Source organism: Acinetobacter sp. ANC 4910 (assembly GCF_004331035.1).
In the GTDB taxonomy this organism is placed as follows: domain Bacteria; phylum Pseudomonadota; class Gammaproteobacteria; order Pseudomonadales; family Moraxellaceae; genus Acinetobacter.
In genome coordinates this window covers 115,344-230,686 of sequence record NZ_SJNT01000002.1, presented here as the reverse complement: position 1 = coordinate 230,686, position 115,343 = coordinate 115,344, and the positions used below count along the sequence as shown (strand labels likewise).

At 39.5% G+C, this 115,343-nt stretch carries 114 protein-coding genes, 1 other RNA gene and 3 pseudogenes (1 of these 118 only partly in view); 57 read left to right on the top strand and 61 right to left on the bottom strand.

Annotation, left to right across the window (positions count from 1 at the left end):
- The 5 genes from minE to E0H82_RS02910 form a co-directional block, all read right to left on the bottom strand.
- Positions 1-219: the 5' portion of a cell division topological specificity factor MinE gene (gene minE, locus E0H82_RS02930; protein ID WP_116762020.1), read on the bottom strand. Its footprint begins 54 nt before the window's first position; 219 of the gene's 273 nt are visible here — the first part of the coding sequence; the start codon lies at positions 217-219; its stop codon lies off the left edge, out of view.
- A gap of 2 nt (positions 220-221) precedes the next feature.
- A complete protein-coding gene (gene minD, locus E0H82_RS02925) occupies positions 222-1,034 on the bottom strand; it encodes a septum site-determining protein MinD (protein ID WP_131262917.1) in 813 nt (270 codons plus the stop codon).
- Between the two features lie 65 nt (positions 1,035-1,099).
- Entirely contained in the window at positions 1,100-1,828 is a 729-nt protein-coding gene (gene minC / locus E0H82_RS02920; RefSeq protein ID WP_131262916.1) for a septum site-determining protein MinC, read from the bottom strand.
- Positions 1,829-1,950: 122 nt separating this feature from the next.
- Positions 1,951-3,000 (bottom strand): preprotein translocase subunit SecA, encoded by a 1,050-nt coding sequence (locus tag E0H82_RS02915; protein WP_131262915.1) that lies wholly within the window; start codon positions 2,998-3,000, stop codon positions 1,951-1,953.
- 4 nt (positions 3,001-3,004) lie between these two features.
- Positions 3,005-3,943 carry an acyltransferase gene (locus E0H82_RS02910; RefSeq protein ID WP_131262914.1) on the bottom strand — a complete coding sequence of 313 codons (939 nt, stop codon included), beginning with the start codon at positions 3,941-3,943 and terminating at the stop codon, positions 3,005-3,007.
- A 267-nt stretch (positions 3,944-4,210) separates the two neighbouring features.
- On the opposite strand from E0H82_RS02910, the gene E0H82_RS02905 reads away from it, so the two are divergent.
- The 10 genes from E0H82_RS02905 to E0H82_RS02860 all read left to right on the top strand — a co-directional run bounded on the left by E0H82_RS02905 (position 4,211) and on the right by E0H82_RS02860 (position 14,251).
- Positions 4,211-4,858 (top strand): OmpA family protein, encoded by a 648-nt coding sequence (locus E0H82_RS02905; protein WP_131262913.1) that lies wholly within the window; start codon positions 4,211-4,213, stop codon positions 4,856-4,858.
- A gap of 147 nt (positions 4,859-5,005) precedes the next feature.
- A complete protein-coding gene (locus E0H82_RS02900; RefSeq protein ID WP_131262912.1) occupies positions 5,006-7,045 on the top strand; it encodes a UvrD-helicase domain-containing protein in 2,040 nt (679 codons plus the stop codon).
- A 34-nt stretch (positions 7,046-7,079) separates the two neighbouring features.
- On the top strand, positions 7,080-7,532 hold the full coding sequence (gene dut, locus E0H82_RS02895) for a dUTP diphosphatase (protein WP_116762032.1): 453 nt from the start codon (positions 7,080-7,082) through the stop codon (positions 7,530-7,532).
- A gap of 206 nt (positions 7,533-7,738) precedes the next feature.
- Positions 7,739-9,163: a phosphomannomutase/phosphoglucomutase gene (locus E0H82_RS02890; protein WP_131262911.1), complete on the top strand. Its 1,425-nt coding sequence runs from the start codon at positions 7,739-7,741 to the stop codon at positions 9,161-9,163.
- A gap of 12 nt (positions 9,164-9,175) precedes the next feature.
- Positions 9,176-10,075, top strand: coding sequence for an acetylglutamate kinase (gene argB / locus E0H82_RS02885; protein WP_131262910.1), 900 nt, complete (start codon positions 9,176-9,178; stop codon positions 10,073-10,075).
- 146 nt (positions 10,076-10,221) lie between these two features.
- Positions 10,222-11,004, top strand: a complete 783-nt coding sequence (locus E0H82_RS02880; protein WP_131262909.1) for a GNAT family N-acetyltransferase — start codon at positions 10,222-10,224, stop codon at positions 11,002-11,004.
- 99 nt (positions 11,005-11,103) lie between these two features.
- Entirely contained in the window at positions 11,104-11,952 is an 849-nt protein-coding gene (locus E0H82_RS02875; protein ID WP_131262908.1) for a class II glutamine amidotransferase, read from the top strand.
- A gap of 263 nt (positions 11,953-12,215) precedes the next feature.
- The gene (locus E0H82_RS02870) at positions 12,216-12,671 is read left to right on the top strand and encodes a bacteriohemerythrin (protein ID WP_131262907.1); all 456 of its coding nucleotides are present in this window, start codon (positions 12,216-12,218) and stop codon (positions 12,669-12,671) included.
- Between the two features lie 174 nt (positions 12,672-12,845).
- A complete protein-coding gene (locus E0H82_RS02865; RefSeq protein ID WP_131262906.1) occupies positions 12,846-13,928 on the top strand; it encodes a hypothetical protein in 1,083 nt (360 codons plus the stop codon).
- The gene (locus E0H82_RS02860) at positions 13,928-14,251 is read left to right on the top strand and encodes an RnfH family protein (RefSeq protein WP_131262905.1); all 324 of its coding nucleotides are present in this window, start codon (positions 13,928-13,930) and stop codon (positions 14,249-14,251) included. The genes E0H82_RS02865 and E0H82_RS02860 overlap by 1 nt, the downstream gene beginning before the upstream one ends.
- Positions 14,252-14,296: 45 nt before the next feature.
- Here the strand turns inward: E0H82_RS02860 and E0H82_RS02855 are convergent, their stop codons facing one another.
- On the bottom strand, positions 14,297-14,695 hold the full coding sequence (locus tag E0H82_RS02855; protein WP_116762046.1) for an outer membrane protein assembly factor BamE: 399 nt from the start codon (positions 14,693-14,695) through the stop codon (positions 14,297-14,299).
- 114 nt (positions 14,696-14,809) lie between these two features.
- On the opposite strand from E0H82_RS02855, the gene fur reads away from it, so the two are divergent.
- A complete protein-coding gene (gene fur, locus E0H82_RS02850; protein WP_131262904.1) occupies positions 14,810-15,247 on the top strand; it encodes a ferric iron uptake transcriptional regulator in 438 nt (145 codons plus the stop codon).
- Between the two features lie 103 nt (positions 15,248-15,350).
- Here fur and E0H82_RS02845 read toward each other — a convergent pair whose 3' ends face one another.
- From E0H82_RS02845 to E0H82_RS02835, 3 genes are all read right to left on the bottom strand, one after another.
- On the bottom strand, positions 15,351-18,947 hold the full coding sequence (locus tag E0H82_RS02845) for an AAA family ATPase (RefSeq protein ID WP_131262903.1): 3,597 nt from the start codon (positions 18,945-18,947) through the stop codon (positions 15,351-15,353).
- Between the two features lie 9 nt (positions 18,948-18,956).
- On the bottom strand, positions 18,957-20,210 hold the full coding sequence (locus E0H82_RS02840) for an exonuclease SbcCD subunit D (RefSeq protein ID WP_131262902.1): 1,254 nt from the start codon (positions 20,208-20,210) through the stop codon (positions 18,957-18,959).
- A 106-nt stretch (positions 20,211-20,316) separates the two neighbouring features.
- Complete coding sequence (locus E0H82_RS02835) at positions 20,317-20,694, bottom strand: VOC family protein (RefSeq protein ID WP_131262901.1); 378 nt, start codon at positions 20,692-20,694, stop codon at positions 20,317-20,319.
- A 307-nt stretch (positions 20,695-21,001) separates the two neighbouring features.
- Here E0H82_RS02835 and E0H82_RS02830 point away from each other — a divergent pair, with 307 nt between their 5' ends.
- Both E0H82_RS02830 and E0H82_RS02825 read left to right on the top strand, forming a co-directional pair.
- Positions 21,002-21,448 (top strand): ABZJ_00895 family protein, encoded by a 447-nt coding sequence (locus E0H82_RS02830; protein WP_131262900.1) that lies wholly within the window; start codon positions 21,002-21,004, stop codon positions 21,446-21,448.
- 67 nt (positions 21,449-21,515) lie between these two features.
- Complete coding sequence (locus E0H82_RS02825; protein WP_131262899.1) at positions 21,516-22,412, top strand: TIGR01777 family oxidoreductase; 897 nt, start codon at positions 21,516-21,518, stop codon at positions 22,410-22,412.
- A 16-nt stretch (positions 22,413-22,428) separates the two neighbouring features.
- Here the strand turns inward: E0H82_RS02825 and E0H82_RS02820 are convergent, their stop codons facing one another.
- Both E0H82_RS02820 and hemB read right to left on the bottom strand, forming a co-directional pair.
- Entirely contained in the window at positions 22,429-23,547 is a 1,119-nt protein-coding gene (locus E0H82_RS02820; protein ID WP_131262898.1) for an NAD(P)/FAD-dependent oxidoreductase, read from the bottom strand.
- 16 nt (positions 23,548-23,563) lie between these two features.
- Positions 23,564-24,577 carry a porphobilinogen synthase gene (gene hemB, locus E0H82_RS02815; RefSeq protein WP_044738220.1) on the bottom strand — a complete coding sequence of 338 codons (1,014 nt, stop codon included), beginning with the start codon at positions 24,575-24,577 and terminating at the stop codon, positions 23,564-23,566.
- 108 nt (positions 24,578-24,685) lie between these two features.
- Between hemB and E0H82_RS02810 the strand changes: the two genes are divergently transcribed.
- The 3 genes from E0H82_RS02810 (at position 24,686) to E0H82_RS02800 (ending at position 28,119) form a co-directional block, all read left to right on the top strand.
- Positions 24,686-25,183 carry a thioesterase family protein gene (locus tag E0H82_RS02810; RefSeq protein ID WP_131262897.1) on the top strand — a complete coding sequence of 166 codons (498 nt, stop codon included), beginning with the start codon at positions 24,686-24,688 and terminating at the stop codon, positions 25,181-25,183.
- A gap of 272 nt (positions 25,184-25,455) precedes the next feature.
- On the top strand, positions 25,456-26,589 hold the full coding sequence (locus E0H82_RS02805) for an efflux RND transporter periplasmic adaptor subunit (protein ID WP_131262896.1): 1,134 nt from the start codon (positions 25,456-25,458) through the stop codon (positions 26,587-26,589).
- Positions 26,590-26,595: 6 nt separating this feature from the next.
- Positions 26,596-28,119 carry a DHA2 family efflux MFS transporter permease subunit gene (locus tag E0H82_RS02800; RefSeq protein ID WP_131262895.1) on the top strand — a complete coding sequence of 508 codons (1,524 nt, stop codon included), beginning with the start codon at positions 26,596-26,598 and terminating at the stop codon, positions 28,117-28,119.
- A gap of 46 nt (positions 28,120-28,165) precedes the next feature.
- Here the strand turns inward: E0H82_RS02800 and glpK are convergent, their stop codons facing one another.
- Positions 28,166-29,650: a glycerol kinase GlpK gene (gene glpK, locus E0H82_RS02795; RefSeq protein ID WP_131262894.1), complete on the bottom strand. Its 1,485-nt coding sequence runs from the start codon at positions 29,648-29,650 to the stop codon at positions 28,166-28,168.
- 128 nt (positions 29,651-29,778) lie between these two features.
- Between glpK and ssrA the strand changes: the two genes are divergently transcribed.
- Positions 29,779-30,137, top strand: a transfer-messenger RNA (tmRNA) gene (gene ssrA, locus E0H82_RS02790).
- A 191-nt stretch (positions 30,138-30,328) separates the two neighbouring features.
- Positions 30,329-31,477 (top strand): tyrosine-type recombinase/integrase, encoded by a 1,149-nt coding sequence (locus tag E0H82_RS02785; RefSeq protein WP_131262893.1) that lies wholly within the window; start codon positions 30,329-30,331, stop codon positions 31,475-31,477.
- A gap of 25 nt (positions 31,478-31,502) precedes the next feature.
- Here the strand turns inward: E0H82_RS02785 and E0H82_RS02780 are convergent, their stop codons facing one another.
- From E0H82_RS02780 to E0H82_RS16505, 4 genes are all read right to left on the bottom strand, one after another.
- Entirely contained in the window at positions 31,503-31,691 is a 189-nt protein-coding gene (locus tag E0H82_RS02780) for a hypothetical protein (RefSeq protein ID WP_131262892.1), read from the bottom strand.
- A gap of 94 nt (positions 31,692-31,785) precedes the next feature.
- Positions 31,786-34,512 (bottom strand): toprim domain-containing protein, encoded by a 2,727-nt coding sequence (locus tag E0H82_RS02775; RefSeq protein WP_131262891.1) that lies wholly within the window; start codon positions 34,510-34,512, stop codon positions 31,786-31,788.
- A gap of 7 nt (positions 34,513-34,519) precedes the next feature.
- A complete protein-coding gene (locus tag E0H82_RS02770; RefSeq protein ID WP_131262890.1) occupies positions 34,520-34,903 on the bottom strand; it encodes an ogr/Delta-like zinc finger family protein in 384 nt (127 codons plus the stop codon).
- Positions 34,904-35,034: 131 nt separating this feature from the next.
- Positions 35,035-35,208 (bottom strand): hypothetical protein, encoded by a 174-nt coding sequence (locus E0H82_RS16505; RefSeq protein WP_165492910.1) that lies wholly within the window; start codon positions 35,206-35,208, stop codon positions 35,035-35,037.
- Between the two features lie 106 nt (positions 35,209-35,314).
- Here E0H82_RS16505 and E0H82_RS02765 point away from each other — a divergent pair, with 106 nt between their 5' ends.
- From E0H82_RS02765 to E0H82_RS02755, 3 genes are all read left to right on the top strand, one after another.
- Complete coding sequence (locus E0H82_RS02765) at positions 35,315-35,671, top strand: helix-turn-helix domain-containing protein (protein ID WP_131262889.1); 357 nt, start codon at positions 35,315-35,317, stop codon at positions 35,669-35,671.
- Between the two features lie 73 nt (positions 35,672-35,744).
- Entirely contained in the window at positions 35,745-36,542 is a 798-nt protein-coding gene (locus tag E0H82_RS02760) for a TIR domain-containing protein (protein WP_228258614.1), read from the top strand.
- A gap of 383 nt (positions 36,543-36,925) precedes the next feature.
- Positions 36,926-37,801, top strand: a complete 876-nt coding sequence (locus tag E0H82_RS02755; protein WP_228258613.1) for a TIR domain-containing protein — start codon at positions 36,926-36,928, stop codon at positions 37,799-37,801.
- A gap of 28 nt (positions 37,802-37,829) precedes the next feature.
- Here the strand turns inward: E0H82_RS02755 and E0H82_RS16500 are convergent, their stop codons facing one another.
- From E0H82_RS16500 to E0H82_RS02740, 5 genes are read right to left on the bottom strand one after another with little or no spacing between them, the layout of a single operon-like run.
- Positions 37,830-37,991, bottom strand: coding sequence for a hypothetical protein (locus tag E0H82_RS16500; protein WP_165492909.1), 162 nt, complete (start codon positions 37,989-37,991; stop codon positions 37,830-37,832).
- A gap of 13 nt (positions 37,992-38,004) precedes the next feature.
- A complete protein-coding gene (locus E0H82_RS02750) occupies positions 38,005-38,310 on the bottom strand; it encodes a hypothetical protein (protein WP_131262888.1) in 306 nt (101 codons plus the stop codon).
- Positions 38,300-38,989: a hypothetical protein gene (locus E0H82_RS02745; RefSeq protein WP_131262887.1), complete on the bottom strand. Its 690-nt coding sequence runs from the start codon at positions 38,987-38,989 to the stop codon at positions 38,300-38,302. The genes E0H82_RS02750 and E0H82_RS02745 overlap by 11 nt, the downstream gene beginning before the upstream one ends.
- Positions 38,989-39,159, bottom strand: coding sequence for a hypothetical protein (locus E0H82_RS16495; protein WP_165492908.1), 171 nt, complete (start codon positions 39,157-39,159; stop codon positions 38,989-38,991). Before E0H82_RS16495 ends, E0H82_RS02745 begins: the two co-directional genes overlap by 1 nt.
- A complete protein-coding gene (locus E0H82_RS02740; RefSeq protein WP_131262886.1) occupies positions 39,159-39,386 on the bottom strand; it encodes a hypothetical protein in 228 nt (75 codons plus the stop codon). Before E0H82_RS02740 ends, E0H82_RS16495 begins: the two co-directional genes overlap by 1 nt.
- Before the next feature lie 437 nt (positions 39,387-39,823).
- Here E0H82_RS02740 and E0H82_RS02735 point away from each other — a divergent pair, with 437 nt between their 5' ends.
- Both E0H82_RS02735 and E0H82_RS02730 read left to right on the top strand, forming a co-directional pair.
- On the top strand, positions 39,824-40,831 hold the full coding sequence (locus E0H82_RS02735) for a hypothetical protein (protein WP_131262885.1): 1,008 nt from the start codon (positions 39,824-39,826) through the stop codon (positions 40,829-40,831).
- A gap of 220 nt (positions 40,832-41,051) precedes the next feature.
- Positions 41,052-42,764, top strand: coding sequence for an amidohydrolase (locus E0H82_RS02730; RefSeq protein ID WP_131262884.1), 1,713 nt, complete (start codon positions 41,052-41,054; stop codon positions 42,762-42,764).
- A gap of 10 nt (positions 42,765-42,774) precedes the next feature.
- Here the strand turns inward: E0H82_RS02730 and E0H82_RS02725 are convergent, their stop codons facing one another.
- The 18 genes from E0H82_RS02725 to E0H82_RS16740 all read right to left on the bottom strand — a co-directional run bounded on the left by E0H82_RS02725 (position 42,775) and on the right by E0H82_RS16740 (position 55,154).
- The gene (locus tag E0H82_RS02725) at positions 42,775-43,761 is read right to left on the bottom strand and encodes a contractile injection system protein, VgrG/Pvc8 family (protein ID WP_131262883.1); all 987 of its coding nucleotides are present in this window, start codon (positions 43,759-43,761) and stop codon (positions 42,775-42,777) included.
- Positions 43,758-44,171: a phage tail protein gene (locus E0H82_RS02720; RefSeq protein ID WP_131262882.1), complete on the bottom strand. Its 414-nt coding sequence runs from the start codon at positions 44,169-44,171 to the stop codon at positions 43,758-43,760. The genes E0H82_RS02725 and E0H82_RS02720 overlap by 4 nt, the downstream gene beginning before the upstream one ends.
- Before the next feature lie 6 nt (positions 44,172-44,177).
- On the bottom strand, positions 44,178-46,718 hold the full coding sequence (locus tag E0H82_RS02715) for a phage tail tape measure protein (RefSeq protein WP_131262881.1): 2,541 nt from the start codon (positions 46,716-46,718) through the stop codon (positions 44,178-44,180).
- 14 nt (positions 46,719-46,732) lie between these two features.
- Positions 46,733-46,849, bottom strand: a complete 117-nt coding sequence (locus tag E0H82_RS02710; RefSeq protein ID WP_131262968.1) for a GpE family phage tail protein — start codon at positions 46,847-46,849, stop codon at positions 46,733-46,735.
- An 8-nt stretch (positions 46,850-46,857) separates the two neighbouring features.
- Entirely contained in the window at positions 46,858-47,211 is a 354-nt protein-coding gene (locus E0H82_RS02705; RefSeq protein WP_131262880.1) for a phage tail assembly protein, read from the bottom strand.
- A 44-nt stretch (positions 47,212-47,255) separates the two neighbouring features.
- Positions 47,256-47,762, bottom strand: coding sequence for a phage major tail tube protein (locus E0H82_RS02700; RefSeq protein WP_131262879.1), 507 nt, complete (start codon positions 47,760-47,762; stop codon positions 47,256-47,258).
- An 11-nt stretch (positions 47,763-47,773) separates the two neighbouring features.
- Complete coding sequence (locus E0H82_RS02695) at positions 47,774-48,397, bottom strand: phage tail sheath C-terminal domain-containing protein (protein ID WP_131262878.1); 624 nt, start codon at positions 48,395-48,397, stop codon at positions 47,774-47,776.
- Positions 48,398-48,539: 142 nt separating this feature from the next.
- On the bottom strand, positions 48,540-48,794 hold the full coding sequence (locus tag E0H82_RS02690) for a hypothetical protein (protein ID WP_131262877.1): 255 nt from the start codon (positions 48,792-48,794) through the stop codon (positions 48,540-48,542).
- 89 nt (positions 48,795-48,883) lie between these two features.
- Entirely contained in the window at positions 48,884-49,498 is a 615-nt protein-coding gene (locus E0H82_RS02685; protein WP_131262876.1) for a hypothetical protein, read from the bottom strand.
- 101 nt (positions 49,499-49,599) lie between these two features.
- On the bottom strand, positions 49,600-50,031 hold the full coding sequence (locus tag E0H82_RS02680; RefSeq protein WP_131262875.1) for a hypothetical protein: 432 nt from the start codon (positions 50,029-50,031) through the stop codon (positions 49,600-49,602).
- Positions 50,031-51,539, bottom strand: a complete 1,509-nt coding sequence (locus tag E0H82_RS02675) for a phage tail protein (RefSeq protein ID WP_131262874.1) — start codon at positions 51,537-51,539, stop codon at positions 50,031-50,033. The genes E0H82_RS02680 and E0H82_RS02675 overlap by 1 nt, the downstream gene beginning before the upstream one ends.
- A gap of 8 nt (positions 51,540-51,547) precedes the next feature.
- Positions 51,548-52,069, bottom strand: a complete 522-nt coding sequence (locus E0H82_RS02670; RefSeq protein ID WP_131262873.1) for a phage tail protein I — start codon at positions 52,067-52,069, stop codon at positions 51,548-51,550.
- Positions 52,062-52,958 (bottom strand): baseplate assembly protein, encoded by an 897-nt coding sequence (locus tag E0H82_RS02665; protein WP_131262872.1) that lies wholly within the window; start codon positions 52,956-52,958, stop codon positions 52,062-52,064. The genes E0H82_RS02670 and E0H82_RS02665 overlap by 8 nt, the downstream gene beginning before the upstream one ends.
- Entirely contained in the window at positions 52,955-53,317 is a 363-nt protein-coding gene (locus E0H82_RS02660) for a GPW/gp25 family protein (protein WP_228130570.1), read from the bottom strand. The genes E0H82_RS02665 and E0H82_RS02660 overlap by 4 nt, the downstream gene beginning before the upstream one ends.
- 12 nt (positions 53,318-53,329) lie before the next feature.
- Positions 53,330-53,854, bottom strand: a complete 525-nt coding sequence (locus E0H82_RS02655; RefSeq protein ID WP_131262871.1) for a phage baseplate assembly protein V — start codon at positions 53,852-53,854, stop codon at positions 53,330-53,332.
- Between the two features lie 90 nt (positions 53,855-53,944).
- On the bottom strand, positions 53,945-54,151 hold the full coding sequence (locus tag E0H82_RS02650; RefSeq protein WP_131262870.1) for a hypothetical protein: 207 nt from the start codon (positions 54,149-54,151) through the stop codon (positions 53,945-53,947).
- On the bottom strand, positions 54,148-55,026 hold the full coding sequence (locus E0H82_RS02645) for a Rha family transcriptional regulator (protein ID WP_131262869.1): 879 nt from the start codon (positions 55,024-55,026) through the stop codon (positions 54,148-54,150). The genes E0H82_RS02650 and E0H82_RS02645 overlap by 4 nt, the downstream gene beginning before the upstream one ends.
- Complete coding sequence (locus tag E0H82_RS16740; RefSeq protein WP_265937185.1) at positions 55,023-55,154, bottom strand: hypothetical protein; 132 nt, start codon at positions 55,152-55,154, stop codon at positions 55,023-55,025. Before E0H82_RS16740 ends, E0H82_RS02645 begins: the two co-directional genes overlap by 4 nt.
- A gap of 411 nt (positions 55,155-55,565) precedes the next feature.
- On the opposite strand from E0H82_RS16740, the gene E0H82_RS02640 reads away from it, so the two are divergent.
- From E0H82_RS02640 to E0H82_RS02630, 3 genes are read left to right on the top strand one after another with little or no spacing between them, the layout of a single operon-like run.
- On the top strand, positions 55,566-56,231 hold the full coding sequence (locus E0H82_RS02640) for a hypothetical protein (RefSeq protein ID WP_131262868.1): 666 nt from the start codon (positions 55,566-55,568) through the stop codon (positions 56,229-56,231).
- Complete coding sequence (locus tag E0H82_RS02635; protein ID WP_131262867.1) at positions 56,228-56,602, top strand: hypothetical protein; 375 nt, start codon at positions 56,228-56,230, stop codon at positions 56,600-56,602. Before E0H82_RS02640 ends, E0H82_RS02635 begins: the two co-directional genes overlap by 4 nt.
- Positions 56,603-56,615: 13 nt before the next feature.
- Positions 56,616-57,002 (top strand): protein-export chaperone SecB, encoded by a 387-nt coding sequence (locus E0H82_RS02630; RefSeq protein WP_131262866.1) that lies wholly within the window; start codon positions 56,616-56,618, stop codon positions 57,000-57,002.
- A 128-nt stretch (positions 57,003-57,130) separates the two neighbouring features.
- On the opposite strand, the gene E0H82_RS02625 is transcribed toward E0H82_RS02630, so the two are convergent.
- From E0H82_RS02625 to E0H82_RS02585, 9 genes are read right to left on the bottom strand one after another with little or no spacing between them, the layout of a single operon-like run.
- Positions 57,131-57,781 (bottom strand): phage virion morphogenesis protein, encoded by a 651-nt coding sequence (locus tag E0H82_RS02625; RefSeq protein WP_131262865.1) that lies wholly within the window; start codon positions 57,779-57,781, stop codon positions 57,131-57,133.
- Positions 57,781-58,173: a phage tail protein gene (locus E0H82_RS02620; protein ID WP_131262864.1), complete on the bottom strand. Its 393-nt coding sequence runs from the start codon at positions 58,171-58,173 to the stop codon at positions 57,781-57,783. Before E0H82_RS02620 ends, E0H82_RS02625 begins: the two co-directional genes overlap by 1 nt.
- A gap of 2 nt (positions 58,174-58,175) precedes the next feature.
- Positions 58,176-58,691, bottom strand: a complete 516-nt coding sequence (locus tag E0H82_RS02615; protein WP_131262967.1) for a glycoside hydrolase family 108 protein — start codon at positions 58,689-58,691, stop codon at positions 58,176-58,178.
- Between the two features lie 14 nt (positions 58,692-58,705).
- Positions 58,706-59,077 (bottom strand): hypothetical protein, encoded by a 372-nt coding sequence (locus E0H82_RS02610; RefSeq protein WP_131262863.1) that lies wholly within the window; start codon positions 59,075-59,077, stop codon positions 58,706-58,708.
- A gap of 10 nt (positions 59,078-59,087) precedes the next feature.
- A complete protein-coding gene (locus E0H82_RS02605; RefSeq protein WP_131262862.1) occupies positions 59,088-59,291 on the bottom strand; it encodes a tail protein X in 204 nt (67 codons plus the stop codon).
- Complete coding sequence (locus E0H82_RS02600; RefSeq protein WP_131262861.1) at positions 59,288-59,686, bottom strand: head completion/stabilization protein; 399 nt, start codon at positions 59,684-59,686, stop codon at positions 59,288-59,290. The genes E0H82_RS02605 and E0H82_RS02600 overlap by 4 nt, the downstream gene beginning before the upstream one ends.
- A 3-nt stretch (positions 59,687-59,689) precedes the next feature.
- Complete coding sequence (gene gpM / locus E0H82_RS02595; protein WP_131262860.1) at positions 59,690-60,514, bottom strand: phage terminase small subunit; 825 nt, start codon at positions 60,512-60,514, stop codon at positions 59,690-59,692.
- 2 nt (positions 60,515-60,516) lie between these two features.
- Positions 60,517-61,545, bottom strand: a complete 1,029-nt coding sequence (locus E0H82_RS02590; RefSeq protein ID WP_131262859.1) for a phage major capsid protein, P2 family — start codon at positions 61,543-61,545, stop codon at positions 60,517-60,519.
- Between the two features lie 14 nt (positions 61,546-61,559).
- Positions 61,560-62,483, bottom strand: a complete 924-nt coding sequence (locus E0H82_RS02585; RefSeq protein WP_131262858.1) for a GPO family capsid scaffolding protein — start codon at positions 62,481-62,483, stop codon at positions 61,560-61,562.
- A gap of 141 nt (positions 62,484-62,624) precedes the next feature.
- On the opposite strand from E0H82_RS02585, the gene E0H82_RS02580 reads away from it, so the two are divergent.
- From E0H82_RS02580 to E0H82_RS02550, 7 genes are all read left to right on the top strand, one after another.
- Positions 62,625-64,406 carry a terminase large subunit domain-containing protein gene (locus E0H82_RS02580; protein WP_213073952.1) on the top strand — a complete coding sequence of 594 codons (1,782 nt, stop codon included), beginning with the start codon at positions 62,625-62,627 and terminating at the stop codon, positions 64,404-64,406.
- Positions 64,403-65,485: a phage portal protein gene (locus E0H82_RS02575; RefSeq protein WP_213073950.1), complete on the top strand. Its 1,083-nt coding sequence runs from the start codon at positions 64,403-64,405 to the stop codon at positions 65,483-65,485. The genes E0H82_RS02580 and E0H82_RS02575 overlap by 4 nt, the downstream gene beginning before the upstream one ends.
- Before the next feature lie 1,056 nt (positions 65,486-66,541).
- Positions 66,542-67,771, top strand: a complete 1,230-nt coding sequence (locus tag E0H82_RS02570) for a tyrosine-type recombinase/integrase (protein WP_131262856.1) — start codon at positions 66,542-66,544, stop codon at positions 67,769-67,771.
- 369 nt (positions 67,772-68,140) lie between these two features.
- Complete coding sequence (locus E0H82_RS02565) at positions 68,141-68,782, top strand: hypothetical protein (protein WP_131262855.1); 642 nt, start codon at positions 68,141-68,143, stop codon at positions 68,780-68,782.
- Positions 68,783-68,995: 213 nt separating this feature from the next.
- A complete protein-coding gene (locus tag E0H82_RS02560) occupies positions 68,996-69,682 on the top strand; it encodes a hypothetical protein (protein ID WP_131262854.1) in 687 nt (228 codons plus the stop codon).
- 109 nt (positions 69,683-69,791) lie between these two features.
- A complete protein-coding gene (locus E0H82_RS16655) occupies positions 69,792-70,001 on the top strand; it encodes a DNA-binding protein (RefSeq protein ID WP_131262853.1) in 210 nt (69 codons plus the stop codon).
- A 145-nt stretch (positions 70,002-70,146) separates the two neighbouring features.
- Positions 70,147-72,618: a DUF927 domain-containing protein gene (locus tag E0H82_RS02550; protein ID WP_228258612.1), complete on the top strand. Its 2,472-nt coding sequence runs from the start codon at positions 70,147-70,149 to the stop codon at positions 72,616-72,618.
- Between the two features lie 479 nt (positions 72,619-73,097).
- On the opposite strand, the gene E0H82_RS02545 is transcribed toward E0H82_RS02550, so the two are convergent.
- Together E0H82_RS02545 and E0H82_RS02535 are read right to left on the bottom strand one after the other, a co-directional pair.
- Positions 73,098-73,409 carry a hypothetical protein gene (locus E0H82_RS02545; protein ID WP_131262852.1) on the bottom strand — a complete coding sequence of 104 codons (312 nt, stop codon included), beginning with the start codon at positions 73,407-73,409 and terminating at the stop codon, positions 73,098-73,100.
- Between the two features lie 2,051 nt (positions 73,410-75,460).
- The gene (locus E0H82_RS02535) at positions 75,461-76,522 is read right to left on the bottom strand and encodes a competence protein CoiA family protein (RefSeq protein ID WP_131262851.1); all 1,062 of its coding nucleotides are present in this window, start codon (positions 76,520-76,522) and stop codon (positions 75,461-75,463) included.
- Positions 76,523-76,641: 119 nt separating this feature from the next.
- Between E0H82_RS02535 and E0H82_RS16785 the strand changes: the two are divergent.
- From E0H82_RS16785 to E0H82_RS02490, 9 genes and pseudogenes are all read left to right on the top strand, one after another.
- A pseudogene (locus E0H82_RS16785) lies at positions 76,642-77,010 on the top strand (type I restriction-modification system subunit M N-terminal domain-containing protein); the annotation flags it as partial.
- A 102-nt stretch (positions 77,011-77,112) separates the two neighbouring features.
- A pseudogene (locus tag E0H82_RS02530) lies at positions 77,113-78,920 on the top strand (HsdM family class I SAM-dependent methyltransferase).
- Positions 78,920-80,281, top strand: a complete 1,362-nt coding sequence (locus E0H82_RS02525; protein ID WP_131262850.1) for a restriction endonuclease subunit S — start codon at positions 78,920-78,922, stop codon at positions 80,279-80,281. The pseudogene E0H82_RS02530 and the gene E0H82_RS02525 overlap by 1 nt, the downstream one beginning before the upstream one ends.
- A 214-nt stretch (positions 80,282-80,495) precedes the next feature.
- A complete protein-coding gene (locus E0H82_RS02515) occupies positions 80,496-81,410 on the top strand; it encodes an Abi family protein (RefSeq protein WP_131262848.1) in 915 nt (304 codons plus the stop codon).
- A gap of 39 nt (positions 81,411-81,449) precedes the next feature.
- On the top strand, positions 81,450-84,707 hold the full coding sequence (locus E0H82_RS02510) for a type I restriction endonuclease subunit R (protein WP_131262847.1): 3,258 nt from the start codon (positions 81,450-81,452) through the stop codon (positions 84,705-84,707).
- Positions 84,708-84,753: 46 nt separating this feature from the next.
- The gene (locus tag E0H82_RS02505) at positions 84,754-87,420 is read left to right on the top strand and encodes an AAA family ATPase (protein ID WP_131262846.1); all 2,667 of its coding nucleotides are present in this window, start codon (positions 84,754-84,756) and stop codon (positions 87,418-87,420) included.
- On the top strand, positions 87,420-88,709 hold the full coding sequence (locus E0H82_RS02500; RefSeq protein ID WP_131262845.1) for an McrC family protein: 1,290 nt from the start codon (positions 87,420-87,422) through the stop codon (positions 88,707-88,709). The genes E0H82_RS02505 and E0H82_RS02500 overlap by 1 nt, the downstream gene beginning before the upstream one ends.
- A 533-nt stretch (positions 88,710-89,242) precedes the next feature.
- Entirely contained in the window at positions 89,243-89,527 is a 285-nt protein-coding gene (locus tag E0H82_RS02495; protein WP_131262844.1) for a hypothetical protein, read from the top strand.
- A gap of 1,167 nt (positions 89,528-90,694) precedes the next feature.
- Positions 90,695-90,949 carry a TIGR03643 family protein gene (locus E0H82_RS02490; RefSeq protein ID WP_116760374.1) on the top strand — a complete coding sequence of 85 codons (255 nt, stop codon included), beginning with the start codon at positions 90,695-90,697 and terminating at the stop codon, positions 90,947-90,949.
- Positions 90,950-90,954: 5 nt separating this feature from the next.
- On the opposite strand, the gene E0H82_RS02485 is transcribed toward E0H82_RS02490, so the two are convergent.
- Both E0H82_RS02485 and E0H82_RS02480 read right to left on the bottom strand, forming a co-directional pair.
- On the bottom strand, positions 90,955-91,098 hold the full coding sequence (locus tag E0H82_RS02485) for a DUF2256 domain-containing protein (RefSeq protein ID WP_131262843.1): 144 nt from the start codon (positions 91,096-91,098) through the stop codon (positions 90,955-90,957).
- 3 nt (positions 91,099-91,101) lie between these two features.
- Entirely contained in the window at positions 91,102-92,625 is a 1,524-nt protein-coding gene (locus E0H82_RS02480) for a cryptochrome/photolyase family protein (RefSeq protein WP_131262842.1), read from the bottom strand.
- A 372-nt stretch (positions 92,626-92,997) separates the two neighbouring features.
- On the opposite strand from E0H82_RS02480, the gene nudC reads away from it, so the two are divergent.
- Entirely contained in the window at positions 92,998-93,771 is a 774-nt protein-coding gene (nudC, locus tag E0H82_RS02475; RefSeq protein WP_131262841.1) for an NAD(+) diphosphatase, read from the top strand.
- Between the two features lie 255 nt (positions 93,772-94,026).
- Here nudC and E0H82_RS02470 read toward each other — a convergent pair whose 3' ends face one another.
- The 3 genes from E0H82_RS02470 to E0H82_RS02460 form a co-directional block, all read right to left on the bottom strand.
- Positions 94,027-94,224, bottom strand: a complete 198-nt coding sequence (locus E0H82_RS02470; RefSeq protein ID WP_131262840.1) for a hypothetical protein — start codon at positions 94,222-94,224, stop codon at positions 94,027-94,029.
- A 71-nt stretch (positions 94,225-94,295) separates the two neighbouring features.
- A complete protein-coding gene (locus E0H82_RS02465) occupies positions 94,296-94,523 on the bottom strand; it encodes a hypothetical protein (protein WP_116760184.1) in 228 nt (75 codons plus the stop codon).
- 96 nt (positions 94,524-94,619) lie between these two features.
- Complete coding sequence (locus tag E0H82_RS02460) at positions 94,620-94,835, bottom strand: cold-shock protein (RefSeq protein WP_131262839.1); 216 nt, start codon at positions 94,833-94,835, stop codon at positions 94,620-94,622.
- Between the two features lie 482 nt (positions 94,836-95,317).
- On the opposite strand from E0H82_RS02460, the gene E0H82_RS02455 reads away from it, so the two are divergent.
- The 8 genes from E0H82_RS02455 to E0H82_RS02420 all read left to right on the top strand — a co-directional run bounded on the left by E0H82_RS02455 (position 95,318) and on the right by E0H82_RS02420 (position 103,488).
- On the top strand, positions 95,318-95,866 hold the full coding sequence (locus E0H82_RS02455; protein ID WP_131262838.1) for a lipocalin family protein: 549 nt from the start codon (positions 95,318-95,320) through the stop codon (positions 95,864-95,866).
- A gap of 135 nt (positions 95,867-96,001) precedes the next feature.
- Complete coding sequence (locus E0H82_RS02450) at positions 96,002-96,988, top strand: acyl-CoA desaturase (protein WP_131262837.1); 987 nt, start codon at positions 96,002-96,004, stop codon at positions 96,986-96,988.
- The gene (locus E0H82_RS02445) at positions 96,985-98,268 is read left to right on the top strand and encodes an NAD(P)/FAD-dependent oxidoreductase (protein ID WP_131262836.1); all 1,284 of its coding nucleotides are present in this window, start codon (positions 96,985-96,987) and stop codon (positions 98,266-98,268) included. The genes E0H82_RS02450 and E0H82_RS02445 overlap by 4 nt, the downstream gene beginning before the upstream one ends.
- Positions 98,269-98,277: 9 nt before the next feature.
- The gene (locus E0H82_RS02440) at positions 98,278-99,066 is read left to right on the top strand and encodes a DUF1365 domain-containing protein (RefSeq protein WP_131262835.1); all 789 of its coding nucleotides are present in this window, start codon (positions 98,278-98,280) and stop codon (positions 99,064-99,066) included.
- The gene (locus E0H82_RS02435) at positions 99,063-100,268 is read left to right on the top strand and encodes an SAM-dependent methyltransferase (protein WP_131262834.1); all 1,206 of its coding nucleotides are present in this window, start codon (positions 99,063-99,065) and stop codon (positions 100,266-100,268) included. The genes E0H82_RS02440 and E0H82_RS02435 overlap by 4 nt, the downstream gene beginning before the upstream one ends.
- Positions 100,269-100,292: 24 nt before the next feature.
- Positions 100,293-101,072, top strand: a complete 780-nt coding sequence (locus E0H82_RS02430) for a DUF1295 domain-containing protein (protein ID WP_131262833.1) — start codon at positions 100,293-100,295, stop codon at positions 101,070-101,072.
- Positions 101,073-101,080: 8 nt separating this feature from the next.
- Positions 101,081-102,130: an SAM-dependent methyltransferase gene (locus E0H82_RS02425; protein ID WP_131262832.1), complete on the top strand. Its 1,050-nt coding sequence runs from the start codon at positions 101,081-101,083 to the stop codon at positions 102,128-102,130.
- A gap of 35 nt (positions 102,131-102,165) precedes the next feature.
- Positions 102,166-103,488 (top strand): sensor histidine kinase, encoded by a 1,323-nt coding sequence (locus E0H82_RS02420; RefSeq protein ID WP_131262965.1) that lies wholly within the window; start codon positions 102,166-102,168, stop codon positions 103,486-103,488.
- A gap of 17 nt (positions 103,489-103,505) precedes the next feature.
- On the opposite strand, the gene E0H82_RS02415 is transcribed toward E0H82_RS02420, so the two are convergent.
- The 4 genes from E0H82_RS02415 to E0H82_RS02400 form a co-directional block, all read right to left on the bottom strand.
- Positions 103,506-104,192 carry a response regulator transcription factor gene (locus E0H82_RS02415; RefSeq protein ID WP_131262831.1) on the bottom strand — a complete coding sequence of 229 codons (687 nt, stop codon included), beginning with the start codon at positions 104,190-104,192 and terminating at the stop codon, positions 103,506-103,508.
- Between the two features lie 11 nt (positions 104,193-104,203).
- Entirely contained in the window at positions 104,204-104,701 is a 498-nt protein-coding gene (locus E0H82_RS02410; RefSeq protein ID WP_131262830.1) for a chalcone isomerase family protein, read from the bottom strand.
- The gene (locus tag E0H82_RS02405; protein ID WP_131262829.1) at positions 104,677-105,249 is read right to left on the bottom strand and encodes a nuclear transport factor 2 family protein; all 573 of its coding nucleotides are present in this window, start codon (positions 105,247-105,249) and stop codon (positions 104,677-104,679) included. Before E0H82_RS02405 ends, E0H82_RS02410 begins: the two co-directional genes overlap by 25 nt.
- A gap of 113 nt (positions 105,250-105,362) precedes the next feature.
- Positions 105,363-106,256 (bottom strand): LysR substrate-binding domain-containing protein, encoded by an 894-nt coding sequence (locus E0H82_RS02400; RefSeq protein ID WP_131262828.1) that lies wholly within the window; start codon positions 106,254-106,256, stop codon positions 105,363-105,365.
- Between the two features lie 100 nt (positions 106,257-106,356).
- On the opposite strand from E0H82_RS02400, the gene trpB reads away from it, so the two are divergent.
- Both trpB and trpA read left to right on the top strand, forming a co-directional pair.
- The gene (gene trpB / locus E0H82_RS02395; RefSeq protein WP_131262827.1) at positions 106,357-107,568 is read left to right on the top strand and encodes a tryptophan synthase subunit beta; all 1,212 of its coding nucleotides are present in this window, start codon (positions 106,357-106,359) and stop codon (positions 107,566-107,568) included.
- Positions 107,565-108,353 (top strand): tryptophan synthase subunit alpha, encoded by a 789-nt coding sequence (gene trpA / locus E0H82_RS02390; RefSeq protein WP_131262826.1) that lies wholly within the window; start codon positions 107,565-107,567, stop codon positions 108,351-108,353. Before trpB ends, trpA begins: the two co-directional genes overlap by 4 nt.
- Positions 108,354-108,592: 239 nt before the next feature.
- On the opposite strand, the gene ribA is transcribed toward trpA, so the two are convergent.
- Positions 108,593-109,195, bottom strand: a complete 603-nt coding sequence (gene ribA / locus E0H82_RS02385) for a GTP cyclohydrolase II (RefSeq protein WP_131262825.1) — start codon at positions 109,193-109,195, stop codon at positions 108,593-108,595.
- Positions 109,196-109,880: 685 nt separating this feature from the next.
- Here ribA and E0H82_RS02380 point away from each other — a divergent pair.
- The 3 genes from E0H82_RS02380 to E0H82_RS02370 all read left to right on the top strand — a co-directional run bounded on the left by E0H82_RS02380 (position 109,881) and on the right by E0H82_RS02370 (position 112,331).
- Positions 109,881-110,390 (top strand): cytochrome b, encoded by a 510-nt coding sequence (locus E0H82_RS02380; protein WP_131262824.1) that lies wholly within the window; start codon positions 109,881-109,883, stop codon positions 110,388-110,390.
- 19 nt (positions 110,391-110,409) lie between these two features.
- On the top strand, positions 110,410-111,294 hold the full coding sequence (locus E0H82_RS02375) for a cation diffusion facilitator family transporter (protein WP_131262823.1): 885 nt from the start codon (positions 110,410-110,412) through the stop codon (positions 111,292-111,294).
- A 263-nt stretch (positions 111,295-111,557) separates the two neighbouring features.
- Positions 111,558-112,331: an alpha/beta fold hydrolase gene (locus E0H82_RS02370; protein WP_131262822.1), complete on the top strand. Its 774-nt coding sequence runs from the start codon at positions 111,558-111,560 to the stop codon at positions 112,329-112,331.
- Positions 112,332-112,446: 115 nt separating this feature from the next.
- On the opposite strand, the gene E0H82_RS02365 is transcribed toward E0H82_RS02370, so the two are convergent.
- Positions 112,447-113,784 (bottom strand): D-serine ammonia-lyase, encoded by a 1,338-nt coding sequence (locus tag E0H82_RS02365; RefSeq protein WP_131262821.1) that lies wholly within the window; start codon positions 113,782-113,784, stop codon positions 112,447-112,449.
- Between the two features lie 246 nt (positions 113,785-114,030).
- On the opposite strand from E0H82_RS02365, the pseudogene dsdC reads away from it, so the two are divergent.
- Positions 114,031-114,942, top strand: a pseudogene (gene dsdC / locus E0H82_RS02360) (DNA-binding transcriptional regulator DsdC).
- Positions 114,943-115,343 lie beyond the last annotated feature (401 nt).

The following is a 115,343-nucleotide window of genomic DNA, read 5'->3' as shown; positions in this document are numbered from 1 at the left end:
TGAGCGAACAGACATTTGGATATGTTCTTCATCGACCCCACGAACATAGCGGTTGACCACTTGCATGATCTCTTTTTTCATTTGGTCAATTTTATCTTGGCTCAAGCGTTTACCTAAGCCTTGTTCAGAAGCAACAATGACTTTCAAACGGTCTTTTGCCATTTGTGCACTTGAAGGTTTTTCGTCATTACTAAATAATTTACTCCAGAAGCCTGCCATATTTACACTCCAAATAATCGTGCTAACCAGCCTTTTGGTTTGACTGTAATGTGACGGTAAGGACGTTCTTCACCAAGGAAACGTGCAACTAAATCTTCATAGGCCTGTCCAGCTTCTGCTTCATGGAACAAAATAACAGGTTTACCTTCGTTAGACGCTTGTAAAACGCTTTTACATTCAGGCACCACACCCAGTGTAGGTACACGTAAAATGTCTTTCGAAATGTCATCAATGGTGAGCATTTCTTGCTTGTCTGCACGTTCAGGGTTAAAGCGAGTAATACACAAATGTTTGCGTATACGTCCTTCATTCTGTTCTACTTTTTTAGTTTTACTGTCCAACATACCGATAATGCGGTCAGAGTCACGTACTGAAGAAATTTCAGGGTTGGTCACAATAATCGCTTCATCTGCATGGTACATGGCTAGAATTGCACCACGCTCAATCCCTGCAGGAGAATCACAAATAATGTAATCGAATTCTTGAGATAATTCTTCCATTACACGTGCAACACCTTCATCGGTTAACGCATCTTTATCGCGCGTTTGTGATGCCGGTAAAATGTATAAGTTCTCAATATCTTTATCACGAATAAGTGCTTGTTGTAATCGTGCTTCGTTATTTAAAACATTCACAAAATCATACACAACACGACGTTCGCAGCCCATAATAAGGTCAAGGTTACGTAAACCTACGTCAAAATCGATAACAACAGTTTTGTGACCACGAAGGGCTAAACCTGTTGCAAAAGATGCACTGGTCGTAGTTTTTCCTACGCCACCTTTGCCTGATGTTACGACAACAATTTTCGCCACCGAATCCACTCCTGTTATGGTAAATCCCCCCTTTAATTAGCGGGGTTTTGGTGTTTATTTATACATTAAAATTCCAAAGCTTTGAATTCGAGCTCTTGGTTTTCATTTAAATAAATGTGTACGGACTTCTTTACGACATGGGGTGGAATATCATCGGCAACACAATATGTCCCTGCAATTGAAACCAATTCGGCTTCAAGTGAGTGACAGAAAATGCGAGCAGCACTGTTTCCACCAGCACCTGCGATAACTCTACCACGAGCACTGCCATAAATATGTATATTTCCTGAAGCAATTACTTCTGAACCACTATTTATCCCTGCATTGACGATAATATCGCCATGATCTTGGATTAAACATTGGCCTGTTCGTAAGATTTCATCGTGATACGAGGTAATATGTCCAATATTACGTGGAAATGGAGATGCCTTTTGTGTATTTTCGATTGCCACTTCTGGTGCTTGCACCGCAGTTTCAACCACTTGTTCTTGGGTTGCTTTAATACGTTGTAACGATTTACTGTCAGCGGGGAGTACAGGAAATTGAATCGCACGTGCTTCATCACCCAGTAAACCTTCAATCACCGCCATGGGCTGTAAATCTAAATCGAGCAGCAGTTGAATTAGGGCAATCAGCTCTTGTTCAACGGTACTGTCTAAAATCACCAGAGCACCATGCGTTGTGCTGTCTTGAAGTAGTTGGGTCAGTTGTTGACGAATGGCATTATGGTCATTTGTGTCGAAGGTTAATCTACTAAAGTTAACCATTCTACCGGTGATCCGAATATCAGCCATATTTTATCCTTAAGACTTCGAAGCTATTGGTTTTATGCCGAAGCGATGTTGTAAATAGAGCAAATCCTAGAACAAATTCTTTGAATTCTCTAGCCAAGTTTGTAACTTTTTTATCTTAATGCTTATTCTTTAGCTTGATCGAGCTCTTCAAGGTCTTCTAACCACTGTTTCACCTTCACTTGCTTACGAATAGCGTCCAAACTTTCATACACCGCAGACTCAACCAGTTGTTCGAGCGCATGGTTATCAATATTCAATTCACTGACTTTTTCGGCAATAAGCTTATAGGTATGATTGGGTTGTTCAGGGTTACCCGACATCAACGGCTCTAAAATACCGTAGGTAATATTTTCTCCCAAGCGTTGTCCAATACTCTGGATTTGATGCTCAATTCGCCCACCGACAATCGGAATTAAGCGCAATAACTGAGTGAGTTCAGGGGTATCTTCAATGGCTTGATTCACAATGGCGCCAATATTTTGAGCAATCATCGTTTGGCGTTGTCGTAATTCCGTTGCCAGCGATTCCTGCAAAAGCTCGGCCAAAGCTTGTGCAAATAACACCCGATGATGATCGACCAAATCATGAATGATTTTTTTATGGGTTGAACTGGTATTCAGTTCATGTTTTACCCCATCCAATACCGTAATAACCACGCGATCAGAGAGTTCTTCCATAATCACTCGGTAATAAAATTTTGCTCTTTTTTGAATGGATTCGGGAATAACGTTATAACCCAATTCATGTAGACGAAAAATAATAATCCCAGCACGGAATAAACGGAGAAAACGTAGATGCGGAATAATGGCTAAAATTTCATACCAGTGAATAAAGGGGAAAAAGAACCAACGTCGATGATGGCGATAAAGGATGGCAATCACCCAACGAACCACGAGCTCTGTAATTAAAAATAAGATGAACCATGCTTCGGTGGTAATCACCCAAGGATGTAGATGTGTACGATAAAAATTGAGGATTTCATCTAAATGAAGCGAGGTTAAGAACCAGCCGCCAATATTACTCATTAAGAAAAAATTGGCGCATAAGCAGAACAGATTAAAAATAATCAGGAACACCATAAAGGTGTCATAGATCAGATAGAGTTTAAATGACCAACTCTGTGGATCTACACGATGATATTTTGATTTTTTGGTGGAACTGTTCTGCTTCATAGGATTACACCGTACTCATTTCAGCAGTTGTTGAATATTGAGCTTTCATTTGACTAATCAGTTGATCTTTTTCGGTCCAGAGTTGATCGACCCATGCTTGGAAGCGTGCACGATATTCTTCATCATCTTCGTAGTTTCCACCTAAAACCCAGTCAGGAATCTCAATTTTGCGTAAATTCACGGCAATTCGACCCACTTCACCGAACCAGAATTCGCCATAACCGGGTGCACCATCTGGGTAGACAATCGTCATATCGACTAGCGCATCAATTTGATTGCCTAAAATATCGAGGGCGAGGGCTAAGCCACCAGCTTTCGGTTTAAGTAGATTCTGATAAGGTGAGTTTTGTTGCTGATGCTTTTCTGGAGTGAATCGTGTTCCTTCCAAATAGTTCAGTAAGGTAAAAGGCTGGCTCAGTAATTGTTCGCAGGCTTTACGTGCTTCTTCCATATCGCGGGATTTGAGCTCTGGGTTTTGCTCAATTTCTTGTTTGGTATGCCGCTTCATCATCGGGAAGCCTAAAATTTTAAACGCTTGTCCAACAAAGGGAATAAAAATAAGTTCCCACTTGGTAAAGAAGCGGGTCAGGGGCATACGCGTGAGTCCAAAATATTGATTCACTGTCGTGTCGACCCAACTTTGATGATTACAGGTCATTAAATAACGACCTTGCATGCTTAAGTCGAGATCCTCATCGACCGTAATGTCCCATTTTAGATGGGGTAAAACATGATCAATCAACCAGTTATTGACCCCAAGCCAGCTATTGGTAATTTTAATATTGGTTTTATCTACTTTTTCTGATTGTTTAAATAGTTTGGTTAAACCAAGCGCAAGTACAGGCGGCCCATGAAAAAAAGTGCTGCCCGTCATGACAGAGCCAACAGTTAGTCCACGTGTGATTTTTTTTAATATGGGTTGTTTGTTTGCTTGAGATGACATATAAAAAATAATCCTAAGTAAAATCATCCATTATCGTTATTGAATATAGTTGCAAATTCTGAAAATAAAACAAGCGTTGTGTTTGGTAAATTATCCTTCATGATTTATTAAACATGTAGGGAATGTGATGAATGCACATTCAAAGTTAGAATTAATTATTACAAAATGTAACCATACAAGCTATTATTTACAAAAGATCAATGGTCTAAGTCCTATTTTTAGGCGACCATTTCAAGCATAAACAAAACACACAAATGGAGGCATGTCATGCGTGCACTATTAATTTCATCAGCAGTAGCAGGGGCGTTGGTTCTTTCAGGTTGTCAATCTACTGGCACTGGTATGGAATATGACAAAGCGGCAATCGGTGCAGGTCTCGGTGCATTATTGGGTGCAGGTCTTGCATATTCAAATGCAGACAAAGATAAAATGGGTCAAGCCGCTGCAATTGGTGCCGTAGTGGGCGGTGGTGCAGGTCTATTATTGGACAAAAAAGAGAAACGTCTTCGTGAAGAACTTGCGGGTACTGGCGTTGATGTAGACCGTAACAAAGATGGTTCGATTAATTTGGTAATGCCAAGTGTTACGTTCGCAACCAACTCTTCTACCATTCAACCGCGTTTCCAAACAGCATTGAATGATGTTGCACGTGTATTACGTGAAGATGGTACAGCCAACAAACTTGCACTTGTAATTCATGGTCACACAGACAACACAGGTACAGATGCGATTAACAATCCATTATCTCAAAACCGTGCAAACTCTGTAATGGGCTATTTATCATCTCAAGGGATTGCAAGCTCACGTATGACTGCACGTGGTTATGGTTCTACTTCACCAATCGCGAGCAACGATACTGCTGCGGGCCGTGAACAAAACCGTCGTGTAGAAATTACAGTGTATGAAACAAAATAATTAATATTTTGTTTGCTTAGAAATCATTGAGTTTCGGAAAAGCCACCTTTAGGTGGCTTTTTTTATGAACAGATAATCGTCATTTTAGGTTAGGCATCTGGGGGTTTGATGTCTATAATCTAGTTCGGATTAAAAAGAGGAAACACTATGTCGCTGGCAAGTCAGTTAAACGACAAGCAACTTGAAGCCATGAAATATACTCAAGGGCCCTTGTTAGTACTTGCAGGGGCTGGTTCGGGTAAAACCTCAGTCATTACCCGTAAAATTGCTTATTTGGTGAAACATTGCGGTATTCCGGCTTATCGCATTACTGCGATGACTTTTACCAACAAAGCTGCACGCGAAATGAAAGAGCGTGTGACAAAGTTGTTGTCACGTGAAGAAGCAAAAGGGCTATCGGTTTCGACCTTTCATACCTTCGGTCTAAACATGTTACGTTTAGAGCTGAAACACACGCCATTAAAAAATAATTTTTCTATTTTAGATGCAGATGACTGTAAGCGTATTTTGATGGACTTGATGCACCGTGACAATTTATCTGGTGCTGAAAGTAAAGAGCTGATTGCCAAAGCCATGAAGATGATTTCAGACTGGAAAAATGATTTGATTCCACCTGAACAGGCGCACATTACCTGTGAAACTGCTGAAGATGTTCAGTTTGCACACTTGTATCAACTGTATGAGCGTAATTTACGGGCGTATAATGCAGTGGATTTTGATGATCTGATTGTGATGCCAACGCGCTTGTTGCAAGAAAATCAAGAAGTACGAGACCGTTGGCAAAATCGCATTCGCTATTTGTTGGTCGATGAATATCAAGATACCAATACAGCACAGTATATTTTGGTGAAACTCTTGGTCGGTGTGATGGGACAGTTTACAGCTGTAGGTGATGATGACCAATCGATCTACGCATGGCGTGGTGCCAAACCAGAAAATATGGCTTTGCTGAATGAAGATTTTCGCAATTTAAAAGTGATTAAACTGGAACAGAACTATCGTTCGACCAGCCGTATTTTAAAAGCGGCGAATACTGTAATTGGTAACAATCCGCATATTTTTGATAAAAAACTTTGGTCAGATAAAGGTCATGGCGAAGTGATTCGTGTCATCACTTGTCGTAATGATGATGATGAAGCAGAACGGGTCGTTAAAGATCTGATCACACATAAGTTGATGAATGGAAAAAATTGGAAAGATTATGCCATTTTATATCGGGGTAACTTCCAAGCACGTATTTTAGAGACACAACTGCGTCAAATGCAGATTCCATATAAGTTATCTGGCGGTCAGTCCTTCTTCGCCCGTGCAGAAATCAAAGACATTATGAGTTATCTGCGTCTGATTATTAATCCTGAAGATGACAGTGCTTTTTTACGTATTATTAATACGCCAAAACGTGCCATTGGCCCTGTTACTTTAGAAAAGCTCGGTTTATTTGCACAAGAAAATCATTTGTCTTTATTGGCAGCGGCAGGTGACCAACGCTTGACCATGGCAATTCCGAAAAAGGCCACCACGCAGTTGGCTGAATTTGCCGAATTCATTGCTAATTTTACGCGTGAATTGCTAGAAGATGATGAACCAGTACCGATTATTCGCCAAATGATGTTTGAAGCAGGTTATATCGACTATATCAAAGAATCTGCGGCTACACCTGCACAGGAAAAAACCAAGCTCGACAATATTGAAGTGCTATATAGCAGTATTCAGAGTTTGATTAACCGTGCAGAAGATGTCGATGAGCGCAATATTGAGAGTGTAATTCGCAAAATGGTGTTGCTGGATATGTTGGAGCAACAACAGGAAGAAGAGGACACCGATAAGGTCAATTTGTTGACACTGCATGCTTCAAAAGGCTTGGAATTTCCATTCGTGTATTTGATTGGTCTAGAAGAAGAGCTACTGCCACATAAAAACTCGATTGCGGCTGAAACAGTCGAAGAAGAACGCCGTTTGATGTACGTAGGAATTACTCGAGCACGTCAAGGTTTAACCATTACCTTGGCCGAGCAACGTAAAGCGGGTGGGCAAATGCGTCAAATGACTCCAAGCCGCTTTTTAGATGAATTGCCACAAGATGAATTGGAGTGGTTGGGACGCAAGAAAAAGCTCGCGGGCAATGTTGATCCGAAGCAGCAAGCACAACACTACCTCGAAAATTTACGCGCTTTAATTAAGCGTTGATTGTGATATTAATTTTGAAACAGTAGGAAACAATATGAAGGTTCAAGTTAAAGTTCTAGATGCACGTTTAGGACAAGAATGGCCTATGCCAACTTATGCGACGCAGGGTTCAGCAGGTCTGGATTTACGTGCATGTGTGACTGAACCCACTGTGATTGAACCGGGTCAAACGGTACTGGTTAAAACAGGTTTAGCTATTTATATCGAAGATACGGGTTTTGCAGGTTTAATTTTGCCTCGCTCAGGCTTAGGGCATAAACACGGTATTGTTTTAGGTAACCTTGTGGGTTTGATTGACTCAGACTACCAAGGCGAGCTTATGGTATCAGTATGGAACCGTGGTCAAAATGCATTTACCTTGGAACCAGGTGAACGTTTAGCACAATATGTACTTGTTCCTGTGGTACAAGCAGAATTTGAACAAGTGGATGAATTTGTGGCGACTGAGCGTGGTGCGGGTGGCTTTGGGCATACAGGTAAAAACTGATGTTGATATGAAAGAGCCTTTGGGCTCTTTCATTCTGAAATATAAAAGATTTTATTTAATTTCACTTTATAAGTTGTCAACAACACTTAAATAGTATTAACAGTTCAATTCTATTCAGATATAAACTAGAAATATTTTAAAACGTTTACGTTGTATGAATAAGACGAATTTTTAAAGTATTGGTTGGGTTCAGAAGTTACAAATATATGAATATTCAACAACCTATATTTCCATGGCAGGTCTTTCGCGCCTATGATATTCGTGGAAAAGTAACGTTATTAACACCCGAATTGGTTGAAGCGATAGCCCATGGTCTGGCCTGCCAGTACCAACAAGCCGCTCAGACCAAAGTGGTGATTGGCTATGATGCTCGACTGAGTAGCCCAGCTTATGCCCAAATAATACAAAAAATATTTGAAAAGAAAGGGTTTCATGTTGTGAATGTGGGTTGTTGCTCTAGCCCAATGCTGTATTACTCTGCGCGTCAATTTGCAGGCAACGGTATTATGGTGACTGCAAGTCATAATCCGAAAAGTGACAATGGCATCAAGTGGATTATGCAAGGTGAACCGCCGTGCCCTGAAATGATCCAACAAGTGGGTTATGTCGCGAGTTTACAGTTTTCTCCTCAACGTAAAGTCCCTTTAAGCAATGTTCAGCATCAATTTGATGTGGACTACTGTTTGCGGTATCAGCAAGCCATCTTAGACGATATTCAACTGAAACGTTCTTTCCATGTGGTGATTGATGGTTTACATGGTTCGGCAGGGCGCTGTGCCGTTTTGGTTTTACAAAAGTTAGGTTGTCAGGTAACAGCACTGCGTTGTGAATCCAATGGAGAATTCCCCGATCATGCGCCAGACCCGTCGCAAGCGAGACATTTAACGACATTAACCGAAACAGTTCGAGAGCAACACGCAGATATTGGCATAGCGCTAGATGGGGATGGCGACCGACTGGTATTGGTCGATGAACATGGCAGTATTATTGGTGCAGATCGCTTATTGTCTTTATTTGCCGAAATGTGCCTTGCTACGCATCCTCAGCATGAAGTGGTATTTGATGTGAAATGCTCGACCATGGTACGTAATACGGTGCATGAATTGGGTGGGCAAGCCAAAATGATTCGTACAGGCAGTAGCTTCTTAAAGACATATCTCATGCAATCATGTGGAAAGGCGGTGTTTGGTGGGGAATATGCTGGACACTACGTATTTAATGATGGTCGTGGTTTTGGTTATGATGATGGCTTATATGCCGCATTACGTGTACTTGAATTTTTAAGTCAATCTCCAGATTTCACGCTTTCACAAGCACTAGCCAAATATCCTGAGCGTTGTAGTACCGAAGATACCTATATCAGTACTTATAGTGCTGACCCTAAATTATTATTGGCCGATATCGAAGTCCAGAGCCATCACATCGCTGCTCAATTGAGTAAAATTGATGGTGTACGGCTTGATTTTGAAGATGGTTTTGGCATTATTCGAGCATCTAATACTGGCGAATATTTTACTGTTCGTTTTGATGCCGATAATCCTGCTCGTTTAAATGATATTCGGCAATCATTTGTTTCCATGTTAAGTGATCGATATCCTAAAATCGCACACGACATTTTAAATGCTCATTGAGGAGAGAGGCGAATGCCACATCAGCAGACTGGCATCGACAAAGCACAAATTTTGACTGAAGCTTTGCCGTATATTCAACGTTTTTCGGGTAAAACGCTGGTCGTAAAATATGGCGGCAATGCAATGACCGACCCAGAGCTAGAAAGCTCTTTTGCACGTGATATTGTGTTGTTAAAAACCGTAGGTTTAAACCCGATTGTTGTGCATGGTGGTGGCCCTCAAGTTGACTCTTTCCTAAAACAATTGGGTCGTGAGTCTGACCGTATTGATGGTATGCGTGTAACTGACCCTGCTACCATGGAAGTGGTAGAAATGGTGTTGGGCGGCAGTGTGAATAAATCTATTGTGAACCTAATTAACCAACATGGCGGCCGTGCCATTGGTTTAACAGGTAAAGATGGCAATTTAATTCGCGCACGTAAATTGTTGATGCAGAAAAACCAAGAAGATGGTTCGGTAAAAGAAATCGATTTAGGTTTAGTGGGGGAAGTCGTTGGTGTGAAAACTGATGTACTGGAAATGTTTACCCAAAGCGATTTTATTCCAGTCATTGCCCCATTGGGTGTCGATGATCAAGGTAATACCTACAATATCAATGCTGACCTTGTAGCAGGTAAAGTGGCTGAAGCACTGGGTGCAGAAAAGCTGATTTTACTCACCAATATCACAGGGGTATTGGATGAAAATAAAAACTTACTCACGGGCTTAACCACGCAGGAAGTCGATCGTCTGATTGAAACAGGCGTGATTTACGGAGGCATGATTCCAAAAGTGGGTTGCGCCTTAGATGCTGTAAAAGGTGGTGTAGTGAGTGCACATATTGTGGATGGTCGTGTTCCACATGCAACCTTGTTGGAAATCTTTACCGATCATGGTGTGGGCACATTGATTACCAATCGCGTCAAACACTAATCCATTCGGTTTATCTCGTGTTTAAAGCCAGTCCTTAAGGGCTGGTTTTTTTATTGTGCAGATTATTTAACAGCCGTCATTTTTTGGTCATTGTATTGTCATCTGCATTGCCTAGTGTATGAAAAAAGCCAGAAGAGCGCATAACAATGTTTGAAAAGCTGAATCTATATCGTCAAAACTTTACCTCTCCATTACAAAAAAAAGCTGAAAAACAAACTCATCAATACCGCTTTGAATGGGTGGAAGATTTAAAACAATTACATGAAGTCCAGAAATTCCGCGCAGCACAATTTTCCCAACAATTCGGAATTACATTCGATCAAGACATCGATCAGGATTTGTATGATTTTGGCTGTGAACATGCAATATTGCGTGATAAATACAGCAATGAAATTGTGGCCTATACACGTTTAAAACTCTTACAAGGACAAGATTTAGCACAGAGCTATAGCGCGCAAGAATTTAAAATTCTTGATGAGCTTGGACATTTATCCAATATTGTAGAAATTGGACGAACTTGTGTGCATCATCGCTATCGTTCTAGTCGCGCCTTATCCATTTTATGGCTCAATCTCGTTCCTAAAGTCCTTTGGGAAATGCGGGCGAAATATTTGATTGGCTGTGTCAGTATTCGCCTACAAGGCAATCAGGCGCGTGCGTATTATACGCATCAATATTTAAAACAACTCAGCCCAACGCAGACTTGTGCAATTCAACCGCAAGTGGCATATGAGCCGACACATCCTGAATACAGTTTTGCACAAGATGAAAAAATTCCCAAATTGTTTGATGTGTATCTAAAAATGAATGCCAAGCTATCACAGCAGGCATTTTATGATCGTGAATTTAATTGTCTGGATTATTTTGTTCTGCTTGAAGTGAATAAAATGGCGAAGAGTTTTGTCATGAAAAAACAGATTCAGCGTTAAGCATTAAAATTACTGAACCTAGCACAGATTAAGATTTACAAGCCTTACCGTCGTCATGCACAATAAACCCATAATCTATTAAAGTGTTTATAGTTGCTTATGTGCCAGTTGCTCGGAATGAATTGTGCGACCCCAACGGATATTACGTTTTCTTTCCGTGGTTTTTCACAGCGTGCGGGCATTACTTCAGATCATTGTGATGGCTTTGGTATTGCTTTTTTTGAAGACAAAGCTTGCCGTTTATTTGTGGATAATCAGTCTGCGGTTGAATCGCCAATTGCGGAATTGGTACGGAATTATCCGATTAAATCACGCAATGTGATTGCACATATTCGTAAAGCGACTCAAGGCAAAATTAACTTAGAAAATTCACATCCGTTCATGCGTGAGCTATGGGGGCGTCAATGGATTTTTGCCCATAATGGTGACTTGCTTGATTTTGATCCACCATTAACTGGACACTTTACTCCGATTGGCAATACGGACAGTGAACGCGCATTTTGTTTTCTACTAGATCAATTGGTCGCTAAATTTGGTTATGTCGAACCATCTTTAACCCAAGTGTTTGAGTTACTCTTAGAAATTGCTCCAAAAATTGCAGAACACGGTACTTTTAACTTTTGCTTATCCAATGGTCAGGCATTATTTAGTTACGCCATTACCAAATTGCATTGGTTGGTACGTGAATACCCATTTAAGCCAGCACAGTTAATTGACCTCGATGTCGAAGTCGATTTTAGTCAAGTGACCACTCCTGAAGATCGTGTTGCCGTCATTACGACTGAACCGTTGACGCAGAATGAAGTTTGGCAGGCATTTCAACCAGGCGAAATGATTTTATTTCAATATGGACAACCCGTTCAGCGTGCATTTACTCAGGTAGAGCGCTTAGTGCGTGAACAAGCCAATCCGACTTTAAAACGAATTACCCGCGCTGATCAGTATTAATCAGCGCGCGAGAATTGCATTCGTGTTGATGTTTTATTGTTAAAATTAACATTTTCATAATTAAAGAAAAAATAATGTTTACGGTTAAAAAATATCTTATTCTTTTAATCGGGTATAAAGCAATTAATATATATTTATCATCATCTTAGTCTGTTTATAACGCTAAAAGCTTGAATCCAGAGTAATTTACTTGTTTTTTATTTAAATTTAATACCGTTACTATCTTTTTCCAGTAATGAATAATGAATGTTAAATGGGGGCGTATGAAGATGAAATGGGTTCCAGAGTATAATACTGGTATCGACGTGATTGACGATCAGCATAAGCGAATCCTTGATTATATTAATGAAATTGATGACATTGCTCTTCACACAGACCGTGATCGCATTAAACAGATTCTCGATAATATTATTGATTACACCCAATCTCATTTTACTTTTGAAGAATCCTTGCAAGAGGAAGCGGGCTACAAATACCGTGTGCCGCATAAACGTGTGCATGACTTATTTATTAAAAAAATTGAGTCGTATCGTGACCGTTTTGAAATGGGACATTCTATTGAGGCTGAATTACATGAAGTCTTAGCGAAATGGTTAATTAACCATATCCAACACGATGATGCCGATTATGTTGGTGCTGTTAAAGAAAACATGATGGGAATTATTAAAGAAAAAGAAAAGAAAAAGGGCAAGAATTGGTTTGCTCGCTTCTTCTCTTAAGTACAGTAGGGCCTAGAATTCAGCAAGGACATGCTGTGCAAAAGAATTAAAAAGTTAAAAAAAGAAATAAAAGCATTGGCGCAGCAAGCCATCGAATGCGGTGGTTTGCTTTTCTTTTTGATTTTCACGCATGAGAAAGGCAAAATAGCGATAGATTTTTATTAGGAATGCATCATGCAGGACAATGCTATGTCACGATGGTTATCGCCGCTGATGGCTTTTTGTTTGTCATTTATCATTATTGCCACTGTGGCACCTATAGTGGGAATACAAACAGAGCGTCAACTCGATTTCTGGTTGCTTTGGTTAGGCACTATGTTGGTTTTGGCTTTGCCAATTTGCTATTTAGAAATTGCTTTAGCAAAACGTTCGAAAACTACAGCATTAAATGCACTGTCTAATTTAACACGTGATGCGGATGCATCTCCAAGATGGCGTCTAGTTGGCTGGATGGCGGTGGTGTTTATTCCATTTCTAGCGGGTGCGATGTTATTTAGCGTAAGCCAATATAGTACACAGTGGTTCATTCAAGGATTTGCACCACAATACGTTTTTGTGGGTACAGCTGTTGCAGCGGTAATTCTCTCATTGGCTCCGCGTTTAGTTCTTGCTGTGATTACGGCATTGGGCGTCATTGCAGCGCTGATTTTTTCACAAGTGAGTGGAGTGGCTTTACCTGCTTGGCAAATGACCGCACTTGAATTTGGAGAATGGGGCAGTGCGACTGTATTGGCATTGGTTGCGAGTGGTTTAGGCTTAGGGCTGTATTGGCAGACCAGTTTAGTCCAAGCTAAACAAGATACTGCTGCAAGTAAAACCGTATTGCCGATTTGGATTGCCCAGTTGCTTGCCGTGTTGGCATTTGCCTATTTTGCTGTAGCAGCACAATTACCTGTGATTGCTTTATTGGTCGCCACTGTTGCAGGAGCGGCATTACTGCTACAACTGGCACGTGAACAACTGGCACAACGTCAGATGATTATGGTTGTACAATGGGCGATCATTGTAGCGGCAGTTTTGGTGTGGGCAATTCCAGAAATCACTCCAGTTTTTCATATGGTCTTGCTACTCTGGGGCTTAGTGATTTGTTTGATTTATGCGGTCTTTGCGGGTTGGATCATGAAAATCAGCCATTTACGCAAAGCCATGAATTTTAGTAACGAGCTGTTTTACAATGTTTGGCGTATTGCGGTGCGTATTGTACTCCCACTGTCGATCATTCTTGCAATTGTGTCGGTATTAGGGCAATTGATCTGATGACGGAGCAAGCCAAAGTGTGGGTGGCCTATGCGACCTCGGAACAACAATTTCATCTGGAAGTTCCCTTTCAATCGGGTATGACGGCATTAGATGCAATTGAGCAAAGTGGAATTCGAGAGCAAATTGAACTACCCGAAATTTTGCAGTTGGGGATTTTTGGTGTACGTCTGCAAGAACCTACACAATTGCTGCAAACAGGTGATCGGGTTGAAATTTATCGAGCGTTGACCATCAATCCAAAGGATATTCGACGTAACCGTGCAGCCAATAACCCTGTGGGACGCTATGCCAAAGGCAATCGCTTTAAACAATTGAAATGATATGAAAAACCCCTCAATGAGGGGTTTCTTTTTATTTTAAAGCGTCTATAGTGGTGGCGCAGTTAAAATCGCTTCTTTCGATCCAGGTAAACCAGGTTGTGATTCTGGAATCGTTTCTAGACCCTCAATTTTGTTCACAATACCGTTTTGATCGAAGTAAATTTTCAAATGCTGACCATGCGCTGCTGGGATCTTGGCTTTTTTAGCATAAGTTCCTGGGATATAATTGTAGACGTAGTCCCATCGTAATGGATTCAATGGATCTGTAATCGTTGGACTACCGAGTAAGAAACGCACTTGTTGGTGACTCATGCCGACTTGGATTTTTGAGGCTTGGGCTTGTGTTAATGGTGTTCCTTGAGGAATATCTACTTTATAAACGCCCAAGGTCGAACAGCCCGCGAGCAGTGAAGTGACGAATAACGTCAACATGATTTTTTGCATTTTGCTACACTATCCCAAATTAATTTTGATGCATTTGATCCACGGATAGATCATACTGCATCTTAACTTTGTTGCATATTCCAACTTTAAATTTGTTGAGAGAGACCTTTTTACATGCCTATTTCAAACCAAGACTTACGCAAAGCTGGACTTAAAGTTACACTTCCACGAATTAAAATATTAGAATTATTAGAAAATTCAAAACAACATCATTTAAGCGCGGAAGATATCTATAAGACTTTACTCGAACAGGGTGAAGATGTCGGTTTAGCAACTGTTTATCGCGTGTTAACGCAATTCGAAGCTGCTGGTATTATTCAGCGTCACCATTTTGAAAATAATCATTCAGTTTTTGAAATTATGCAAGATGATCACCACGATCACCTTGTATGCCAAAACTGTAATAAAGTTATTGAATTTACTAACGAAGTTATTGAGCACGAACAACATACAGTGGCTGAAAAGCATAAGTTTACCTTAACAGGTCATTCATTAAATCTGTATGGCTACTGTGATGAACAAGAATGTCAGGATGCATTACGTAAAAAGTAATGTAACTTAATGACTGAGTGAACATAAAAAGGCTTCTTAATGAAGCCTTTTTTATTGTTTGATGGAGCAAATTTTAAATGGGCAGAAGGTTACGCATAGGCAATTAAGACACAATTTGAATACGGCTAGAACCAGAACCTATTGGCTGTACCTGAATTTGAACAGGAATGCGCTCATGCATTTCTTGAATATGAGAAATGAGAACCACTTTGCGTCCTTGGTTTTGTAATTGGTCAAATGCATTCATCACCATGTGTAAAGATGATGCATCTAAAGTGCCAAAACCCTCATCAATAAATAGCGATTCAATTTTCATGGAACCTGCTGCCATATTGGCAATTGCCAAGGATAAAGCCAATGCGGTCAGAAAGGATTCTCCCCCTGAAAGTGAAGCGACAGAACGGGTTTCACCATCCATATCATGGTCAATAATGGCGAGACTGAGCGAGTTATCCAAGCGTTTTAGGGTATAGCGCTGTGACAACAGCGCCAATTGTTGGTTGGCATACTCGATTAAAATATCGAGGTGATATTGCTGTGCCAAATCGCGGAATTTTTTTCCTGTTGCATCACCCATCAAGCCTGAAATTTTAGCCCAACGATGTTCCTGTTGCTGAATTTGTTGTATTTGGGCTGCGAATTGTTGCTGTTTGGCTAAATTTTGCTGATGTAATTCCAGTGACAATTTGAGTTGATCACGGTGTTCTGTCAGTTGTTGTAATTGAGCTGTATTTTGCTCAAGTAACTGCAACAATTGATCGTGATTGGTTTTGGATTGATATTGCTGATGTTCATGTAATTGGCTTTGCAGTGTTTTCAATGCATAGGCCGCTTCGCTCAATTGACGATCTGCCTGTTGCAGGGATAAACGCAGTTGTTGTTCCTGAGTTGAGGAAATCGCAAGCAGCGTTTTTAAGCGTGGCTCGGAAAATTCACTATGCTGCGTTAACCACGTTGAAATTTCTGTTTGAGCTTGCTCCAGTGCATGGAGCTGTTGCTGCTGTTGTGCTTTCAATTGTTCTAGCGCATTTTTGTGTTGTTCGAAGTTTTGACGCGCCTGTTCAAAACTGAGTTTGAGTTGTTGGTATTGTTGTTGTAGCTGTTGACGTTGTTGATCATGCTGCTGAAGCCATTCATTGGCTTTAAGCTCGGTTGAGCCAGTCATCTTGATAATGAGTTGCTGTGCTGCTTCAGAATTGTGCTTGCCTTTGGCTTCAACCTCTTTCAGTTGTTGCACGAACTCGATGTGCTGAACAGTCAAACTGCCGAGATTTACTTTGAGAATATTCAGTTGTTGTTCAGTTTGTTCTTTTTGCTTATTTAAGCGATCACGCTGTTCAATTTGCTGCGTACGTTGTTGTAAATACTGCATTGTTTGTTGTGCCGTAGACAGAGGATGCTCGACCCACGCAGCTTGTTCATGTGGCGCTAGACAATCAATAATCTGCTGAATTTGCTGTTGCCATTGCTGTACAGACGCCAGTTGATGGGTGTTGTATTGAATGTTTTGTGTCAGTTGCAACTGATCTTTATGTGCTTGATTGAGCCGTTGCAAATCAAGTTCTGCCTGCTGTTTAAGCTGCGTACTTTCTGCAAGGCAATGTTGTAGTGTGGCTAAAATTTCCTGTTGAGGATGAGTTAAATCTAGAACTAGCTCGGATAGTGCGAGATGTTGTTGTAACTCATTTTTTTGTCGATCAGATTTTTCATTGAGCTGTTGTATCGAATGCTGCAGTTGGATGTGCTCAGTGCCAATTTGAGTCAGTTGTTGTTGAGCCGTTTGCCACAGGCGCAGACATAATTGTTCCTGTTGAATCGCTTGTTGTTCTTGCTGTTCTTGCAGTTCATACAATGCTTTCGAGACTAGATTTTCATCATCACGATAAGGGTGCTCTGTACTGCCACAGACAAGGCAGGCTTCGCCTTGTTTTAATGCGGCACGTAAATGTTCAATATTTTCGGTATGTAACAAGCGCTGTTGTTGTAAGAAACTTTGTAATTTTTCTCGTTCCTCTTTTGCAGATTGAAATTCGATTTCTGCTTGTTTGGTGCTTTGCTGGAGTTGTTGCTGCTGTTGTTCAATGCTGTGTAATTTGTCTTTCAGACTCTGGATTTCATTGGTTAAGGCAAAGAAATACTCCAGTTTTTGCTGAACTGAATCCAGTTGGTTGAGTCGAGTGAGTTGTTGCTCTTTGTTTTTCTGTTGTTTTTCTCGTTGCGTTTCAATTTGAGCCATCGCTCCAAATTCTGCGACTAATTTTTGTAGCAGAATTTTGTCTTGATCAAGCTGTTGCTGTGCTTGCGTAATATTGCCTAAAGTTTTTTCAACTTTTTGATAGTGTTGAATAAATTGCTTGAGTTGCTGAAGATGAGCATTTAAACCTTGATCTAAAGTTGCAAACTGATCGCTATTTTGCAGTTGATTTGCACAGAATTGCTGTTGTGTGATCAAGTGTTGTAATTGTTGTTCAAATTGCTGTTGCTGTTCGTGTAAAGGCTGCTGTTGTATATCCAGTTGTTGCAAACGACTTTTGGTCTTTTTATATTCATCGGCAATATAGTCTCGTTCTTGTACATATTTACGGACATCACCCAGTTCTTGCTGATGTTGCCGTTCGAAATCTTGTAACTGATGCAATGCAGTTTCAGCTTGGTTAAACTGATTTTTCTCTTGTTCAAATTGAGTGACTAGGGCAGTAAAGTGCTGTTGTTGTTGCTGAATTTGTGGTTCAAGCTGTTGCAGGCTGTTTAGAATTTGTTGTTGCTGAAATACGACGGGACGTATCGCAGAAAAAGTTTCGAGATGGCTCAGTTGTTGGCGATCTTGCGCTAAAGCTGTATGTGCTTGCAGTTGGGTTTCATGCTGCTGCTGTTTAAGCACAATATCTTGTTCCAATTTATATAGTTGTGTAAACCATTGCTGTTGTTGAAGATACTGTGATTTTTCCTGCTCGAGTGTTTGATAATTCTGTTGTGCAGTTTCATATTGAGTGCGTAGTGCTGTAATTTCTTCTTCGGAGCGAATTTCAATATGACCTAAGACATTTTCCAGTTCTTTACGCTGCGTCGCAATCGATTTGGTTTTTTCATAAGCCAACTGTCCAATTTTACCGAAAATACTGGAATTGGTCAGATATTCCAATAATTCGCCCCGTTCATTGTCACGGGCTTTTAAAAAAGCAGTCACTTCAGACTGTGCCAATAACACAGCACGGGTAAATTGCTCAAAACTGAGTTGGGTAATCTGTTGAATATGGGTTTCTACCGCTTTATTTTTATCGGCAACCACCACATCGTCAGTTAAGCATTTTAAATAGCGTTGTACATTTTGTAGTTTGCCCGAAGCACTTTCACGTGCACGTTTGACTTCCCAACGTGCCAAATAACATTTTTGGTCTTGTGCGATAAAACATAATTCGGCAAAACCGTGCCCTGTGCCACGACGCAAAACCGTGAGTGGCGAATTGGTCAGTAATTCTGAGCCATCGCTATCCAGCAATTTACCATCACTGTCTTTGAGGCGTGGAATTTTATTGAATAGCGCTAAACACATGGCATCTAAAATAGTAGATTTCCCCGCACCCGTTTTACCTACAATGGCAATTAAACCTGCACTGGCCAGTGGTTCAGCATCAAAATCAATCAGATGTTCACCCGCGAGAGATGCCAGATTTTTAATTCGAATAGATAAAATTTTCATGGCAACCCTTTAACCGTTCTGTTCATCTTCTAAAGTTTTTTCTGCTTCGTGCACCAAACTCATAAAGTCATTTAGGACATCATCATCGGCAGCATAACCTTGTTTCTGCCATACATTTTGGAAAAGTTGTGCTGGGGTCGGCGGTTCAAGCTGTATGCTTTGCACATTCGAGGCATCTTGTTCTGAAGATAAATATTGGCGTGAAATTCGGACTAAACGATAGCGACTTTCAGGCAATGCCTGTTCAAATTGCTGACGTAAATTGGGAGGAGGCGGTGTCAAGCTATGATATTCAATGTCGACATATTCACGTTGATCAATATCCTCAATTTCACCTGTCGCTAAATTGCTAAGTTGTTGCAATACATCATGCATTTCGCCGCGAATGCGATGGAGAGCAATACTGCGCGGAATAGGCAATACTTCAAGCTGTAAGCATTCTGAGGGAGCGAGTTGCGGATCGATGGTAATTTCTAAGACTTGGTGTTTGTAATTGACTTCACTAAAAGACAGGGGAATAGGCGAGCCACTATAACGAATATGGTCTTGTCCAACTTTTTGTGGTTTGTGTAAATGACCTAATGCCACATAGTCAATCACGTCATCAAACAGTGCTGTTGAAAGTGCTTCTTCATTACCAATAATAATCGGGCGTTCTGAGTCCGAGGTTTCTGCACCTTGCATATGGGCATGCGACATCAGGATTAAGGCTTGATCGTTCGTTTTACGTTGTTTAGCTTCGGCAATGAGCTGTTGGTGTAAATGGGTGATGGCAGTTTTGCTGTCACTGGTCTGTTCATTGATTCCTGTAATTTCGGCAGGACGTAAAAATGGCAGGCTTAAGCACCAAGCCACAATCTGCTGTTGTTCATCATAAATTGGAATGAGTAAACGATTTAAATCGAGCTGTCCTTCGGTATTTTTATGAATGACCCCAACGGCTTTGGCATTGTATTTAGACAGCAGTGGCTCCACTTGTTCAATACGATAACCTGAGTCATGGTTCCCTGCAATCATGAGGGTTTGCATGTGCGGAGCCACCGAATGTACATCTGCCAAAAATTGATAAAGTTGTTTTTGTGCACTGGATGCGGGGTTAATCACATCAAAAATGTCCCCCGCAATGAGTAGGGCATGTGGCTGTTTTAATTTAATTTGACTGACTAACCACGTTAAAAACTGTTCGTGTTCATACTGACGGGAGTGGTTATAAAAAAATTGTCCCAAGTGCCAGTCAGAAGTATGAAAAAAGCGAACAGTCATGTGATCTCAAAGCGTGAAAATACCGTGTATAACTTAGCATATTTTACATGCCCAGAGATGCTGTAGATGATTAAGGCGACGGTTTTAGTCGCAAGAAAATCATCCTTTAAGCCGCGTTTGAATCGAGTTGTACCAAGCCAAAAGTGTTGTGATCTGGGTCGATGAAATAACCTTGCCAGCATTTATTTGGAATAGCGAATTTGGGCATGGCTTCTTGTTCACCCAGCGCCAAGATTTTTTCAGCCGTTGCATCAAAATCTTCGACTTGAATGGAACACGTAAACGCATTGGTACCACAATGTGTCGGTGGCGTTTCCACGGGACGCTTTAATAAACCGCCATGTAGATTCGCTGTATCAATTTGATAATATTCGATGGGTAGACCTTCAACCTTGGTAAATGTCCAACCAAAGATCGCTTGGTAAAATTGAAGATCACGTTCAGGGTTTGAAGATTGAATTTCAAAGTAGACCAAAGGCTGCATGACCTTCATTCCTATTTTTATAGTTCTGAAAAATAAAGACCGACGATTCGAGTGATGATGAAATCGTCGGTCAAAAAACGGTGGATACACCAAACTTTTAAGCTGCTGTTTTAAAAGTTTAACGTTCACGCCAAGCTTATTGCTTTTGGTAGAAGGTCGCCGAAAATATTGTGGATGCCGGTACAAATTGACGGTTTCGAACCTTGTACTCTTAATAACGTGGGCAAGTTTGAATTGGTTGACAAGAAAATTAAAAAAGTTTGAATTTTTTTTTATAATAGCGTTTTGCCCTTGTTGAGCTGTACTCATGATACCACTGCGCCGCTATTTTATTTGGTTTTTTGTACTGTGCGTTTTGTTCACATGTATTTGCGGTGTGTTGGCAGCATTAATGCCAAGAGGAATGGGGAGTATACTTACCGTAGTGCCCTATTTAGTGGCAATGATCTGGGTATTATTCAAGTTCCTGAAACAGCAAAAGCGTGCTCCAACCCAAGCTGAACGTAAACAGTTGACTCTGGGTTTTAGCCTGATTTTCTGGGGTTATAACTTATTGGGTTTACTGGGCGGAATTTATTTCTTCTCTCGTAGTAATCCAACGATTTGGCAAGACTTGTTGTTGTATTTGCAACAACCACAATTTATGGCAGTGGTATTGATTATGTTCTTACTGATAGCCATGCCATTATATCTTTTAACCTATTGGTTTTATGGCGCTCAAGCGCAACGTATGGCAAACAAAATGTTGGGTTAATGCACATAAACTTGTATTTGTTGCCTTTCTCATTTATAGATAAATCATCTAACCAAGAGATTGTTTTATGTACAAGCCTGTGGTGTTGATTACGGGAGCGTCTGGGTTTATTGGTTCTTATTTAGTGACCTATTTATTAGAACGAGATTTTCAGGTTATTGGTATTTCAAGGAAACCACAAGCTCAAAGGCATCCTGATTTAAGTTGGGTTCAGCACTTTAATGAGCTGCAACATCAAGCTATTGATTATGTTATTAATTTGGCTGGCGAAAGTATTGCCCAGGGTCGATGGACCGAACAGCGTAAGCAGAAGCTGATCCAAAGTCGCGTTAAAATGACAGAAGACTTGTACCGCTATTTACAGCAGCGGCAAATTTTCCCGAAATGTATTTTGTCTGGTTCTGCGGTAGGCTATTACGGTATTGATGCTTTGGCGCAATGGCAGCAAGTTTGTACAGAAGAATCACCAGCTCAAAACATTTTTATGTCGCGACTTTGCCAACAGTGGGAACAGGCGGCGTTGGCAGATCCTCAGCAAAATACCAAGATTATGCGTTTAGGTGTTGTGTTTGGACGTGGCGGTGGCATATTGCCGCAGATGTTGTTTCCAATTAAATGGAATCTGGTCGGACGTATTGGGCATGGGCGGCAGCCTGTGGTTTGGGTACACATCCAAGATGTACTCCGTGCAGTAGAATTTATTCTGACCCATGAGACCGAACAGAAAGTCTTCAATGTGGTGGCGCCAGAAAAGGTGACACAGAATCAATTTGTGAATATTACAGCACTCAGTTTAAACCGACATCCGTTGCTACATATGCCAGCTTGGGTTTTTAAAAGCCTATTGGGGGAGCAATCACAATTGATTTTAAATGGTCAATTTGTGCAACCTAAAGCCCTTCAACAAGCAGGGTTTGAGTTCAAGTTTCCGACTTTAAAAGCAGCATTAAATGATTTGCTTTGATGTGGAGCAGTATTTTTTAACTGGTCATTATTTCTGGTTTAAGTAATTGTTCGGGGCTATAAGTAGCCGCATTTACATATGTTGGCTGCTTCAGCATAAGCTGACGTAGCAGTTGTGCCGATGCAGGCCCCATACATAAACCATTTCTAAAATGTCCCAGATTGACCCAAACATTATGCAGATGTGGCAATTGGCCAATATAAGGAATACCTTCGGGCGAACTTGGACGTAAGCCAGCCCACTGCTGTACCACAGGGAACTGGGCAAGTTCAGGCACCATTTCATAAGCGGCCGTTAAAATATTCTGTTGAATTTGATCTGAGGTTTCAGCATTAAACCCACACTCTTGCATGCTTGAGCCACACACAATATGCCCATCCATGCGAGGAATGAGATACATGACTCGATTCATACACATGGTTGGTAACCAGTGGGCAGGGGCTTTAATCAGCGCCATTTGACCTTGTACAGGACGAACTGGAAGTTCTAAGCCAAGTTGCTCTGACCATAAACCAGACCAAGCACCCGTTGTTAGCACAAATTGATCGGCATAAACTTTTTGTCCTGTTTCAGTTTCTACACATTGAATTTTGTCTTGTTGAATCTGAAACTTGTGAATCGGTGTTTGATCGAAAAATTGAACTTTCGGATGCTGTTCTAAATAATAACGCAGAGATTGTAAGAGTCGTGGATTACGGACATTGGCAATTTCTGGAAAGTAAATCGCATGTTGAAACTGTTCGGAAAGATGCGGATTGATGAGTTCTAATTGTTCACGCTGCAAGTATTCGCAGTGCTGCATCGGTTCTTGAAACTGGGCTTTGTAATTTAAACCGACTTCAAAATCGGCTTCATCCAAAATTAACATACCTGTTTCATGAATCTGAAAATCAATCCCTGTGACGGGTTGTAATTTTTCATTCCATGTTTGGTACAGGGCTTTACCATGTTGCGCCAAGTGATTGACCGCACGAGGATAACGCCAAGGATACATTGGAGAAAGAATACCGCCACCCGCCCATGAGGCTTGCCCTGCATAGGTTTGGTTATAAATATTGACCTGACAACCTTGTTCGGCCAATTCTAAAGCTGATAATAGACCACTAATGCCAGCACCAATAATGACGATATTCATAAAAATTTGAGATCAATTAGTTCATGGCTTTGAGTTTAAGCGCCGCTTCTTCCGCAAAGTAGGTCCAAATCCCATCTGCACCCGCACGACGACAGCTCATTAAAGATTCAATAATGACTTGATCGGATAACCAACCATTTTGAATGGCACCCGCTAACATGGCGTATTCACCGCTGACTTGATAAACAAAAGTTGGGATACCAAAGGTATCTTTGACTTCACGTACAATATCTAAGTACGGCATTCCTGGTTTAACAATCACCATGTCTGCACCTTCCTGAATATCCAGTGCAATTTCATGTAAGGCTTCGGCACGGTTGCCGACATCCATTTGGTAATTGTATTTATTGCCACCTTTTAGGTTGCTGGCAGACCCAACCGCGTCGCGGAAGGGGCCATAGAAGCTCGATGCATATTTTGCCGAATACGCCATGATATTGGTATAGATATGTCCATTGGCTTCTAAGGCATGGCGAATTGCACCAATACGACCATCCATCATGTCACTCGGTGCAACGACATCTGCACCTGCTTCTGCATGACTTAAAGCTTGTTTAATGAGGCATTCAACGGTTTCGTCGTTCAGAACATAACCTGTGTCATCAATAATGCCATCTTGTCCGTGGGTGGTATAAGGATCGAGTGCACCATCGGTAATGAGCACCATTTCAGGCAGTTCTTTTTTGAGTAAGCGAACGGTATTTTGCACCAAACCATCGTCACGCCATGCTGCTTCAGCCGTTAAACTTTTATCTTCTTGTGGCGTAACAGGGAACAGTGCCAATTTAGACACACCCAGTTCTAATAAGGTTTCCGCTTTTTTTAATAATAGATCAGCAGAAAGGCGCTGAATCTTCGGCATGCTTGGAATATCTTGGGTTTGGTTTTGACCTGGCAGTACAAATACAGGATAAATCAAGTGATCAGTCGTGAGTTGAGTTTCCCGAACCATGGCGCGTAATTGGTCATTCTTTCGAATACGACGCATACGGGTGGCAGGAAATGCTGGACGATTGAACGTATAAGTCATAACAATCTCACTGATCAGTATTAAACTAGGCAGTATTGTAGACCCATCACATAGCTTTAGGGGCAAAATGCGGTCGTTTTTTCAAAATTTTAGGTGTTTGAGTAATTTATGAGCGATATGGAAAAGAAATGGACGGGAGGGATCCACTTGGGTTCGAAAGTTGATATTGATGTGGTCTTACAGCAATTGTGTCATGCTTTTAATAGTTCGCCATTTTTCTCCCATAATGGCATGACGATGCGCGTGGTCGATCAGCAGATTGAAGGCTATATTGAAATGCAGCCGTACATGATTGGAAATGTCGCTTTTCAAATTCTACATGGTGGTGTTGCCGCGACAATTCTAGACAGCGTTGGGGGAATCGTGGCAATGGGTGAGCTGTATAAACGCGCTGAACCTGAGCAATTGCCTGACACCATTAAGAAAGTGACGCGACTAGCAACAGTCGATATGCGTGTTGATTATTTAGCCCCTGGACGTGGAAAGTGCTTTATTGCTCGTGCAGAAACCTTACGCTTAGGCCGTAAAGGCTGCACCATGCGTATGACTTTGGTAAACGATGAAGATAAAGCAATTGCGACTGCGATTGCGTCATATGCATTCTAAAGTAGTTGAAAAGTAAATTATTTTGTTTGAACGTTTCTCTCAAGATGAGTTTTAAGCTGCCAAGATAAGGGCAGCTTAAGTCAATTAATAAACCGATCAGTCTAAAAAATAATTTCTCATATCATGAGTTTTTTATTTAAAATTCCCGGCTAAACTCATATTAAAGAAATGACTTTCTCATCGACACAAATCAGCAATTTTAAAATAGTAAAAAAATGGCTTGAATTGTGGATTTTGTGGTGACCAAGTCTGTCTGGCTGAAGGGTAAAACGATGACAGAAGCTTCAACAACTCCACCACCATCAAATGCTGCGAATAAGCAGGCAAAGCGTAAAAAATCCTTTGCTATATTTGGAGCAATACTGGTAATTATTGCTGTGGTTTATGCAATTTGGGCATTATTTTTAAACCATTTTGTCAGTACGGACAATGCCTATGTCGGTGCAGAAACAGCTTCAATTACCTCAATGGTCAATGGGCAAGTACAGCAGGTCTTGGTTAAAGATACGCAAGCCGTTAAACAAGGTGATGTACTGGTTAAAATTGATGATCGTGATGCAAAAATTGCAGTTGCCGCAGCACAGGCAGAACTAACCAAAGCCAAACGTCAGTACAAGCAAACCCGTGCCAACAGTAGTGCATTGAATTCACAAGTCTTTGTGAGTGATGATGGTATTCACAGTGCTGAGGCTCAGGTGCAAAAAGCACAGGTGGATTTAGGCAAGGCAGAAAAAGAATTACTGCGCCGTCAACAACTGAGTGCTTCAGGTGCTATTTCTAAAGAAGAATTAAGTACAGCTCAAATTGCGGTGGAAAATGCCCAAGCGAGTTTGGCGGTTTCACAAGCCTCTTTGGCTCAAGCAAAATCGAATCAAAAAGCGGCACAAAGTACTTTGGCGGCTAATGATGCTTTGATTCAGGACAGCAATGAGAACTCAACGCCTGATGTGTTGATTGCTGAAACCAAATTAAAACAAGCGCTTCTGGATTTAGAGCGGACTCAAATTAAAGCACCACTGGATGGGGTAGTGACTCGCCGGAATATTCAAGTTGGTCAACGTGTTGCACCAGGCGCCGTGATGATGATGGTGGTGCCTGTGTCACAACTCTATGTCGATGCCAATTTCAAAGAAAGTCAGTTGGAAAAAGTACGTGCAGGGCAACAAGTCAGCTTGGTTTCCGACCTGTATGGGGATGCTGTTGAGTTTCATGGTACGGTTCAGGGATTCTCTGGGGGAACTGGTGCGGCTTTTGCACTTATTCCAGCGCAAAATGCGACGGGTAACTGGATTAAGGTCGTGCAGCGTTTACCTGTCCGAATTGCCCTCGATCCACAAGAATTGGTGAAACATCCGTTACGTGTTGGACTTTCAATGGAAGCCAAAATCGATTTGCGTTCGAAGTAATTTCTTATGAACCAGTATCGTCCTTTTGGTGATTTACAAGGCGGTCGCTTAATGCTGGCTGCTTTTGTATTGGCGTTGGCGAACTTTATGGTGGTGCTTGACATGACCATTGCCAATGTCTCGGTTCCGCATATTACTGGGAGTTTGGCTGTTTCAAGCTCGCAGGGCACTTGGGTAATTACCTCTTACGCGGTTGCAGAAGCAATCTGTGTGCCATTGACTGGTTGGCTGGCGGGGCGTTTCGGAACAGTACGATTATTTGTGATTAGCCTAATTGGCTTCACCACCTTTTCGGTATTGTGTGGATTATCCACCAGTTTAGAAATGCTGGTGTTTTGCCGTATTGGTCAGGGGTTGTTTGGTGGTCCAATTATGCCACTCAGTCAAACCTTGCTCATGCGTATTTTCCCACCCGAAAAACAATCGCAAGCGATGGGTATGTGGGCCATGACCACAGTTGTCGGTCCAATTTTAGGTCCAATTCTGGGTGGTTCGATTAGTGATAATTGGTCGTGGCATTGGATTTTCTTTATCAATATTCCTGTCGGTATTATCTGTGCCTTAGCGGCAATACGTTTATTAAAGCCTGCGGAAACAGATAAATTCCGGTTGCCGATTGATGCGATAGGTTTAGGTTTATTGGTGCTCTGGATTGGAGCTTTACAGCTCATGCTGGATTTGGGGCATGAAAATGACTGGTTCAACAGTACCTTTATTTGCTTTCTTGCTGTCATAACAGTTATTGGTTTAATTGCATTTATCATTTGGGAACTGACCGAATTACATCCGATTGTGAATATTGCAATTTTCCGTTATCGCGGTTTCAGCATTTCAGTGTTGTCCTTGGCATTTGCTTTTGGTGGCTTTTTTGCCAGCATTGTCTTAATTCCACAATGGGTACAGATGAATTTGGGCTACACTGCAACATGGGCAGGTTATCTCACCGCTACGATGGGTTTTGGTAGTCTAGCTATGTCGCCGATTGTGGCAAAACTGGCAAATAAACATGATCCTCGTGCTTTAGCCAGTTTTGGCCTGATGCTGATGGGGGTTGTAACCTTGATGCGTGCCTTTTGGGTGACGGATGCCGACTTTATGGCTTTGGCAATGCCTCAGATATTACAAGGCTTTGCTGTACCATTCTTCTTTATTCCATTGTCGAATATTGCTCTGGGTTCGGTCTTGCCGCAAGAAATGGCTTCGGCTGCGGGCTTAATGAACTTTTTAAGAACCATGGCAGGTGCCATAGGGGCTTCCATCGCCGTAACCATTTGGGATGACCATGCCAAAGTGGCGCGGACTGAAATGGTGTCGAGTTTGCATACCAGCGAAGTCCAAAATACTTTAGTGCAAAATGGTATGAGTAATGAAACGGCTTTGGGCGTGATTTCCAACTTGGTCGACAAAGAAGCCATGACCATGTCGGTCGATCATGTTTTCTTTATCTTAACCTTAGTATTTATTGTGGCAAGTCTATTGATTTGGCTTGCACCCAAACCGAAAACTAAAGTGACAGGGCCAAGCCATTAAACTTTAGCCTGAGCACCGCAATGGAATATTTGCGGTGCTCAAAAATCTAAATTTCAGATTTTGCTCGTTTTAATGCTGTACGCCATTGCTGTAAATGTTGCTGACGCTGATCTTCAGACATTTTAGGTTCAAACATCCGATCCAATTGCCAAGATGCGGCGACTTCAGACGCATTCGAAAATACGCCCATCTTTAGTCCAGCCATTGCAGCGGCGCCCCATGCCGTAGATTCCAGCATTTTCGGACGCAATACTGGTACGTTCAGCATGTCAGCTTGGAATTGCATGAGCATATCATTTTGACTGGCACCACCATCAACTCTTAACTCTTTTAAGGGTTGCGTGATATCTGCTTGCATGGCATTCAAAACATCAGAAACCTGAAAAGCAATCGACTCTAATGCAGCTCGGGCGATATGTGCCTTTGAGGTTCCTCGTGACATACCACAGAGCAATGCACGCGCATTACTGTCCCAATGTGGCGCGCCTAATCCTGTGAATGCAGGAACCAACACGACGCCATCAGAATCTTGAACTTGGCTTGCCAGTTTTTCGACTTCAGAGCTATGTTGAATAATACCCAGCCCATCTCTAAGCCATTGCACAATGGCCCCCGCCATAAATACACTACCTTCAAGCGCAAAGGTATTTTGTTGGTGACATTGCCAAGCCAGTGTGGTGAGCAATTGATTTTGGCTATATTGAATTTGGTCACCCGTATTAAACAGCATAAAACAGCCCGTACCATAGGTATTTTTAGCTGTGCCTGCTTCAAAACAAGATTGTCCGAATAGGGCAGACTGTTGATCCCCTAAAATTCCTGCAATTGGAATTTCTGCACCCAATAACCCTGAGGCGGTATTGGCAATGTAACGATCTGACGAAATGATGGTTGGAAGTACAGAAGCAGGGATGTTGAATAATTCTAATAATTCCTCATCCCATTGTTGGTTCGCCAAATTCATGAGCATGGTACGCGAGGCGTTACTGGCTTCAATGACATGTTCAGCGCCACGTGTCAGATTCCAAACCAGCCAACTATCAATGGTGCCAAAAGCAACATGTCCTTGATCTGCCAGAGTTCTTAAGCCTTCGACATTTTCAAGCAACCAAACCAGTTTGCCTGCACTAAAATATGGATCGATTCTTAAGCCTGTTTTTTTGTGAATTGTAGCTAACAAGTTGCGTTTAGTGAGTTGATCACACCATGCAGTTGCACGACGGTCTTGCCAAACAATGGCAGGCGCAAGTGGAATGCCACTGCGCTTGTCCCAGACCACAGTTGTTTCACGTTGGTTGGTTACCCCAATGGCTTTAATATCCTTTGCAAAGAGATGTGCCGAAGCAATTGCTTGTTGTACCACAGCAATTTGAGTGCTCCAGATTTCTTGGGCATCTTGCTCGACCCAACCTGAATGAGGGGTACGAATTTGAGTTTCACGTTGAGCTGTTGCGTAGATTTTTCCTTGTTCATCAAAAATAATGGCTCTACTCGAGGTTGTTCCTTGATCAAGTGCAAGTAAATAGCTCATGTTTTTATTTTTAACTCTTGAAATATGAAAGATTACCGCAATAATGTAATAGAACGCAGTTGCTTCTGTAAATACTGTGAAATTACCTCGTAATTTTCAATATTTATGTTATGATTGCGACATACTTTGGGGGTGTTTCTGGCTTCGACGCTGGTGATGAAACTCATAGATGCATGTCGAGAGCGCATTTTCTCTCGTAAATCAAATTTGCATTTTTTAGTCGCAAACGACGAATCATACGCTCTAGCTGCCTAAGGGCAGCTTGTCCGCCTCTCCGAATACTTGTGGTTAGAGAGTCCGACTGAAGCGCACGCACACAAGTCCGTATAAAACCAAGCCTCGGGGTTTTGTACTAAATTAAGAGGATCGCGATTTGTACCCTGTTCGTCGGGTCACAAAGAGTTAAAACAATAGACGATATCTAAGCATGTAGTATTCTCGAGCGTAGTGCTGGCGGACGCGGGTTCAACTCCCGCCACCTCCACCAAAATTCCTGATTAAAGACGATCGCTAATGATCAAATTTAATCAAAAAAGTGAATAAAAGCCTTGGTTTAGCAATAAATCAGGGCTTTTTTTCTGCCTGTTGTTTATCAGCATCTATTATTGTAAGTCATTGATAATTGCTTTCTATCAAATATACTTGTGACACAAGAGTGACACGCGTGTAACAAAAAGAATGCTTACAGACATCCAAGTTAAAAGCCTTAAACCAAAAGAAAAGCGATATTCAATGGCAGATGGGGAAGGGCTTTCTATTGAAGTTTTTCCTACTGGGAAAAAGAAATGGGTGCTTTCATATCGTATTGAAGGAAAACAGACCAGGAAACAACTGGGTGAATATCCTGAAGTAGGCTGTAAAGAAATAAGAAAAATTGCACGGGACTATAAAGCCGAGGTTTCAGGTAAATCAAAACTCTCCCATCATTTAAAACAAGTGTGTGATGAATGGTTTGAATTAATGAGTCCGCAGTGGTCTAGTGAAAAATATATCAGCACAGTTAAATACCGTTTGGACTACATCACAGAAGATTTTTTAGAGTTACCTTTAGATGAAATCACTCGTTTTCAGGTTTCGTCCAAAGTAAAAGAAATTGTGGCCAAAGGCACACTCGAAACTGCCACACGTTGTCTGCGTTTACTCAATGCAGTTTTTAATTTTGCGATCGCATCAGGTTATACAGAAAAGAACCCATGTATTTTAGTCGGGGAACTTATACCTGAGCATGAGGTTCAAAGTTATCCGTGCTTACCTGCAAGTGAAATGCCTGAGTTTTTTAGACGTTTAGAACAATGTAATGCGTTCCCAATTACTAAAGTTGTTTTAAAACTGGCTTGTTTTACTGGCACTCGAATCAGTGAGCTTTTAAAAGCGAGATGGGATTCTGGTGAAATTGATTTTGAAAATAAAGTGTGGCTAATTCCAGCATATCGTATGAAACGACGAAAGGAATTAATGGTTCCTTTATCACCTCAAGTCTATGATTTATTCATGGCTTTATTTCACACCCGGAGTGATGACGGCTTTATTTTCAAACATACACGTGAGCCTTGGAAGCACATGACTTCTGAAACGCCTTTGGCTGTCATTAAAAGAAACGGTTATGCAAATGAGATGGTCACGCATGGATTTAGGACGCTATTTTCTACCCATGCAAATGAAAGTAAGCTGTTTAGAGCGGAAGTGATTGATTATCAAATTGCACATGTAAACAAAACGACAAAAGCAGATAAAACGAGCAAGATTTATAATAGAGCTGAATACTGGCCAGAGCGTGTTGAATTAATGAATTGGTATAGTAATGAAGTTGAAAAGTGGATTGTCTAACGATTTATAAAAAGAAATAGGCGCTTTAAGCGCCTATTTCTTTTTTGATCTTATTCAAGGAAGTTTCAGTCCACCCTTTATACTTATCTGATGATCGATCAGGTGGGTATTTCTCTAAATAGTGTTTTTTAAATGTATTGACCGCTATACCTAATTCAGCAGCTACTTGTCTCATTGAGTACCATTTTACGATCTTATATGAAGTATCGTTCATTTTAGTTTTCCTTATTAATTTAAAGTTTCAGTAAAAAAATAAATTGCACCGCAGAAGCTCGATGCGCTAATTATGATTGTGGCCTGCGTCATATTCATTTTTTATATCCTGGTTGTTTAATTTGATTTGGATTGGTGAAAATCCAACATTTAACAATACGGTCTGATTGGATAGGGCTGTCATTTGTGTGATCTCCGATTGGCTTAACTTCATCTGCAGGGTACTTAGATGAACGGACAGGCTTATTTGCTTCGACGAATTTGTAGCGTTTGCTGGTACGCAGTAAGTTTCTCATTTCATTTACATCGGGCAGGGCTTGGAAATTTCTCGCTGCGACCTTGTAAATTTCGTTGAGATTGATTGCGATATGAGCTTCTGTAGGCTCGTAATGATTAAGATGGAAATGCGAGGTACGGATGCCATTGAGGTATTCGTAAGCATCCCAAAACTGTTGAACGTAGATATGGTCTAAACCAATTTCATCGACACGTTTGCGCGCCATGTTTTCAAGCATGGTTTTTGAATTTTGGATCTCAGTTGCACTAATTTCTTTTTTGAATACATGCTCGGCCAATGCATCGATCATCGCTGATACTTGGGCATGACAAAGGGCAATACGCACATGGGTTATGCCTTTGGCATGAAAGTCTGCTTCAAGTTGTTTTAGGTTGTTGAAATAGGTTTCTAAAATCTTATTTTCATTTTTTAAACAATAAGTCATGTAAGCACATGCTTCATCTAAAGGCATTTGCGACAAACGGGTCGCAATATTCTTTTTCTCTAAACTGTGTCCTTTGGTGTCAACAGATATATGCAGAGTACGTGAAAGAATTGCTTCAGATGCTTGAACGGGTGTGTTCTGGCTGATCATGATTGCAGCTCGGAACGGTGGCTCGTAGGTTTCATTACCTGCGGTTTTTAAGCCTTTAGAACGAATCGCACGACCGTTAAAAGCATCCTTCAATTCGTCCCAACTAAATTTGGCTTTTTGTGATGCCTGTTGATCGTTACGGTCACCCTCAATGAGGACGATCGGCATGTTTGAGGTTTGGGCAAAGTTACGATAAATCGCCACACTGGTTGATTTATTTGGGTCAAAGCCCTCGTATGATTCACGACCGCTAAACTTCCAAAGCATTTCAATCAGTGTTGATTTACCTGAACCTGCTTGGCCAACAAGTTCAAAGAAAGGATAGGATGAGTGCTGAGCGCGGATCTGCTCAGCAAAATATGAGCCAGTCCACCAAGCTAAAAGAATTAATCCTACTTCGCCATTTAAGTCGTAGTAATCACGCCACCATGTAGGCTTAAATTCTTTCTTGGTTGTTAAATGAATAACGGGTGTAGAAGCCAATGTCTTGATCTCCTTTTTATTTGTTTTGAAATAATCGTGTTCGTTCTTGGGGATAACTTGACCTTTATGCACAGCAAATTGGTCGAAAATATAAATATCGTGTTCTTTGCTATAACCAATAAAGTCAATGGTTTTAACTTCTCTCAGTCGCTCAGTTTTACGCTTGATAAAGGTTTCAAGCTGTTGATCGGTTCCAGTCCACATTGCCCCAGATAAAACCCCCATGACACGGGGTTTAAATTTGCTACGTGAGGAAATATGTTCGGGTGTGAAGGTGGCTTTAACTTCACCCCACGGTGATTGCAGATGGAAGTAATACCAACTTTCGTCGGTAATCTCGTTACGTTGGAAATAGAGAGGTTCGAGTTGTGCGTTGCAGATCTCAACGACTGAAGAACTGTTTTTAAGTGCCTGCTCGCGCTTTTCATCTTCAGATAAAATTGAACCTTGGGCTTGTTCTGTGGCTTCTAGTACGAGATTAAATTTTTTGAAATCTAACTCCCACCAGTAGGTACGATAGGCATGGTTGAAGAAGAATTTTGCAAGGCTGTTGTTATAAAAGTTATAAATCAGTAAGCCTGCTTCTTCTGCAGTTTTAGCAATTTGTAGCTTGCCGTAATGGATATATTTATCCTGGTCTTTTGCTGTGAGCTGACCATTCTGGAATAAGTCATTCCAGTCTTTACCGACTGGGGGTAATGCTGCGGTAGAAACCCAACCATCCTCAGTGGCTTGGTTAATTTGTTTAGGCAAGAATTTCTTGCCTGCTTTGTCGTTATCCAATGCCCAAATCAGGCGAGGACGATCTTTCTTAAGTTCTGTGCATCGAGCAGCGATTTGCTGAAGGATTTTATTCGGATAATTACCGCTATTCATGGTGCTGATACTGATCAGTTCTGATTGAGCAAGGGCAACGCTATTAAAGATGCCTTCAGTCAACCAAATGCTGCCAGCATTACAAAGATCATCTAAGTTATGAACAGACCAAGAAAGTCCTTTCCATTCACCAATGAAATTTGCTTTCATGCGTCCAAAACGTTCAGGACGATCGATAAAACGTTCCCAGAAAATACCCGGTGCAAGTTGAAAGCGAACTGTTGCAGTAACTAAGTTGCGATTTTTAAAATCGCGATAAAGTTCTTGAGTGTAATGACCTTTTAACGGTTCAATTTTAAACCCTCGTGCATGTTGCAAATAGGCATCTGCAGAAGCATTCGGATTTGTAGCCGTTTTAGGAAAGTCCTCAGACCAGTCTTTGAATAGATCTTCACAAATGTCTTTGATGTGTTCTTCGTAGCTGCACTTGTTGATACGTCCACACTTTACGACCTTTGGTGTAAGCGCATGTGTATAGGCTTCTTTTTGGGAGCATTTAGGACATACGCCCTCACGATACCAATCGCCCTTACGTTTGAACTTGAAAATTTGGTTTAGTCTTTCGTCTATGCGACGTTCTAAAATATCCATGAGTTACCTAGATCAATTTCATTTGGAGGAGACGATTGCGATAGTTTTGCGCGGTGGCTAAATCAATTTTGTTTGTCCAGAACAAGGCATTGATTGCACCTTCGACATAAGATTTTTGAAATTGATCAATTTCGGGTTGCAGCTCTAAAGCGAATAACTGCATTTCTATTTCGATTTCCCACTTTTGCTTTGTCAGTGAAAGATCAGGTTTAGGGCTAAGGCTGTTATGGATAGATCGTGTAATTTCTAGATCTGCAGCAAAACTTGCTAAACAGTCGGGATTTTGACAACTGACGATAATGTTATGAAGCAGCGGTGAAGGTCTTTTTCGGCTTGTGACGTGCATTCTGCGATCGCAGTGTGGGCAGTAGAAACCAATGGATTTACTCATCATTACCTCTAGATTTAATTAAGTAGTTGTTGCTCCCGACACCAAGTACTTAACTTTTCTTGTGCTACAAAAAATTGCAAAGAAATGTAACCAAGCTCCTGCAATTCTGTGAGTGGCTTTAAAGCTGTGCCTTATGATGATTTTGTTTCTTGAGATGAAGTATCCAGTTTTGCTTCGACGAGGCTTTTGATCCATTCGTTGAGTGACATGTTGACCTTTGCAGCTTCGATGCGAGCTAGACGACGATTTTCAGGTGTAGTGCGAAAGCTGATCTGTACTTCTTTTTGAGACTCTTGAGTAGCCATGATTGTTTCCTTATGAGTCCACAGTTTTTAAACAGTGGTGAATAGAGAACTTTGTTAAAATGGTAAATAAGCAAAGTAATATTATCCCAATTGGGATAATTAATATATGGATTTATCCCAAATGGTAAATGAGAATAACGATCAAAGAGGCGAACGCCTTCGTCAGGAACGATCACGCTTAGATTTGTCGCAAAAAGATTTTGCTGCGTTATTTTGTAAGAAAAATATGGCTGTAATGCGCTATGAGAAAGGGGAGCGCGTTATGGGGCAGGAAGACTTAGAAGCACTTCATAAAGCTGGCGTAGACGTTTGGTATTTGATCACTGGTGAACGGACGCAACCTGATTTACTGACAGATGAAGCCAAAGAGTTGTTGAAATATTGGGATCAGGTAGATCCTGAGCAACGTCAGACATTAATGACTTTGGTGCGAAATTTTGCGGAGAGTTTTGGGAAAAAATAATAAAGATCAAAATATTAAAAGATATATTTAAAATGATAAACTCTTAACAATTTAACAATGTTAAGAGTTTATTGTGGATAAAAATGAATTACTTGAAAAATTAGATGAATACCAAGCTAGACTAGTTTTCGACGTACGAAGTGAATTAGAAAAAGACTATGATATGGGCGCTGCGAGGTGGGATTCTTGGTGTATTAGTGTGCAACAATTTTTTGAACGTAATCTACCTGGATATTTAAATAGACTAAAAAAAATATTTGATAGTCTCCCTTTGAGTGGTGTGGGTATGACCCGCGCGAGGTCATTAGAGATAACAAAGATTGGCCCATCACTAGCCTTTTTGAAATCGTTGATCAAAGACATTGCATCAGACGATTATTTAAATTCTCTACCTTTAACCAATGAAAATAAACAAAGTTATAAGATTCTAGAGCGTAAGGCTTTCATCGTTCATGGGCATAATGAGGCAACAAAAGAAAGAACGGCTCGTTTTTTGGAGAAGTTAGGATTTACTCCAATTATTTTGCATGAGCAGGCAAGTGGTGGAAAAACAATCATTGAAAAATTAGAGCATTTCACTGATGTGGGGTTTGGAATTGTTTTATATACGCCAGATGATTTTGGTGAAGCTGCAGCAAATAAGGATCAGTTACGGGCTCGAGCTAGACAAAATGTTGTATTTGAGCATGGCTTACTTATAGGAAAATTAGGTCGAGATAAAGTTTTTCCTTTAGTTACAGATCATAATGTTGAGCTACCTGGTGATATTAGTGGAATGGTTTATTTGTCGGATAACAGTTGGGAGTTTCAATTAGCTAAAGAGATTAAAAATTTAGGCTATAAAGTTGATCTAAATGTTTTAGTTGGTTGATGTTGCTGATGTGTGAGAGTGTTTCACTAATTTACTTATTTTTGAATCTACTCTCCATAGTTCGTCATTTACTAGGCTGATAAGTGCTTTTTAAGAGCGGTGAAGGGGATGGGTATTACTTGGAATATAATTGGCTAGATAAAGTGTTTCATTCAATCGTTCTAGTTGCAAATGTATTTCAATATCTCTCGTTTATTGGTCATCACTTCAAGTTTCATAATCCATAATCTTTTTATTATTTTTATAAATAATAGACATTGGAATCCTGAATTAATAAATAAAAAACTAACAAATTAGATAATTAAAAAAATAGAGTTATCCATAGAGATAGCATTTTAACAATGTTAATATTATAGTAATTTTAATTAAAGATACTTTATAAGATGAGTGAAAAACTTAAACAAGAACTCAATGGCTATATTTCTCAATATGCGAAAATAGTTCAAGATTCATTAGGAAATGATGACTCAAAGAGTTTGGCAAAAAATAAGATTATATTTCAAAATTATTATGGTGATTTTTCAAATTTTATTAAAACTTCTTTAGAAGAATGTGATGCAAAAAGGTATTCGAGTAAATTAGATTCTTTAAATCAGATGATAGAGCTTTATTTTCTATTTCGAAATGGTCAACCTGCCACTAAACTTTTGTTGATGGATCAGAATGAGGATTTAAAAAAACCAGAATTTAGAAAACTCTTTCGTACCATAGAAGAAACTTCGAATTTTTTTGCAATTGAATTAGAAAGACTTTCTGAATCAAAAATAAAATTTATTCAATTCAAAGCTAATAAAAGTATAGATGATAGAAAACTATTGAAAAAAGCATTTATTGTTCATGGGCATGATGTTGCAACTCAGCAAAAAACTGCACGTTTTTTAGAGCAAATTGGATTTGAAGCAATTATTTTAAGTGAGAAACCTAGTAAGGGAATGACGATTATAGAAAAATTAGAACACTATATTGATCCTAATGGTTTTGGCGTTGTGCTATATACGCCTGATGATGAGGGATCCGTAAAAGATAAAAATGACTATAAACCTCGTGCTCGTCAAAATGTTGTATTTGAGCATGGGTGGTTAATAGGAGCATTGGGACGTAACAAGGTTATTCAGGTTGTTACAGATCATATTATTGAGCTTCCAAATGACATTAGTGGAGTTGTATATCTCAATGACAAGAACTGGAAATTAGATTTCATGAATGAAATTCATGCTATGGGTTATGATGTAGATTACAATTTACTTAGAAAGCCATGAAAAAAGCCCTCCTAAGAGGGCTTTATTTTTACTCTTTATTTATAGCTTTTTGAATCTGCCTGACTTGTTCCTGAATAAAAAATATAGTTGCAGCCACCGACTCTCCAGTTAAAGAATCACAGCTTTCCGTAGACTCAATGAGTAAAGATAAGTGTTTATTTAATAGTGATAATCTTGTTTGAATATCCATGATATTACCCCTCTTAACGGTTAAAACCGTTGTTTATAAGGTCGGACAGTTCATTGAAGAATCGCCAGCTTTTTTCTGTATTTTCTAATATCAAAATGGCCTGAACAGCACAGATAGAAAGGTTGTAAGTGTCATGCTGTTCATAAAAGTGGTAGTCGATATTTTCACGTAGGCGAGACCAAATAATGTTGGTTTCGACAAATGTTTTATACGACACGTCCGTTTCGAGTAAGCGGTACAAATGCTTTGAACTGATAAAGAATTTACGCTTCTTCGTATTTGGCTCTTGTAGGCGCATAACGTGCTTTTCAATACCCATGATCAGTCCCTCGTAAAAATTCGGTTGGTAATATTTGTTCAGGCGTGTGCCATTGCCATTTATGGATGTTGAGTCTTGTTGGTGCTGATGCAGTGTAGGTAATTATTTTTCGGGCGATGTTAAGCCACTGGTGCAGTCGCGGATCATCATGGGATATATCCAGTTTGTATCTGCGAAGCTGTAAATAAAGAGAGCGATAATCGCTATGGAAAATGGATAAATCTTCTTTTGTTGCAGTAGGATTAGTCGGTGTATCTGTCCCTTTAATTGGTTCAGCGGGCGGAGTACCAGGATCTTTTTTTACTGGCTGCGATGTGCCAATGCCGAACAGTTGTTTTAGTTTTTTATAGTTGATGGTGTAGTAATTCACACGCATAGACTTAATTTTTGAGAGCTTATTGATTTCGATTAAGCCAAGTTCTTTCAGTTTGGCCACAGCTCTTTTGATGGTCGAAACACTAAATAAACCTAGAGTCGACTGCCATTCTTCAAAGGTGTGGAACCACCACTTACGGTTTTGGTGGACAGTGAGGTTTTTCTTTTGTTTGTATTTGCGTGTTTCACTGATTAAGAAATGCAGTTTTTGCAAGAACGTCGCTGCTGCAGTCCCCAGCTCTTTTGCGAGCTGAGGTGATGCAATGAGGGGATATTCATGATTCTGAAGGAGGATATTTTTCATTATCTATCCCCACGATAGGTCTCAACATAGCAAGCCTTACAACGACCAGCCCACTGTTGAATGCCACGTTTAAAGCCATTTTTATAAAAGAAATCTTCGTCTAGTGGGAAGTATTCACCACACATTGGACATAACTTTTCATGGCCTAATTCTGTGAAGATATGGATCATTACTGGTTACCTCCTGCAAGGAAGGCAACTCCAAGAATAATCAGCATTAATAATGCGACGATAGAAGGGTGTACAAATAATTTGAATGAGCGCGGAGCTGGATATTTTTGTTGGATGGTTTGATTTGTTAAAACGTGATGAAGTACTTCACGTGGATGTGCTGGACCAATAAATTCAGGGTGTAGACGTGTGCGAATAGGATGCACACTTTTTGAAGAAGTGTTCATAGTCGTTTTCCGTTGGTTGGTTTAAAACCTGCCAACATTCCTTCCACAGAATGGGGGCAGACTAAGCAGGGGTGGAAGTATCGCTCCAACGGTTGCGACCAGCATATAGCTGCCCTGCCTAGCCCACCATAAAGGCACGACTATGCAATAGACAAAAAAAATGCCGCATGGTGCGACTTTTGATTTGCACCGTTGGAGTATAAGGCAGACTTCCACATCTGCTCACAGATTTTGCTGTGATATGGACAATATAATTTAAATTTTTTTTTAGTCAACAGTTTTTAACTTTGATCATTCTTTTATAACTCTATTCTTTATTCTATTTATATATAGAAGAAAAGTTCATTTTGATACAATGCCTTGGCTCATTGTGAGCTAATGGATCGGGTCATGATGATACGATGCATGGGGGCAGAGTTTTTTTATAGGGCTTAAATATGATTGATGACAATCTAACCAGTCAGGCTGTAAAAAATAATGATTTTTTTAGAACCTTATTGGCCACAAGTGATTCAATTTTCAAATTATTGATATTTAATTATCAGCAATTTAACTCAAAAAATATGGAAAAAATTTTCAACTCCATTGATAAAAGTGACATACACGATCTTGCGACAAGTTCAAAATTTTTTTGCCAGTATCTGATCGAAACTTTAGAAGATAAAACAATACGAAAATATATAATTAATTCAGTAAACAATGAAAGTTTATATGGAGTTTTATCAAAATTTTCGTCTTTTTTAGCACAGAACAAATTTATAATTTCTACTCCAAACACTAATATTAATGAAATTTATACCTATATACATTATCTAGGTAAAATGATTTTTGATACATATCATTGGATTGAAGGCTTTAGATATTCAATGCATGAAAAAGTAGTGTATGAAAAACGTATAAATTTGCTTGAGGAAAAATATGCTAGTGCGTTAGCGCATATTGATAAAACAAATCTTGAAAAAACTGAAGAGTTATATTTCAACGCAAGTAATATCTACTTAAAAAGGGCTCATGTTTATGAAGCACTTTTTTATATAATTTTTGTTGGGGCATTTTTATTTACAATTGTTCATCTTGCTTTTATAGAATATAAAGGTAATGAAATAAACTATATCCTTACAAAATTTATGACTTTAACTTTTGTGGTTACTTTGGGAACAATTTTTTTAAGGAAAGCATCCCATCTTAGGAAATTAAACGATCAAACACATCAAACATCCTTAGAGTTAAGAGCACTCCCTTTATTTCTTAAAAATGTAAAAGAAGAAGAACATTCAAATATTTATAAAGAATTAGCAGGAAAATATTTTGGAAAAGAAATTGATCAAAGTCAAAATGATAAGATAGGAGACTTGATGAAGGATCAGCTTGCTGCTGGTACTGAATTGATTAAGGCAAGTGCTGAGTTGGTGAAAGCGAAGGGTGGTTCTACACCGTCACAGTGATGTCAGGACAAAAAATAAAAGCTCTCCAATGGAGGGCTTTTTTATTGAGTATTGGTAGGGTAATTTTTGCCTTTTTATACTTAGGACTTGGATTAAAAATTTTGTTGATTGTCTACGTAAATAACAGTATTTGTTCTTGAAACAAAATGAAGTTATGCAATATGAACAAGAATAAATCTACGCTACACTGATTTTGCTTAATAAAAATAGAGTTTAAACCATGAAAAAAATATTACTTACCCTACCTATAGTTGGAGCACTTGCAGCATGCTCCACTACACCTACACAAAATATACCAACTAATAGCCAACTTTATTTTAATGGTGACATCGTTACTATGGTCGGTGATAAGCCTCAATATGCTCAGGCCGTTTTAGTAGAAAATGGAAAAATTGCTTTTGTTGGTGATTTGGCTGCTGCTAAAAATATGGCACCGAACAGTCGGCAAATTAATTTAGAAGGAAAAACATTACTTCCTGGTTTCATTGATGCACATGGTCATGCTTATAATGCAGGGTTTCAAGCACTTGCAAGCAATTTACTTGCACCGCCCGATGGTAAGGTAACCGACATTAACTCACTGATTCAAAATTTAAATCAATGGAAAGCGGATAATAAAAATATTGTAGGTAAATATAAATGGATCATCGGGTTTGGGTATGATGATGCTCAATTAAAAGAGCAACGCCATCCTACTGCAGATGATTTAGATAAGATTTCTAAAGATGAACCAGTATTAGTGATCCACCAATCAGGCCATCTTGGAGCAATGAACCACAAGGCACTTGAATTGGTCGGCTATAATGCAAGTACCAAAGATCCTGATGGTGGCGTCATCCGTCGAGTAAAAAATTCTAAGGAACCAAATGGTGTATTAGAAGAAATGGCATTTTTCCAACCATTATTCTCGATGATGGCGAAATACGATAAAGATGCAAATAAAAAGATTGCACTTGCAGGAGTAAAATCGTATCTGCGATTTGGTTACACCACTCTACAAGAAGGACGTGCGACGTCAGATGCGTGTGAGACATGGAAAAGTTTAGGCCAACAAAATCTTTTAAAAGTGGATGTGGCATGTTACCCAGACATTCAAGCTCAGTTACCTTATCTAGAAAGTGAGGGTGTTCAAAAAAGTTACTTAAATCACTTTAGAATTGCGGGTGTGAAGCTTTCTTTAGATGGTTCACCGCAGGGACGTACCGCTTGGTTAACTAAACCATATTTAACCCCACCTGAAGGACAGTCAAAGACTTATGTTGGCTATCCTGCAATCCCGCAAGAGAGCAAAGTTGATAAACTTGTTGCAACCGCATACGAGCATAATTGGCAGATTTTAGCCCATACAAATGGTGATGCTGCTTTAGATGAATACTTAACCGCAGTAGATAAAGCTGCTAAAAAATATGGAAATGATGACAGACGAACTGTTGCTATTCATGCACAGACGGCACGTGATGACCAATTAGATAGTATGAAAAAGTTAAAGATAATTCCTTCATTTTTTGCAATGCATACATATTATTGGGGGGATTGGCATCGAGATGTGACATTGGGTAAAGAGCGCGCATATCGAATTTCTCCAGGACAAACTGCTTTAAATAAAGGCATGATCTTTACACAGCATCATGATGCACCTGTGGCTTTGCCAAATAGTATTATGATCCTTTATGCAACGGTCAACCGTATTAGTCGTTCAGGGGATGTAATTGGACCAGCAGAACGCGTCAGCCCTTATAATGCATTAAGATCAATTACAAGTTGGGCTGCATATCAATACTTTGAAGAAGACTCTAAAGGGACACTAGAAAAAGGAAAGTTAGCGGATTTAGTGGTGCTTGATAAGAATCCACTTAAAGTTGACCCGAAGACAATTAAGGATATTCAGGTACTTCAAACTATTAAAGAAGGTAATGTCGTATATCAGAAGTAAACTGATATTTTTAGATATTTGCTTCTAAATCCAATTGTGTAGTTAACCCGCCACTTTTAGCATAGCTATGAGTGGCTTTTTCAACGATCCATTTTAACTTATCCACCTCAGCTTTAAAGCCCTGTAGCTTGATTGGGGACTCAGTACTAATCTCAGGTAGCCCATAAGCCAAATTGATGCTGAATTTCGCCATTTGGCGCTTAATCTCAGCCATCTTCGCAGCACTCGCACGTTCGGCTTCGGTTTTGTTGGCAAACGTCCCTTTTAAGTGTTTCACCTTGCCTTTTTCACCAGTAATCACCTTTTCACGTTTCGCTTTACCTGTATCGTGATAACTCGTAGATACACCTGTATAGTCTGAGTCGCGGTCTTGCTCGGAATAACGGAATTGGTCACCATCGTTACGGGTAAGGGTGATTGACGGTAAATCTTTACCAGAAGCAGTTTTTGCGGTACCAGCTTTAAAGATGAGTAAACGATCTTTTTTAACCGCCATTTCAGCGCCATTTTGCTTTGAGATCCGAACAAGTAAATTAAGATCTGATTCATTGGTCTGGTCGATATGCTGAAGGTCAATTTTCTTTAAATCATCGGTCATAACTAAAGTTAAGTCATGATTTTTAGCAATCTCTGTAGCGATCTCACCAAATTTTTTCCGATGGAAAGATTTTGACTTTGCCTCCTTAATTTTACTTTTAAAGTTTGCACTGGAGGCTTTTATGGTGATGATGTCGGGGGAGCCAGACCATTCGGTTTCATCGACAATGAAGTCACCCTTGTCGTGCATACCTTCACCCACAAAACCAAGCTGACAATTAATTTTAACTCCCCGTCGTGGTAACTCTAAAACCCCATCGCTGTCATCCAGAGTAATGTCGAGCTGATCTGCTTCATTTGCGCGATTGTCCGTTACAGTCACACTCATGATGCGTTTAAGGATTTGCTCATTTAGGGGCTTACTATCTGCAGTGAGTAGGCAAACTGGCGTTTTAATCATGTATTTGCCCCTGTCTGCTGTTCGATACGGTCATCATCAACACGGCTAAGTTTGATTGTAAAATCAATCTTTCTGGGCACACCGTTGAACAATAAAACCTGTTTGGTCTCGTCAATGCTGTCGATGGTATAAACCCCATATAAATAACCGCTGCCATCGACCAGGACAAAGCCCTGTCCTGTATCAGCCATCGTTGCTAAGTCATCAATCGCAACACGATTACCAAAACCATGCTCCTGATAAATAAGACCAGGGAGAGAAATACTGTCATCCCCTGAGCCTATAAATTGACGTTTCTTGCGTCCTGTGGCCACAGCATTGTCTGCATATTGCCAAGTGCGTTGGCGTTGGATCTGAGTGAAAGTGAGTGTGTCTGTGGTAAAGGCAAATTGTCCTAAGCACATAAGCATGGTGAATTAATCCTTATCGCTATATCTTCTTTGTTGTTGAGCTAAAATTGAATTTTGATGTTGCTTCAGCTTTTGATCGACGATCATGGAAACTTGTTTAGGATCATTTACACCAGTGATACTGATCTGTGCACCCATGAAATGATTGGTAGTTTGAGTCGGTCGGTTTGCCATGGGAATAATTGCCTTGGTCGGTACGGTCTTTAAAGGGACTGTCGTCGTCGTTGGTTGAGCCAAGGTCGGGACTTGTGGAATTTTAGGAATATTAATGCTTGGGATTTTATTCATCCCTGTAATTAAAAGATTTACGGCATCAATCACTGAACGGATAGGTGTCAAAAGATAATCAATAAAAACGGCACCTGCTTGCATGACATAAGTTTTCATAGCAGTGAAGGCAGATCCGACTTTTTCAGGAAGGAGCATCATCCATCCAAAGAATTCACCAATAGCCGTACCGACTGTGGTCAGAATAGTTACGCCTAATTGCACAAAGCTTAAAACCAACTCACCAATGATGCCGATCACACTACCAATCATGATGCCCAGCGATGAACCATAAGAGGTCGCATTGGCAAGTTCCTGGTTCGTGGCTTGAAAAGGGGATAGTGCTTCAGCAAGGACACCTTTAAAAATTGTCCAGACTGAAACTAGGGCATCCCAAATGGGTTGTAATGGTGCAAGCGTAGTTTTTAATGTTGTGAATAAACTGCTTATCGTGTTTTTAAAGGGTGCCAGTCCAATCATCAGCCCTGACCAGAAGCCCTGAAAGAATGCCTTGATTGGTCCCCAGTAGCGATAAATGACTAAGGCAACGGCAACGATACCTGCAATCAGAAGTGTTAATGGATTGGTGATTGCTGCGATCGCTAAAGCTCGCATTCCAGTAATGACTAAAGGTATTGCCTGACGAGCCAAAAAGAAAAATGCACGACTTAAAAATTGAATGACTTTAGAAATTACCGTGAATCTATTCGGTAGACCAATACCAAACTTATTGGCAACTTTATGAGCAAGCCACATAAGAATGGTGAATTTTGTAATACCTGCAATAACGCTGACGATCGCCCCAAAAAATAAATTAGAAGTGTACTTTACCCCTAGTAAAGCGACTTTAAACATAAGCAGTTTAAGGGCAATACTCGCCAATGTTCTGACTAATTCGGGATTTGCTTCAACCCATGCTTTCACACGGCCAATAATCTCTGAAATCTGTTGAATAAATTTTCTGAGGTCATTTCCTAAAATTTTGTGAATTGAAATACTGAGGTCTTGCCATTCACCCCCCATATTCTCAATATCACCAGCTAAATTATCTTTGAGAATTTTTGCGGCAGCAGCAGCAGCACCTTTTGAGTTTTCTAGTTCGGTGGTGAGCTGTTTAATTTTATTGACGACTTTTCCTGTTTTTTCATCAACTATACCAGTCTGGTCGACGAGCACCGCCATTGCAGAAGCAGCTTCTGTTCCAGAGATATTAGACAGGACAGCAAGACGTTCCTGTGATCCCATTTTGCTCGTTTTAATTCTAAGATCATTAAGCACATCGGATAGATCACGCAAGTTACCTTTTGTGTCCGCAGTCTGTACACCTAGTCTATCCAAAGCTTTTTGGGCTTCTTTGGGTGGTGCTGCAAGACGCAACATAATGCCACGTAGTGCTGTACCTGCTTGGGTATCGATAATTTTGTTATCGCCTAATAAACCCGTCATGGCTACGGCTTGTTCGATGCTTGCCCCATATTGCTTGGCAACGGGTGCAACGTATTTCATCGTTTCACCTAGACCATCAACACTGGTAGCCGTGCCATTGGTGGCTTGTACAAATACGTCATTTACCCGTGTGATCTCACTGGCAGCTAAACCAAAACCATTAAGTGTTCCGACTGCGATTTGAGCCGCTTGTTTTAGCTCAACTTTACCTGCTTCGGCCAGTTGTAATGTCCCACCCAATGCCTTGCGAATTTGATCGACATTGAAGCCACCAGAACCGAGTTCAAATTGGGCTTGAGCCGCTTCAGTTGGACTAAAAGAAGAAGCTGCTCCCCATTTACGGGCATCCGCTTCAAGCTGCTTCATGGCTTCACTTGTTTTTTCTAAATTTAATACTGATTGCACACCACTGACTTGTTTTTCAAATTCAATGGCGGGTTTAAAAAACTGGTAAATCCCTGCGCCTGCAATAGCTCCACTCATGGCAATACTTTTAAACTCTTGGCGCATGTTCTTGCGACTTTCTGCGAGTTTTGCATTCCATTGGTCTGTTTTATGCAGGAGGGCAGTTAGAGCATGGTCAACATGCCCATATTCTGTAACGAGCATTCGAGATGCTGAACGCACTGCACTGGTATGTTTTTCTGTTTGTTTCAACGATTGATTATAACGTTGAGCATCAGATCCATTTAATGTTTGATTGAGTTGACGAATGCTCTGATTAAGTTCAGCAATGGAGTCTGAGCTTGATTCACTGTATTGGTGGATCATTTTAAGTGGTTTCGATGCTTCATCGATGATCGTTAGAATCGCACTTAGGGTTAAATTGCTCATTCACCATTGCCTATTTACTTTTGTACTTCACTACGAGCTTTTGCACGTTCATTCCATTGCATCAGCTCTTCAATTTCAAAATCCTCGCAATCCTTTGGTGTCCAGTGGAAAATTACCGCTAGATTGGCAATGACTTCATCTACACTGCTTGGGATTTTGCCTTCGCACTCACCAAAAAATTGGTTAACTCCACGGCCAGCGATGTGTAATCACCAATGTCCATTCCATTTAAGTCAGCGATGCTAAGGCTTGGGGCTGTGATACGCGTCAAAAGGGTATTGGTTGCTTCTACTTGCCACTTCAAAACATCTTGTAGGCTTAAATTACGTAACGTTCCAACGTTCGGCTTACGCAGAGTAATTTGAGTAATTGATTCAGTCCCTCGAATGATAGGATTCTCGAGCTCTACAATTCGAATGTTGGGATCAGTGATTGATTGAACATTCTGATCAGTTGAGCTTTCTGTAGTTTGGTTTTTCTCTGCAGTTGTCATGGATTTATCCTGGTTTAATTTGAGGGGGGAGGGGTTACCCGATCTTATAGACCGAGTAATTCACGGATTGCTGTTGCGAGATCACTATCGCCAAAACGTTCTTTACCGTTGATGAAATCAAGCTCAACTTGTACAACACCATCAACTTCCATACGGAAATAGGTGTAGTTGTAGGTCATTGTGATTTCGGTACGTTCACCATTTTTGCTATCACCAGGATCAAGTTCTAATGCCTGGCCACGCATATAAATTTCTACATTTTGACGGGTGCAATTGTCTTGTCGTTCATAAACACCGACATAGCGCACGGGTAAATCAGAAGTGCCACAAACGCCAAGTTGACGATATTGTTTAACGTCAAAGCCTGCATAGGTGACTTCACCTTCGAGCTTTTCATAGCCCATAGCCAGTGCAACATCACCAATCATGCCTGCGCCACGATAGTCGTCTGTTTTCTTGGTGATTTTGGGGATTGCGATTGACTCAACAACACCTGCCCAAGAATGTGTATCAACAAAAACATTAAAGTTTTTCAGTGTACGAGGAAGCATGTATCGACTCCTTAGGTCGTTGTGCCACCACCAAGCAATTTACTGAAATCAACTAAATAGCGATCGGTAATGCGTTGGTTTAAGCCTAAGTTTTCAAGGGTTGGAACAGGGGTGTAGTCATAATCGACCCAGAGCTGACCTTGTTGTAAACCTTGGATTGAGTTTTGAGCAGCGTCATACCAAACCGAAGCCCCCAATAGGTGACGAGCCGTGACATGCTCTTGTAGCTCAGCATTGATAGAGTCAATGATGTCTTTGGCCAAGTAAGGCGTAAGAGGTTGGTCCACAAAAGGGAAACAGCCATTTAAAATGGTTTCGAGGATGAATTGAGCGGTACGTGTTGCGACTTCAAAAGAAAAGCGCGGATCGTCTGAGCAATTTCGATTGCCCCAGAATCGAAAACCTAAATGCTGCATAAGGGTTGTGCAGTCGTTACGGTTTAAGTAGCCTGCATCTGTGTCAGGATCTTCCAGATCCCAAGTAATGGGCTGGCTGATTCCAGTTGGACCAGTCACTGGGATATTGGATACGGATTTATGCCAACCGACTTTTTCATCGGTTTCAGCTCGTAGAGCTGCTGCAGTGACAACGGCAGTAAAAATACCGTGTCCATACAATAGGGTTGGTTCAGGCATGATATTTCCATGTCATAGGATTGATGGGTTAATCATGCTGTGAATGTTTTGCTGCTGCTATTTGAGTGTTCCTGATTAAATGCTATTCAGGATTTAATGAAATACTAAAAAACCACCCGAAGGTGGTTTTTTAATTTTTTGATCAAGTGGTCGGTGTTGGATTTAAGCAGAAGGTTAAACTACCATCCTCATGTTCTATAAACGATGAGTTCACTACATCAGGATTTAATGTGTAGAAAGCGTCAGAGATCGGTACAAATTTAATTCTATACGCAACATCATCAATATTCTGCATATCAACGTATCCGTCGTAATCGGCCGTGATTCGATCCATATAAGCTAATGAAAATTGTCCTAAAATTGCTCCGATATTACCGCTTGCAAATGGGTTATCCATATCATTTACATATAATTCCCAACGACCTGCTAGGTGACTAAATGCGATTACTTGGCTTGCCCCCTCACAACTTATTGTGTGAGGGGGTATTACTCCCCCGAGTCAGTACCTAAAAATACATTGCCACTGGTGAATTCGGGCCAGACGATTTCAATTTCACGATGGCTTAAAGTTTGTCGGTAAGCCGTGACTGCTTCAGCCGTATCTAGCATTACTGCATCTTCATCACGAGGAGTAACGTAGCTATATGCGCGTAGCTTTTTGCACACAGCAGCTAATCCTTCAACGACATCAGGGCTTTCAACATCGGGAGCAATAATAATTTTAGGGATTAGACCTAAAATAGACTTTGCTGTCAGTAGCGCCTGAATGCCAGTACGACCTGCCGATGTCGTTGTGCCAATCACTTTGCTTGCTGTAAATATTGGACCATTAAATGGGGTAGGGACTCGAACAATAATCAGTGTTGGATTGGTGATTAATGCCGTGATTTCTAAGTTTTTTCGCAAGTTACCTGTTACACCTGCACTGGATAAAACTTGGTTAATTGATGGAACACGAACAGGAACGTTCTCAGGAAATACGCTAGGATCTGCGTCATCGGCAAATGCAATCATTGCAATAACATTTGTTTGAGCATCACGCATAGGGATGATGCCACTTTGAACTTCACGGCCAGAAATGCCGTGATGGGACTGCGCCATAGATAACTCCAAAAGTAGTTTGGCTTGTGGAGTTATCTTGAGGGGGGATTGATCTGGGTGCGAATGTTTGAATCCTGATTAAAACCTATTCAGGATAACTATTACTTTAAATACCCGACAAACTCATTAAATACATGTTGATATAATTCCTCATTCAATACCTTGGCTTTGTAAGAACCCATAAAAAGTGCAATTACATCGCCACCCCCTTCCGTACTGTGTGGCTTTTTATCATCAAGCACATACATGTGCCCGATCTTTAAATCACAAGCACTATCTGCACAAATCATACGGTCACTACCTGTGGAGATATGAATCGGCATGATGAATACATGCCCCGTGTTATCTATGTGATCAGGTAAGGGTGAACGCCATCCATAAATCTGAACACCATAAAATGGATGAGACGTGCCCACAATTTTTAGACCATCTGTTAGATATGTAAGTCGATCTTTAATACTGTTGATAGAATTTAAAATAGCAGGAGAAGTAATCTCTTGATCCCACACATAACCTTCAATTTGTTTAATCATTAAATAGCACTCGCAACACGAATAAAACCATGTGAGCCATCTTCACCTGCGACATATTGGTCTGGGGTTGAATCAGCCGCAATTAAAGAACGTTCACCAGTACCGCCTTTGCCAACATACAGACGGATATACTGGGTTTCAGTTGTGTTATTGGTATAGACCATGGTAATTTTTGCGCCTTCACCAGCTCCACCACCAAAGCCAATAGCACGATCTAAAGAACCATCTGCACCATCCCCACCTGCACCACGGCTTTCCATATCACTGGATGCTCCAGTATGATCTTCAGCCGTTGCGCTACCAGTTTCACCTTCATGTCGATTTGCAGAAGTAAATTCTCCTTCGAGTAGGTATTTTCCTCCTTCGCCTGCAAGACCATCAATCTTTTGACCACCATCTCCAACTACACCACCAACACCACCTTTGCCTCCACCTGCTATAAATTTGATTGTCGTGCCATCAATAGAGATATAGCTATCCTGACCATTTTGACCTTTAAGCTCTGGTGGGGTTGGAGTCTCATTCAAATCTACATAACGTGAAGAACCGCCACCACCTCCAGCACCAATAATAGTGAAGGCTTTTGATTCACCTGAAAGAATAGGAAAAACGACTGGTGTGCCTGTATATACATAAGTCCCGTTTCCCGTTGTTGAAGTTAAACCTTCAACTTGTACAATCGACCAACTAACGTTGCCGTTATATCCAATACGGGCGGAACCTGACCGATCAAAAACATATAAATCAATTCTGGCATCTTGACGTGTAATCGTCCAAGCTTCATGCCCACCCTCTGGTGTAATGTGAATTGCATAACGAGGATCTAAAAAGTTGATATTGCTATTTGCAGGGCGATTAATTACCCGTGCATCACCTTGTTTAATAACACCTGACAGAATCACCTTCGGATATAAAGATTCGAGACCATTGGCTAGATTTGAAAGCTGGAGCTGCAAGGCTTCAACTGCTTCAGACAATTGTTGCCGTGTGTCTGTATCAGCATTTTCCATCAACTCTTTAAGTTGTTTTAATGCAAGAATTGTTGCGAAATTTTTGATCACCCAATCTTTATTGGCTGTAACCATATTTGGATCGATACTGATTAATGCATCTCTGCCTGACTCTGTAGTTATATCAATGCTAATGGTTAATTCACCGCCAGCACCTTCAGCGATCACAGGTTTATAAGCTCCATGATAGTTTCCGATATAAATCAGTTTTCCTGCATTATCCTTTAAACCAATTTCATGCAAATTAAATCCACCGATATTGGCTTCAATAGTTGCAGTAACGGTGGTTACAGCACCATTGATTTGAACGGATTGCACGGGAACACTTGCCCTTTGGTTGATGAGAGCCGTTCGACTTTTTTGAGTGATGGGGTCATAAGGAATGCCATTGGCATCACCAAGAACAAGCTCACTTAATGTAATTGAAGCCACATCATGTGCCTGTGCAATTTGCGTTGCACCGAAATCCGTAAGCGTCACATAATATTTTGCTGCCATATTTTTTCCTAAAGTGTACTTAATTTAACGGTTTCACCTGAATGGCAGGCACCCACGATTTGAATATTTCCACTGCTCACAACTTTGGCTGAAATTGAAAAATTATCTCGAGCAGATTTGGTGGCTTCGACCGAAGTTTGAATCTGTAGAAGTTGATCAATAGAAATAGATATGTCTTTGATAATCACCACAAAGGTAAAAGGGGCTTGTGGTGGATTAAACTCATGCCATGCTTTGAGCTGAAAATTTTCTGCAAATTTACTGAGCAAACTTTCTATTGAAGAACGTGTGCCACGTTGGGCATTGAATACTCTACTTTCCTTAATGGCTTGACGTTTTTCTGCTTCGCTCCAATCTGATCTCCAATACTCGACGCGATGATCCCAAGCAAGCCAAGCAAGAAATGGCACAGGACATTGCTCGACTCGGTGCAACTCAATGAATGGCACAGGTAGTCGAGTAGTACGCTCACCAAGTTGTTCAATATTTCTTTCGAGTTTTGTCGCATTTGGAGGGAGTAAGCTAGACATCTCTAAACTCCGTAATATTGATGGTTATACCAATATTTTTTGCATATCTACTTTTAGGTATAACAATGTCATTCGGTGGATTATTGATAATGACGTTTTGAACTCCGCCCTGGTGCAATGCTCGAAATAATCCGCTGCGAGTTACGTCATAGCCTAGCGAGTTAGTGATCTTGATGTATTCAGCTAAAGCAGTTTCAGCAGCCTGCCTCACGACTTCTGTATCGGGACCAGGGAAAAGTACCAATGACGCATTTAAAGTCCAATTGGTAGGTGTGGCAGCTTTAACCGTGACTTTATCGGTAAAGGGTCTGCGCGTACTTGGAGTAAGTGTTTGATCCACGGTTGTTAAAAGTGATTGTGGCGCAATTTCGTTTATATGACTTTGTACCCAGATATCAACGTATCCAGAATTGGGGGTACTCACCGCAATATCTTTGATATGGCCATGTGCTGATAAGCCCCAAAATTGATAGCAACCTTCTGAACCTGCCGACATTGACTCTGGTTCGAGTTGAGTTCGTCGTCTTAAATCTTCATCCTCTTCCATCACCGCTTCAGTCGGTGGGGATGTGGTTGGATCTGCTTCAATGATGGTTTTACGATAAACATTTCGGTTCGCTGCGAGGTGATCCAGATCGGAGCCTTTGGCATAAGCAAGCATCAAGGCTTTGGCTTTTTCATTGATGTTGCCAGTTTTTAATAATTGTCGATATGCGAACGTTTGCAGCAATTTGACCAAAGGTTCGCTTTCATAATTTAGAACCGGTGCAAGATCAGGATCTCTCGAAATTAAATCAGCTTTACATTCTTGTAGCTCGGCTTCGTAGTCCAACGTTTCTAATACATTGGGGAAGGGGAGAGCTGATAAATCAATACGTGTGGTGCTCATGCAGCAGCTCCAATCAGAAAGTTTTCGGTGAAGGATTTTTCACCCATAGCTGAGATTTGGTTGCCCAAAATGAAAAAATCCCATTTCCCTGGTGTCTGCGAGGATTGATTCACTCGGATCTGACTGATTTTGATACGAGGTTCAAAACGAATTAGTGAAGTTGCAGCAGCGGACATGAGCTTAACTTCAGTAAGTTCGTTACAGGGTTGATCGATCAATTCAGGAACCAATGAGCCATAATTGCGACGGCATAAGCGTGTACCGATAAGGGTGCTTAAAATGTCGTGAATGGATTGTTTTAAGTGTGCATACTCTTGGCTTTCATCATCTGTAATTGCTAAACCAGTTAATCTAGACATACCTTTCATTATTTATGCTCCAGTAACCATAGGAGGACCAGATTGATCGGGTCCACCACGAACACCACCATGAGGATGTTTGACTAAACTTACTTTTCCAGCAATGACATCAATGGCAGAACTGATTTCCTGTTCAGCATGAACTTTGCCCTTAAAGAGGGTTTCGGGCACATCGAAAATACATTTGTTTAATTTGAAATTAGCTACACCCGTGGCAACGTTGACCACAATGCTATGCTCACCAAGCTGAATAAAAACTTCGTCTGGATTGTCAGTCGGAGGTGGATTTTCCTCAGAAAAAATGCTGATTTGAGGTATGGCACTGGTGAGCTCACCGCCTTGAGCTGTGACAGCAAATTGTTCGCCTATCGTTGGGCATCGCCAAAATTTCACCACACCTGCAGCAATGGTTGGGATTGGAATCCAATCGGTTTCGTTCTCATCAATTTTTAAGCGAATTTTGCCTGCAGATGCATCGACTGCAATGACGGTTCCGATACCTGCTAAGTTTTGAAATTGCCTGTTTAAATTGCTCATGTTGAAACTAAAAAGCCCATGATGATTGGATCATGGGCTTTTTGTATGAGGCTTGCTATTTGGGCATTCCTGATTAAAACCTATTCAGGATCAGAAGTTTTTTGCGGTTTCTTCTAATACTCTTTTGAGTCTTTGTTCGGCTTGTAGGAGTACCGAAACAAGATCGTCTTTAGAAAGTTGATTGCAGCTATCACTGGTGTCAGTTAAGCCCATAGATGCAACGATGTTAAGTGTGGCACGGACTTCATTGACGATATTGTAGTTATCTTCGCTTAGAGAAAAGCAGGGATTTTTCATGCTGAAATCTCCTCATGCTCAATGTTTAAAGTAACTTGTGTTTTTCTAAAAGCCCAACATTTATAGACATGCTGGTTGATGCTACTGCGGTAGGACATGTTGTGGTTTAAGTATTGAGGATGTGGTGCATTACTGTTGATTAATGCATTCAGCATGTCGGAACGTAATGGCAGATTTGGAATAGTGGCGTAAACCTGCGTTAGGTTAATGGCGATGGTTTCTGGCTGACTACTATGGTTGAATTGTTCAATACCATAGTCAAACAAAGCTGTCCAAAACTGTTGCAGATTTTGTCGCTGTATTTGGGTGATTGGGTCGAGAGTCAAACAAGCAATGGGTAAAACGATACGGCTGAGAGTAGTTTTCTTATGCCAAAGGACTTCGGCTTGTTGTGGCTGTCCGTATTGGTCAAGGATCAGTTGACTTACAGTATAAACAGGTCCGCCAGATTTGAGTTGTACCTGTGAACCTACAATGAGTTGTGGGTGATTTTGTTGTTGATACTGGAGTTGTTCTGCCATTTGGTTAAAGGCATTGATATAAGCTATTTTGATTTGGGCTGCTCTCTCTCCAGTAAAGCCCATAACCAAAAACATCCAACCATCTTTGGTCATTTCGTACATTGGGCGTTCTTCGCCTTTTACATCTTTATATTTAACGAGCTGAAAATTCAGCTCGTTAAAATTACTCAGACCAAAATTGGGCTGAGTAGATTCAACGCCCTCAAAATTGAGGGCGTTAAAATCCATTGCAAGTATTTTTTCGATTGTACGTAAAATATTGTCATGACGTTTGCCAAAGAATTCTGCAACTTTTAGGCTGTCAGTTTTGATTTGTTGATTTTGGATAAATACGGCTGTGCTGAGGTCATTCATTTGGCCGCCCCTTTTATTGTTGTAAAGATTTTTTGTAGCAATGTTGGCTTTTGTGCAAAGTCTGGTGATTGGATGCGTTGATAGCAGATTTTGTCGAGACGGTTTTGTGCCATTAGAATGTTATTCATGAGAAAATTCCAAATTATTTTTAAAATTTTCATCACTCAATGACGCCAATCATAGGGTGATGAGTTGCACGGAGTTGGCGTACCGAAGATCTAATCAACTCGGCGCAACCGAAGTTGCCACCGTACAACTCACCATAACGAACCTTAAACCTAAAATTAAGCGTAAGGAAGTACAGGCGTAAAAAAACCGCTTACGCGGGTCAACGCGATTAGATATGTATCGAGACGCCAATCTCGACCACTCATGTGGAGTGGTCTTAACAAGTTAACTTTGTTGATGAATGTTGTCAATAAATATGTTAAGTCGTTAAAATGTTATTGTATTTTTCGGTCAATGTTATATATTGATTCATAGATTTTCTGCTTAATTTAATCTGTTTAATCAGAGTGTTTTTAGGGTTCTATTGTGTGATGGGTATAAAAATTACAGCTTTTCATACTTGTCATTTACAAGGTTCACCACAACAGATATACGACAGCGTTCCTTATGCTTCTGATAGGGATAAAGAACAATGGCTAGGTCAAGGTTATTATTTTTGGACAGACTCATGCTTTTTTGCGAAAGAATGGGGGGCGCTACCTTCAAAATACCCAAATGGCTATGTGATTACCAAATTTGAAATAGAGATACCTATAGATAATTTCTTAGATTTAGTTGGTAATGTTGTCCACCAGTTGAAATTTGAAGAGCAAATTAGAAGTTATTTTAACCGTATGCAAATTATTTTTGATAAAGAGCATGCTAAAACTATACCTATTTCTAAAATGCTTGATCATTTTCGTTCTGAAGCTAAGGAAAAAAATGGAAATGGAGAAAATTTTTTTTCATACTCCGCGATTAAGGCAGCTGATATAGCTAATTTAACCTTTAGTTATCCTTATTCTCAAGGAGATATAGCTTCTTTAAGACTTGGTCATAAGTTATATCTACCAACAAGACAGCAGATTTATATTGCACCTGAATACGCAGATTGTCTTAAAGATAAGGATTTATATTTACTTTCTCGTCGAGTTAAATCAATGAGAGGGTACATTTATCAACCTGTGAAAATACCTGTAGTGAGAAAGACAAAATGAATAATTATACAGCTTTGGATGCAGTTACTAAGTGGATTAAAGAGTCTTCAGCTGAAGATTTTATTAGGAACTTTAATAAATTAGAGACTGAGTATGGTGGTATTACAATCGGTGAATATTTAGAAGAATATGGCATTTTAGAAAATGAAATTGAATTTCATAATATTATGACGACTGAAGATTTTGTATTTGGATTAGATGTTACTACTGAAAAAACTAATAGTTTTTCAGACTCTGGATTTAAATTATCAGATGAAACCAAAATTATTAGTATTGAAACTCAGCGAGTAGAATTGATAGAAATGCAATATACTAATTTTTTTGAAGCTGTGAATGATAGTCCTTACTTTGATGAAGCTTTCGCTGCATAGGAATTAAATAAAAATGTCTGTTAGTATTCAACTAAAATCATCTAGAGTCGAAGAGTTAATACTGGAAAAGTCTGAAACGGATATCGAAAAGACAGGTTTTACTCTTGAAGTTGGTACTAAGCTACCATCAGATGATGGTCAACATGATTTTTTTATTGAGTTAAGAACAGAGCTTCAATTAAAAGAAGGTTTTATTGTTAAGATATCATATGTTTCTGAATTCATTACAGATGTTGAAATTGATAATGAATTTAGAAATTCTAATTTTCCAAGAGTAAATGCACCAGCAATAGCATTTCCATTTTTCAGAGCCTTTATTTCTAATTTTCTATTAAATGCAGGTTATGAACCAATAATACTGCCATCGATTAATTTTACGAAAATTAAAGAAGCAAATTAGTCCAATTTAAATTTTTAATTAAAATTTGAATAAATATTAAAACCTTAATTAGTTTATTAATTAAGGTTTTTTATTAAGTTATATATTTATTTAAAATAAATATTACGTTTAGCTGTGTATTTGATAATCTAAATGTTTAAAAAAGCCTGAATTTCTTTTTCAATCCATTCTTGATCATCTTTACTGAAGCCAACCAGCTCTCGAACTGGGTAGCGTGTGGATTTTGCATTTTTGCTCGGTCGGATAGATTTTCCCTCCTGGTGTACTGAAGCCACAAAACCTGTACGTCCACCAAAACCAACAGAAACATGATTTTCAGAATATTCAGTTTTAAGCCGTTTACCAATATGTTGAAACATTGCTTTTTGCTTAATTTTTCCTACTTGTGAACGGATGGATGAACCGCCACTAGAAGATATACCATTTGTTGGTAAATACTTTACAATTCTCGATTTTCTGAAAGTACGAATACCATTAGCTTTTTGATCAAAACCTGTGTAGCTCGCTCCTGTATTTTGATAACTTTTAATTATGGCTTCTCTCGTCTTTCCACCTGCTTTTTTATATAAAAAACGTAATGGTGGATTACTTATTTGAGAAACTGCATCCTTTCGTGGAATAAAATTATGATTATCAACATCTTTTTGACTTTTAATTCGGTCACGATGGCGCACCCGTAAACCTTGTCCCAAACGTCGCATAAGCTCTCGACGTTGTGAGGGTTCAAGCAGTAAGGTGATTTGGTCAAGCCAATGATTTAAACCGTTGATCGCGTCCATTATTCACCTTCAGGGAAAAATCCGCCTTTTTCATCGTTCCAAACAAGGGGTGGGCAAACATGATAACTTTCATCTTCAGCCACAATTTTATCCCGTTGAGGGAAATCAATTTCAAGATCGAAAGTATCTGTATCAATAATTTCAGAGCTAAATGAAATTTGAATATCTTTAGCGGTCGCATCTAAATGCCGATTTTTAGATTTCAGCCATTCACGCAAGGCGACGATGACTTCTATCGGATCTGAACGGTAATCAAGGATGAGCAATCTGGCGGTATATTCCAAATAACCTTCTTTATGCGTTCCATTGAGGATCAGCAGATGACATTTATCTGCTGACATCATTGGAAAACGCTCATTTAAATATGGTTTAAGTGGAATCAGGGCTTTCATGCTTAATTATCCAGAGCAGCATAATTTAATTGTTCAGCAACTCGCACAGTCCACCCTTTACCGTAGCGCACCCATGTGCTTAAACTGGTGTAATGCTTGAGTCGCTCGGCATTAAACTTCATAAGTACATCATTTAAATCTGCTTTCTGGATGGCTTTTATTGTCAGTGGACCAATGATCCCATCCTCAGCCATTCCAACCGATTTTTGTAATTTACGCTTTGCTGTACCCATGCCAGCATTAATGGCGAAATCCCATACCTGAAAGACAATAGCAGGATCTAGATTGTCCGCATTGAGCTTGTCCCACCAATCACGCTTATAAATTCCTTTGGCTTGATCAAGGGTAAGATTCTTTATGTCAAAATCAGGATAGGTCATGGCAGAAATACCGTATTTCGTGCCTCTTAAAATACCTTTTCCAATGATGCCAGTGGTCCAGTTACCGCGATCATTTTTATCATCAGTAAACTTACCTTCATGGCCAATGAGACGATCAAATGCTTGTTCAAATGTCAGTTTCATTCTGTCACCTACTTAAACATTGCAGCAAAAGCAGCTTTAATTTCACTAATCAGTTCGCTTGGCTTTTTGCCCTCTAACAATCGAATCGATTGATAAAAGATGCCGACAAACAACAGACCAAACACGGCAAAAAATAGCATGACTACACCTTGTGCCGAATGAGAATAGTGCGTCAGCTTGAAATACTCAATAAAGGCAGCTCCACCATACAGGCTGATAGCAACACTAAATGCAAATTTGATAATCACGCCTTTGGTGATCTTGATTCGACCTTCTGCATCAATATCACCGCTTAAAGTGAGGGCAAAAATAGCCCCAATCACGGCAGCAATGATTTTGATAAACCACGGTAGTCCTTTGATACTAATTGGGTCATTCATGCCCATCCCCTTAATCCCAAAGCTTGAGTGTTTGTGGTGCTGCTGCTTTGGTTAAATCTGGTAATTGTATGGATTGATGTTCGTTTAAAAATATTTGTTCAATCTTTGAGTTTGCTTCAACTAAAGCTGGGAGCATATCGACCGCATTTGATCCGTAATAACGATATGCAATCGACTCTAAAGTATCTCCCTGTATAGCTTTGACTGATTTCATATAAGCCGAACTCGGTTACGTGATCGATTGGTTAAATCAGCGATCGTATGCTGAACAATCCTACGGAGAGCATCTGCTTTTTCTCTTTGATTTTCACCACGTACTTGTCCAGTAGTTGTGGTATCAAAATCAAGATTATCTTCACAAATCAGCGCTGCAGCTTCATAACTCACTGCTCGTTTATATTTGCGAATCTGTTCTTCTGATTGGATAGCAATACCGTCTAAGTCACCGTTGATGGTATCCATTGCCAATATGATTTTTTCAGTTAACAGAGGCTCACCTTTGGACTGATCTAAACGCACCTGAGCAAGTAAATCTTTAATGCTGACATTGGGATACTCAGCAATCGGATTTTGTACTTCTGCATTGGAGACAGGTGCATTTAGAAGCATGGTTTACTCCTTTGGCTTGGAGTCGGTGGACGCAGGATCAGCCCCATCGGCTGTTTGATCAGCCGTTGAAACTGCCTGCGAGCCGACAGTGGCGTCGGGAGACGACTCGGTTGCAGGTAGACGCAATCGTTTTTCAAGCTGTTCTAAATCTTTTTTACAGCCTGCTTTGGGATTGTATCGAAGTGCATTCTTATAAGCTGAAACAGCTTCCATTGGTTGTGCCTGGTTCAATGCATCACCTAAGGCACGATAAATTTTTGCCCGTACTTCATCGACCATTTGCTCGCCTTCACCAAGATTGATGATGCGCTCAATCAAGGACGCATGAGCGATCGCAAAGTTAGTATCATCGATAAAGACTTCAGCACATTGTTCAGTGACAAATTCAGCCGTTGTACGTGAATAGCCTTCAGGCATAACCATGTCATTCAACACGGCATATTCAGCAATACGTACAGCTAATTCAAACTCATTAGCATCAATTGCCCAAATCATTAAATGGACTAATACTGTATTTTGAGGGGAAGGCGAAACAGCAAGACAGCCATCAATATAGCCTTGATACTCAGGCAACCATTCTGCTTTTTTGGCAATACGTTCCTGAATCGATTTCATATCTTTTAAGATATTCAAATGATTGAACATACGCAGTTCAACGTTTGGAACATTTGCCAAAAGTTCTGCACCCGTTTGGATCGCTTGAGCTGCACTCGCAACGAGATCTGCTGCAACACTTTGCTTTTGGCGTGGATCAAGACTTTGCTGCGCTTTTAACGCTTTTTCTGCCAACATCTTTTCACGATGTTGGCGCATTGAATTCATACCCATAATTAAGCATCCACCTCAATGTTTTCGATTAACAAGCACTTGGTGTAGTCTTCAACCACAAAGTCTTCATTGACAGATTGATAATCGACTGCACGATCCCATTGAGGCTCATCTACGATTGAGCGATTAAAAGTGCCGTTTTGAAGATAGATCGACAAATTATCAAACGAGGTGATTAAAATGGTTTTTGCAGGGAAGCGTGGAACGTACATTGCAGGTAATGTACCAAGTTGCTTATTGGCATAAATAATACGCGCAGCAATTTGTTCAGTTGGATCTTGGATGGCATTCAACAGTGGTAAATATTTATCACTTAAAATGCCACGACCACAAATCACCACTAGACCACTTTCACGATGTTGTTCCGCGATATATTCTTCAATTCCGAATTCAACTAAGCCATCAATAGTTTTGAACTCATGTGCAGCGCCAATTTGCGTTTTAAAAACACCGCCACCTACATCTTCACCTTTGTAATGTTGCTCAGGGGCTTTTTCGCGGATTTTTTGCAACCAACCTTTTTTCACATCTTGTAATAATGGATTGGCAACACGGTCACTAGTCGGTGCACGATATACACCATTAAAACCGATACACAGTTTGTCTAATGCCACCGCACGAATGACCATTTCCTGCAGCTTTTTCTTAAAGTCTGGAAAATGTCGCCAAGCATTGAGTAAAACCCATTTCATGGCCACGTCATAATTGGTTTGAGTACAGTCGTATTCATCCAGTAAATCTAATGCACCGACTGGGGTTGGTTGACGTGCTTGGACGTTAGTGTTGGTATTGCCTGCAATGGTGCTCCCAATACTTAAAGCAATTTTTTCACCTTTTGCATTATCAATAGGGAAAATATTAATCAGCTTCAAGAAATCAGCATTTTGTTGATAGGCTTGAATAATTTTCTGTGTGGGTGCAGGTTGAACAGCAAAAGTTTCTCGTGTACTTTCAACACCATTTGCACGGGCAATGTCAGCTTTATAAGAATTAAATAACTGACGTGCTTGAGGTTGTAGAACGACTGACATAATTATTTAATTCCTTAGTAATCGACTACGTTAGCTGGGCTACCTGTGTGAACAGGCGGTGGATTCATTGGGGTTGTGCTCATGGTATTAAATTGGTTTTGTAAGCCAGTAAGACCTTGAGATAATTGTTGCAAAACTGCTTTCATATCAGCATCAGGAGCAGCAGTTGGATTTTGGGTGGATTGTTGTTCTGGAGCAGCCACAGATGGTGTTTGCTGAACTGGAGCTGTTGCAGGTGGTGTTTGTTGTGTTGGGCTAGTAACAGGTTGAGAGCTAAACGATTGTTTAAGTCCTTGAACCTCTTGTGTTAATGCTTTTAAACCATTCAAACATTGCACAACGCCCTGAGTTAACTGATTAGCCAGCTCATCACTAAATTGTTCTTTGGGTTTTGCTGCAGGCGTGAACGCTTCTTTAAGCTGATCAAGAAGGCTTTTACCTTCATTGGGATTTTGTTCAGACATGGTGATATAGATCTCCGAATCAGGTTGGGTACTGAGCGAATGAGGACTTGCAGAAAACTTAATGGCTTGAGTACCTAAAGAATTCGGGGTATCGGTCATACCTAAACCGACTTGATAGGCTTTCCCAGTCCCTGCGAAATTGCGATAGAACTCGATTGAAGGGTAAATTTTTTGCCCTTTTTTATTCATGGCAACAAAGTTCGGCAAAGCAGAAAGAGTGTTGTACAAACACATCAATCCGTTTTCTTCAACCGCTTCGACTTTCAAAATATCGCCATACGCATTGAAGGGTGGTTCAGGTGAAAAGCCTGTCCAATGCTCGATATTGATACGTCCTGCGTAATGTTCAGGATTGTATGAATCAGCCATTTCTTGAATTTCTTGACGTGTTAATTCACGCCCATCCACAGTTTGCCCTTCACGAGCAACTCGAAAGCGTTTGATTACACGTCCTTCTCCTGGTAGCTCCGCCATTTGTTATTCCACATATCATTTTTACGATGATTGAAGTCTGCTTCGGAGCTATGGTTTGGTGCAATCGAACCTATCCTGATTAAGCGGTAATCAGGAATACATCACTCAAAGATTTTTTGTGCTTAAAGCAACATTAAGCACATGAATACAAATACACCGACGTTCCTAGAACTCATGAACCCAAGACAGCAGGGAAGAATACTTTTCTCAATGGGTATGTCTGTCTCAGAAATCGCCAAACATACTGGGGAAAATCGTTCGACTGTCGAAAGTTGGAAGCAGCGCGATCAATGGTCTAAAACGGATGTTTATGATGAGGTGACAACTGGTTTAAAAATTCGCTATATGACGCTGACTTTTATGGAAAATAAAAGTAATGCGAATTACAAAGAAATGGACATGATTGCTCGACAATTCGAGCGATGGGCAAAAATTCAAAAGTATCTTGAATCAGGGAAACAAACAGATCTCAATCCGAATCTTGAAAATCGTAACGCAGCTCCGAAAAAGAAAAAGTTAAAAAATCAGATCACGCTTGAGGACTTGGAAAAACTTGAAGAGGCATTCAAGGAGTTTTTATACGTTTATCAAGAGGAATGGATGGATGCCGTTTCCTGGTCTCGAATCTTTATTTTATTGAAATCACGACAGATTGGTGCCACTTATATTTTTGCGCTTTGGGCATTAATCGATTTATTAAAAACTGGGAAAAACAAAATTTTTATGTCGGCATCCAAAGCGCAGGCATATCAATTCATTGAATACATCAAAGCCTTTGTATTGGATGTGATTGGCTTGGATCTGACTGGAGATCCGATTGTTATTAACGGACCGAATGGCCAAGCAACAGTTTATTACTTGGGGACGAATGCGCTAACAGCCCAAGGCCGTCATGGTGATGTGATCATGGACGAATTCTTTTGGATTCGTAAGTTTTTACAGTTCAAAAAAGTCGCTTCAGCGATGGCTTCACAAAAGATGTATAAGCAAATTTATATGTCTACGCCATCCAGTATTTTGCATGAAGCCTATACCTTTTGGACGGGTAAAGACAGCAAACGAAAATTACCGATTGAGATCGATGTCAGTAAAACTGCATTAAAAGCCCCAGTTAAATGTGCAGACAGAAAAACACGGCAAATCGTGACATTGACTGATGCTGAAGAAAAAGGCTGTGATCTATTTGATCGTGAGGATCTGCTTGCCGAATATGGTGATGAAGAGTTTGCCAATTTGTTTGATTGTGAGTTTATTGACGATTCAGGATCTTACTTCCCATTAAAAGAAATCATCCCGAACATGGTCGACAGTTGGGAAGTCTGGAAAGACTTTTTCCCGAATCAGAATCCACGTTATGCAGGGGAAGTTTGGTTAGGTTATGACCCTTCATTCACAGGTGATAATGCAGCTTTAGCAGTTATAGCACCGCCACAAACACCGCTTGAACCCTATCGAATTCTTGAGATTAAACAATTTCATGGAATGAAAGCCAGTGAGCAAGCTTTGTATATCAAAAAGGTTTGTGGGCGATACAACGTGACTTTTATCGGTATTGATAACACAGGTAACGGTTTGGCCGTGGCTGAACACGTTGAACTTTTCTTTCCTCAATTGACTCGCTTGAACTACACCCCTGAATTAAAAATCCGCATGGGGCTTCGAGTTAAAGAGCTATTTCAAAAACGTAGACTACATTTCGATGCAGGTTTGCAAATTGTTGCTAAGTCATTCTTGTCAATCAAAAAAGCCTTAACTGGTGGCGGTGGAAATAAAACACTGGTTACCAGTCGTAGTGCTGAAACTGGGCATGGTGACATAGCTTGGGCAGTGATGAATGGTTTGGAAAATGCGCCAATTATTCACGTTGCTGATCAATCACATCTTGGCGCACATCAAAGCCGAATCAGAGTATTTAATTCATGAGAATATTGGACAGAGTTATTTCGACTGTTTTTCCACGTTTGGAGCAGATGTCGGCAGCAGGATCTGGTTTATCTTCGCCTGAAGAACAACCACAATCAAAAACGATTATGAGTAGTTTCGGAGATGCAGAACCAGTATTGGATGGACATGCATTATTTGAATATGGTTATTGTCCTGTCTGGCAAGATTGGTATGAATTACCTTTTGATATTGCTGCGACTGCAAAACTTTATCGTGGTACCAGTCACCATACCAGTGCGATCGTGATCAAGCGTAATATTCTTTCAGGTGATTTTATTCCGCATCCATTATTAAGCCGACATGAGTTTAATTCTTTGGCATTGAACCTAATCACTTTTGCAAACTGTTATACCCATATTCAATATAATCGGTTTAGAAGTGTTTTGAAGTTAACATCACGTCCTGCCGTCAATATGCGAAAGGGGACTGACCTTTCAAAGTTTTATCAGTTAGATAGTTTTCAAAGTAAACAACATGTTTTTGAACCTGAAGAAATTATCCATGTAGCCGATGCTGACATCATGCAGGAAATTTATGGTGTTCCAAATTATTTAAGTAGCATCAACGCGATTTTATTAAATGAAGCTGCGACTTTATTCCGTAGACGCTATTACAAAAATGGTGCACATGCTGGGTTTATCTTACATATCACTGATGCTCTAAAATCACAGAAAGATGTTGATGTATTAGAAGAATCATTACAAAACTCAAAAGGGGCAGGCAACTTTAAGAATCTTTTGGTCTACACACCAGGAGGAAAAGAGAAAGGTTTAAACGTTATTCCTCTTGCCGAAGTCGCTGCTAAGGATGAGTTTTATAATATTAAGATTGCCAGTCGTGATGATCAGCTTGCAGGCCATCGCATTCCACCTCAATTGATGGGTGTGGTACCGCAAAACTCAGGTGGGTTTGGTGATATTGAAAAGGCTGCAAGAGTCTTTTATTACAATGAGATTGTTTACTATCAAAACCTACTAAAACAAATTAATGATCGGCTTGGTATTGAAGTTATTAAGTTTAAAGAATATGACTTAATTTCATCTATCACTAAGCCATAATTACCTGAATTATATCAAAAAACCTATATAAAATATACATTTATTCTTTTTTATAATGCCAAGTTTTAATGCTTGGCATTTTTTTTTGCTCAATAAAATAGTCAGTAGGTCAGGTTACACCAATATGCTGTGAGGTCAAACGCAGTCTCCTCTCCCGCCTGCACAGTTCCTAAATGTCTCATTTTAGATGCACAACAGAAAAAGCTCTAAGGCTTATGTTTCATAAGGCTTAGACCGATTTTAATAAATGATTGTTGATGCACTCTGATTCAATTAGATGCGACTTTAAAAAGTAATTAAATAAGACTATTTTTTTAAACTCTAAATATAAGGTATGAGAGAGGTTACATAAATTATAAAGCATGATTTTATTATTTTAAGTAATTGATTTTAAATAATATATTTTGTAACCTTAATGGGGTTACATGAGGTTACTAAAGTTTTTTAAAATAAATTAAATTTATATAAATCATATACTTAATAGGTTACACGTTGTAACCTCAAAAATAGGTTACATGTAACTTTAAAGTTACCTATATGTAACTTTTATAAAACTAATATATATTGTTAATAATCATATATATAACTATATAAATAAACATCTGTAACTTTTGTAACCCCTATTTTTCATGACCTAAATTTTTGAGCCAAGCTTTAATAAGAGGGAAGTTCACTCATAGATTCTGAGTGTTATATACACTCCCTTGATGCAACTTTTTTTAATGATTTAAGAGTCTGAGTTATGGAGAGAAACTGGGATTTGAACTGAAATTATTTTTATGGTGACACGGATGTTACACAAGACCTTTTTAATTAAAATTATATTGTTAAATTACATGTAGTTAATGAGTATATTTTTCTCCCGCCACCTCCACCAAATACCTAGCTTAATATGACTGAATATGACGTTATATAAAGCGCAAAGGCTTGATTCTAAAGGGATCAAGCCTTTTTTTATGCCTAAACATAACCAAATATAACTAGCTATAGTGTACATGTGCCGTGTACACTGTCTTGTACATTGCATATTTTATTGAACTCACTGGTGTACAAGGTATGAAAAGAGCTGATATCAAAAGAAGACCTTTATCAGATACCGTATTAGCGAATCTCGAAGCTGAAGAAAAAGAGTATCGGGAATTAGATGGTGAGGGTTTATATTTCCGTGTAAAACCTGATGGTAAAAAAGCATGGCTTTTCAGATATAAAAAGGCTGATGGTAAATGGTCATGGTTAGGTATCGGAACTTACCCTGAGCTTTCAGGGGCTGGAGCAAGAAAGAAAGCTAGAGAAATTATTAAAGATATTTCACATGGTGATAATCCAATTATTACTAAGCAAGAACGTAAGCGCCAAGAACTAGAGCAAAATAATGCTACGTTTGAAGTGTTGGCTCGAGAATGGCTTGATACCAAGCTGAATTCATGGGTTAAAGACACTATGGTTCGGAATAAAGGAGCATTAGAGAAACATATATTCCCAGTATTCGGTAAACGGTTATATAGCACGATTAAACCCATTGAATGGATGAATCATTTAAAAGGAATTCAAATAGAACAGGGTATTTATGAGCAAGTGAACCGTATTCGTGCTATGTGCCGTGATATTTATGACTTTGCTAAGGTCACAGGTCGTATTGATTACAATCCATTAGAGGGGCTGCAAAAATATTTACAACAAGGTAAGAAGGAGAATATGGCACATGTGAGTGAGCAAGAACTGCCAGCTTTATTAAGAGCTATAAATAATTATCCGACTATAAATGTTCGTATGGGTTTACAGCTTTTAGCTATGCTGTTTTGCCGCCCAAGTGAGCTTAGGGGGGCAACGTGGAGTGAGTTTGATCTAGATAATGCACTTTGGAATATTCCTGAAGAACGTATGAAGAAGCGCCGTGAGCATGTCGTCCCTTTATCTACTCAAGCCGTTGCAATTTTGAAAGAACTCAAAAGTTTTGAAACCAATTCTGAATTTTTATTTCCGAGTAGGTCAGATAAGAGTAAGCCTAAGTCCGATACGGTTTTCATTATGGCTTTGCGCCGTATGGGTTATGAAGGTAGACAGACACCCCACGGCTTTAGACATATTGCGAGTACCTTACTGAATAATCGTGGATTTGATGAGCGACATATTGAAGCAGCACTTGCACATGTAAAAGATGGTGTAGCGGGTGTATATAACAAGGCTCAGTATCTACAAGATAGGGCAAATATGATGCAATGGTATGCGAACCATTTAGAAGAAATTGCAGACCAGAGCATTCTTCAGTTTAAAAAAGTTAAGTGATCATGCAAATTGTAAAAGTGATAACAATGACGAACTTCATTTCTAAAATTGTTGAAAATAAACGAGCAGATTTAAGCGATCAGGGAATATGCTTAAATTATAAGCGTCGGTGCGTGGCAGGGATAACTCTGATCGAATCGCAACGTTGCTAACTGCGCATTCAGGTAGTGAATTTATGTAGGCCAATTAGCTTTTTCCCCCAAACGATTAAATTCCGCGAGAAGTTAGTTTTGAAGCATACTTGGATAAATTGAAAGATTGGAAATTTAACCTTTTCCACTATGAAAAAGTGCTTGCTGCCTCAAAACTTTAGGCAGGTGCAGAATAATAAATCAGGCTGTATTTAGCTTTAAAACACAAGAGAAGAACATGTTTACTTACCTTTCAGAATTACTTGAACAGAAACGTACTGAACTTGACGATGAAGAACGTGCTGTGGCCATTGCCGCCGTGTGTAATAGTCCTACATTGGTGTACTGTTGGTATGATGAAATGGACTTTTATCAACGTTTGCCGTTATTTAAAGTGACTGAAACTAAGATCCTTAATCTGGTAGATCTAACCCTTCAATATGATGCATTTACGTTTGCACCAGAAAATATGCAAGTTAAAGATCCAGAGCTGATACAGGCCATCGATCAATCAGGCGTGTTCGTGATAGACAATGATTTCTTTGGTTGTTTGAAAGGACTAAGCCGGTATAAAGATGGGATCTATTATGCGAATCAGATCAAAGCAAGTAACGCTATAAAAAAGGAAATCTTTAACAGGTTCAGAAAGATCCTTTTAGGCTTATTTGCTGCTTATGATACTGAACAGGCGTATGAAGAAATGATCGAGAACCCATCAACAGATGAATTCTGTAGAGCACTTTCCATGCGAAATATTCAGGAAAGTGGACTTGGAGCTTATGAGGACTTCTTGGAAAAGGTAGACAACCGACAGTTACTCCGTTTTGAATATACCGACGTAGTCGAAAAAGCACGGGAGCGATTGGCAGCAGCAAGTTAATCCTTTTAATTTACGGATATACAAAAATTGGTAACTCTCAGCTCTAGTTTGAGTTAGAACAGATTAGTGACTCTTTATAATGATTTATAAAGAAATAAAAATAAATATACCATATAGTGCTCTGATTAAGCCTTGATAGGCTTCCGAAAGTTGAAGGTACTATTCGATTGGCTTAATAGTTTTATTGAGAGTACTGCATGAGGAACAATAATCGTGATTACCTATCTTAAAAATCAAATTCTAGATTTGACAATTAGAGCTACTGAAAACTTATTTTTCTTTTATGAACGTACTAATAGACTAAATGAAGATTTAGACTTTTTGTTATTACAAGCTAAGACTTTAAATTTAATACGAGACATAAAAAATAGATTCTCACAGACGGAAGATGGATGCTATCAGCTAACACTTGAAGAAACACAAAATTTAGCTAAGTTATATATTTATCAAGACTTTAAGGATGAATTAGATAATATTATTGAAAGAGCCTTTTTTGCCATTTATAGAAATATTGCATATGTAGAAATGTTTATAGAACAAAATGATTTGGAAAGAGCCCTTTTTAGCCTATGTGAAGGCTATCAAATCTTTGGAACGGCTTTAACGCCGAATAATAAGTATGTTTTTAATACAATGGATAGCATTGTTATTTCTAATAAAAATAGAGAAATCGCAAAAATTAAAGCAAAAAGAGATGTTGAAATAAATCGCCCAATGTATGAACTGATTGAAAAAGCTTGGACTGATGAATGGCATCAACAACCTGCAACTAAATTTGCAAATTATATTATGCACCAACCAAACAAAAGAGAATTGGTGGGGAGTGCAACTCACGAACATATTGTAAAGCATGTTCGTAAACTAAAAAATGAACGTAAAATAGAGAATTTACAGAACTAAAAAATTACTTCTGCCGGCAGAAACAACTTTTTGCCGGCAGAAAGAACGACATTTTTAATACTCATAAACATACTTACTTCATTAAATTTATTTATATGGAGTCAAGTAAATGCATCCAATTAGAGTTACATACAATCAAACATGTGAACTGTTAAACATTACGCGTGATACTTTACGTAATCTTATTAAAAAAGATCCAAATTTTCCGAGACCATATAAGCAAGGTTCTACTCAACAGGCTCCAGTCTATTTTGATTATGGCGATCTAATTACATGGCATAACAAACAGAAAGACATAAGCTCCTCTCAGGAGGGGTGATAATGTCTAACCTTATAAAGAGATATACCCAAAATTTTGCTTTATTGATGCTATTGGGCATAACAGTACTTGTTCTGACTACTTGTAGCCAGCCGGCATATGCAAATGAGGAAAATCTAAGTAGTCATATTGATAGGGGGCAAGCATGAATGCAGCTCATGAAGCCCCTATGGCGAGTTCGGAATCACCATTAGAAATTTTAGCGCAAGCTACTAAGCTTGTCTCGACAGATCAAGATTATTTTTTGCAGCCATTAATACAAAGATTTGGCAGTCCTTTACAGCTGATTTATGTTGATCAATCGAAAGGAGAAATAGGAGGTATTGAATATGAAAATCCTTTCATTTTACCTATCTATGATGGGCAATTAGAGCTTGTGCAATGTGCTTTTTTACAAGATGGGCGCCGTGTGCAGATTTTGCCGAATGGATTAGCTCAAGGCTTTGCCCTGTATGGTCGTTTTGACCATGCAGAGCCCATCATCGTAACCTATAGTCTAGAGGCATTCTTTAAGATTGCACAGACAGGCTACGCCGTGGCATTGGTGTTATTGCCTACCCTTTGTAATGCCAAACAGACAGCGTTAAAAGCCTTTGATTTTGAGCAAATCCAATTTGTGATTAATCAACTTTCAAAAGCGGGTTATACCAAGCTCTATATGCCAGCACGACCAGAACAGATGCAACAAGAGGTATTCCAAAATCTTGAAAAAAAAACCTCAATCAGGTTGCTCAATCAACTGCAAATTATGGGCGACAAGGAGTTTTTCACTGAGCTGATTCAGGATGAGGATGCAGAAGAAGTACAGGCATTTCTTGATGAGGCGATTGAGCAGTTGCCCAAAATCGACCCATTACCCAAAGGGTATTTAGCCAAGCCATTTAGAATGGATGATGGCTCATGGCTGCAAAATATTGAGAGCGGCTTATATCAGATCAAGGATAAACAAGATGAGAACGGTGAAACCAAACAGATCAGGACACGTATTTCAAACTCCTTGACCATTTTGGGTGAAGCAAGAAGCGTAAATAATGATAACTGGAAGCGTGTGATTCAGTTTCATGATAAGGATAATACCCAGCATACGCTACTCATCCCTTATGAGCATTTCATGGGCGAAGCACAAGAAGCCTTAAAGATTATTGCGAATCATGGCTTAATGCCGCCAAGACAAATCAATAAAAAGAATATTTTTATTCATTACCTTCAGGACTATCCCATTGAGAAACGCTTTAGATGCGTTGCTCAAACGGGGTGGCATGGACATGCATTTGTGACAACCCATCGTACATTTGGCAATTACGGTGACGAGGAGCTGTTATTTCATAGTGATATGAAGGACCCTTACAGTACGTTGGGGAGTCTTGAAGGCTGGCAGCAACTAAGCCAGCTTATTGAGCTTCATGCCCTAGCTGTGCTTTCCTTCTCTTGTGCTTTTGCAGGGCAACTGGTTCTCCCATTAGGGGCTGAAAGTGGTGGCTTTCATATCTATGGTTCATCTACAGATGGCAAAAGTACCATTACTAAAGCAGCCTGTAGTGTATGGGGAAATCCAAAACATATATCGAAGTCTTGGCGTACCACAGACAATGCTTTAGAGAATGAAGCAGAGTTAAGGAATGACAATTTCCTTAACCTTGATGAATTGCGCCAAGCAACTCCGAAAGCGGTGTCTGATATTGTGTATATGCTTACAGGTGGGCAAGGTAAAGCACGAAGTAATAAGGCCGGTAGGAACAGAGAGATTAAGCAATTTAGCTTAATGTATACCTCTACAGGTGAAGTGACTTTAGAAGAGCATTTGCGCCGTGGAAATCTTGAGCTAGATGCAGGTTTACTTTTGCGTTTTGCTCATCTATCCAGTGATGCTGGTAAAGGCTACGGCGTATTTGAACAAATTAATTATGGTACGACCTCCAGTGACTTAGGAAATCGTATTAATGAGCTTTTATCACAGCATTATGGGCATGCAGGGATTAAATGGCTTGAGTATCTGACTCATGATAAAGATGACGTCATGCTAAAAGCTCAGAACTTACTTGAGGAGTTTACCGAAAAGCACAAGCAAGCCAAGAATGGGCAGGCAAACCGTGTATTACGGCGTTTTGCACTCGTTGCGGTTGCTGGAGAATTGGCAACTCAGGCAGGCATCACAGGATGGCAGCAAGGTCGAGCATTTGAAGCACTAGGGCAATGTTTTCAAACTTGGCTAGGTAGTTTAGGTAACGGTGAAAACCTTGAGGAAACGAAAATCCTTGAGCATTTCAAGGTATTTTTTGAAGCACATGGGACAAGTCGTTTTGAATACTTGAGAGAGAGGCGCCATCCAGATGGAGAAGTCATACGACAAAGTATTCAAAACCGTGTTGGTTACTATGACCCTGATGAAAAAGTTTACCTAGTTTCATACACGATGTTTAAGCAGGAAATGTGCAAGGGCATCAATGAAGCCAGTGCCAAGAAGGTGCTAATTAAGCATGGTTGGATTAAAACTTTCATAGAGGGTGAGAAAAAGCTCTATGTGAAGAAAACTAGTAATCACCTTCCAGATGGAGGACGTCCGCGTATGATGCACTTTAGTGTGGAAGCCATGCAGCAAATTGAGGGTGAAATTTAAAACCTGAATATTTGAGGTGGTCATGGTGGATAAGGTGGACATATAAATATTAATTTCAATTAACTATATGTTATTTAATAATATTAATATGTCCACTTTGTTTTAATTTATCATTTTTATTGGGTGGGCATAAGGTGGACATGCTTTTGACTATAGTCACAATGTCCACTCCCGTTGTTTTGTCTGTCCACTCTTTTCTGCCCCAGATCAATATTAAGGTGGTCTTAATTAAATTAAAAAAATCAGATAGATAGTTAATTGTGTCCACATTGTCCACCCTGACCACTTCAAATGACAACCAAGGATGAGATTGCTAAGGCAATTGGTTGTGGTGTCGTGATGATTTACCGAGTGGTGAAACACCAGGATTAACTTTTACGAGAATCTACAGGTGATATTTTCGTCGGGATATGCACAAGATGGGTCACGAATAAGTAGTGCGAATTGATTAATAAAATGAGGGCTTTAAGCCCTCATTTTTAATGATTTTCATGCTCTATATAATATTGGCGTTTCCGTCTTGAATTATGTTTCCAACTTTTCGCCAGATCATAAACTGAGGTGGGTAAATCATCCCAAGCATTGGGTAAACCAGCACCCCGCGCAACACGAATTTTTAAAGGGTAGTCTTTGTACTCAATCAGGTGTAAGCAATAAAAGCTACGCTCTTGATGGGTACTGAATTGTTTAAACACTGAACTTCTGATATTGGGATAACTCTTCCAGAAATAGCGGTGTTTTGTACCTTGTTGATGGTGTGATTTTTTATACTGAGATTTCAGTTTTTTCATGTCTCCTCCTAGGTGGCAATACCTAGAAGGGATCCTCTGCGAAGTAGTTCATTTAGTCAGACCAATTATAGTTATCGTTTGGGATATATCAGCATATCAGAATAACTTTAGATACTAGTATAAGAAAGGCTAAATATTGAAAATGGATTGAGGTTTAATCGATGATTAAGAGGATAAGAAAACATACAGACAAAAAAGATTCGCACTAGCAAAAGTCTGATACACGAGCCACTTTATATTTATAAATTTAGACATAACTTAAATCAGTGTAAATTTGAGTGGGCAAAATGATCACAGCATTACATGAGTTATTTTTTAATGAGTTGCACATAAAAAATAACCTAGTTTGATATTGAATATTCATTTAGTAAAAAAGCAATTCGATGCAGGGACCTGCCTGTAGAGCGAATTGCCTTAAGAATTAAAATTAACTATAAGGTGATCTTTTGTCAATCAAATCTATTGGAGTGAGAGATAAGCTGAATACTTTATCGCTGGCATTAATAATTCTATAAATCAGGTTCATATTTATGTGATGGCATTATGCCAATTTTATGCCAAATTTTTATATTCCCAATTTTTTAAAAATAATTAAGTATATGTTTTTTAATTAAAAATGATGTTTTTGTTTTGTGCTTGGCATATTGGACTTTTACTTTTTTCATGTTCCCAAAAGCTGCCTATAAAATTAGAAATAGTGGTAAAAGTTAGTGATGCTGAGTAAGTTTTAAATGTCTATTCCGGCCATTGGATGCTCTAATGTTTGATATCCAAGCGAATTTATTAAATAGAAGGGGGTTTACCCATGTAAATGACTGGATTCACAGTAGATCTACTATTGCTTATAAATCATTGTTTTTAGGTACATTAGATAGATGAGGAAAATCCATGTAAGTTAGTGGATTCACAGTAGATTTACCATTGCTTATAAGCCATTGTTTTTAAAAGTATTAATTAAATTAGATTTACCCGTGTAAGTTAGTGGATTCACAGTAGATCTACCATTGCATATAAGTCATTATTTTTAGGTGCATTAGATAGCTGGAATTTGCCATGTAAGTAAGTGGATTCACAGTAGATTTACTATTGCATATAAGTCATTGTTTTCAGATGTATTAAATAGCTGGAATTTGCCATGTAAGTTAGTGGATTCACAGTAGATTTACTATTGCATATAAGTCATTGTTTTTAAATGTATTAAATAAATTGGATTTATCCGTGTAAGTTAGTGGATTCACAGTAGATCTACTATTGCACATTAAGTCATTGTTTTCAGGTGTATTAAATAGCTGGAATTTGCCATGTAAGTTAGTGGATTCACAGTAGATTTACTATTGCATATAAGTCATTGTTTTTAAATTAATTAAATAAGTTGGATTTACCCGTGTAAGTTAGTGGATTCACAGTAGATTTACTATTGGATATAAGTCATTGTTTTTAGGTGCATTAGGTAGATGGGGCTAATCCGTGTAAATGACTGGATTCACAGTAGATCTACTATTACATATAAGTCATTGTTTTTAATGGTATTAGATTGATGAGAAAAATCCATGTAAATGACTGGATTCACAGTAGATCTACTATTACATATAAGTCATTGTTTTTAGGTGCATTAGGTAGATGGGGCTAATCCGTGTAAATGACTGGATTCACAGTAGATCTACTATTACATATAAGTCATTGTTTTTAATGGTATTAGATTGATGAGAAAAATCCATGTAAATGACTGGATTCACAGTAGATCAACTATTGCATATAAGTCATTGTTTTTAGGTGCATTAGGTAGATGGGGTTAATCCGTGTAAATGACTGGATTCACAGTAGATCTACTATTTCATATTAAGTCATTGTTTTTAAATGGATTAGATGGATGAGAAAAATCCATGTAAATGACTGGATTCCCAAAAGGATTTTTAAAGAATGTAAGTCTTGTTTTTTTTAATGTATTAAACAATCCGAATCGTGGAGAAGGGTACTTAGATGGAATTTATTCCCCTTTATGTGCTTATCAATTATGTTATCAAAACAAGTTGACTATTCGTGTAATGGAATTATTGATTTAAGTAATACCAAAGACCATCAATTTCTGTTTCATGATCAAGTTTTATTAGCATTAATTCACTGTATCTTATATTTGATGAGTCTATTTCTTGATGCAGAAAGAATGCACCTTGTAAAGCATCGCAATGAAAACAACCATTAGATAAATACACATTTCCACGGGTTTTGCTAAATCGTTTGATAATGAACCCATATTCGTATCTTTGTAGTAGTTGAGGGTTATTTAGTATTTCGCTATGCGCTGTTGATAATTGTTCAATACTTATTTGGGAAACTTTGGTTAAGCCAGCTTTGTGTTGAATAAAGTAGTTAATTTCCATAATAGTGTTTGTTGATTGTTTACATTTCCAACAGTCCACTCGGTTAAATCCTAACTGTAAAAAGTACTGTGCATTAGGTTTTAATGAATGCTGAATACCACCAGTCATCAGATGGTGGAAAAATTCAATAAACTCTATTTCTACTAAATCACAGGAATCCCAGTTTTTAAATGCACCGCTAGTGGTAAGTTGATTGGTTTCTTTATCTAGCCATATCGAAAAAACTGGCATTTCATAACTTTGGTAATCCAATACATTCCATTTATTACTTTTCGTCGTGCGCATAAACCAAATTGCTCTAATTCCTGAAGCAATATATTTCTCCTGACGGCGTTTAGTTTCCACAATACTTTGTGGTGACCACTGAATTTCAATAATAATTTTAGATTTATTTTTTTCAGCATAGATATCAGCAATCCACGTTTCACCACTTGGAGTTTCTCCTCGATATTCAGGAATGACATTCCATCCATTTTCGTGCAGATGTTTTAAAACGAGATATTTGCATAACTGATGTTCACGACTTTCACCCGAACTAAAACTACAACTGCTAGATGGATGGTGTGCAAAGAATTGCGTTCCTAGTTTATTTTTCTTAGGTATAGCAGGGGTTTGGCAACATGGCATGAATATACTGAGGTTTTTATATTTATCTTTCAGTCGAGTCCATTGCTCATCATTGAGCATAAAGCTGTAAATTTCTTTATTTTCGATAATACTGATAAAGCCCATATCTATACTAATTTATTGTCTTTTGTCTCATTCTAAGGTCTGTAAAACCTATTGTAAATCAGGCACAATGACCGCATTTATTTCAATATTGATAGCTGCTTAACAGCTTTGGTTTTTTAATGACTAACAATAATTTTTCTCAAGTAGCCGCATTCATTTGGTCAGTTGCAGATTTACTTCGTGGTGATTTCAAACAATCTCAATATGGAAAAATTATTTTACCATTTACGTTATTACGTCGATTGGAGTGTGTATTAGCGCCCACCAAAGCTAATGTGATTAAGGAGTATAAAAATATAAATGCTTTAACATTTTCAGAAGAAGCTATGGAAATGTCATTGATTAAATCAACTCAAGGTTTAGCCTTCTTTAATACCTCGGAGCTTGAATTAGCTACTCTTAGTCCAATTTATATTCGTCACAACCTCAATGACTATACTCGAAATTTTTCAAGAGAAGTAAGAGAAATATTTGAACATTTCAAGTTTGATGAATTTACAGGTTTATTGGATGATGCCAACTTACTTTATAAAGTGGTGCAGAAATTCGCGGCCACAGATTTAAGCCCTGAAAAGCTTTCGAACCATGATATGGGCTTGGTGTTTGAAGAACTAATTCGTCGTTATGCAGAAATTGCTAATGAAACCGCAGGGGAACACTTTACCCCACGTGATATTGTTCGACTCACCACAGGGCTGATCTTTAGCCAAGATGATGATGCCTTAAATAAAGATGGCGTGATTCGTACCATGTATGACCCAACCGCGGGAACGGGTGGTTTTTATCTTCAGGCACAGAGTATGTGTATGAGCATAACCCTGAAGCGGTAATGCGTGTTTTTGGTCAGGAGTTAAACCCAGAGTCCTACGCGATCTGTAAAGCCGACATGCTGATTAAAGGGCAGGATGTTCGCAATATTAAGCTGGGCAATACCTTGTCCAATGACCAACTGGCCTATGACCAGTTTGACTACATGCTGTCGAACCCACCGTTTGGTGTGGATTGGAAAAAGATCGAACAAGAAATTAAAGATGAGCACGAACATAAAGGCTTTGAAGGGCGTTTTGGTGCAGGCTTACCGCGTGTGTCGGATGGTTCGTTACTGTTCTTAATGCACTTAATCAGCAAAATGCGTCAGCCAGATCAGGGCAATGATCAAGGCAGTCGTATCGGGATCATCTTAAACGGCTCACCTTTGTTTACAGGGAGTGCTGGCAGTGGTGAAAGTGAAATCCGCCGTTATATTTTAGAAGCCGATTTGCTTGAAGCGATTATCGCGCTGCCAACCGATATGTTCTATAACACGGGTATTGCGACTTATGTGTGGGTACTCAGCAATAAGAAAGAGGCTGAGCGTAAAGGCAAAGTGCATCTCATCAATGCCACGAACCTGAGTTCGAAAATGCGGAAGTCACTTGGCTCAAAGCGTAATTACCTGACCGATGCAGAAATTAAAACCATCACACAAAACTACGGCGCGTTTGAAGCAGTGGATACACTGACTTTAGATGGCGAAAGTGAACAGCAAAAACCATTCTCTAGCAAAATCTTTAACAGTTACGAGTTCGGCTACCGCCGTGTCACCATTGAACGTCCATTGCGTTTATCGATGCAGCTTTCGGATGAGCGTATTGCGACTTTACGTTTTGCTCCAAAGCCATTTAATGCAGTTATGCAAAAAATCTATGCAGGCTTTGGCAATGACTGGACAGAAAGCAGCTATGGTGAGTTGAGCACAGCGCAGCAAGTAGAAATCCGTGCGCTGATTAAAGCTGAATTTACCGAGCTTAAAGAGAAAGACATTAAAACTGTGCTTGAGTCGAAGTTGTGGCTTGAGCAACGATCTTTAATGCGTAAAGCCGAAACACTAAAAGCCAAAATTGGTACGGCGCAGTCGGATGACTTTAATGCCTTTGATGAGGTACTGAAACACGCCTTAAAAGACAGCAGCATTAAACTGGAAACCAAAGAGAAAAAGCAGTTCCTTGATGCGGTGACTTGGAAAAATGCGGATGCTGAACCTGTCATTAACAAAGTCATTAAAGGCAAAGAAAACCCGCTATATGGTCAGTTTAGCTACCAAGGTAAAGTGGTTGAGTTTGTACAAGATGGCGATTTGCGTGATGCGGAAAATATTGCCTTAGACCCAAGCCAAAGCACCACAGATTTAATTGAGTCTTACTTTAAGCGTGAAGTACAACCGCATGTGCCTGATGCATGGATTAATGCTGATAAGCGTGATGCACAAGATGCTGAAATTGGCATAGTCGGTTATGAAATTCCATTTAACCGTCATTTTTATGTGTATGAACCACCGCGTGATTTGGCTGAAATTGATGCGGATTTGGATGAGGTAAGCCGTGAAATTATGGCACTTCTACAAGAGGTGCATTCGTAATGGCGAAGTATCAGAAATATGCTGAGTATCAAGATTCAGGTGTTGAGTGGTTAGGTGAGGTTCCTAGTCATTGGCAAACTCCAAAACTGTTTCATGTTACAAGCAAAATAGGAGATGGGTTACATTCAACTCCAGTTTATCAAGAAGGAACAGGATATTATTTTATTAATGGTAATAATTTGGTAGATGGTAAGATTGTCATTGGTAGTACAGCTAAAGAAGTACCTAATGAGGAGTTCATTAAGCACAGAGTTTTCTTGAATGAATCAACGGTACTGTTGTCGATTAATGGAACGATTGGTAAGGTAGCATTATATGAAGGTGAACTAGTAATATTGGGGAAAAGTGCTGCTTACATAAATTGTGAACATAAGGTGTTAGCTTTATTTTTATTAAATTTTTTAAATACGTTACAAGCAAAGAAATATTATGATTTAGAGGTAACAGGAACTACAATTTTTAATTTATCTCTTAATTCTATAAGGAATATGAAACTTCCTTTACCAACTATATTAGAACAAACCCAGATTAATAGTTTCCTCGACCACGAAACCGCACAAATTGACACCCTCATTGCTAAACAAGAAAAGCTGATTGAACTGCTGAAAGAAAAACGCAAAGCGGTGATTAGTCATGCGGTGACTAAAGGGCTAAATCCGAATGTATCAATGAAAGATTCAGGTGTGGAATGGTTAGGGGAAGTGCCTGAGCATTGGACTGTAAGTAAGTTTGGTTATATCTCTCAAGTAGTACGTGGAGGCTCACCTCGTCCAGCTGGTGATCCAACATTATTTAATGGCGATTATTCACCGTGGGTAACAGTTGCTGAAATCACAAAAGATGATGAGCTATATCTTACAAGTACAGAAACATTTCTTACAAAGAAGGGAAGTGAACAGTGTCGAGTTTTCCAGACAGGTACTTTGTTGCTTTCAAACAGTGGTGCTACGCTTGGAGTTCCTAAAATTTTGTGCATCAATGCAAATGCAAACGATGGTGTGGTTGGGTTTGAGGAATTAAAAATAGACACAGAGTATGCTTATTTTTATTTATCAGTTCTGACAAATGATTTACGTGAAAGAGTTAAGCAAGGTTCAGGACAACCAAACTTAAACACTGATATTGTTAAAGCAATTTCTATCACTCTTCCGCCTGAAAATGAAATTAAAGAAATTGTTGCAGCCATTAAAAAGAAAATTAATCATTTCTCTAAGTTAATGGCGTCGGCAGAACATGCTATTCAACTCATGCAAGAACGCCGTACAGCGCTTATCTCAGCAGCCGTAACAGGTAAAATTGACGTCCGTAGCTGGCAACATCCTGATAAAAAGAACGAAGTGGATGTGGAGCTAAGCGCATGATGCTCTCCACTCGTCCTATACAAATCTGTTCGCAAATGCGAACAAAAAGCCATTGCACAAAAACGCATAAAATTGCACAATACGCTCAACAACACCCGACAAGGCTAGGCAAGCAATTGCATCCTCAAACTGTCGGGTTACTTTTTTCTGCTCTACCAAAATATAATAATGAATCTACATATAGGCAATTACCTCAGTGTGCAGGTAATGCCGTATGAAACCATTTAATAAGCTGCCAAAAACATTTTTCGAGCAACTGGAGATTTTAAAATCTCGCGGTATGGTCGTTTCCGATGAACAAAAAGCCATTTTTCATTTAGCCCAAGTCAATTACTACCGTTTGGGTGCCTATTGGCTACCCTTTGAACAGACCCATTCACCCCACTGTTTTAAAGAAAACACGCATTTTGAACAGGTGTGGGAAAGCTATGTTTTTGACCGTGAACTCAGGCTCTTGGTACTCGATGCAATCGAACGGGTTGAAGTGGCGATTCGAACCCAATTTGCCTATGAGCTTGCACATCGGCATGGTGCACATGCATTTATGCATCCGCAATATTTTAAACCTCTGTTTAGATGGGAAAAATTATTAGAGTCATTAAAGAGCGAAATAGACCGAGCTGATGAAGTATTTATAGATCATTATAAACGTACCTATGATGATCCAGAGCTACCACCTATTTGGGCAACTTGTGAGGTGATGAGTTTTGGGCAGCTTTCTAAATGGTATCAGTCACTTGCTCCGAAACAAACACGCACAGCAATTTCGAGTCATTTTGATTGCGATGAAAAGCAATTTGAAGGTTTATTACAGCATCTCGTGTATTTGCGAAATACCTGTGCACATCATTCCCGTCTATGGAATCGTAAATTTACGAAAACCATTGCGAAACCTAGAAATAAACCTTTGGGCTTAGCGCAGCAGTGCAATTTTGATCAAACGACTTCGGCAGATCGTAAATTGTATAATAGCTTGGTTTTTCTACTGTACTTTATGGATAAAATTACTCTGCAACATACATGGCGTCAGCGTTTGATTGATCTTTTGTTGTCGCATAGCAACATATCCAAAGCCTATATGGGCTTTTCTGAAGATTGGCAAAGTTATCCAATCTGGCAGATAAAATAATAGAAAAGATATTTAGAATTTAAAGGGGCGGCGGAAACAATGAGATCGGATGTAACTTTAGAAACGATTTTTCAACAAGACATTATTACGCAAATGCAAAGCCACGGTTGGCAGGTCGGTTCGCCACAAGGGTATCACCGTGAAAAAGCTTTGTACGAACAAGACATTTTAGCCTTTGTACAAAGCACCCAAGCCAAAGAGTGGCAGAAGTTCCAAAACATCTTCCCGAATGACACCGAACGCCATTTTTTAGAGACCGTGGTGGCGCAACTTAAAAAAGCGGATATCAATGCCACGGATATCGAATCTCGTAGTTATGGCACCTTGGGCGTATTGCGGCACGGACTCAAAACCCGTGGCACACGCTTTTCATTTTGTCAGTTTAAACCTGAACATGGCTTAAACCCTGAACTGAATGCAAACTACCAACAGAACATTTGCCGTGTGGTGCCCGAACTGGTGTATAGCCCATACACCACGCAAGCGGAACTTGAAGCGACAGGCAAACAAGCCAAAAAATGGCGTATCGACTTGGTGCTGTTTATTAATGGTTTTCCTGTGGCCACCATGGAACTCAAATCTGAGTTTAAGCAAGCTGTGCAAAATGCCATGACGCAGTATAAAAAAACGCGTCTACCGAAAGACCCAGAAACCAATAAACCTGAACCTTTACTCAGCTTTAAACGTGGGGCATTGGTACACTTTGCGGTGAGTCAGTATGAAGTGTATATGGCAACCCATCTCAATGGGGACAGTACCTATTTTCTACCATTTAACAAAGGCACTAAAGAACAAGGTGCAGGCAATGATGTGCCTAAAGATGTGAATGAATACGCCACAGGTTATCTGTGGAATGAAGTACTGACCCCAGACAGCTTGTTGAATATCGTGGGGAACTTCATTCATTTACAGATTGAAGAAAAAGAAGATTGGGAAGGACGTAAATATAAAAAAGAAAGCCTGATTTTCCCACGTTACCACCAGTGGAAAGTGGTGAGCAAACTGGTTGAAGATTCTTTAAAAGAAGGCACAGGGCAAAAATATCTGATTCAGCACAGTGCAGGTTCAGGCAAGTCCAACTCGATTGCATGGACGGCGCATCAACTGTCTAGCTTGTATGATGCCAACAATCACAAAATGTTCGACTCAGTGATTGTGGTGACGGATCGAACCATTTTAGATGCTCAGCTACAAGACACCATTTACCAGTTTGAACATGCCGATGGGGTGGTTGGACGCATTAACAATAAAGAAGGTGATGGCTCGAAGTCAGAGAAACTGGCAAAAGCCTTAGAAATAGCACAGCCGATTATCATTGTGACCATTCAGACCTTCCCATTTGTACTCCGTGCAATTGAGAACAGTACCAGCTTAAAAGAGCGTAAATACGCCGTGATTGCCGATGAAGCACATTCATCCCAAAGTGGTTCTACTGCACGTCAGCTCAAAGAAACCTTAATGCTGGAAGAGCGTGAGGAAGATGATCAACTCACCTCTGAAGATGTTTTAGATGCGGTGATGGCATCGCGCAAAGGCAGCCAGAATTTAAGTTTCTATGCCTTTACCGCAACGCCGAAGGATAAAACCTTACAACTGTTTGGACGTTTGCCGAATCCAGAGTTACCGCCGTCCAAGACTAATAAGCCTGAAGCCTATCATATCTATTCCATGCGCCAAGCGATTGAAGAAGGCTTCATTTTGGATGTATTGAAAAACTACACCAACTATAAAGTTATCTATAAGCTCAGGCAGAAGCTTGAAGAAAAAGACGATCAGGTTGATGCCAAGAGAGCCAAGGTTAAACTTAATCAATGGGTACGCTTGCATGACCACAATATCTCGCAAAAAGTTCGTGTGATCATTGAGCATTTTAAAAAGAACATTATGGGCTTATTGGGTGGTCAGGCAAAGGCCATGGTGGTGACCAATTCACGTAAAGAAGCAGTCCGTTACAAGCAAGCCTTTGATAAATACATCACTGAACAGAAGTATACCCACATCCAAGCCATGGTGGCATTTTCGGGGGAAGTGGAATTCACTGAGAATGATGCCGACAGCAGTCATTTGCTTGGACAGAAATTTACTGAAAGCAACATGAACCCAAACTTGAAAGGACGTGAAATGCGTAAGGCATTTGACAGTGATGACTTTCAGGTGATGATTGTGGCGAACAAGTTCCAGACTGGTTTTGATCAACCAAAGCTGTGCGCCATGTACGTGGATAAAAAACTGGGTGGGGTCGAGTGTGTACAGACCTTATCACGTTTAAACCGTACCTATCCGGGTAAAGCGGAATCAGGCACCTTTGTCCTCGATTTCTTTAATGAACCGCAAGATATTTTGGATGCCTTCCAACCTTATTACCAAACGGCGGAATTGGCTGATGTGTCGAATCCAGATCAAATCTATGACCTGTTTGAGAAGCTTAAAGTTGCTCGGATTTTCTTGTGGAATGAAGTCGAGCAGTTTGTCGAAGCGTTCTATAGCAAGAACAAATCTAATGCCGCACTCGCCAATATCTGTAAACCTGCATTGCAACGCTGGCAGCAACGTTATAGTGCAGCGGTAAATGATTACGATGTGACGAAAAATCGCTTGGAGATAACCAAGCGAACAGGCGAACCTGTGTTGATTGCCAATGCAGAGAATGAGTTTGCTGAGGCGAAAAAGGCGCGTGATGTTTTAGAAATCTTCAAGAAGGATTTAGGCAGCTTTACTCGTTTCTACGAGTTCATGTCCCAGATTGTCGAGTATGACGATAAAGAGCTTGAGAAACTTAGCTTATTTGCACGTAACTTACGTCCATTACTGCGTGAACAAGTTGCTGATGAAGATGAGATTGACTTGAGTAATGTGGCGATGAGTCATTACCGTCTGTCTAAGATCCGCCAGCAAGATATTCAGCTTAAAGCCGATAGTACCGAGCATAAGCTAGAACCTGCGAATGACATGGGGACTGCAAAAGCCAAGGATAAGAAGGAGGACTTTTTATCGGTCATTTTAGGGCGTGTGAATGACTTATTCATTACAGATAAGCTCACAGATCAAGACATGATTAACTATGTGCATACCGTGGCAGGCAAGATGTCTGAAAACACACGCATGATGAAGCAGATTCAAAACAATACGCGTGAACAAGCCATGCTAGGAGAGTTTGATAGTGCTTTAGATGATGCCGTGCTAGACAGCAATGCTGCACACATGGAGCAAATGACACAGTTGATGAGTGACCCTGCCAAGATGAGGCGGTTTGCGCACATTATTTATGATGTGTTGGTGAATGAAAAACGTGATTAATAAAATGTTAAACAGTAAATAAGTTACTTAAATAATAGAGGGTATTGTGGAAAATTTTACGTGGACTAAAACTTTTGAACAAATTTCCAAGTGGTTGTTAAGTTTTGAAAATAAGCAAAGTGATTTAGTGCAAATTTTAAGTCAAATTGGTATCGAGGGTGGCCTACTAGATTATGAATCTGAAAAAAAATATTTGGAAGTGAAAAAAGAGACGGATAAATTAAAGAAAAAAGATCTCATAGCTAAAAACACAGTTACTTTGAAGGAAATTGATCCTTTTACATTCATTTCGTTAATACTTAAGAACTCAAAAATTGAAAATTTAATTAAGTTATTAACAAATTTGAAAGAAGTGATTCCTGAACTATATATTCCATCAGATTTTAAAGGAGTTCCAACACCAAATCCGCAGGGGTCATGGTTTTTTGCTTATAAATTTGATAGAAGACCTCAAGATATTGCTATTTTATGGAGTTTATTTATAGCAATTCATAAAAATGAAAATATTAGTCAAAAATTTGATGATGCGTTAGATGTTAAGTACACAGCTTTAGCATCTTTATCTCAAATGCTATTTGTATTTTTCCCAAATCTGTTTTTCCCGGTAGATGCTCAAACACAAAATTGGTTAGTCTCTAGAAACTTACTTAATAAGAAAAAAATTAGGTGGTCTGAATATTCAGACTTAATAAAGGCACTTAAAAGTAATTATCGCGTAAATTTCACAAGTTTGTCACATACATGTTGGTATGTTAATCAGTGGGATTTTGAGAAAGTAAGTGCTGAAGAATTACTGTCAATAAGGTTAAATAGAATTACAGATGGTGTTGCATATATTAAAGGTTTTGTAACAAATGACGGTAAACAAATTGCTCTAGAAGTAAATAATAAATCTAATTATTTTAATATTCTTCTTGAAGAAAAAATTCCTGATGACTTTAATTTAAAATTTGATTTTAGAAGGGTTGGTAATGCGAATTTAGAAACACATGCTCCAAAGTTAGCTAATACGGAGGTATGTGTTATTAGAACTCATAAAGATTTTAATTGGTATGATTTTTTATTAGTTTTAGATTGGTATGAGGGCTCAATCATCAACTCTGTATCAAATGGAAATTTAATAAATAACAGTAAAGAAGCTAAAAATATGATTGTGTTAGATGAACCTTTAAATCAAATTCTTTCTGGTCCACCAGGTACAGGAAAAACTTATGCAACAACTGAATTGGCCGTTAAAATTGCAGCTCCAGAATGGTATGCATTGGTAGAGGATAATAATGAAACTGATCGTCACTCAAAAATTAAAGAAAAATATGATGAACTAATTCAAAAGAATCAAATAGCATTTACTACATTTCATCAAAGCTTTGCCTATGAAGACTTTATTGAAGGCTTAAAAGCTTATATCCCGGAAGATCAAGATAAGATTGCTTATCAAGTTGAAGATGGTGTGTTTAAGCGTATGGCGATTGCTGCCACGAAATCACAAGGTGTAAGTGATGAATTAGATATTGGATTAAACCAAGAGCCTACAATCTGGAAGATATCATTAGGTGAGCGTTGGGAAACAGAACGAAGACAGAAGTACTTTGAGAATGATCAAGCGCGAATTGGTTGGAGTAAAGTTGGAGATTTAAGAGAAGATCGTACGGAAAAAGAGCAAACCTATTACGATTCTCTTAAATCTAATACACACTCTACCTTATATGATTTTAGTTCTAGAATAAAAATAGGCGATGTTCTTTTGTGTTTAAAAGACCAAAAAACCATCCAAGCTATTGGGGTTGTAAAATCTGATTATTATTTTGATCCCCAGGAAGACGATGATTACTTACATGTAAGAGATATAAACTGGATTGCGAAAAATATAAATTTCAATATTTTTGGCTTAAATGATCAGACTAATTTGACCTTAAAGACTGTTTATGAATTATATAGAATGAATTGGTCTAAAATTACAGAAGAATTGAAAAATCAAGATATTGTGATTGAAAATGTAACAACAGTAGGTGAGAAAATAAAGTCAAATCATAATTATGTTTTAATTATGGATGAAATTAACCGAGGTAATATTTCTAAAATTTTTGGTGAACTTATTACATTAATTGAAGATGATAAACGTAGTGGTAAATCAGATGCACGTGAATTGACATTACCATACTCTAAAGAGCCATTTACTGTGCCTTCAAATCTTTACTTAATTGGTACGATGAATACGGCTGATAAGTCTTTAACACAACTAGATTTAGCATTGCGCCGTCGTTTTGAGTTTAAGGAAATTGTACCGGACATTGATGTACTGGAATCAGCAAATCAATATGATTTCGATATAGTCCAGATGCTTCATAAAATTAATCAACGAATTCAATGTCTAAAAGGTAAAGATTTTCAAATTGGACATGCCTACTTTATGCCTTTGTGCAAAAAATTCTATGACGAGAAAACTTATATTGAAACATTGCAAAGAATATTGTCGAACAAAATTTTGCCATTATTGCAAGAATATTTCTTTAGTGCTTTAGATCATATTGGTTTGGTATTAAATGATAATAGCCTGGATGAACCGGGCAAGCGAATTGTAGTACAAGGGAATCTAGAAGGAGAACTTTTCCCATTCGCTGAAAAGTTACCTAAACTTAACCCACTATATTCAATAAGATTAAATAAAAATTGTTTTAAGTCTGTTGAGCGTATTAAGCAGATATACATGTAATGATGATAACAGTTACTGAATATGCAGAATTGCAGTCATATGATTTGACTGCAATTTCAGGCATTAAAAAAAGATATGTTAGTCAAGCTACATTAGATTGGCTCATTGAAAATTATCAAAATTGGATACCAGAGGATTCAGATGCTGAACCTATATTAACTGATTTTAGAAAGAATAGTTTCCGGTTGGGGGCTTATGTTGGTTATATTCAGAGTCCTTATAACGACGAACAGATTCAGATTTATCCTAAAATTGACATAGGTGATGGTTCGATAACTGAGTCTAGGTTGATCTTAAAAAAAATGCTCTCAGTCGTGTACGATTTGAATGCTAAAGAGCTATCAGAAGCTGAATTAGATCATCAAGAATTGCCTCTTCATGAATGGATTATTTCTAGATTTTTAAAAGAATTAGAAGACTTGCTTCACATAGGACTTAAACGTGATTATGAGTTGGTCCAGGATGAGCAATGCTTTATTAAAGGGCGATTATTAGCTTGTAAACAGATGCGTAGAGGGCCTGGTCAAGAAGCTATTTTTGATCTTGAATATGATGAGTTTTTATTTAATGGTATTGAAAATCGGTTAATAAAAACGGCATTAAATTATGTGCTTGAACTTACAAGAAATGAACAGTCATTACTTATGGCATTTGATTTTTCTGTTTTACTAGAATCTATTAGTGAGTCAATGAATCCAATTGATGATCTTAATAAATGGAGAGAAGATAGGCTGTTAAGTCACTATATTAGAATAAAGCCTTGGTGTGAGATTATCTTGTCCAGTATTAGTCCTTCTTTTCAGGAAGGCAGTCATAAAGGGATTTCTTTATTATTTTCCATGCCACACCTCTATGAAAAGTATGTAGCTAAGTTGTTGAAAGTTAAACCTGGGTTAAGATTACATATACAAACTAGTCAAAGAACATTAATTCAACATCAACCTATAAAAGAGAGGGACCAACGCTGGTTCCGATTAGAGCCAGATTTGGCAATCAAGGATGGGTGTGAATTTAAAGTTATCCTTGATACAAAGTGGAAATTAATTAATCAATTACAGATGTCTTCTTGTGATAAATATGGAATTAATCAAGCTGATCTATATCAGATGTTTGCATATGGTCATAAGTATCTGGATGGTTGTGGGAAATTAATACTTATTTATCCTCTACATAAAAAATTCAATAAAATTTTGCCCGTCTTTAAATTTTCAGATGAATTGTCATTATTTGTATTGCCATTTGATCTAAGAGAAGGTTACCTGGTTGGACAAGAGCTCATTGATTCATAGAAAATATTGCATGAAGGAGGGTAGCAAAAAGTAATTTGTACACTGTTGTGTACACTGCAATTTTAATTTAAAAATATCTTTTTTAAAAACAATTATTTGATGTTTTTGTTCAGTTGACGCCACCCCACCAAATACTTAAATTTGTATAACGCAATATGACGTTATATAAGTAAATAAAGCTTAAATCTTAATGGTTTAGGCTTTTTTTATGCCTGTATATGCCGTTATATAAATGAGCTTATGGCTTGTTGCTGTGTATGGTAGCGTGTAGAGATCGAAGGATGGTGGAAAGATAAAAGCAAGCTCGATATTGTTGAGGTTTGATGAAGACCAAAATAGCGTAAGTTGTCTTGGTTTTTTATTTCTAGTTGAGTAATTTTACTGTTTAAAAGCAGTGGGTGACCTATTATTTTTCATGAGATTGTTTTAATATCAAACTCTTATAATAAAATTCAAAGGTTCGATTTGAATTAAAAATTAATAGTACTTTATAACTTTAATAATGCTTAAAAATATATTTATAAGGATTTTCTATGTCTGCGATCATTCTCATTGTTTACAATATTTTGTTCTTCGCTACATTTGCTTGTTTGATAAAACCAAGTTTGCTCGCTAATTTTATAGGTAGGGAACCATTACCACGATGGATTTTTGCTGTAGCACTTGTGATTATAGTTTCAATGAAGCCAAACTCTCATGAGCCAGAAAAAGATGATGCTAAAATACAAACAGCTACTCAGAACTTAGCTACGACGGTTGAAGTTACGGCAGCAGAAGCAGCTCCTATATCAGTAGAGGCGGCAGAAATTAAACAATAATTTAGAATAACATTGTAAGCTATAGCTTGTATGGTTGTTTTGTTTTTTCAAATAAAATTGTTATATATTAGTTGTTTAGTTTAATTGGTGCCTCCCAAAAATCAATTCAGAGCTGTTCGACTGAATGTGAAAAAGCCGTTAAAATCAATGTTTAATGGCTTTTTTATTGCCTGTACTATCCGATACTGTCCTAAGCGATTTGACCCTATTTTTGCTTTGTGTGGATAAAAATTGGCAAAATTTACCCAGAAATTAACACCACAAATTCTGGTTAAAGATATGTCACTTACAGATGCAGACTGTAAAAAGTCTCAACAAAGGGACAAACAATATCGCCTTTAAGATTATCCAACAAGAAGATCAGAATCTAAATTCACTGCATCAATATCTAACTCAGCTAACCACACATCGTTCTGAAAAATTATTTGTATGTGTGGATTTAGGCTAACTGAACATGCACGTAGAATCGGTGAGCAATTGTTGAATGTAATCAATGATTATGGAGCCGTTGTATTTGAAGAACATGATTTGAAAGGTATTTCGATAAATTGTTTGGATGACAGGCAGATTTAATGCGCTTTGCAAATTGTAAAAACTCGTTTATTCGACTTATAAAGGTAATTAATAATCAAAAAGGCTGGTCAAAATAGCCTTTTTATATGCATCTCTGCCCAGTTTGAAAACTTGGGTTAGGTAAGCAAACCCCAACAAGAGAAGCGTTTAGGTGATCCTTTCATTTGACCAATCAAAACTATAGTTTTAGTCCTTATCTTTGATAGGAGTAATAATGATTTCTTGACGTCATAAAAGTCATATAGGCGTGGATATACTTAATCTTCGTGACGATTTTAATTGTAGTCGTGAGTAAAACTATGAATGCTTTTATCCTCAGATAGTCCTGTAATCACGGTTATCAGTCGCATTATCAAATTTTCATAAAACGCATCCTGAGTTTTATCTCATTTAAGTAACGTGATGTGAAAAAATTCTGGTAGTAAAAACTGGCTTAAAGATGAAAAAAATCACAAAAAATTCATGTCTTTATTTCTATGCTCGTAACTGAATCAAAATAGATACAAGTTGTACAAGTGAGCTGATTGAGTTTGTTGATGCTTTAAGTGTTAAAAAATCAGCTTTTACTATTATTTGATTAAAAATGAGGATGGCGTGAATAAATTTGCTGAACAGGATTTATCAAGAATTATCGAAATGGCTTGGGAAGATCGAACCCCATTTGAAGCTATTCATCGTGAATTTGGTTTAAATGAAACTGCAGTGATTCGCTTAATGCGTGAAAATATGAAACCTTCGAGTTTTAAAATGTGGCGTAAAAGGGTAACAGGCCGAAAAACAAAGCATGTGCAGTTGCGTTCACCTGATGTAATTCGAGCTTATTGTTCAAGGCAGTACAAGCGTTTCTAAGCCCTTTACTTTGGGCGCTGTTTGGACTCACGTCTGCATCGTTCAGAACAGTATTTGACCTCCTCCCAGCAGCGTTGCCATTTCTTACGCCAGTTAAAAGGGCGTAAGCAGTGAATACAGATTTTTTTAGGAAGATGCTGCTTTTTCATGGTTTATAACTCATCAATCCGACTCAGGAGTTGCTGTGCATGGATGATAAGCTGCTGCCGATCTTTAAGTTTATCGAGTTGCCGATAGATCATGCCCATACGTGGATGAGTACGAAATATCGCTTCATGTCGGATCATAAAATACCAGTATAAACTGTTAAATGGACAGCTATCCGGCTCGGTACGAGTTTTGACATTGTAGCTACAGTGCTTGCAGTAATCTGACATTTTATGAATGTAATTGCCCGAAGCGGCGTAGGGTTTACTGGCCATTAAGCCGCCATCGGCATGCATCACCATGCCCAGCGTGTTTGGCAGTTCCACCCATTCATAGGCATCGGCATAGACCGCCAGATACCATTCACTGATCTGCTGCGGGTCTACACCACTTAACAGGGCAAAGTTGCCAGTAATCATCAAACGCTGAATATGATGTGCATAGGCATTTTGGAAAGTATTGCGAAAACATTCCGCCATACAGTTCATCTGGGTACGGCCAGTCCAGTAAAATTGCGGCAGCGGTGACGAATGTTGTAGTGCATTGCGGTTGGCATATTCCGGCATGTACAGCCAGTAAATCCCTCGTACATATTCGCGCCAACCCAGAATCTGCCGGATAAAACCTTCAACCGCATTTAGTGGTGCATGACCTGTATGGTAGGCAGCTTCTGCCGCATCACAGACCTCTTTGGGTAACAGTAGACCACAGTTCAAATAAGGTGAGAGCAGGCTGTGAAACAGCGTATCCGTCCCTTGCGCCATGGCATCCTGATAATCACCAAAATAGGGCAAACTATGGACAATAAAATGTTCCAGAACAAGCTTGGCATTGCTGCGCGTGGTGGCCCAACGAAAATTGGCAAGACTTCCAGAATGTTGGCAAAACTCACGTTCAACCAGTGCAAGCACATCTAAATCAATCTGATCCCGTTCAAAATTAAGTTGCGGGGGCAAGGGTGGATTGCCCGACCAAGCCTTGCGATTGGCGCTGTCATAGTTCCACTGTTGTCCTATAGGCTGCTGACCTAGCATCAAATAACCAGTCTGCTTACGTATTTCTCGGTAAAAATATTCCATACGCAGTGTTTTGTAGCGACTGGCAAAGTGTCGGAACTGCTCCAGACTACAGAAAAAACGGTCATCATTCAGGCACTGTACGGGGAGTTCTAGCTGTTGGCTCCAGTGCTGTTCAATCTGCTGTTGTAGGCGGTATTCTCCACTGTGAGTAACTACCAGTTCTGTTACGGGGAACAGTTGTTGTTGTGACTGCACAAAATCCAACAGGCTATGAATAGGACGATCAGATTCAAAAGCATGATAACGTACACGCCAACCATCGGCTTTAAGTGCCTTGGCAAAATGACGCATGGCACTAAAAATCAGCGCAATTTTCTGAGGATGATGGGCGACATAAGTGGCTTCCTCAACCACTTCTGCCATCAGGATTACATCTTGGGTGCGATCCAGTACTTTGAGCGTAGCGAGCTGATGATGAAGCTGGTCTCCCAGAATTAAACCGAAACGCATACCAATCTCAAAGTCTATAAAACATACAACAGTCTAAATGTAGACAACTCAATTTTTTGTGAAAATACAGATCACCCAACAGCGACCATGTCAGATGCGGATCAGCTATTGCATAGAAATCATCATCACTTAAGCAAAGCTGTATTTATCTATAAAAATTTCAAGCCACTTTACAATACTCGAATTCAATCATTGTTTAATGCATAGTGGGTGTGAAAATTATGTGATTTTAATCAAATAGATACAAATTATTATTGTTGCGATTCAGGCAGCTTACGCCTAGTATTTGAATTGAAGTTACTCCATGTATGCTTCCTTGGTTTTGTCCCATACGCACCTCTGTATGGGATTTTTTTTAATTAGAGGATTGTCATGAGCATGCATTCAACAGCGTATATTTTTAAACAGCAGCAATTACTTGTGGATGATCATTTCCAGTTGCCGCAGGTAGCAAGACTCCAACATGATCTGAACCTATCAGAAAATGGCAAGATCATTGCACGGGATTTGAAAGAGGATGAGCCTATGCCAGAAGGTTATCAGTTGGTTCCGATCAGACAACTGGTACAAGTTTGGAGTAAACAGCAGTTTGAACAAGCCAGCCGTGCGGTACAGTTACTGGAATGGCGCCGTAATCACCGCTTTTGCAGTAAATGTGGTCATGCCACCCAGCAGCACGCCAGTCAGTATGCTATGGTCTGTCCATCTTGTGGTTATAACCAATATCCGCGGGTGAATCCTTGTGTGATTACCATCATTACCCGAGGTACAGATGAAATTCTGCTGGCAAAAAATGCCCGTAACAAAACCCAGATGTATAGTTTGATTGCTGGATTTGTCGAAGTAGGGGAAACCTTGGAAGAAGCTGTACGTCGTGAGACGCTAGAAGAGGTCGGGCTTCAGATTAAAAATATTCAATATCTAGCCAGTCAGCCGTGGCCATTTCCCAGCAATCTGATGATGGCATTCAAGGCGGAATATCACGCAGGGGATATCCAGATTCAGGAAAATGAACTCAGTGATGCACAATTTTTCAAGTTTGATCAATTGCCCGAAATTCCGTTCAAGGGCAGTATCGCCTATGCCATGATTAACCATGTGATGCATGGAACGCCTGTGGCAGATGGTACTAAAGAGTGGCTTTGAAATTTTAAAAGAGAAATGTTTGAATGATGATTTCTTGCTGAAATAAGAGCGGAAATCTAGGTCATCTAGAAAAGTAACTCTCTCAGCACTTGCCACGGACTTTGCCCGTCTTCACCCTATATGCTGAAATAAACAGCTTGGCAATGATGGTGCTGCATGGTTTTTTAGTGCGGTGTCATCGGCTCAATCATGTGAAAGCGGTGTATCTTACAGACCGCTATAAACAGACGCCGTTCTGAATAGACTGGGAGTAATTTAGATAATCTTGAAAATTTTTCCACTTGAAGTACTTTGGAAAAACATATCAAAGCTAGGTCGAATATCTTCACCATCCACGGTTATATATTTGACATGAGAGCAAGACTGGCTAGCATTAAAATTGTGATCAACTGTGGCCTGAATAGAATATTTGATACCGAATTGATCTTTTATATTTAGATTTTGTTTAAACATTTAGATATACCTTGAATAACAGCACGAAAGAAAAACGATTACATGGCTTAATCATTCAGAAGTTTTTTTATTTAGATCACTTTATGATTTAACTTAAATAATTGATTCATAGAGATATAAAATGTACGGCCATCTAAATTTAAATCTACTTCAACGCCAGATTCTAGAAGCACTTTTTTACCAACTTCAATCGCTTTAAACCCTTCACGTGTATTTTGCATTTTATTTAAGGGGATTAACGAGACAATAATTTCAGTACCATTTGTAGATTTTGCCACTAATTCATTAATTTTTAACAATGTGTATCCTGTTTTTATGATTTTTTCGAACAATATGATTAACAACTTTTGAATTAAAAAAGTACAGAGGCGTACTTTTTTAATTCATCTAATTACTTAGATCGCAGTAATATTAACTGCATTTGGGCCTTTTTGACCTTGAGCGATGCTGAATTCAACTTGTTGACCTTCAAATAAGGTTTTAAAACCTGAACTGGCAATTTCACTGAAGTGAGCAAAAACGTCAGGGCCAGATTCTTGTTGAATAAAACCAAAACCTTTAGTTTCATTGAACCACTTAACTGTACCTTTAACAACATTTGAGTTTGACATAATAAATCCTACTGATTTTTTAATAATTTTAGCCATTTTATTGACTGCTTATAACTTGGAAAATAATAATGAATGAGACTTAAAATCTAAAAAAACGAAGGATTATGAATAAAACGACGATACTTAACAGAGATTGAATAAAACAAGACTTTTTTCTAGTTAAGCTCACTATACATTAAAAATAAAATTAATCAAGTTTTTTTATATGTATATTTAATTATCTTATAAAAGGCATCTAAATCGAGAAAGAGTCTATTGATCTGATTGACTTTTTTTTTTAACAAGTCTATCGACAGTACTGATACATTTAAACAGAAAAACCAATATACCGCTTCAAAATACGATCCAAGAAAAAATGATTTTACCCATTTTCTCAGGCTGTAAAATTAAAAGTTCGCCTACATTCATCCTGCATTTAATCTTCACACTTTGTTCACATCTACTTGGGTTATCTTAAGCGTGCAATCAAACAAGGCTTAAAAATGAACATGCTATTCAAGTCACTTTTTGCCGCTACAGCGCTGGCCACCATCAGCTTAAGTATGACCACTCGAGCAGACACTGTGAGGCCTCAGGCAGTAAATCAGGTGGATATTCAGAAGTATGCAGGTAAATGGTATGAAATTGCCCATTTACCGATGTATTTTCAGCGTAAATGCGTATCGAATATCACGGCACAATATAACATCAATGCCGATCAAACGATCGGGGTATTGAATAGCTGCCGAATTGCCAATGGAGAGATGATTAGCTCTGAAGGTGTTGCCTATTCGCAAAATCAGGGCAACAGCAAACTGAAGGTTAGCTTTTTGCCTACAGGTTTAAGATGGATTCCGTTGACCAAAGGTGATTACTGGGTATTACGAGTAGACCCAGAATATAAAGTGGCACTGGTTGGAGGACCGAGTAACAAATATCTGTGGATTTTATCGCGTGAACCACAATTGGATGAAGCGACTTATCAGTCCTATTTAGAGACAGCGAAACACTATGGTTATGACGTTACAAAGCTAATCAAATTGCCGTATTAATCTGCTACCCCTTTGCCGAACTGATAAATCTCTCTACAGTTCGGCTTTTTTTCTTTACTTCACATAAAATTCATATCTAACTGATTACACTCATCAAATAGAATAAAGACAGTCGCTTAAAATTAGGATAAGTCCATGTTGAAAAGTCTGATACGATGGATAGATAGCTGGTCTACAACTGCACAGCCTGAAATATTGAATGCTGAAAATAGCAAGATTCAGTGGTTGAGAATTTTGCCGTTTATTCTATTGCATCTGGCTTGTCTAGCGGTGTTCTGGGTAGGTGTATCATGGTTTGCGCTTGGCTTTATGCTAATGTTCTACCTGATTCGCATGTTCTCCATTACGGCTTTTTTTCATCGCTATCTGTCGCATAAAACTTTTCAAACCTCGCGTCCAGTGCAGTTCCTGTTTGTATTACTGGGTACCATGAGTGCACAGCGTGGTCCTTTGTGGTGGGCAGCCCATCATCGTTATCATCACCGCTATACAGATTCTTCGCAAGACCCACATTCATCTACCCACGGTTTTTGGTACAGCCATGTGGGTTGGTTTCTGAATGAATATAACTTTGCCACACGTAAAGAAGTCATCAAGGACTGGCTGAAATATCCGGAATTAATCTGGCTCGACCGGTTTAGTCTAATTGTGGTACTGCTGACCGCGGGTGGGATTTATGTGCTAGGAGAGTGGCTGGCCATCACTTGGCCACAACTGGAAACTTCTGGCTTGCAATTACTGGTCTGGGGATTTGTGGTCTCTACCGTGCTATTGATCCATGCGACCTTATGTATCAATTCACTGGCACATCACTACGGCAGCCGTGATTTTGACACTGATGATCAAAGCCGCAACAATTTATTCTTGTCCATCATTACCTTGGGCGAAGGTTGGCACAACAATCATCATTATTATGCTGGCAGTACCCGACAGGGTTTTTACTGGTGGCAGATTGATGTGACCTATTACCTCCTAAAAATCATGTCTTGGCTTGGGATCGTCTGGGGTTTAAAGCCAATTCCAGCACGGGTCTATGACGTCAGTAAAATTGCTCAACTTAGAAAACAGAAAAAACTCACCACGACCGGCGCTCACACGATTCAATCGAAGGAATTACAATGAAAATCGCGATTATTGGTTCAGGTATTTCCGGTTTGTATGCGGCTTGGAAATTAAGTAAAGTGCATGACGTTACCATCTTTGAAAAGAATAACTACTTTGGCGGTCATACCGATACCCATCAGTTGAATATAGATGGCGAACAGGTCGCGGTGGACAGTGGTTTTATTGTATTTAATGAACATAACTATCCATTGTTCTGTGCAATGCTCAAAGAACTCGGAATTCAATCACAAAGCAGTGATATGGGTTTTTCAGTGAACAATCAGGTCACTGGCTTGCAGTACAATCCTTCAAAAAAATTCTCGCTCTTGTTTAGACCACAAAATTTCTTTAACGCTGATTTTCGCGTGATGTTATCGGATCTGTTCCGTTTCTATGCTGCGAATAAAGATATTGATGTTGAACAGGTCGATGCACAGCTCAGTATTGATGCATATCTCAATCGACATGACTATTCCGAAGCCTTTCGTCAGGAACATCTCTATCCGATGTGCGGGGCGCTGTGGTCCTGTCCAGTGGAGCAAGCTGGACAGATTCCGTATAAATTTGTGGTGAGCTTTTTTCAGCACCATCGTATGTTGCAGCTGAAAGAGCGACCATCGTGGCTTACAGTCAAGGGGGGATCAGCGCGTTACGTCCGTGCCATTCAGACCCAATCGAATATCACGTTCCGCAAGACGGGCGTTCTCCATGTATCCCGTAGTGCCAATGATGTAGTGATTGAAACTGTACAGGGCAGTGAACGTTTTGACTGGGTAATCTTTGCCAGCCATGCTGATGATAGCTTGAATTTACTCAAAGACCCGTCAGCGCAAGAGTTGGACGTACTTGGCAAGTTTCGTTACCAAGATAACCGTATGGTGGTGCATTCCGATACTCATATCATGCCCAAATCCAGACGCCAATGGGCCAGTTGGCATGTGCATGTGACACCTAGTCGCGCATCCGAATTAACGCCATTCCAGCATAGTGGTATGCATTACGGTTTTAGTTACTGGATGAACCAGTTGCAAAACCTAAACTGTAAAACCCAAATCTTTGCCACACTCAACCCTAACTTTAACCTCGATCCGAAAAAAATATGGGTAGAACGATATTATCGTCATCCAGTATTTGATGCTGCCGCGATTGAGGCACAACAACGTTGGGACGAGGTCAATGGTCAGAACCGGACATCATACTGTGGTGCCTATTGGGGCTGGGGCTTTCATGAAGATGGCGCGCGTAGTGCTTCATGGGTCGTCAATCAGTTGTTGCAACAGACTGAGCAGGCGGCTTAGGAGCACATAATGCAAATGTATCCACTGGCTATCGCCGCTGCTGAAATCCGCCATCGCCGCTATTTGCCCCAATCGCATGCTTTTGAGGCGGAGCTTAGCTATTTATGGTTTGATCCAGATCAATTGGCAACTTTTACCCAAAAATCTTGGTTCTGGTCCTCTAGCCGCTGGAATTTCCTGACCTTGGATGAGCGTGATTTTCTGAACATGGAATGTGGCTCGATTCGGCAGAAGGTTGCACGTTTACTGATTAAGCATGAAAACTATTTGTTACCGCATGCCGCATCTATTCGTGTACTGGCTTTGCCGCGCACACTGGGTTTTCGTTTTAATTCTGTGGTGTTTTATCTGATCTTTGATGCGACCAATCAACTGATTTTTGTGCTGAGTGAAATCACCAATACGCCGTGGAATGAACGTCAGGTATACATTCACGATTGTCGGCACAATGCCACTGAACATGCGCCTTACCAGAGCCACCAGTTTGACTTTAAAAAGGCCTTTCATGTGTCGCCATTCATGCCGATGTCACTGGATTACCGTTGGCGTTTTAGCTTTTCAGAACAGCAAAATGTGATTCATATGCAGTTGTTTGAACAAGAAATATTGCAATTTGATGCCACCATGAAATTTAAGCTGCAAGCCATCACACTTCCTTCACAGCAACATCGATATGCTGTATTAAAAGTTCTTGAGCCCTTTAGGATGGTGAGCGGGATTTATCTACATGCTTTGCGCTTATGGAAAAAGAAAATTCCGTTTTATCGGCATCCTAAAAAAGAAAAAGGAAATACATGACTATGAAAACACTGTTAATGGGAGAACATACCGAACTACCGATAGTCCTACGCCATATGCTGAAATTGCGTCATGGTCAGTTGATATTTAAAGGTATCTGGAACGGTTTGGTCGGGGAAAACTACAGTGACTTGCATGCGGTAATTCAAGTTCACGACGAACGCCTTATCGATTTGCTGTTTCGTAATGGTGTGCTGGGGGCAGCAGAAGGCTTTATTCGTGGTTACTGGAGCAGTGATGATCTGGTTAATGTAATTCGTATTCTAGCGCGTAATCGTGATGTGCTCGATCGGATGAATCAAAATGTAGTGGCAAAAGCCAGCCAGTTGGTACTCAAAGCCTGGTATAAATCTCGTAAGAATTCGATTGATGGTAGTCGTCAGAATATTGCTGAGCATTATGACTTGAGCAATGATTTTTTTAAATTGTTCTTAGATTCCAGCATGATGTATTCCAGTGCGGTGTTTAAAGAACCCTGTATGAGCTTGGAACAAGCTTCAGATTATAAAAAAGAACTGATTTGTCAGAAACTTCAATTACAACCGATGGATCATTTGGTCGAAATAGGCAGCGGCTGGGGAGGCTTTGCCATTTATGCGGCTCAGCATTATGGCTGTAAGGTGACCACCATTACCATTTCCAAGGCTCAGTATGATGAAGCACTCGCTCGAGTTGCTGAAGCGGGACTGTCTCATCGGGTGTCTGTACAGCTTCAGGACTACCGTTTACTCGAGGGTAAATACGACAAATTGGTGTCCATTGAAATGATTGAAGCAGTTGGTGAGCAATATTTACCAACTTATTTCCGAAAATGCCGCGAGCTCCTCAAACCGAATGGTCTAGCCTTGATACAGGCGATTACGATTGAAGATGCACGCTATGTTAAAGCCTTAAATACGGTAGATTACATTAAGCGTTATATTTTCCCCGGTAGTTTTATTCCATGTATCAGTGTGATGACGCAAACGGCTTCTGAGCAAAAACTTCGTCTCAAACATCTGGAAGATATTGGTCAAAGCTATGCACAAACCCTGAAGTGTTGGCGCCAGCGTTTTCTGGAGCAGCGTGATCAAGTGCTACAACTTGGTTTTGATGAGCGTTTTATCCGCATGTGGGATTTTTATCTGTGTTATTGCGAAGGTGGTTTTAGGGAAGGCGTGATCAGTGATGTGCATTTGCTGTTTGAAGCCAGTGCTTACTAAGCACAGATAAAACAGGAGGGTGACATGCTGCTAGATTTATTTTTGCTCAATGTCTTCATCATGCTCTGTAGCTGGGTGTTGGTGACCTATAACCGCAGAGCAGGGCTGGTCGATGTCGCTTGGAGTTTCAGTATTGCCCTTAATGTGATTGTTGCCGCTTGGGCGATTGACAGTGCACCGATGTTGGTTCGGGTATTTCTGGGGCTGGCGAGTGGGATTTGGTTTTGGCGGCTGACTTGGCATCTGTTACGGCGCTATGCCAATGAAACTCAAGAAGATACGCGCTATGCCAACATGCGCCGAGCGATGGGGAATTATCAGCATCTTGGTTTTCTGGTGTTTTTTATATTTCAGGCAGGTTTGGCTCTACTGTTTTCTTACCCAATGCTGAAGCTGTTGAGTCTTCCGACCGAGCAATGGAATGACTGGACTTTGGTCACTGTGATTGTGGCAGGCATGATCATGCTATCGGCGTTGATTGGTGAAAGCACTGCCGATCAGCAGCTCTACCGTTTTAAGCTAGATCCACAGAATCAAGGTAAAACCATGGATCAGGGTTTGTGGAAATACTCGCGCCATCCGAATTATTTTTTTGAATGGTTGCATTGGTTTGCCTATCCAGTGCTCGGTCTGGCAGCAGGATGCTTTGAATTATGGATTTATCCACTGCTGATGTGGCTATTCCTGTACTACCTTACAGGTATTCCATTTAGTGAAAAACAGGCGCTCATCCACCGTGGTGAAAACTATAAAGACTATCAACGACGAACTTCAATGTTTATTCCGTGGCCACCCAAAGAGTAGGTAAATACATGGACTTTATGATTCAACAATCTTTAAAACTGATCGAAAATGGCAAGGTGCCAGACCCCGTGATTCGTGCTGGTATTAAAATCGTGAGCAAAAAACGTCTGGCACAAGAAGGTCGGTTTGACTCAGCACTAGCAGCACAGCGCTATATGGATGTGCTGACCATGCTGAAAAACAGCGAAATTGCCATTGAGACCGACAAAGCCAATGAGCAGCACTATGAACTGCCGACCGCATTTTTTCAGGCAGTACTCGGTAAGCGCCTGAAATATAGCGCGAGTCTCTTTGAACATGCCGATACGACGCTAGATCAAGCTGAAGAAGCTGCTCTTGCCTGCTATTGCCAGCGAGCACAACTGAAAGACGGGCAGGATATTTTGGAAATTGGCTGTGGCTGGGGTTCTTTAAGTCTGTATATGGCCGAGCATTATCCAACGGCCCGTATTACAGTCGTGTCAAATTCTTCAACGCAGCGTCAGTATATTCAGGAACAAGCCCGTTTAAAAAAACTGGATAACCTTAATGTGATCACTTGTGATGTCAATGTGTTGCAACTTGAACCTGCATCATTTGACCGTGTGGTTTCGGTGGAGATGTTTGAGCATGTACGCAACTATCAAAAACTGTTTGAAAATATCAGTGCTTGGCTCAAACCAGATGGCTTACTGTGGTGTCATATTTTCTGTCATCGTTTCTTGCATTATCCATTTGAAGTCAAAAATGAGTTTGACTGGATGTCGCAATATTTCTTCAGTGGTGGTTTGATGCCAGCGGCCTCAACTTTCCTACATTTTCAGCAACATTTGCAGCTAGAACAGCACTGGCAATGGGCGGGTACGCAGTATGAACGTACCGCAAACGCTTGGTTAGAAAATATGGATAGTAAACAGGCCGAGCTAAAACCTTTGTTTGAACAAACCTATGGCACAGATGCCGCAATCTGGTGGCAGCGCTGGCGGATTTTCTTTATGGCCTGTGCCGAACTGTTTGGTTATGACCATGGACGCGAGTGGGTGATTGGACACTTTCTGTTGAAGAAGAAAGCCGTATAATTGAACAGTGGGATGGGCCAGCGGGGAATGCATCAATGTTAAAGATGTTTAGGGATAAACGTGATCATCCTCTGGGTGAGGTGTTTAACCGCTACTATTGGCTGCAAATCGGATTCATTGCCCTGTCTGTGGTGATTGGGATTGGCTTCAGTGCTTGGGTGATTAAAGGGTCTCTGCTCAGAACAGCGCTAGAACAGGAAATGTCACACTACTGGCAACGACTGGAACGCAATCCAGCCGCAGAATTACCCGACACCAAAAATCTGTATGGTTACCGCTGGAACACTGTGCCACCGCCCCAATTTAAGACTATGCAGCTTGAGCAAGGGGTGAATCGGCATTTTGTCGATGGCAAGGAACGCATGACCGTGTATGGTGAAAAAGACGGGCAGCATGTACTGTTAGTTTTTGGCGAAAGTAATGTCAATAAACTGGTCTGGCTGTTTGGTCTGGCACCACTGATGGTCAGCCTATTTGTGCTTTATAGTGTGCTGTGGTGGTGGAATCGCCGTGCTCGGCGCTATTTTTCTCCAATTACCCGTCTAGCCAATGCACTGGAGCATATTGATTGGGAACATCAAAAAAATCAGGCTTCACCATTTCATGACATCCGGACTGATTCAAATTTGGAAGCGGAATATCTGAAGCAGGCGCTAGAAAAATATCATCAGGTCTTAAGCGATTTTATTCAACGCGAACGTGAGTTCACCAGTGATGTTAGCCACGAGTTGCGTACCCCACTGACCATTTTAAAAGGCAATGTACAGTTATGTCAGGCACGTTATGGCGATAACAAGTCGTTTACTCGTTTGCATAACACCATTGAAGATATGCAACTGCTGGTAGATACGTTGTTAGCAATCGCACGCAACACCACCGATACTTTAACGGCTGAACCGACTATGCTTTCCGAATGTCTAGAAAATCTGCTTCAGGATTTGGACAACGTGAGCCATAACAAGGGTATGCAGATTGATTTGCAAAAAGACCTCGATGAACAGCCACGTAAACTTTACCCATCAATGACCAAAATGGTATTTGGTAATATTTTGCGGAATGCACTGAATTATTCACAAGGCACAGAAATTGATGTCATTCTGCAAAAAAATACAGTATTGATTGCAGATAATGGTGTCGGCATTCCTTTACCGAATAACTCCAAGGTGCAAGAACTGTCGGGGCAGCAATTGCAATTAGAGATCAAAGGCCATGGCATTGGACTACAACTGGTACAGAAGCTGTGCAAGCAGCTTGGTTGGCGAGTGGAGTTGTTTGACCGGCAGTATTATCTCAGTACCCATCAGGATGTTGATCTGGCGATGACGACTGGACTGATTGTAGTCGTGTATTTAAATTAAAGCTCGGCTTCGAAAACTTAAGCTTCTAAAGTGATCTTTAACCCGACACCAGATATGGTATGAATTAGCTTTTTTTCAAAAGGCTTGTCGACCATTTTACGCAAATTATAAATATGACTACGCAGGGCATCGCTTTCAGGCTCTTCATCCCCCCAAAGTTCGATCATAATTTCCTGTTTAGTCAGAACTTTAGGCGAATGACGCATCAGTAGTTTGAGCAGTTTGAACTGAATGGGAGGCAGTTCAATGGTTTGTCCAGCACGAGTCAGTTGCTGTCTTGCAGGATCCAGAATCAGATCATGAATTTGCAGACGGCCAGACGAGACTTCACCCTGTGAACGCTTGATTAACGCTTTGACTCGAACCACCAGCTCATTAAAGTCAAACGGCTTGACTAGATAATCATCCGTTCCTGAATTGAACCCTTTGAGTTTGTCATTTAGTGTATCGCGTGCGGTGAGCATCAGCACAGGGAGATCCATACCTTCTTTATTTCGTAGCCATTCACAGAGTTCATAACCCGAACCATCAGGCAAGTTAATATCTAAAAGTAAAATATGATAGCGTTGCTGCTTGAGCAATTGGCGCGCAGCATTTAGGTTTCGAGCATGATCGACCACAAAACCATGCTCTTCTAGAAACTCGCATAAGGTAGATGCCAGTTCATAATGATCTTCAACCATCAAAATAAAATGTTTAGACATAACTGTAGAGGCTACTTTATTAATTGCTGTTTTAATTTAGCACTAAATGGCTGAGGACCTAGCCATATATTAAAATATTGCTGGACCTGCGGGTTCTGGAGTTGTCCCTGCATTTTCTGGTTTAAGTATAGGCTTAAGGTATGTGTAGCATGGATATACTTCAGTTGGTATAGATCTCCTGACTTCACTGGACGATACAGATCGGTGATTGGATTGAAAACGGCATGAATTTTTTTATCTTTGATATTACGTTGGAGTAGATGTGTGGCCGCACGTTTGAATGCCCATTCTGGAATATTCTGCGTATAGGTAAAATCCATCTGCATGTTTTGGCCTTGCCAAGGCAGATTACAGTTTTGTGCAAAGTAACTGGCCACACCGACCTGTTTTTGTCCCACCATGAGTGGACCATTACCACATTTATTTAAGCTCTGTGCATGCGCCCACGAACCGAAACTCCCGAACATCAGTACAGTGGTTATGGCTACTTTTTGAAAGGCAGTACCCATGAATAGGTTCCTCCTACATAGGGCAAAGAACGATACAGACCATTGGCAGGATCCCAGAAATCTTGTTGGAAAATAATCCGATGGTTTGGGTTGACCTTTATTTCACTGATTCCAAATGAATCCATTGTTCGTGTCTTGCCGAACATTTTAAAATCATAAACCATATGCCAATGTACATAGGCAGAGTCTTGATGATATGAAGTATTTAATAGACTGACAGTTACATTACTCACCCGCTGGTTCATACCCTGAAAGTGTTCAAGCAGTTTTTTACGCGATGAAAATTGCGACAGAGTATCGTTAATAAAAAGCTGATCTGCATACAGTGCTCCAGCATTTTCAACGAATTTAGGTGTGCCCAAGGTATTAAATGCCGAAGTGAAGCGGGTGCCGATTTCTAGTGCTTTTGCATCATCTAAGGGTATTCCCTGAATACTCGCTCTGGCATTTGCATAATCAGAGGAATAATGAGGAACACTTTTACATCCTGACAGGAAAAGCACTGGTAAGGATAAGGCAATTGCCATTAACGTTTTGACTTGATTCATGTTCACTGTCCATCTTCACAGTTTATCCTCCCACTTTAGAGAGGCTGAAGTGAACAGAATGTGAAGATAGATGCTAAAGACAGTACATTGCATAGAATTTTGATGATCAAGGATTAAATTTCACTTTCTCTTTTTTCTTCAGTCATTAACCAATCAATGATATTCATGACATCACGATTCTCATTATTTTTTCTGACCATTGCATAAAAATTATAGTCACAATAGATAAAACCAAAAGGGGCAATGACCCTTCCATTTAATATTTCTTTTTCGACTAAAATTTGAGGGGCTATCGCAATTCCTAAGCCTGAAACAGCCGCCTCTATCATTAAATTGAGACGATCAAAATAACGATCATTCGCTTTTGGGGAAAAGTTAATCTTAGACTGATCAAACCATGTATGCCATGCACTTTTATTTGAGTGGGTATGAAGTAATGGATAATTTAAAAGATCATTTTTTGTGTGAAGCGGATTTATTTCACGATTACAAATAGGCCCCATGTTATCGGGAAATAAAAGATATTTATTCAAAAAGTTGGGAAGTAGATGATGCTCACTGATGCTATTGATAAATATGTCAACTTTCTCTTTTTCTAACAATTTTAAGTCATTACATGTCATTAATTTGATATGGATATTGGGATAAATGACTTCGAGCTTTTCTAATCGGGGAATCAGCCAATTTGCCATAAAACTATGAGAAGCGCCTATTACCACTTCTACCTCTGATGTTTTATTTGTTAACTCAAAGACGCATTGTTCTAAACGATTAAAAAGATGCGTACAAACTCGAGATAATTCTTCTGCATCCGTTGTCAGAGAGATGGTAGAGGAATGTCGAATAAACAATTTTTTATCTAACCATTCTTCTAACTGCTTTATTTGGTGGCTAATTGCACTATGAGTGACACACAATTCTTCCGCAGCTAAGCTGAAACTTTTATTTCTGGCGACGGCTTCAAATGCTTTTAAAGCATTAAGGGGAGGGAGTGTTCTACGTTTCATGTTGTAAATTTTTCTAACATCATGAGCTCAAAATATATCAATTATCAGAAAAATGAAAATATTTTAAGATGAAAAAAATGGATACAGCAAGAGATATGAGATGACGACCCCTTATACAGGTAGTGGTCCTGATGAATTGGGATTTTTTGGTAAATTTGGCGGATGTTACATGCCAGAAAGCTTAATGCCCGCACTTCAAGAATTAGAGCAAGCCTTTAATACTGTTCGGCACAAACCTGAATTTTGGGCTGAATATCAAGATATTTTAACGGACTTTGTTGGTCGTCCTAGTCCTCTATTTTATGCAAAAAATCTAACAGCTTATGCGGGAGGCGCTCGAATCTATCTCAAGCGAGAAGATTTGAACCATACGGGTGCACATAAGATCAATAATTGTGTCGGGCAAATCTTATTGGCTAAATTTATGGGGAAAACCAGAATCATTGCAGAAACTGGTGCTGGACAACATGGTGTGGCAACAGCAACGGTTTGTGCACTGTTTAAGATGAAATGCACCATTTTTATGGGAGAAACAGATATTCAGCGCCAAGAAATGAATGTTGAACGCATGAAATTACTCGGAGCTGAAGTCAGAAGTGTTCAAAAAGGTCGTGGTACTTTAAAAGATGCCATGAACGAAGCATTACGTGACTGGATTCGTCATGTCGATACAACCTATTACCTGTTGGGTACGGGTGCAGGTCCTCATCCATATCCGACTATGGTCAGAGAATTTCAGAAAATTATTGGTCTAGAAGCCAGAAATCAAATACTCCTTAAAGAAAATAAACTGCCCGATGCTCTAGTTGCTTGTGTCGGTGGGGGATCAAACGCATTAGGGCTGATGCATCCTTTTCTAGAAGATCTGAATGTCAAAATGTTTGCCGTTGAGGCGGGTGGAAAAGGCACACATACTGGTGAACATGCCGCCTCTATTTGCAAAGGTCAAGTTGGTGTGCTGCATGGCAATTTAACCTATTTATTACAAGATTTAGATGGGCAAATTTTGGAAGGGCATTCTATATCAGCTGGCTTAGATTATCCTGGTGTCGGTCCTGAGCATGGCCTTCTGTTTGAAACTGGGCGTGTGACATATACGGCTATAACCGACCAAGAAGCCGTAAATGCGTTTCAGCTTTTAAGCCAACAGGAGGGCATTATTCCTGCGCTTGAGAGTTCCCATGCGATTGCATATGCGATTCAACTTGCTCAAGAAATGCAGCCAGAACAGATCATTATTGTCAATTTAAGTGGCAGAGGTGACAAAGACTTAAATACGGTCAAAAAATATCTTGCAGGAGCTACAGCATGAACCGTCTAGATCAAAAATTAGAGCAATTGAAACTGGAAAATCGAAGCGGTCTGGTCTGTTATTTTACTGCTGGAGATTCTAATTTCGCAGAAAGTTGTCGTCTGTTAAGTCAATTAGGTCAAGCTGGGGCTGACATTATTGAAGTTGGCATTCCTTTTTCAGATCCAGTGGCAGATGGCGAGATCATTCAGGCAGCACATCTTAGGGCATTAAGTGCAGGTCAAACGGTAAAACAGACCATTGAGTTAGTAAAAGCAATCAGGCTGCATGATGACCAGACACCAATAATTTTCATGACTTATTTAAATCCGATTATGCAATATGGTTTCGAGACACTTGTCGCCGAAACAGAAAATCTTATAGATGGAATATTGATTTTAGATGCTCCATATGGATATCGAGAAAAATTTGAAGTGCAGTTAAGTGAAAAAAATATGCATTTAATTGCAATGACAGCGCCGACTACCCCAGTTGAAAGGTTAGAGCAAATTTCAGCGCGCGCGACAGGTTTTTTATATCATGTAGCAGAAAATGGCTTAACAGGAGGAGACTTAAATTTGGCTAATCTTGAGAAAAAGATTGCTGAAATCAAGCCTATTTTTAATATTCCAGTTGCAATTGGCTTTGGGATCAAAAATGAAAACCATGTTAAAGCACTAGCCAATAAAGCAGATCTTATTGTTATCGGTTCAGCACTTGTCGATACTTTTTTTAATAAGGGAATGAACGCGACTTTAGAAAAGGTCACAGTTTTTTCACAGATACTGAGACAAAATAAAGAATAGGCTGGCGCCTTTCATAAATCTTCTTTAAAACCATAATTGAATATAAAACAGTATTTTATCTTAGCCTTCTCCCGAAAGGGAGATGGAAATTTCAATGTAAATTTTTAACTAGAGGTGATCGTTTTTTTGCTATTGAAAACATCTACTATTTTCACCTATGCAGAAAAACTTTATAAAACAAAGCACTGATGTTAAAAATTAAGCCAAAACAGATAGTTTGTGTCTAAGATTAATACCTTTTAAAAATCACTATTATCATACAGATGTGACATGCGTTTTTGCTTTGTTTCGAGATAATTCTTATTAAAGCTATTTAAGCCTACTTTCAAAGGAATACGTTCAACTACATTAATACCTAAATCGGTCAAAGATTTGATTTTAAATGGATTATTGGTAATTAACTTGACGTCTTTTATTTGTAAATAATCGAGCATAATTGTGCACATATCATACTTGCGAGCATCCGCTGGCAGGTTTAATAATAAATTAGCATCAAGAGTATCATGTCCTTGGTCTTGAAGTGCGTAGGCTCGAATTTTATTGGTCAGTCCTATACCACGACCTTCTTGGCGCAGGTATAAAATGACACCTTGACCTGCATCATTAATCATTTTCATGGTTGAGTGTAATTGTGGACCACAATCACATTTGAGTGATCCAAAAGCATCCCCTGTTAAACATTCTGAATGAATTCTGACCAGTACAGGTTGATTGGGGGCAGCATTCATCCCTTTAGCAAGAGCGATATGTTCTTCACCAGTACGTTGATCTTGAAATGCTATAATTTCAAAATCGCCAAATGCAGTAGGTAACTTTGATTTGGAAACAAATTCTATAGCCACTGGATCATCCACCTATATCTTGATAATAGATAAAAAACGCTAAATTAAACTTAAACAAGTTAAGGCACGTGTTCAATTTATGAAGTGTTTGCTTAGTTCGTAAGGTTATTAAACTTTCAATCCAATAATATTCATTAGATAGTGAATTTTATGTGAAACAGCTTTGTTGAATGCACCTATTTTTTCGTATTGCGTTAATCATCATTCTCATCTGCATAAGCCTAAACAGCGAACATGCGTACACCGATGAGTCTACTTAAATTCAAGCATTTCTTCATTTTTGCTATATCACGAATTGCTTTGATATCACTTAATAAATTTTAGAGTTAGAACATTGGCTGAATTAAACTCTAAAAGAGGATGTGGTAGATTTCATCCCTAGTTTTGCTTAAAAAAAGAGAACGATGCTCACGTTTGATTTTTGACTTTTACGCAATAAAATCTATGTATACAATATTCTTGAATTAAACGTAATAAAATAAAAATATCTAAAATTTAGTCGGATCTTATATTTATCTATGAATCTAAAATGAATGAAGTTGAGAATGATTATTTTTATTTTAATACGAAATAGCCTTGATTTTTAGTGTTTGATTTTAAAAATATTTTCATAAATTAATTTAAATTTAAGATCCTTTTTATAATGTATTAAAATCTATTTATAGTTTTGAATTTAGGGGTTGTTATGAAAAATAAATATCCTTTGCCCATAATGATCATCCATTGGCTTACGCTCTTCCTGGTCGTGTTGGCTTATACCACTGGGGGAGACCCAACAGTGCATTTAAAAAGTGGAGAACTCCATGTTTTTGCTGGGATATCCGTATTTCTGTTATTTTTGATCAGAATTATAATAATTTCTATTTATCGAAAAGATATTCCACAGAATAAACCAAGGAGTAAATATCAAAGAACATTATTTTTGATGGTGAAATACACGCTTTATTCATTGTTATTTTTAATTCCTGTGTTGGGCTGGGTAACTTTATCTGGTTTAGCCGAGGGTTATCAGTTGTTTGGAATGAGTTTACCCCTCATAAGTAATTCATGGGATGTAGAAATAATTGGTGAAATCCATGAATTTCTAGGGAATTTCTTTATGGTACTGATCGGCTTTCATGCATGTGCGGCATTAATTCATCATTATGTATTTAAAGACAATGTTTTGAAAAGTATGCTTTATTTTAAAAAATGAACCAAGAGCTTAAAAGATTATGATTGAATCAAATATTGATCTTGAGTTGAGGGCAAAAGCTGCTTCAAAGTCAACATGGGTAAGTGTTGCAGTTAATATTTTCTTGTCGATTGGGCAGATATGGATTGGTATTTTTTCTAAATCACAAGGTTTAGTTGCGGATGGTGTTCATACGTTAAGTGACTTAGTCGCTGACTTTATTGTCTTGGTTGCGAATCGTCATAGTCAAAAAGCGCCAGATGATGTCCATCCTTATGGTTATCTCCGTTTTGAAAATGCAGCATCTTTTGTACTTGGTTTAATTTTACTGTTCGTTGGGATAGGCATGTTATGGACGGCAACGCATAAAATTCTTCACCCCGAGCAAATTCCCCAAGTGCATAGTCTGGCACTTTGGGTTGCGATTACGGCATTGATCTGTAAGGAACTTTTGTTCCGCTATATGATGTTTGTTGCCAAAAAAGTAAAATCGAGTTTGCTGATTGCGAATGCTTGGCATGCACGTTCAGATGCAGCATCTTCTTTTGTTGTGGCATTGGGGATTATTGGCAATCTCGCTGGATATCCGATTCTTGATCCAATTGCGGCCTTAATTGTCGGTTTGATGATTGCCAAAATGGGTTTCGAGTTTAGCTGGACGGGCTTACATGATTTGATGGACAAGTCGGCAAATGAAGATGAAATAGCGGCTATAAAAGAAACCTTATTGAATAAAGAGGGCATATTGGGTTTACATCAACTCAGAACCCGTAAAATGGGCGACATGATTATTGTGGATGTTCATTTGGAAGTCAGTGGCGAGCAAAGTGTAAGAGAAGGGCACAAAATTGCAGTCGATGCCAGAAATGAAGTCCTCAAAAAACATAATGTGATTGATGTGGTCACTCACATTGACCCGATATAATTTAAAAGTGGACATAAATAGGCATCAAGAATAAATAAGATTCAAGATGCCTGAATTTTAAAAGATTTATTGAAAATACGTCATACGTTTATTGGCTTCAATTTTCCCTTTGAATGAATGAGATACTAAGCAACGTAGTTGGATTGTGCTTAGATGAATAAAATGATCTTATGCAGTGGGATTTGAATCATGGGTCACCACTTATTTTTTATTTTTGATTAATATTTGAACCAATATAAAATTTTGATCAGAAGAAAAAGAGCATGAACATTGTAGAGCAAATCATAAACTTTGCAGATCAGCAGATTTATATAAAGCGATGGTCAGTTGGATTGAGTCAGCAAGCACCGATCATTTTATTGCATGAATCCTTGGGAAGTGTAGAACTTTGGAAAACTTTTCCAGAGAAACTGGCGGCAATGACACAAAGGGATGTCATTGCTTATGATCGTCTAGGTTTTGGTAAGTCATCGCCATTAGCCCAGTTAAATTTAAATTTTGTGACCGATGAAGCATCCTCTACATTTCAACAGGTGCTACAGCATTTTCAGCTTGAGCAGTTTCTGGTTATGGGACACAGTGTTGGAGGTGGCATGGCAGCAGTTTGTGCAGGAGTGTATCCAGAACAATGTCGTGCCGTCATTACGGCTTCCGCACAAACTGAAGTCGAAGATGTAACCCTAGCAGGCATCCTGAAAGCTAAACATAGTTTTAATAATGAAAAATTTATTGGCCGATTAGCAAAATTTCATGGCAATAAAGCGCAGTGGGTTTTAAATGCATGGACGGATACATGGTTGTCCCCTACATTTGTAGATTGGAATATTAATGACCAGATTCGTCAGATTCACTGCCCAATGTTGGTGATTCATGGCGAGCAAGATGAATATGCAACTCTGGCTCAACCGCAGCGTTTTGTTGATTTGGCAGCGGGCGAAACGGAACTGCAAATCTTAAAGGATTGTGGTCATTTTCCGCATCAAGAAAAAGAAACTGAAGTCCTGAAGTTGATTCAGAATTTTATCAAAGACATTTAAATCATGCGGTATGGATTGTATTTCATTAAGGTTGAAAAAAAATGTAGAAACACACCTTTAGCCTATGTGCTGAAGCGCTGTTTCTACACTGCTGGAGTGAACTGGCAGAAAAAACTTAATTCGATATAGCTGCTTTGGCTAAATAGTTTGCCATCTCTTCCTCTGGCACCATGCCGCCCCCCGTGCCCCAAACAATATGATGGGCATTCTGCAATTGTTGCTCCGTGAAATGATGCATTGCCGCATATTCAGGATGTTTTGAAATGAGTACGGGCCCCAACATGCCAGCTAGAGCTGAAGGTTCTAATTGCAGTTTTTCGGTTTGGTTCAGCAAACCCAGCAATTGATAAAGGGTCTGGTCATCTAAGGTGTAAAGACCATCCAATAAACGTTGCATAGCACGACCGACAAAACCAGAAGCGCGACCGACAGCGAGTCCATCTGCATCGGTGATGTTGTCGATGCCGATGTCTTGTACCGAGATTTGATCATGCAAGCCTGTGGCAATGCCCAATAACATGCAAGGAGAATGTGTTGGTTCGGCAAAAAAGCAATGCACATGATCGCCAAATGCCATTTTTAAACCAAAGGCCACGCCACCAGGGCCACCACCGACACCACAAGGTAAGTAGACCAATAAAGGGTGTTCTTGATCGACTTGAATATCACGTTGTTGTAATTGCTGCTTTAAACGTTCCCCTGCCACGGCATAACCTAAAAACAGGTTTTTGGAGTTTTCATCATCTATAAAATAGCAGTTTGGATCTGAAAGCGCGGCTTTGCGTCCTGCTTCAACTGCAACACCATAATCTTCTGTGTATTCAACTACGATAACACCATGTGCACGTAATTTGTCTTTTTTCCATTGGCGAGCATCTGCCGACATATGTACTGTTACATTAAAACCCAGTTGTGCACTCATGATGCCAATCGATAGCCCTAGATTTCCAGTTGATCCTACTGCAATACGATATTGACTGAAAAACTTTTTAAATTCAGACGAGTTTAATTTGGCATAGTTGTCTTGAAGGGTGAGTAAGCCTGCATCGAGTGCTAGTTTTTCTGCAAAATAGAGCACTTCATAAATACCTCCACGAGCTTTAATAGAACCAGAAATGGGTAAATGGCTGTCTTTTTTAAGCCACAGCGTTCCCTCAATTTTTTGTCTGTATTGTGCTTCTAATTGTTGTTGCATCTTTGAAATAGATACCAGTTCAGATTCGATGATGCCATTGTTTGCGGCTGTTTCTGGAAATGCTGTCATTAGATAGGGCGCAAAGCGAGCTAAGCGGTCACGTGCATCATGAATATCTGCCTGATTAAGTCCAACATAAGGCAATCCTTCTTCTAGTGTTGTGAAATCAGGATTAAACCAAATGGTTTCTTTCAGTTCGATCAATGTTTTAACGATAGGATACTGTTTAGTGAGTTGCTGGATCTGTTGAGGATTCATGTGATGGCTCATATAGGTTTTGCAGGCTAAAAACAGAAATATTTAGTGGCAAGACAACGACGATGAGCTTATTTCAATGCATTTACTACACGGGGTCAAATGATGATATTTGACGTATGCATGAAAATAATTCATCTGTAATGCGCCTTAGTGCTGAATAAAACATGTTTAGATGAATTGATTTTAAGTCAAAGCGTATGCTTAATTTCAATATCAAGATGAGAGCCATGAATAGAGATAAAACAAATGAGTATGTCTTATAACAATCTAACAGGCTTTCAGTTATCCAAACTTTATACTTTTGAAGTTGCTGCAAGACATGAATCATTTGCCATGGCAGCCGCTGAGTTATGTTTGACACCGAGTGCTGTCAGCCATCAAATCAATCTGCTTGAAAATGAACTCAATATTCAATTATTTGAACGGTTACATCGTAAGGTGGTTTTGAGTCATGCAGGGCACAGATTACTGGCGGCTTTACAACTATCTTTTGATCATTTAAGTACCGAAATAAAAGCGATTCAAAATCAGGCTTTGGCGGGTTCTCTCACCATTTACGCACGACCCTCGATTACCCAATGTTGGCTGATTCCTAAATTGCAGGATTTTATTCAACAATATCCATTAATTGAACTGTCAATTTTAACAGGCAATGAGATGGTGAATTTTCAACGTACAGGCATTGATCTGGCGATTTATTTTGATCATCAGCCTTTAGCGAATCTGAATTATCAGTATTTGATGGATGAACACATCGGACCTGTTTGCAGTTCAGAATATGCGGAAAAAATGAATTTAATGGGTCATGAACAGCATTTAAAAGATTGCACTTTGTTGCATGACAGCCAAGCATGGCAGAACGGTACGGGAACTGAAGAGTGGCAGAGTTGGGCAAATCATTTTGCAGTAGAACTGAATACGTCAAAGGGGATGCAGTTTGATCGATCCGATTTGGCGCTCTTGGCTGCAAAATAGCATTTGGGGATTTGTATGGGTCGAAAAAGGTTAGTGCAACAAGATCTTGAAAATGGGAGATTAATAATTCCCTTTCCTGAAAAGTCTTTGGTATGTGAACAGCATTATTACCTTGCTTTACCGACAGGTCGGATGTTGCCTAAAGTCGATGCTTTTGTGACATGGTTAAAAGCACAAACCTAATTTTTGAATAACTGAATATGGTTGAATTGAAATAATTTTGTAAACACAGAAAGCCTGAATTAGATTGAATATTCTGTTGATCAGTAGTTTGTAAAATATCTTAGGGATTGGAGAGAGGTTTAAGAAAAAAATTAACTATATATTTTTGATTTTTATTTATATTCAATATTTTTTCAGTTAAATGTTTAGCACATTTTCATTCACGAAATCATGCATCTATAGCGTAAATAATACTGTGTGATTTCTTTCCATATTGTCAATTTGTGTCACAAAGTGTCATAAAATTCAGCTTGGCACTGGTCAAAAACGCTAAATTTTTATACTATACGGCAAACTTTATAATTACGACATCCACTTTATATTTATTAAAAACATTATGTTGAATCATATTTATGCTGCTT

Bases quoted from the DNA above. Each gene is read 5' to 3' on its own strand.
- minC (WP_131262916.1), bottom strand. From the start codon at position 1,828: ATGGCTGATATTCGGATCACCGGTAGAATGGTTAACTTTAGTAGATTA.
- E0H82_RS02915 (WP_131262915.1), bottom strand. From the start codon at position 3,000: ATGAAGCAGAACAGTTCCACCAAAAAATCAAAATATCATCGTGTAGAT.
- E0H82_RS02910 (WP_131262914.1), bottom strand. From the start codon at position 3,943: ATGTCATCTCAAGCAAACAAACAACCCATATTAAAAAAAATCACACGT.
- E0H82_RS02905 (WP_131262913.1), top strand. From the start codon at position 4,211: ATGCGTGCACTATTAATTTCATCAGCAGTAGCAGGGGCGTTGGTTCTT.
- E0H82_RS02900 (WP_131262912.1), top strand. From the start codon at position 5,006: ATGTCGCTGGCAAGTCAGTTAAACGACAAGCAACTTGAAGCCATGAAA.
- dut (WP_116762032.1), top strand. From the start codon at position 7,080: ATGAAGGTTCAAGTTAAAGTTCTAGATGCACGTTTAGGACAAGAATGG.
- E0H82_RS02890 (WP_131262911.1), top strand. From the start codon at position 7,739: ATGAATATTCAACAACCTATATTTCCATGGCAGGTCTTTCGCGCCTAT.
- argB (WP_131262910.1), top strand. From the start codon at position 9,176: ATGCCACATCAGCAGACTGGCATCGACAAAGCACAAATTTTGACTGAA.
- E0H82_RS02880 (WP_131262909.1), top strand. From the start codon at position 10,222: ATGTTTGAAAAGCTGAATCTATATCGTCAAAACTTTACCTCTCCATTA.
- E0H82_RS02875 (WP_131262908.1), top strand. From the start codon at position 11,104: ATGTGCCAGTTGCTCGGAATGAATTGTGCGACCCCAACGGATATTACG.
- E0H82_RS02870 (WP_131262907.1), top strand. From the start codon at position 12,216: ATGAAGATGAAATGGGTTCCAGAGTATAATACTGGTATCGACGTGATT.
- E0H82_RS02865 (WP_131262906.1), top strand. From the start codon at position 12,846: ATGCAGGACAATGCTATGTCACGATGGTTATCGCCGCTGATGGCTTTT.
- E0H82_RS02860 (WP_131262905.1), top strand. From the start codon at position 13,928: ATGACGGAGCAAGCCAAAGTGTGGGTGGCCTATGCGACCTCGGAACAA.
- E0H82_RS02855 (WP_116762046.1), bottom strand. From the start codon at position 14,695: ATGCAAAAAATCATGTTGACGTTATTCGTCACTTCACTGCTCGCGGGC.
- fur (WP_131262904.1), top strand. From the start codon at position 14,810: ATGCCTATTTCAAACCAAGACTTACGCAAAGCTGGACTTAAAGTTACA.
- E0H82_RS02845 (WP_131262903.1), bottom strand. From the start codon at position 18,947: ATGAAAATTTTATCTATTCGAATTAAAAATCTGGCATCTCTCGCGGGT.
- E0H82_RS02840 (WP_131262902.1), bottom strand. From the start codon at position 20,210: ATGACTGTTCGCTTTTTTCATACTTCTGACTGGCACTTGGGACAATTT.
- E0H82_RS02835 (WP_131262901.1), bottom strand. From the start codon at position 20,694: ATGCAGCCTTTGGTCTACTTTGAAATTCAATCTTCAAACCCTGAACGT.
- E0H82_RS02830 (WP_131262900.1), top strand. From the start codon at position 21,002: ATGATACCACTGCGCCGCTATTTTATTTGGTTTTTTGTACTGTGCGTT.
- E0H82_RS02825 (WP_131262899.1), top strand. From the start codon at position 21,516: ATGTACAAGCCTGTGGTGTTGATTACGGGAGCGTCTGGGTTTATTGGT.
- E0H82_RS02820 (WP_131262898.1), bottom strand. From the start codon at position 23,547: ATGAATATCGTCATTATTGGTGCTGGCATTAGTGGTCTATTATCAGCT.
- hemB (WP_044738220.1), bottom strand. From the start codon at position 24,577: ATGACTTATACGTTCAATCGTCCAGCATTTCCTGCCACCCGTATGCGT.
- E0H82_RS02810 (WP_131262897.1), top strand. From the start codon at position 24,686: ATGAGCGATATGGAAAAGAAATGGACGGGAGGGATCCACTTGGGTTCG.
- E0H82_RS02805 (WP_131262896.1), top strand. From the start codon at position 25,456: ATGACAGAAGCTTCAACAACTCCACCACCATCAAATGCTGCGAATAAG.
- E0H82_RS02800 (WP_131262895.1), top strand. From the start codon at position 26,596: ATGAACCAGTATCGTCCTTTTGGTGATTTACAAGGCGGTCGCTTAATG.
- glpK (WP_131262894.1), bottom strand. From the start codon at position 29,650: ATGAGCTATTTACTTGCACTTGATCAAGGAACAACCTCGAGTAGAGCC.
- E0H82_RS02785 (WP_131262893.1), top strand. From the start codon at position 30,329: ATGCTTACAGACATCCAAGTTAAAAGCCTTAAACCAAAAGAAAAGCGA.
- E0H82_RS02780 (WP_131262892.1), bottom strand. From the start codon at position 31,691: ATGAACGATACTTCATATAAGATCGTAAAATGGTACTCAATGAGACAA.
- E0H82_RS02775 (WP_131262891.1), bottom strand. From the start codon at position 34,512: ATGGATATTTTAGAACGTCGCATAGACGAAAGACTAAACCAAATTTTC.
- E0H82_RS02770 (WP_131262890.1), bottom strand. From the start codon at position 34,903: ATGAGTAAATCCATTGGTTTCTACTGCCCACACTGCGATCGCAGAATG.
- E0H82_RS16505 (WP_165492910.1), bottom strand. From the start codon at position 35,208: ATGGCTACTCAAGAGTCTCAAAAAGAAGTACAGATCAGCTTTCGCACT.
- E0H82_RS02765 (WP_131262889.1), top strand. From the start codon at position 35,315: ATGGATTTATCCCAAATGGTAAATGAGAATAACGATCAAAGAGGCGAA.
- E0H82_RS02755 (WP_228258613.1), top strand. From the start codon at position 36,926: ATGAGTGAAAAACTTAAACAAGAACTCAATGGCTATATTTCTCAATAT.
- E0H82_RS16500 (WP_165492909.1), bottom strand. From the start codon at position 37,991: ATGGATATTCAAACAAGATTATCACTATTAAATAAACACTTATCTTTA.
- E0H82_RS02750 (WP_131262888.1), bottom strand. From the start codon at position 38,310: ATGGGTATTGAAAAGCACGTTATGCGCCTACAAGAGCCAAATACGAAG.
- E0H82_RS02745 (WP_131262887.1), bottom strand. From the start codon at position 38,989: ATGAAAAATATCCTCCTTCAGAATCATGAATATCCCCTCATTGCATCA.
- E0H82_RS16495 (WP_165492908.1), bottom strand. From the start codon at position 39,159: ATGATCCATATCTTCACAGAATTAGGCCATGAAAAGTTATGTCCAATG.
- E0H82_RS02740 (WP_131262886.1), bottom strand. From the start codon at position 39,386: ATGAACACTTCTTCAAAAAGTGTGCATCCTATTCGCACACGTCTACAC.
- E0H82_RS02735 (WP_131262885.1), top strand. From the start codon at position 39,824: ATGATTGATGACAATCTAACCAGTCAGGCTGTAAAAAATAATGATTTT.
- E0H82_RS02730 (WP_131262884.1), top strand. From the start codon at position 41,052: ATGAAAAAAATATTACTTACCCTACCTATAGTTGGAGCACTTGCAGCA.
- E0H82_RS02725 (WP_131262883.1), bottom strand. From the start codon at position 43,761: ATGATTAAAACGCCAGTTTGCCTACTCACTGCAGATAGTAAGCCCCTA.
- E0H82_RS02720 (WP_131262882.1), bottom strand. From the start codon at position 44,171: ATGCTTATGTGCTTAGGACAATTTGCCTTTACCACAGACACACTCACT.
- E0H82_RS02715 (WP_131262881.1), bottom strand. From the start codon at position 46,718: ATGAGCAATTTAACCCTAAGTGCGATTCTAACGATCATCGATGAAGCA.
- E0H82_RS02705 (WP_131262880.1), bottom strand. From the start codon at position 47,211: ATGACAACTGCAGAGAAAAACCAAACTACAGAAAGCTCAACTGATCAG.
- E0H82_RS02700 (WP_131262879.1), bottom strand. From the start codon at position 47,762: ATGCTTCCTCGTACACTGAAAAACTTTAATGTTTTTGTTGATACACAT.
- E0H82_RS02695 (WP_131262878.1), bottom strand. From the start codon at position 48,397: ATGCCTGAACCAACCCTATTGTATGGACACGGTATTTTTACTGCCGTT.
- E0H82_RS02690 (WP_131262877.1), bottom strand. From the start codon at position 48,794: ATGGATAACCCATTTGCAAGCGGTAATATCGGAGCAATTTTAGGACAA.
- E0H82_RS02685 (WP_131262876.1), bottom strand. From the start codon at position 49,498: ATGGCGCAGTCCCATCACGGCATTTCTGGCCGTGAAGTTCAAAGTGGC.
- E0H82_RS02680 (WP_131262875.1), bottom strand. From the start codon at position 50,031: ATGATTAAACAAATTGAAGGTTATGTGTGGGATCAAGAGATTACTTCT.
- E0H82_RS02675 (WP_131262874.1), bottom strand. From the start codon at position 51,539: ATGGCAGCAAAATATTATGTGACGCTTACGGATTTCGGTGCAACGCAA.
- E0H82_RS02670 (WP_131262873.1), bottom strand. From the start codon at position 52,069: ATGTCTAGCTTACTCCCTCCAAATGCGACAAAACTCGAAAGAAATATT.
- E0H82_RS02665 (WP_131262872.1), bottom strand. From the start codon at position 52,958: ATGAGCACCACACGTATTGATTTATCAGCTCTCCCCTTCCCCAATGTA.
- E0H82_RS02660 (WP_228130570.1), bottom strand. From the start codon at position 53,317: ATGTCTAGATTAACTGGTTTAGCAATTACAGATGATGAAAGCCAAGAG.
- E0H82_RS02655 (WP_131262871.1), bottom strand. From the start codon at position 53,854: ATGAGCAATTTAAACAGGCAATTTCAAAACTTAGCAGGTATCGGAACC.
- E0H82_RS02650 (WP_131262870.1), bottom strand. From the start codon at position 54,151: ATGAAAAATCCCTGCTTTTCTCTAAGCGAAGATAACTACAATATCGTC.
- E0H82_RS02645 (WP_131262869.1), bottom strand. From the start codon at position 55,026: ATGAATGACCTCAGCACAGCCGTATTTATCCAAAATCAACAAATCAAA.
- E0H82_RS16740 (WP_265937185.1), bottom strand. From the start codon at position 55,154: ATGAATAACATTCTAATGGCACAAAACCGTCTCGACAAAATCTGCTAT.
- E0H82_RS02640 (WP_131262868.1), top strand. From the start codon at position 55,566: ATGGGTATAAAAATTACAGCTTTTCATACTTGTCATTTACAAGGTTCA.
- E0H82_RS02635 (WP_131262867.1), top strand. From the start codon at position 56,228: ATGAATAATTATACAGCTTTGGATGCAGTTACTAAGTGGATTAAAGAG.
- E0H82_RS02630 (WP_131262866.1), top strand. From the start codon at position 56,616: ATGTCTGTTAGTATTCAACTAAAATCATCTAGAGTCGAAGAGTTAATA.
- E0H82_RS02625 (WP_131262865.1), bottom strand. From the start codon at position 57,781: ATGGACGCGATCAACGGTTTAAATCATTGGCTTGACCAAATCACCTTA.
- E0H82_RS02620 (WP_131262864.1), bottom strand. From the start codon at position 58,173: ATGAAAGCCCTGATTCCACTTAAACCATATTTAAATGAGCGTTTTCCA.
- E0H82_RS02610 (WP_131262863.1), bottom strand. From the start codon at position 59,077: ATGAATGACCCAATTAGTATCAAAGGACTACCGTGGTTTATCAAAATC.
- E0H82_RS02605 (WP_131262862.1), bottom strand. From the start codon at position 59,291: ATGAAATCAGTCAAAGCTATACAGGGAGATACTTTAGAGTCGATTGCA.
- E0H82_RS02600 (WP_131262861.1), bottom strand. From the start codon at position 59,686: ATGCTTCTAAATGCACCTGTCTCCAATGCAGAAGTACAAAATCCGATT.
- gpM (WP_131262860.1), bottom strand. From the start codon at position 60,514: ATGGGTATGAATTCAATGCGCCAACATCGTGAAAAGATGTTGGCAGAA.
- E0H82_RS02590 (WP_131262859.1), bottom strand. From the start codon at position 61,545: ATGTCAGTCGTTCTACAACCTCAAGCACGTCAGTTATTTAATTCTTAT.
- E0H82_RS02585 (WP_131262858.1), bottom strand. From the start codon at position 62,483: ATGGCGGAGCTACCAGGAGAAGGACGTGTAATCAAACGCTTTCGAGTT.
- E0H82_RS02580 (WP_213073952.1), top strand. From the start codon at position 62,625: ATGAATACAAATACACCGACGTTCCTAGAACTCATGAACCCAAGACAG.
- E0H82_RS02575 (WP_213073950.1), top strand. From the start codon at position 64,403: ATGAGAATATTGGACAGAGTTATTTCGACTGTTTTTCCACGTTTGGAG.
- E0H82_RS02570 (WP_131262856.1), top strand. From the start codon at position 66,542: ATGAAAAGAGCTGATATCAAAAGAAGACCTTTATCAGATACCGTATTA.
- E0H82_RS02565 (WP_131262855.1), top strand. From the start codon at position 68,141: ATGTTTACTTACCTTTCAGAATTACTTGAACAGAAACGTACTGAACTT.
- E0H82_RS16655 (WP_131262853.1), top strand. From the start codon at position 69,792: ATGCATCCAATTAGAGTTACATACAATCAAACATGTGAACTGTTAAAC.
- E0H82_RS02550 (WP_228258612.1), top strand. From the start codon at position 70,147: ATGAATGCAGCTCATGAAGCCCCTATGGCGAGTTCGGAATCACCATTA.
- E0H82_RS02545 (WP_131262852.1), bottom strand. From the start codon at position 73,409: ATGAAAAAACTGAAATCTCAGTATAAAAAATCACACCATCAACAAGGT.
- E0H82_RS02535 (WP_131262851.1), bottom strand. From the start codon at position 76,522: ATGGGCTTTATCAGTATTATCGAAAATAAAGAAATTTACAGCTTTATG.
- E0H82_RS02525 (WP_131262850.1), top strand. From the start codon at position 78,920: ATGGCGAAGTATCAGAAATATGCTGAGTATCAAGATTCAGGTGTTGAG.
- E0H82_RS02515 (WP_131262848.1), top strand. From the start codon at position 80,496: ATGAAACCATTTAATAAGCTGCCAAAAACATTTTTCGAGCAACTGGAG.
- E0H82_RS02510 (WP_131262847.1), top strand. From the start codon at position 81,450: ATGAGATCGGATGTAACTTTAGAAACGATTTTTCAACAAGACATTATT.
- E0H82_RS02500 (WP_131262845.1), top strand. From the start codon at position 87,420: ATGATGATAACAGTTACTGAATATGCAGAATTGCAGTCATATGATTTG.
- E0H82_RS02495 (WP_131262844.1), top strand. From the start codon at position 89,243: ATGTCTGCGATCATTCTCATTGTTTACAATATTTTGTTCTTCGCTACA.
- E0H82_RS02485 (WP_131262843.1), bottom strand. From the start codon at position 91,098: ATGAAAAAGCAGCATCTTCCTAAAAAAATCTGTATTCACTGCTTACGC.
- E0H82_RS02480 (WP_131262842.1), bottom strand. From the start codon at position 92,625: ATGCGTTTCGGTTTAATTCTGGGAGACCAGCTTCATCATCAGCTCGCT.
- nudC (WP_131262841.1), top strand. From the start codon at position 92,998: ATGAGCATGCATTCAACAGCGTATATTTTTAAACAGCAGCAATTACTT.
- E0H82_RS02470 (WP_131262840.1), bottom strand. From the start codon at position 94,224: ATGTTTAAACAAAATCTAAATATAAAAGATCAATTCGGTATCAAATAT.
- E0H82_RS02460 (WP_131262839.1), bottom strand. From the start codon at position 94,835: ATGTCAAACTCAAATGTTGTTAAAGGTACAGTTAAGTGGTTCAATGAA.
- E0H82_RS02455 (WP_131262838.1), top strand. From the start codon at position 95,318: ATGAACATGCTATTCAAGTCACTTTTTGCCGCTACAGCGCTGGCCACC.
- E0H82_RS02450 (WP_131262837.1), top strand. From the start codon at position 96,002: ATGTTGAAAAGTCTGATACGATGGATAGATAGCTGGTCTACAACTGCA.
- E0H82_RS02445 (WP_131262836.1), top strand. From the start codon at position 96,985: ATGAAAATCGCGATTATTGGTTCAGGTATTTCCGGTTTGTATGCGGCT.
- E0H82_RS02440 (WP_131262835.1), top strand. From the start codon at position 98,278: ATGCAAATGTATCCACTGGCTATCGCCGCTGCTGAAATCCGCCATCGC.
- E0H82_RS02435 (WP_131262834.1), top strand. From the start codon at position 99,063: ATGACTATGAAAACACTGTTAATGGGAGAACATACCGAACTACCGATA.
- E0H82_RS02430 (WP_131262833.1), top strand. From the start codon at position 100,293: ATGCTGCTAGATTTATTTTTGCTCAATGTCTTCATCATGCTCTGTAGC.
- E0H82_RS02425 (WP_131262832.1), top strand. From the start codon at position 101,081: ATGGACTTTATGATTCAACAATCTTTAAAACTGATCGAAAATGGCAAG.
- E0H82_RS02420 (WP_131262965.1), top strand. From the start codon at position 102,166: ATGTTAAAGATGTTTAGGGATAAACGTGATCATCCTCTGGGTGAGGTG.
- E0H82_RS02415 (WP_131262831.1), bottom strand. From the start codon at position 104,192: ATGTCTAAACATTTTATTTTGATGGTTGAAGATCATTATGAACTGGCA.
- E0H82_RS02410 (WP_131262830.1), bottom strand. From the start codon at position 104,701: ATGGGTACTGCCTTTCAAAAAGTAGCCATAACCACTGTACTGATGTTC.
- E0H82_RS02405 (WP_131262829.1), bottom strand. From the start codon at position 105,249: ATGAATCAAGTCAAAACGTTAATGGCAATTGCCTTATCCTTACCAGTG.
- E0H82_RS02400 (WP_131262828.1), bottom strand. From the start codon at position 106,256: ATGAAACGTAGAACACTCCCTCCCCTTAATGCTTTAAAAGCATTTGAA.
- trpB (WP_131262827.1), top strand. From the start codon at position 106,357: ATGACGACCCCTTATACAGGTAGTGGTCCTGATGAATTGGGATTTTTT.
- trpA (WP_131262826.1), top strand. From the start codon at position 107,565: ATGAACCGTCTAGATCAAAAATTAGAGCAATTGAAACTGGAAAATCGA.
- E0H82_RS02380 (WP_131262824.1), top strand. From the start codon at position 109,881: ATGAAAAATAAATATCCTTTGCCCATAATGATCATCCATTGGCTTACG.
- E0H82_RS02375 (WP_131262823.1), top strand. From the start codon at position 110,410: ATGATTGAATCAAATATTGATCTTGAGTTGAGGGCAAAAGCTGCTTCA.
- E0H82_RS02370 (WP_131262822.1), top strand. From the start codon at position 111,558: ATGAACATTGTAGAGCAAATCATAAACTTTGCAGATCAGCAGATTTAT.
- E0H82_RS02365 (WP_131262821.1), bottom strand. From the start codon at position 113,784: ATGAATCCTCAACAGATCCAGCAACTCACTAAACAGTATCCTATCGTT.